Origin of the sequence: Streptomyces goshikiensis (genome assembly GCF_014650555.1) — a bacterium.
Taxonomy (GTDB): Bacteria; Actinomycetota; Actinomycetes; order Streptomycetales; family Streptomycetaceae; genus Streptomyces; species Streptomyces goshikiensis.
In genome coordinates this window covers 631,263-742,751 of record NZ_BMVE01000002.1, presented here as the reverse complement: position 1 = coordinate 742,751, position 111,489 = coordinate 631,263, and the positions used below count along the sequence as shown (strand labels likewise).

General features: G+C 73.0%; 110 protein-coding genes, 1 tRNA gene and 1 riboswitch (2 of these 112 running past the window's edge). Of the genes, 41 read left to right on the top strand and 70 right to left on the bottom strand.

What is annotated here, in order from left to right:
• Both prpB and IE248_RS08615 read right to left on the bottom strand, forming a co-directional pair.
• A protein-coding gene (gene prpB / locus IE248_RS08620) for a methylisocitrate lyase (protein ID WP_190030324.1) crosses the window boundary here: on the bottom strand, positions 1-659 show its 5' portion. Its footprint begins 247 nt before the window's first position; 659 of the gene's 906 nt are visible here — the first part of the coding sequence; its start codon is at positions 657-659; the stop codon falls past the left edge of the window.
• Positions 659-2,179 carry an MmgE/PrpD family protein gene (locus tag IE248_RS08615; protein ID WP_190030323.1) on the bottom strand — a complete coding sequence of 507 codons (1,521 nt, stop codon included), beginning with the start codon at positions 2,177-2,179 and terminating at the stop codon, positions 659-661. The genes prpB and IE248_RS08615 overlap by 1 nt, the downstream gene beginning before the upstream one ends.
• Before the next feature lie 184 nt (positions 2,180-2,363).
• On the opposite strand from IE248_RS08615, the gene IE248_RS08610 reads away from it, so the two are divergent.
• Together IE248_RS08610 and IE248_RS08605 are read left to right on the top strand one after the other, a co-directional pair.
• Positions 2,364-3,809 (top strand): short-chain fatty acyl-CoA regulator family protein, encoded by a 1,446-nt coding sequence (locus IE248_RS08610; RefSeq protein WP_190030322.1) that lies wholly within the window; start codon positions 2,364-2,366, stop codon positions 3,807-3,809.
• A 116-nt stretch (positions 3,810-3,925) separates the two neighbouring features.
• The gene (locus IE248_RS08605; protein WP_190030321.1) at positions 3,926-4,474 is read left to right on the top strand and encodes a hypothetical protein; all 549 of its coding nucleotides are present in this window, start codon (positions 3,926-3,928) and stop codon (positions 4,472-4,474) included.
• Here IE248_RS08605 and IE248_RS08600 read toward each other — a convergent pair.
• Positions 4,444-5,391 (bottom strand): carbon-nitrogen hydrolase, encoded by a 948-nt coding sequence (locus tag IE248_RS08600; RefSeq protein WP_190030320.1) that lies wholly within the window; start codon positions 5,389-5,391, stop codon positions 4,444-4,446. The genes IE248_RS08605 and IE248_RS08600 overlap by 31 nt on opposite strands.
• A 142-nt stretch (positions 5,392-5,533) precedes the next feature.
• Here IE248_RS08600 and IE248_RS08595 point away from each other — a divergent pair, with 142 nt between their 5' ends.
• Positions 5,534-6,532 (top strand): LacI family DNA-binding transcriptional regulator, encoded by a 999-nt coding sequence (locus tag IE248_RS08595; protein WP_190030319.1) that lies wholly within the window; start codon positions 5,534-5,536, stop codon positions 6,530-6,532.
• 46 nt (positions 6,533-6,578) lie between these two features.
• Here the strand turns inward: IE248_RS08595 and IE248_RS08590 are convergent, their stop codons facing one another.
• Positions 6,579-7,205, bottom strand: a complete 627-nt coding sequence (locus IE248_RS08590) for a YigZ family protein (protein ID WP_037798595.1) — start codon at positions 7,203-7,205, stop codon at positions 6,579-6,581.
• A gap of 134 nt (positions 7,206-7,339) precedes the next feature.
• Between IE248_RS08590 and IE248_RS08585 the strand changes: the two genes are divergently transcribed.
• Positions 7,340-7,744, top strand: a complete 405-nt coding sequence (locus tag IE248_RS08585) for a CoA-binding protein (protein WP_100580283.1) — start codon at positions 7,340-7,342, stop codon at positions 7,742-7,744.
• Positions 7,745-7,763: 19 nt separating this feature from the next.
• Here IE248_RS08585 and IE248_RS08580 read toward each other — a convergent pair whose 3' ends face one another.
• On the bottom strand, positions 7,764-8,360 hold the full coding sequence (locus tag IE248_RS08580) for a helix-turn-helix domain-containing protein (protein WP_190030318.1): 597 nt from the start codon (positions 8,358-8,360) through the stop codon (positions 7,764-7,766).
• A 95-nt stretch (positions 8,361-8,455) separates the two neighbouring features.
• On the opposite strand from IE248_RS08580, the gene IE248_RS08575 reads away from it, so the two are divergent.
• Positions 8,456-9,322: a DMT family transporter gene (locus IE248_RS08575; RefSeq protein ID WP_190030500.1), complete on the top strand. Its 867-nt coding sequence runs from the start codon at positions 8,456-8,458 to the stop codon at positions 9,320-9,322.
• A 41-nt stretch (positions 9,323-9,363) separates the two neighbouring features.
• On the opposite strand, the gene IE248_RS08570 is transcribed toward IE248_RS08575, so the two are convergent.
• Positions 9,364-10,134 (bottom strand): acyltransferase, encoded by a 771-nt coding sequence (locus IE248_RS08570; protein WP_073796794.1) that lies wholly within the window; start codon positions 10,132-10,134, stop codon positions 9,364-9,366.
• A 131-nt stretch (positions 10,135-10,265) separates the two neighbouring features.
• On the opposite strand from IE248_RS08570, the gene IE248_RS08565 reads away from it, so the two are divergent.
• A complete protein-coding gene (locus IE248_RS08565) occupies positions 10,266-10,817 on the top strand; it encodes a gamma carbonic anhydrase family protein (protein WP_190030317.1) in 552 nt (183 codons plus the stop codon).
• A gap of 75 nt (positions 10,818-10,892) precedes the next feature.
• Here IE248_RS08565 and IE248_RS08560 read toward each other — a convergent pair whose 3' ends face one another.
• The 4 genes from IE248_RS08560 to IE248_RS08545 all read right to left on the bottom strand — a co-directional run bounded on the left by IE248_RS08560 (position 10,893) and on the right by IE248_RS08545 (position 15,076).
• Positions 10,893-11,576 carry a DedA family protein gene (locus IE248_RS08560; protein WP_073796795.1) on the bottom strand — a complete coding sequence of 228 codons (684 nt, stop codon included), beginning with the start codon at positions 11,574-11,576 and terminating at the stop codon, positions 10,893-10,895.
• A gap of 57 nt (positions 11,577-11,633) precedes the next feature.
• Positions 11,634-14,141 carry a glycoside hydrolase family 3 protein gene (locus IE248_RS08555; RefSeq protein WP_190030316.1) on the bottom strand — a complete coding sequence of 836 codons (2,508 nt, stop codon included), beginning with the start codon at positions 14,139-14,141 and terminating at the stop codon, positions 11,634-11,636.
• Between the two features lie 139 nt (positions 14,142-14,280).
• Positions 14,281-14,433 (bottom strand): DUF2191 domain-containing protein, encoded by a 153-nt coding sequence (locus tag IE248_RS08550; protein ID WP_073797020.1) that lies wholly within the window; start codon positions 14,431-14,433, stop codon positions 14,281-14,283.
• A 190-nt stretch (positions 14,434-14,623) separates the two neighbouring features.
• The gene (locus IE248_RS08545; RefSeq protein ID WP_073772598.1) at positions 14,624-15,076 is read right to left on the bottom strand and encodes a DUF4442 domain-containing protein; all 453 of its coding nucleotides are present in this window, start codon (positions 15,074-15,076) and stop codon (positions 14,624-14,626) included.
• A gap of 96 nt (positions 15,077-15,172) precedes the next feature.
• Here IE248_RS08545 and IE248_RS08540 point away from each other — a divergent pair, with 96 nt between their 5' ends.
• Both IE248_RS08540 and IE248_RS08535 read left to right on the top strand, forming a co-directional pair.
• Entirely contained in the window at positions 15,173-16,210 is a 1,038-nt protein-coding gene (locus IE248_RS08540; RefSeq protein WP_037798578.1) for a DUF8017 domain-containing protein, read from the top strand.
• Positions 16,211-16,272: 62 nt separating this feature from the next.
• The gene (locus IE248_RS08535; protein WP_190030315.1) at positions 16,273-17,607 is read left to right on the top strand and encodes an MFS transporter; all 1,335 of its coding nucleotides are present in this window, start codon (positions 16,273-16,275) and stop codon (positions 17,605-17,607) included.
• 37 nt (positions 17,608-17,644) lie between these two features.
• On the opposite strand, the gene IE248_RS08530 is transcribed toward IE248_RS08535, so the two are convergent.
• The 4 genes from IE248_RS08530 to IE248_RS08515 all read right to left on the bottom strand — a co-directional run bounded on the left by IE248_RS08530 (position 17,645) and on the right by IE248_RS08515 (position 21,613).
• On the bottom strand, positions 17,645-18,436 hold the full coding sequence (locus IE248_RS08530) for a spermidine synthase (RefSeq protein ID WP_190030499.1): 792 nt from the start codon (positions 18,434-18,436) through the stop codon (positions 17,645-17,647).
• Between the two features lie 67 nt (positions 18,437-18,503).
• Positions 18,504-19,367 (bottom strand): patatin-like phospholipase family protein, encoded by an 864-nt coding sequence (locus IE248_RS08525; protein WP_190030314.1) that lies wholly within the window; start codon positions 19,365-19,367, stop codon positions 18,504-18,506.
• A 91-nt stretch (positions 19,368-19,458) separates the two neighbouring features.
• Positions 19,459-20,640 carry an elongation factor Tu gene (gene tuf / locus IE248_RS08520; protein ID WP_037798572.1) on the bottom strand — a complete coding sequence of 394 codons (1,182 nt, stop codon included), beginning with the start codon at positions 20,638-20,640 and terminating at the stop codon, positions 19,459-19,461.
• 256 nt (positions 20,641-20,896) lie between these two features.
• A complete protein-coding gene (locus IE248_RS08515) occupies positions 20,897-21,613 on the bottom strand; it encodes a DNA alkylation repair protein (RefSeq protein ID WP_190030313.1) in 717 nt (238 codons plus the stop codon).
• Between the two features lie 49 nt (positions 21,614-21,662).
• Here IE248_RS08515 and IE248_RS08510 point away from each other — a divergent pair, with 49 nt between their 5' ends.
• The 5 genes from IE248_RS08510 (at position 21,663) to lnt (ending at position 25,815) form a co-directional block, all read left to right on the top strand.
• Positions 21,663-22,379: a TVP38/TMEM64 family protein gene (locus tag IE248_RS08510; protein WP_190030312.1), complete on the top strand. Its 717-nt coding sequence runs from the start codon at positions 21,663-21,665 to the stop codon at positions 22,377-22,379.
• Between the two features lie 48 nt (positions 22,380-22,427).
• Positions 22,428-23,306, top strand: a complete 879-nt coding sequence (locus IE248_RS08505) for an undecaprenyl-diphosphate phosphatase (RefSeq protein ID WP_073772591.1) — start codon at positions 22,428-22,430, stop codon at positions 23,304-23,306.
• Between the two features lie 115 nt (positions 23,307-23,421).
• Positions 23,422-23,598: a DUF8839 family protein gene (locus tag IE248_RS38745; RefSeq protein WP_008742743.1), complete on the top strand. Its 177-nt coding sequence runs from the start codon at positions 23,422-23,424 to the stop codon at positions 23,596-23,598.
• Positions 23,599-23,667: 69 nt separating this feature from the next.
• The gene (locus IE248_RS08500; protein ID WP_100580291.1) at positions 23,668-24,147 is read left to right on the top strand and encodes a nuclear transport factor 2 family protein; all 480 of its coding nucleotides are present in this window, start codon (positions 23,668-23,670) and stop codon (positions 24,145-24,147) included.
• Positions 24,148-24,186: 39 nt separating this feature from the next.
• Positions 24,187-25,815: an apolipoprotein N-acyltransferase gene (lnt, locus tag IE248_RS08495; protein ID WP_190030311.1), complete on the top strand. Its 1,629-nt coding sequence runs from the start codon at positions 24,187-24,189 to the stop codon at positions 25,813-25,815.
• On the opposite strand, the gene IE248_RS08490 is transcribed toward lnt, so the two are convergent.
• The gene (locus tag IE248_RS08490; RefSeq protein ID WP_073796803.1) at positions 25,754-26,665 is read right to left on the bottom strand and encodes a Gfo/Idh/MocA family protein; all 912 of its coding nucleotides are present in this window, start codon (positions 26,663-26,665) and stop codon (positions 25,754-25,756) included. The two genes, lnt and IE248_RS08490, sit on opposite strands and share 62 nt — an antisense overlap.
• 84 nt (positions 26,666-26,749) lie before the next feature.
• Between IE248_RS08490 and IE248_RS08485 the strand changes: the two genes are divergently transcribed.
• Together IE248_RS08485 and IE248_RS08480 are read left to right on the top strand one after the other, a co-directional pair.
• Complete coding sequence (locus tag IE248_RS08485) at positions 26,750-27,274, top strand: DinB family protein (RefSeq protein WP_190030310.1); 525 nt, start codon at positions 26,750-26,752, stop codon at positions 27,272-27,274.
• A 110-nt stretch (positions 27,275-27,384) separates the two neighbouring features.
• Positions 27,385-27,987 carry a hypothetical protein gene (locus IE248_RS08480; RefSeq protein WP_229895184.1) on the top strand — a complete coding sequence of 201 codons (603 nt, stop codon included), beginning with the start codon at positions 27,385-27,387 and terminating at the stop codon, positions 27,985-27,987.
• 43 nt (positions 27,988-28,030) lie between these two features.
• Here the strand turns inward: IE248_RS08480 and IE248_RS08475 are convergent, their stop codons facing one another.
• The 8 genes from IE248_RS08475 to IE248_RS08440 form a co-directional block, all read right to left on the bottom strand.
• Positions 28,031-28,675, bottom strand: a complete 645-nt coding sequence (locus IE248_RS08475) for a hypothetical protein (RefSeq protein ID WP_190030309.1) — start codon at positions 28,673-28,675, stop codon at positions 28,031-28,033.
• 95 nt (positions 28,676-28,770) lie between these two features.
• Entirely contained in the window at positions 28,771-29,439 is a 669-nt protein-coding gene (locus IE248_RS08470) for a uracil-DNA glycosylase (protein WP_037794409.1), read from the bottom strand.
• A 171-nt stretch (positions 29,440-29,610) separates the two neighbouring features.
• Positions 29,611-31,194, bottom strand: coding sequence for an ABC transporter substrate-binding protein (locus IE248_RS08465; protein ID WP_073796806.1), 1,584 nt, complete (start codon positions 31,192-31,194; stop codon positions 29,611-29,613).
• A gap of 152 nt (positions 31,195-31,346) precedes the next feature.
• Positions 31,347-32,111, bottom strand: coding sequence for an SDR family oxidoreductase (locus IE248_RS08460; RefSeq protein WP_100580297.1), 765 nt, complete (start codon positions 32,109-32,111; stop codon positions 31,347-31,349).
• A 21-nt stretch (positions 32,112-32,132) separates the two neighbouring features.
• Positions 32,133-32,894, bottom strand: a complete 762-nt coding sequence (gene fabG, locus IE248_RS08455; RefSeq protein ID WP_008742754.1) for a 3-oxoacyl-ACP reductase FabG — start codon at positions 32,892-32,894, stop codon at positions 32,133-32,135.
• A 144-nt stretch (positions 32,895-33,038) separates the two neighbouring features.
• Positions 33,039-33,422: a DUF3037 domain-containing protein gene (locus tag IE248_RS08450; protein WP_008742755.1), complete on the bottom strand. Its 384-nt coding sequence runs from the start codon at positions 33,420-33,422 to the stop codon at positions 33,039-33,041.
• A complete protein-coding gene (locus tag IE248_RS08445; RefSeq protein ID WP_190030498.1) occupies positions 33,419-34,258 on the bottom strand; it encodes a HipA family kinase in 840 nt (279 codons plus the stop codon). Before IE248_RS08445 ends, IE248_RS08450 begins: the two co-directional genes overlap by 4 nt.
• Before the next feature lie 109 nt (positions 34,259-34,367).
• Positions 34,368-34,982, bottom strand: coding sequence for a cysteine hydrolase family protein (locus IE248_RS08440; RefSeq protein WP_190030307.1), 615 nt, complete (start codon positions 34,980-34,982; stop codon positions 34,368-34,370).
• A 144-nt stretch (positions 34,983-35,126) separates the two neighbouring features.
• Here IE248_RS08440 and IE248_RS08435 point away from each other — a divergent pair, with 144 nt between their 5' ends.
• The gene (locus IE248_RS08435) at positions 35,127-35,552 is read left to right on the top strand and encodes a pyridoxamine 5'-phosphate oxidase family protein (RefSeq protein WP_037794413.1); all 426 of its coding nucleotides are present in this window, start codon (positions 35,127-35,129) and stop codon (positions 35,550-35,552) included.
• Between the two features lie 24 nt (positions 35,553-35,576).
• Here the strand turns inward: IE248_RS08435 and IE248_RS08430 are convergent, their stop codons facing one another.
• Complete coding sequence (locus IE248_RS08430) at positions 35,577-36,485, bottom strand: LysR family transcriptional regulator ArgP (protein WP_100580551.1); 909 nt, start codon at positions 36,483-36,485, stop codon at positions 35,577-35,579.
• 69 nt (positions 36,486-36,554) lie between these two features.
• Here IE248_RS08430 and IE248_RS08425 point away from each other — a divergent pair, with 69 nt between their 5' ends.
• The gene (locus IE248_RS08425) at positions 36,555-37,178 is read left to right on the top strand and encodes a LysE/ArgO family amino acid transporter (RefSeq protein WP_190030306.1); all 624 of its coding nucleotides are present in this window, start codon (positions 36,555-36,557) and stop codon (positions 37,176-37,178) included.
• A 21-nt stretch (positions 37,179-37,199) separates the two neighbouring features.
• On the opposite strand, the gene IE248_RS08420 is transcribed toward IE248_RS08425, so the two are convergent.
• Positions 37,200-38,561 carry a phosphatase PAP2 family protein gene (locus tag IE248_RS08420; RefSeq protein ID WP_190030305.1) on the bottom strand — a complete coding sequence of 454 codons (1,362 nt, stop codon included), beginning with the start codon at positions 38,559-38,561 and terminating at the stop codon, positions 37,200-37,202.
• Positions 38,562-38,723: 162 nt separating this feature from the next.
• A tRNA-Pro gene (locus IE248_RS08415) sits at positions 38,724-38,797 on the bottom strand.
• 147 nt (positions 38,798-38,944) lie between these two features.
• On the opposite strand from IE248_RS08415, the gene IE248_RS08410 reads away from it, so the two are divergent.
• Complete coding sequence (locus tag IE248_RS08410; protein WP_190030304.1) at positions 38,945-39,646, top strand: thiamine pyrophosphate-binding protein; 702 nt, start codon at positions 38,945-38,947, stop codon at positions 39,644-39,646.
• Between the two features lie 14 nt (positions 39,647-39,660).
• Positions 39,661-40,605 (top strand): transketolase family protein, encoded by a 945-nt coding sequence (locus IE248_RS08405; protein ID WP_073796813.1) that lies wholly within the window; start codon positions 39,661-39,663, stop codon positions 40,603-40,605.
• Between the two features lie 40 nt (positions 40,606-40,645).
• Here the strand turns inward: IE248_RS08405 and IE248_RS08400 are convergent, their stop codons facing one another.
• From IE248_RS08400 to IE248_RS38140, 6 genes are all read right to left on the bottom strand, one after another.
• A complete protein-coding gene (locus IE248_RS08400) occupies positions 40,646-41,005 on the bottom strand; it encodes an MmcQ/YjbR family DNA-binding protein (protein ID WP_037794397.1) in 360 nt (119 codons plus the stop codon).
• Positions 41,006-41,086: 81 nt separating this feature from the next.
• Positions 41,087-41,632, bottom strand: coding sequence for a GAF domain-containing protein (locus IE248_RS08395; protein WP_190030303.1), 546 nt, complete (start codon positions 41,630-41,632; stop codon positions 41,087-41,089).
• Positions 41,629-42,249, bottom strand: a complete 621-nt coding sequence (locus IE248_RS08390) for a GTP-binding protein (protein ID WP_100580301.1) — start codon at positions 42,247-42,249, stop codon at positions 41,629-41,631. Before IE248_RS08390 ends, IE248_RS08395 begins: the two co-directional genes overlap by 4 nt.
• Entirely contained in the window at positions 42,227-42,571 is a 345-nt protein-coding gene (locus IE248_RS08385; protein ID WP_229895183.1) for a DUF742 domain-containing protein, read from the bottom strand. The genes IE248_RS08390 and IE248_RS08385 overlap by 23 nt, the downstream gene beginning before the upstream one ends.
• A gap of 83 nt (positions 42,572-42,654) precedes the next feature.
• Positions 42,655-43,110, bottom strand: coding sequence for a roadblock/LC7 domain-containing protein (locus IE248_RS08380; RefSeq protein WP_190030497.1), 456 nt, complete (start codon positions 43,108-43,110; stop codon positions 42,655-42,657).
• Between the two features lie 47 nt (positions 43,111-43,157).
• Positions 43,158-44,894, bottom strand: a complete 1,737-nt coding sequence (locus tag IE248_RS38140; RefSeq protein WP_190030302.1) for a sensor histidine kinase — start codon at positions 44,892-44,894, stop codon at positions 43,158-43,160.
• A gap of 356 nt (positions 44,895-45,250) precedes the next feature.
• Here IE248_RS38140 and IE248_RS08370 point away from each other — a divergent pair, with 356 nt between their 5' ends.
• Complete coding sequence (locus tag IE248_RS08370) at positions 45,251-45,706, top strand: GNAT family N-acetyltransferase (RefSeq protein WP_008742769.1); 456 nt, start codon at positions 45,251-45,253, stop codon at positions 45,704-45,706.
• A 128-nt stretch (positions 45,707-45,834) separates the two neighbouring features.
• Here the strand turns inward: IE248_RS08370 and IE248_RS08365 are convergent, their stop codons facing one another.
• The 3 genes from IE248_RS08365 to IE248_RS08355 all read right to left on the bottom strand — a co-directional run bounded on the left by IE248_RS08365 (position 45,835) and on the right by IE248_RS08355 (position 49,156).
• Positions 45,835-47,037, bottom strand: coding sequence for an MBL fold metallo-hydrolase (locus IE248_RS08365; protein ID WP_073796819.1), 1,203 nt, complete (start codon positions 47,035-47,037; stop codon positions 45,835-45,837).
• A 177-nt stretch (positions 47,038-47,214) separates the two neighbouring features.
• On the bottom strand, positions 47,215-48,000 hold the full coding sequence (locus IE248_RS08360; RefSeq protein WP_008742770.1) for an SGNH/GDSL hydrolase family protein: 786 nt from the start codon (positions 47,998-48,000) through the stop codon (positions 47,215-47,217).
• 166 nt (positions 48,001-48,166) lie between these two features.
• On the bottom strand, positions 48,167-49,156 hold the full coding sequence (locus tag IE248_RS08355; protein WP_073796820.1) for a LysM peptidoglycan-binding domain-containing M23 family metallopeptidase: 990 nt from the start codon (positions 49,154-49,156) through the stop codon (positions 48,167-48,169).
• Positions 49,157-49,158: 2 nt separating this feature from the next.
• A riboswitch (cyclic di-AMP (ydaO/yuaA leader) is annotated at positions 49,159-49,324 on the bottom strand.
• 320 nt (positions 49,325-49,644) lie between these two features.
• Here IE248_RS08355 and IE248_RS08350 point away from each other — a divergent pair.
• Complete coding sequence (locus IE248_RS08350; protein ID WP_073796821.1) at positions 49,645-50,451, top strand: tyrosine-protein phosphatase; 807 nt, start codon at positions 49,645-49,647, stop codon at positions 50,449-50,451.
• Between the two features lie 75 nt (positions 50,452-50,526).
• On the opposite strand, the gene IE248_RS08345 is transcribed toward IE248_RS08350, so the two are convergent.
• From IE248_RS08345 to IE248_RS08275, 15 genes are all read right to left on the bottom strand, one after another.
• Entirely contained in the window at positions 50,527-51,936 is a 1,410-nt protein-coding gene (locus IE248_RS08345; protein WP_190030301.1) for an aspartate aminotransferase family protein, read from the bottom strand.
• On the bottom strand, positions 51,933-52,964 hold the full coding sequence (gene hpnH / locus IE248_RS08340; protein ID WP_008742776.1) for an adenosyl-hopene transferase HpnH: 1,032 nt from the start codon (positions 52,962-52,964) through the stop codon (positions 51,933-51,935). The genes IE248_RS08345 and hpnH overlap by 4 nt, the downstream gene beginning before the upstream one ends.
• A gap of 5 nt (positions 52,965-52,969) precedes the next feature.
• On the bottom strand, positions 52,970-53,629 hold the full coding sequence (locus IE248_RS08335) for a phosphorylase family protein (protein ID WP_190030300.1): 660 nt from the start codon (positions 53,627-53,629) through the stop codon (positions 52,970-52,972).
• Positions 53,629-55,779, bottom strand: coding sequence for a squalene--hopene cyclase (gene shc, locus IE248_RS08330; protein WP_229895181.1), 2,151 nt, complete (start codon positions 55,777-55,779; stop codon positions 53,629-53,631). The genes IE248_RS08335 and shc overlap by 1 nt, the downstream gene beginning before the upstream one ends.
• Positions 55,780-55,894: 115 nt before the next feature.
• Entirely contained in the window at positions 55,895-56,989 is a 1,095-nt protein-coding gene (locus IE248_RS08325) for a polyprenyl synthetase family protein (RefSeq protein ID WP_008742779.1), read from the bottom strand.
• 68 nt (positions 56,990-57,057) lie between these two features.
• A complete protein-coding gene (gene hpnE / locus IE248_RS08320) occupies positions 57,058-58,437 on the bottom strand; it encodes a hydroxysqualene dehydroxylase HpnE (RefSeq protein WP_100580306.1) in 1,380 nt (459 codons plus the stop codon).
• Positions 58,438-58,594: 157 nt separating this feature from the next.
• Complete coding sequence (gene hpnD / locus IE248_RS08315; RefSeq protein WP_373301489.1) at positions 58,595-59,584, bottom strand: presqualene diphosphate synthase HpnD; 990 nt, start codon at positions 59,582-59,584, stop codon at positions 58,595-58,597.
• Complete coding sequence (gene hpnC / locus IE248_RS08310; RefSeq protein ID WP_008742782.1) at positions 59,581-60,510, bottom strand: squalene synthase HpnC; 930 nt, start codon at positions 60,508-60,510, stop codon at positions 59,581-59,583. The genes hpnD and hpnC overlap by 4 nt, the downstream gene beginning before the upstream one ends.
• 365 nt (positions 60,511-60,875) lie before the next feature.
• Positions 60,876-61,658 carry an ABC transporter ATP-binding protein gene (locus tag IE248_RS08305; protein ID WP_008742783.1) on the bottom strand — a complete coding sequence of 261 codons (783 nt, stop codon included), beginning with the start codon at positions 61,656-61,658 and terminating at the stop codon, positions 60,876-60,878.
• Complete coding sequence (locus tag IE248_RS08300; protein WP_008742784.1) at positions 61,651-62,580, bottom strand: ABC transporter permease; 930 nt, start codon at positions 62,578-62,580, stop codon at positions 61,651-61,653. Before IE248_RS08300 ends, IE248_RS08305 begins: the two co-directional genes overlap by 8 nt.
• A 96-nt stretch (positions 62,581-62,676) precedes the next feature.
• The gene (locus tag IE248_RS08295) at positions 62,677-63,549 is read right to left on the bottom strand and encodes a glycosyltransferase family 2 protein (RefSeq protein WP_037794420.1); all 873 of its coding nucleotides are present in this window, start codon (positions 63,547-63,549) and stop codon (positions 62,677-62,679) included.
• Positions 63,550-63,557: 8 nt separating this feature from the next.
• Positions 63,558-64,337, bottom strand: coding sequence for a CDP-alcohol phosphatidyltransferase family protein (locus IE248_RS08290; RefSeq protein ID WP_190030299.1), 780 nt, complete (start codon positions 64,335-64,337; stop codon positions 63,558-63,560).
• Positions 64,315-65,376, bottom strand: coding sequence for an iron-containing alcohol dehydrogenase family protein (locus IE248_RS08285; RefSeq protein WP_037794404.1), 1,062 nt, complete (start codon positions 65,374-65,376; stop codon positions 64,315-64,317). The genes IE248_RS08290 and IE248_RS08285 overlap by 23 nt, the downstream gene beginning before the upstream one ends.
• Positions 65,364-66,116: a phosphocholine cytidylyltransferase family protein gene (locus IE248_RS08280; RefSeq protein WP_008742788.1), complete on the bottom strand. Its 753-nt coding sequence runs from the start codon at positions 66,114-66,116 to the stop codon at positions 65,364-65,366. The genes IE248_RS08285 and IE248_RS08280 overlap by 13 nt, the downstream gene beginning before the upstream one ends.
• Complete coding sequence (locus IE248_RS08275; protein ID WP_229895179.1) at positions 66,113-67,711, bottom strand: DUF5941 domain-containing protein; 1,599 nt, start codon at positions 67,709-67,711, stop codon at positions 66,113-66,115. Before IE248_RS08275 ends, IE248_RS08280 begins: the two co-directional genes overlap by 4 nt.
• On the opposite strand from IE248_RS08275, the gene IE248_RS37235 reads away from it, so the two are divergent.
• From IE248_RS37235 to idi, 3 genes are all read left to right on the top strand, one after another.
• Positions 67,706-67,885, top strand: a complete 180-nt coding sequence (locus IE248_RS37235) for a hypothetical protein (RefSeq protein ID WP_229895178.1) — start codon at positions 67,706-67,708, stop codon at positions 67,883-67,885. The genes IE248_RS08275 and IE248_RS37235 overlap by 6 nt on opposite strands.
• A gap of 542 nt (positions 67,886-68,427) precedes the next feature.
• Positions 68,428-69,651, top strand: a complete 1,224-nt coding sequence (locus IE248_RS08270) for a bifunctional class I SAM-dependent methyltransferase/N-acetyltransferase (protein ID WP_229895228.1) — start codon at positions 68,428-68,430, stop codon at positions 69,649-69,651.
• 131 nt (positions 69,652-69,782) lie between these two features.
• Positions 69,783-70,382, top strand: coding sequence for an isopentenyl-diphosphate Delta-isomerase (gene idi, locus IE248_RS08265; protein WP_037798562.1), 600 nt, complete (start codon positions 69,783-69,785; stop codon positions 70,380-70,382).
• A 37-nt stretch (positions 70,383-70,419) separates the two neighbouring features.
• Here idi and IE248_RS08260 read toward each other — a convergent pair whose 3' ends face one another.
• Positions 70,420-70,926, bottom strand: a complete 507-nt coding sequence (locus IE248_RS08260; RefSeq protein WP_047961145.1) for an ATP-binding protein — start codon at positions 70,924-70,926, stop codon at positions 70,420-70,422.
• Between the two features lie 283 nt (positions 70,927-71,209).
• Here IE248_RS08260 and IE248_RS08255 point away from each other — a divergent pair, with 283 nt between their 5' ends.
• The gene (locus tag IE248_RS08255) at positions 71,210-71,980 is read left to right on the top strand and encodes an enoyl-CoA hydratase/isomerase family protein (RefSeq protein ID WP_190030297.1); all 771 of its coding nucleotides are present in this window, start codon (positions 71,210-71,212) and stop codon (positions 71,978-71,980) included.
• On the opposite strand, the gene IE248_RS08250 is transcribed toward IE248_RS08255, so the two are convergent.
• Complete coding sequence (locus IE248_RS08250; protein WP_037798553.1) at positions 71,967-72,593, bottom strand: DJ-1/PfpI family protein; 627 nt, start codon at positions 72,591-72,593, stop codon at positions 71,967-71,969. The two genes, IE248_RS08255 and IE248_RS08250, sit on opposite strands and share 14 nt — an antisense overlap.
• Positions 72,594-72,687: 94 nt before the next feature.
• Positions 72,688-73,641 (bottom strand): GlxA family transcriptional regulator, encoded by a 954-nt coding sequence (locus IE248_RS08245; RefSeq protein WP_047960755.1) that lies wholly within the window; start codon positions 73,639-73,641, stop codon positions 72,688-72,690.
• A 100-nt stretch (positions 73,642-73,741) separates the two neighbouring features.
• Between IE248_RS08245 and IE248_RS08240 the strand changes: the two genes are divergently transcribed.
• Positions 73,742-75,379 carry an ABC-F family ATP-binding cassette domain-containing protein gene (locus IE248_RS08240; RefSeq protein WP_037798549.1) on the top strand — a complete coding sequence of 546 codons (1,638 nt, stop codon included), beginning with the start codon at positions 73,742-73,744 and terminating at the stop codon, positions 75,377-75,379.
• On the opposite strand, the gene IE248_RS08235 is transcribed toward IE248_RS08240, so the two are convergent.
• From IE248_RS08235 to IE248_RS08220, 4 genes are all read right to left on the bottom strand, one after another.
• A complete protein-coding gene (locus IE248_RS08235) occupies positions 75,366-76,151 on the bottom strand; it encodes an SDR family NAD(P)-dependent oxidoreductase (protein ID WP_190030296.1) in 786 nt (261 codons plus the stop codon). The two genes, IE248_RS08240 and IE248_RS08235, sit on opposite strands and share 14 nt — an antisense overlap.
• Positions 76,152-76,208: 57 nt before the next feature.
• The gene (locus IE248_RS08230; RefSeq protein ID WP_073796828.1) at positions 76,209-77,390 is read right to left on the bottom strand and encodes an MAB_1171c family putative transporter; all 1,182 of its coding nucleotides are present in this window, start codon (positions 77,388-77,390) and stop codon (positions 76,209-76,211) included.
• A complete protein-coding gene (locus IE248_RS08225; protein WP_199848577.1) occupies positions 77,380-77,823 on the bottom strand; it encodes a M78 family metallopeptidase domain-containing protein in 444 nt (147 codons plus the stop codon). Before IE248_RS08225 ends, IE248_RS08230 begins: the two co-directional genes overlap by 11 nt.
• 377 nt (positions 77,824-78,200) lie before the next feature.
• A complete protein-coding gene (locus tag IE248_RS08220; protein ID WP_308438133.1) occupies positions 78,201-80,684 on the bottom strand; it encodes a Tex family protein in 2,484 nt (827 codons plus the stop codon).
• A 196-nt stretch (positions 80,685-80,880) separates the two neighbouring features.
• Here IE248_RS08220 and IE248_RS08215 point away from each other — a divergent pair, with 196 nt between their 5' ends.
• A complete protein-coding gene (locus tag IE248_RS08215) occupies positions 80,881-82,017 on the top strand; it encodes a DUF7847 domain-containing protein (RefSeq protein WP_190030294.1) in 1,137 nt (378 codons plus the stop codon).
• Positions 82,018-82,036: 19 nt separating this feature from the next.
• Here the strand turns inward: IE248_RS08215 and IE248_RS08210 are convergent, their stop codons facing one another.
• A complete protein-coding gene (locus IE248_RS08210; RefSeq protein ID WP_190030293.1) occupies positions 82,037-83,356 on the bottom strand; it encodes an aldehyde dehydrogenase family protein in 1,320 nt (439 codons plus the stop codon).
• 170 nt (positions 83,357-83,526) lie between these two features.
• Positions 83,527-83,922, bottom strand: coding sequence for a MarR family winged helix-turn-helix transcriptional regulator (locus IE248_RS08205; RefSeq protein WP_190030495.1), 396 nt, complete (start codon positions 83,920-83,922; stop codon positions 83,527-83,529).
• 229 nt (positions 83,923-84,151) lie between these two features.
• Here IE248_RS08205 and IE248_RS08200 point away from each other — a divergent pair, with 229 nt between their 5' ends.
• Complete coding sequence (locus IE248_RS08200; protein WP_190030292.1) at positions 84,152-85,231, top strand: hypothetical protein; 1,080 nt, start codon at positions 84,152-84,154, stop codon at positions 85,229-85,231.
• Positions 85,232-85,491: 260 nt separating this feature from the next.
• Entirely contained in the window at positions 85,492-87,000 is a 1,509-nt protein-coding gene (locus IE248_RS08195) for a M1 family metallopeptidase (RefSeq protein WP_100580555.1), read from the top strand.
• Positions 87,001-87,028: 28 nt separating this feature from the next.
• On the opposite strand, the gene IE248_RS08190 is transcribed toward IE248_RS08195, so the two are convergent.
• A complete protein-coding gene (locus tag IE248_RS08190; RefSeq protein WP_190030291.1) occupies positions 87,029-87,928 on the bottom strand; it encodes an oxygenase MpaB family protein in 900 nt (299 codons plus the stop codon).
• A gap of 202 nt (positions 87,929-88,130) precedes the next feature.
• Between IE248_RS08190 and sph the strand changes: the two genes are divergently transcribed.
• Positions 88,131-89,123, top strand: a complete 993-nt coding sequence (gene sph, locus IE248_RS08185) for a sphingomyelin phosphodiesterase (protein ID WP_190030290.1) — start codon at positions 88,131-88,133, stop codon at positions 89,121-89,123.
• A gap of 10 nt (positions 89,124-89,133) precedes the next feature.
• Here the strand turns inward: sph and IE248_RS08180 are convergent, their stop codons facing one another.
• The gene (locus tag IE248_RS08180; RefSeq protein WP_190030289.1) at positions 89,134-90,777 is read right to left on the bottom strand and encodes a bifunctional aspartate transaminase/aspartate 4-decarboxylase; all 1,644 of its coding nucleotides are present in this window, start codon (positions 90,775-90,777) and stop codon (positions 89,134-89,136) included.
• Between the two features lie 5 nt (positions 90,778-90,782).
• Complete coding sequence (locus IE248_RS08175; protein WP_190030288.1) at positions 90,783-92,615, bottom strand: AMP-dependent synthetase/ligase; 1,833 nt, start codon at positions 92,613-92,615, stop codon at positions 90,783-90,785.
• A gap of 139 nt (positions 92,616-92,754) precedes the next feature.
• Here IE248_RS08175 and IE248_RS08170 point away from each other — a divergent pair, with 139 nt between their 5' ends.
• Together IE248_RS08170 and IE248_RS08165 are read left to right on the top strand one after the other, a co-directional pair.
• Positions 92,755-93,480 (top strand): MerR family transcriptional regulator, encoded by a 726-nt coding sequence (locus IE248_RS08170; protein WP_190030287.1) that lies wholly within the window; start codon positions 92,755-92,757, stop codon positions 93,478-93,480.
• Between the two features lie 59 nt (positions 93,481-93,539).
• Positions 93,540-94,133, top strand: coding sequence for a maltokinase N-terminal cap-like domain-containing protein (locus tag IE248_RS08165; protein ID WP_190030286.1), 594 nt, complete (start codon positions 93,540-93,542; stop codon positions 94,131-94,133).
• Positions 94,134-94,241: 108 nt separating this feature from the next.
• On the opposite strand, the gene IE248_RS08160 is transcribed toward IE248_RS08165, so the two are convergent.
• The 6 genes from IE248_RS08160 to IE248_RS08135 form a co-directional block, all read right to left on the bottom strand.
• Positions 94,242-96,413, bottom strand: coding sequence for a 3-hydroxyacyl-CoA dehydrogenase NAD-binding domain-containing protein (locus IE248_RS08160; RefSeq protein WP_037795230.1), 2,172 nt, complete (start codon positions 96,411-96,413; stop codon positions 94,242-94,244).
• 52 nt (positions 96,414-96,465) lie between these two features.
• Positions 96,466-97,680, bottom strand: a complete 1,215-nt coding sequence (locus tag IE248_RS08155) for an acetyl-CoA C-acetyltransferase (RefSeq protein ID WP_190030285.1) — start codon at positions 97,678-97,680, stop codon at positions 96,466-96,468.
• Positions 97,681-97,714: 34 nt separating this feature from the next.
• Positions 97,715-98,857, bottom strand: a complete 1,143-nt coding sequence (locus IE248_RS08150) for an acyl-CoA dehydrogenase family protein (RefSeq protein ID WP_073796839.1) — start codon at positions 98,855-98,857, stop codon at positions 97,715-97,717.
• Between the two features lie 12 nt (positions 98,858-98,869).
• Positions 98,870-99,895 (bottom strand): LLM class F420-dependent oxidoreductase, encoded by a 1,026-nt coding sequence (locus IE248_RS08145; RefSeq protein ID WP_190030284.1) that lies wholly within the window; start codon positions 99,893-99,895, stop codon positions 98,870-98,872.
• Complete coding sequence (locus IE248_RS08140) at positions 99,895-101,025, bottom strand: CaiB/BaiF CoA transferase family protein (RefSeq protein WP_190030283.1); 1,131 nt, start codon at positions 101,023-101,025, stop codon at positions 99,895-99,897. The genes IE248_RS08145 and IE248_RS08140 overlap by 1 nt, the downstream gene beginning before the upstream one ends.
• A 102-nt stretch (positions 101,026-101,127) precedes the next feature.
• The gene (locus tag IE248_RS08135) at positions 101,128-101,514 is read right to left on the bottom strand and encodes an MmcQ/YjbR family DNA-binding protein (protein ID WP_073796842.1); all 387 of its coding nucleotides are present in this window, start codon (positions 101,512-101,514) and stop codon (positions 101,128-101,130) included.
• A 96-nt stretch (positions 101,515-101,610) separates the two neighbouring features.
• Here IE248_RS08135 and IE248_RS08130 point away from each other — a divergent pair, with 96 nt between their 5' ends.
• Positions 101,611-102,810, top strand: a complete 1,200-nt coding sequence (locus IE248_RS08130) for a saccharopine dehydrogenase family protein (protein WP_190030282.1) — start codon at positions 101,611-101,613, stop codon at positions 102,808-102,810.
• Here the strand turns inward: IE248_RS08130 and IE248_RS08125 are convergent, their stop codons facing one another.
• Positions 102,811-103,488, bottom strand: coding sequence for an endonuclease V (locus IE248_RS08125; RefSeq protein WP_190030281.1), 678 nt, complete (start codon positions 103,486-103,488; stop codon positions 102,811-102,813).
• Between the two features lie 26 nt (positions 103,489-103,514).
• Here IE248_RS08125 and IE248_RS08120 point away from each other — a divergent pair, with 26 nt between their 5' ends.
• Both IE248_RS08120 and IE248_RS08115 read left to right on the top strand, forming a co-directional pair.
• Complete coding sequence (locus IE248_RS08120; protein ID WP_037798523.1) at positions 103,515-103,814, top strand: YciI family protein; 300 nt, start codon at positions 103,515-103,517, stop codon at positions 103,812-103,814.
• A 314-nt stretch (positions 103,815-104,128) separates the two neighbouring features.
• Positions 104,129-104,659, top strand: a complete 531-nt coding sequence (locus IE248_RS08115) for a GNAT family N-acetyltransferase (protein WP_190030280.1) — start codon at positions 104,129-104,131, stop codon at positions 104,657-104,659.
• On the opposite strand, the gene IE248_RS08110 is transcribed toward IE248_RS08115, so the two are convergent.
• Positions 104,660-105,781, bottom strand: coding sequence for a WD40/YVTN/BNR-like repeat-containing protein (locus IE248_RS08110; protein WP_190030279.1), 1,122 nt, complete (start codon positions 105,779-105,781; stop codon positions 104,660-104,662).
• 461 nt (positions 105,782-106,242) lie between these two features.
• Between IE248_RS08110 and ssgD the strand changes: the two genes are divergently transcribed.
• The 6 genes from ssgD to IE248_RS08080 form a co-directional block, all read left to right on the top strand.
• Entirely contained in the window at positions 106,243-106,659 is a 417-nt protein-coding gene (ssgD, locus tag IE248_RS08105; protein ID WP_037798520.1) for a spore wall synthesis regulator SsgD, read from the top strand.
• Positions 106,660-106,916: 257 nt separating this feature from the next.
• On the top strand, positions 106,917-108,563 hold the full coding sequence (locus IE248_RS08100; RefSeq protein ID WP_047960750.1) for an ABC-F family ATP-binding cassette domain-containing protein: 1,647 nt from the start codon (positions 106,917-106,919) through the stop codon (positions 108,561-108,563).
• Between the two features lie 297 nt (positions 108,564-108,860).
• Complete coding sequence (locus IE248_RS08095; protein ID WP_073796846.1) at positions 108,861-109,832, top strand: acyl-ACP desaturase; 972 nt, start codon at positions 108,861-108,863, stop codon at positions 109,830-109,832.
• 91 nt (positions 109,833-109,923) lie between these two features.
• Positions 109,924-110,226 (top strand): DUF6317 family protein, encoded by a 303-nt coding sequence (locus tag IE248_RS08090; protein WP_037798515.1) that lies wholly within the window; start codon positions 109,924-109,926, stop codon positions 110,224-110,226.
• Complete coding sequence (locus tag IE248_RS08085) at positions 110,223-111,356, top strand: hypothetical protein (RefSeq protein ID WP_190030278.1); 1,134 nt, start codon at positions 110,223-110,225, stop codon at positions 111,354-111,356. The genes IE248_RS08090 and IE248_RS08085 overlap by 4 nt, the downstream gene beginning before the upstream one ends.
• A gap of 89 nt (positions 111,357-111,445) precedes the next feature.
• Positions 111,446-111,489: the beginning of a hypothetical protein gene (locus tag IE248_RS08080; protein ID WP_190030277.1), read on the top strand. Its footprint extends 478 nt past the window's final position; only the first 44 of its 522 coding nucleotides appear in the window; the start codon lies at positions 111,446-111,448; the stop codon falls past the right edge of the window.

Sequence of the window (111,489 nt, the reverse complement as noted above, 5' to 3'; positions counted from 1 at the left end):
CCCTTGCCGAATTCGGTCATGTTGGCGAGGAGGGGGACGTCGACGGCCCGGCGGAACGCCTCGAACTCGGCCTCGCCGGCCAGAGCTTCGGGGAAGATCGCCTCGGCGCCCGCGTCCACGTACGCCTTGGCCCGGTCGATGGCGGCGGCCAGGCCCTCGACCGCGCGGGCGTCGGTGCGGGCCATGAGCAGGAAGTCGGGGTCGCGGCGGGCACAGGCGGCGGCGCGCAGCCGGCGGACCATCTCCTCGCGCGGTACGACGCCCTTGCCGTCGAGGTGGCCGCACCGCTTGGGGTTGACCTGGTCCTCCAGGTGGAGGCCCGCCAGACCGGCGTCCTCCATGAGCTGGAGGGTGCGGGCGGCGTTCATCGGCTCGCCGAATCCGGTGTCGGCATCGACGAGTACGGGCAGGTCGGTGACCCGGGTGACCTGCTGGGCGCGCGCCGCCACCTCGGCGGAGGTGGTCAGGCCGATGTCGGGCAGAGCCAGATCGGCGGCGAGCACGGCCCCCGAGAGGTAGACGGCCTCGAACCCCGCCTCCTGGATGAGCCTGGCCGAGTACGGGCTGATCGCACCGGGCATCCTGAGCAGCCGCCCGGAGGCGAGTCGTTCGCGAAGGGCGCGGCGGCGGGCGGCGGGAGTGGTGCGGGTGTGGAGCATCAGAACAGGCCCTTCGGGAGCCGGGCGTCATGGGCGGCGACGGCGTTCGTGTCGACGGCGGGGAAGAGGGCCGTCAGCTCGGCGGCGCCGAGCTCCGCCAGCCGGTCCGCGGTCCGCAGGAAGCCCTCCTGTGCCGGGCCGGTGACGATCCCCTCGGTCAGCGTGCGGAACTTGCGGGTGTAGCCCGCGCGGTCGAACGGGCGGGCCCCGGCGGGGTGCGCGTCGGCGACGGCGAGCTGGTCCTCGACGACGGAGCCGTCCTCGAAGGTGATCACGGCGCGGCCGCCGAAGGCCCGGCGGGCGGGGTCCGCCTCGTGGTAGCGCCGGGTCCATTCGGGGTCCTCGACGGTGGAGATCTTCTTCCACAGCTCGACCGTGGCGGGCCTGCCCGCGCGCTCGGGGGCGTAGGAGCGCTCGTGGTGCCAGCCGCCGTCCTCAAGGGCCACGGCGAAGATGTACGGCACCGAATGGTCCAGGGTCTCGCGGCTCGCCGCCGGGTCGTACTTCTGCGGGTCGCCGGAACCGGAACCGATCACCTGGTGCGTGTGGTGGCTGGTGTGCAGGACGACCGAGCGGACCTTCCCCAGCGGGCCGGCCTTCTCGCGCAGCGTGCGGGCCAGGTCGATGACCGCCTGCGCCTGGTACTCGGCGGAGTACTCCTTGGTGTAGGTGTCGAGGATCGCCCGGCGTACCTCGCCGGGCCCCGGCAGCGACACCGTGTACGAGGCGTCCGGTCCGTCCAGCATCCGGGCGACGAAGCCGTCCTCGCCCTCGTAGACCGGCGAGGGGGATCCCTCGCCGCGCATGGCCCGGTCCACCGCCTCGACGGCAGCCTTGCCGGCGAAGGCCGGGGCGAACGCCTTCCAGCTGGAGATCTCGCCCTTGCGCGACTGCCGGGTCGCCGTGGTGGTGTGCACCGCCTGCTGCACCGCCTGGTAGACCGTCCCGGTGTCCAGCCGCATCATCGCTCCGATGCCGCACGCCGTCGCGGCACTGAGGTGGGCGACGTGGTCGATGCGGTGCGCGTGCAGGCAGATGCCCTTGACCAGGGCCACGTGGATCTCGTAGGCGGCGATGATCCCCCGCAGCAGGTCCGCGCCGGAGCGGCCGGTGCGCTGGGCGACGGCCAGCAGGGGCGGGATGTTGTCCCCGGGGTGGGAGTAGTCGGCGGCGAGGTAGGTGTCGTGGAAGTCCAGCTCGCGCACGGCCGTGCCGTTGGCCCAGGCCGCCCATTCCGGCGACACCCTGGTCCCGGCGGCCACTCCGAAGACCGACGCGCCGGAGCTCGTCCGGTGGCTCAGCGCCTGCGCCCGGGCGACGGCTACGGGGCGGCGGCGCAGGGCGGCGACGGCGACGGAGGCGTTGTCGATGATCCGGTTGGCGGCCATCTCCGCGGCCGCGGGGTCGAGGCCCTCCGCCTCCTGGGTTGCGGTGGCCGCCTCGGCCAGTTTCCAGGCGAGCTGCTCCTCGCGGGGCAGGTGCTCCGCACTGGGGTGGACGCGTACCTGATGGTCGATCACGGGGACTCCTCGCGGCGTGCGGCGGGTGCGGCGTACGCCTGCGAGTCTTCCCCCGCGACCGGCGTCCGGCGATCGCTCCACACTGCGAAATCCGTACCCGTCGGATCTGCGAATCTGCCAATTCTGCGAATTCTGCGGATGCTACCTTCACCGGCAGGGGACGCGAGAGGGGACCGGGATCCACGTGGGACGGCCTGCCGGGCGGAAGATCTACGCACACGCGAAACTGCGCAGGCTGCGCCGCGAGCGGGGCATGAACCAGGTCGAACTCGCCCGCGCCCTGGGGCTGTCCACCAGCTACCTCAACCAGATCGAACACAGCCGGCGCCCGCTGACCGCCCCGGTGCTGCTGCGGATCGCGGAGGTCTTCGGCGTCGACCCCGAGTTCTTCTCGGAGGCAGCGGAGGAGAGGCTGGCCACCGACCTGCGCACGGCCCTCGGCGACGAGGCGTGCGGCACCTCGGTGCCGCAGGACGAGATCGCCGACGTCGCCCGCGACCACCCCGAGGTGGCCCGGGCGCTGGTCGCCCTGCACCAGCGCTACCGGGAGGCTTCCGAGCGGGTCGTGGCCCTGGCCACGCCCGAGGACACCTCGGCCCTGCTGCCCGCCGAACCCCACGACGAGGTCAGGGACTTCTTCTACGCCCACCACAACCACTTCGCCGCCCTGGAGGCGGAGGCCGAGCGGACCGCCGGGGCCATGGGGCCCGGCCGGGTGGGCCGGGCCGCGGACTCGCTCGCCGCGCGGCTGACGGAACGTCACCATGTCAAGGTCATCCAGGCCGCGCCGGAACGGTCGGCGGACGCGCGGCGTTTCGACGCCGGGAGCGGGCTGCTGTTCCTCTCCCCCTGGCTCAGCGAGGGACAGCGCGCCTTCCAGATGGCCACGCAGCTCGCCCTCCTCGAACACCCGGCCCTGCTGGACGGCCTGGTGGAGGCCGCCGGCCTGGCCTCCCCCCAAGCGGAGGGACTGGCCCGGATCGGGCTGGCCAACTACTTCGCGGGAGCGCTCCTCATGCCGTACACCGCCTTCCAGGCGGCGGCCGAGGAACTCCGCTACGACATCGAGCTGTTGCAGGCCCGCTTCGGCGTCGGTTTCGAGACCGTCTGCCACCGCCTGTCCACCCTCCAGCGCACCGGTCACCGCGGGGTGCCCTTCTCCTTCCTGCGGGCCGACCGCGCGGGCAACATCTCCAAACGGCAGTCCGCCACCGACTTCCACTTCTCCCGGCTGGGCGGCACCTGCCCGCTCTGGACCGTCTACGGGGCCTTCTCCTCCCCCGGTCGGATCCTGACCCAGGTCGCCGAAATGCCGGACGGCAAGCGGTACTTCTGGATCGCCCGGACGGTCACCCGCGGCGGCTTCGGCCACCACGCGCCCCGGGCCGACTTCGCCGTCGCCCTGGGCTGCGAGCTGCGCCACGCACCGCGCCTGGTCTACGCGGAGGGCATCGCCCTGCACGACCCGCGCGCCACCACCCCGATCGGTCTGGGCTGCCGGATCTGCGAACGGCAGGACTGCGCCCAGCGGGCGCGTCCCCCGGCGGGCGGCAGCCTTGCCGTCGACCCCGATCTGCGCACCTACGTGCCGTACCCGGTGGTCAGGGAACACGTGGTCAGGGAAGACTGAGAGCCCGCCGGGCGGCAGGACATCATCCCGAAGGCCGACTCAGGGCTCCCCCGTGCGCAGGCCGGTACCCACTCGTGGATGACGACCGGCCGCAGAGGACCGAAGAGGCTGATGGCATGACAGCCATCGACGGACCTCGCCCCACCACGACCGCGCACGGCACCGAACGGCCGGTGCCCCCATGGGCCTCCCTCACCGCCCGCGCCATCCCTTTGCTGCTGCTGCCCCAGTGCTTGTGGCGATTGCCGTTCGCCTTCGGCTTCGAGATGGGGCTGGAAGCCGAAGGGGCGATGCCGTCGTCCCTGTGGGTGTCCGTCCCCTACGTCTTCGGGCTCAGCTTGGTCACGGAGGGGCTGGCGCTGCTGTCCTTCGGACTGGTGCGGGGATGGGGCGAGGTCGCCCCCGCATGGCTGCCGTTCGTCGGCGGGAAGCCGATCGCTCCCTTCGCGGCGGTCGTCCCCGCCGCCCTCGGCGGCCTGGGCGCGACCGCGTTCTGGGCGCCGGTGCCGCTGAGCTGGTTCGGTGCGGGTGACGCCGCCGCGTTCAGCAGTGGCGGCTGGGAGACACTGGCCGCCCTCTGCATCACCCCCGGGATGCTGTGGGGTCCGCTCGTACTGCTGCTGACCTACTCCTACTACGCGCGGCGTTCGGTGAGGCTGCCGTAGAGCTCGGGGCGGCGGGTGGCCAGGAACGGGAAGAGCTCCAGCCAGTCGCGGCGGGCGTCGAGGTCGAGGTCGGCCACGAGCACGGCCGGCTCGTCGCGCGGCGCCTGGACCAGAACGCGGCCGTAGGGGTCGACGATGAAGGAGCTGCCGTAGAAGGTGAGGCCGTTCTCGGCGCCGATGCGGTTCGGGACGACCATGAAGGTGGCGTTCGCGACGGCGTTGCCGGTGATCACCTTCTGCCAGATCGGCTGGGTGTCGAAGCCGGGGTGGCCCGGCTCCGAGCCGATGGCGGTCGGGTAGACGAGGATGTCGGCGCCCGCGAGGGAGTAGGCGCGCGCCAGCTCGGGGAACCACTGGTCCCAGCAGGTCGGCAGCCCGAGGCTGGCCTCGTCGACCTTCACCAGCGGGAAGGCGTCGCCGTCCGCAGGGCCCTGGCGGAACCACTGGTCTTCGTAGTAGCCCTCGGTGACCGGAATGTGGGTCTTGCGGGTCCGCTGGGCGAGCGTGCCGTCGGGGGCGACCAGGATCGCCGTGTTGTAGCCGAGGCCGTCGTCCGCACCGTCCGGCGCGGGGGCCCGCTCGTACAGGGAGGCGTGCACGTACACGCCGTGCTCCCGGGCGGCCCCGGCCGCGAAGGCGAAGGTCGGGCCGGTCAGCAGGGACTCGGGCTCGGCAGGTACCGGGTGGTCGGCCTTGCGCACCACGGCGAAGTACGGCGACAGCGTCAGCTCCTGGAGGCATACGACGCGGGCCCCCTCGGCGGCGGCGAGCCGGACGCCCTCGCGGAGGGCCGCGAGGTGCTCGGCCGGGTCGCGGTGCCAGCGCTGCTGGACGGCGGCGACCCGTAGCGGCCCGCGGTCGGCGGGGCGGGTCCGGGACGGGGACTCGGGCGGGTTGTACGCGGTGATCAGACGCATGACCTGTTCCAGGGGCGGAGGGAGGGCGCGGCGCGGCGGACGGGCCGGAATCGCCGGTGCCGGAACGTTCCGGCACGACAGGAATGTAGGGCCTGCCGGAACGTTCCGGCAAGGCCGGACCCGAACGTCTAGAATTCGGGACGTGACCCCACCTGCCGTGACCCTGCTCGATGTCGCCCGCGCCGCCGGCGTCTCCAAGAGCACCGTCTCCGACGCGCTCCAGGGCTCCGGGCGGGTCGCGGAAAGCACCCGGGACCGGGTCCGCGAGGTCGCGGAGCAGCTCGGATACCGCCCCAACAGCGCCGCCCGCCGACTGCGGCGCTCCAGCACCGGGGCGATCGGCCTGCACCTGCCGCAGACCGCGACCCGGCTGGACTACTACATGAACCTGGCCTTCGGAGCCGTCCAGCGCGCCCAGGAGGACGGCCTGGACGTGGTCCTGCTGGCCGCCCCCGCCGGCGCCGCCTCCGGGCCGCTCGCCTCCCGGGTCGACGGGCTGCTCGTGATCGACCCCGAGATCGGCGACAGCGCGGTGCCCGGACTGCTCGACGCGGGTGTCCCGGTGGTCACCGGCGAGCGCTACCTCGGCCCTTCCCCGACTCCCACCGGCGCGGTCGTCTGCGACAACGCCGCCTCGCTGACCGCGCTCCTGGACCACGTGCAGGGCCGCGGCGCCCGCCGCCCCGCCCTCCTCGCCCCCGAGGGCGCCTCGGCCTGGGCCGAGGCCCTGCGCGGGACGGCGGCCGCCTGGGGCGGCTCGCACGGCTCTCAAGTCGCCGTGCGCACGGTGCCCTTCGCGGCGACGCCGGCCGATGCGGAGGCCGCCACCCGCCGGCTGCTCGCATCGGATCCCGCGATCGACGCCGTGGTCTGCGCCCCCGACGGGGCCGCGCCCGGGGTCCTGCGGGCCGCGGCGGCCCTCGGCCGCACGGTCGGCGCCGATCTGCTGGTCGCGTCCTGCGTCGACGGCGTCGCGAACCGCGGCGCGAGCCCGCCCGTCACGGCGGTGGACCTGCGTCCGGCCGCGTACGGGCGGGCCTGCGCGGAGCTCCTCTGCGACATCCTCGCCGCCCGCACCCCGCCGGACACGGTGCGCCGGCACGCCTGGGCCCTCGAAACCCGGCCGTCCACCACCGGCTGAGGGGCCCGGCCACCGGGACTGCCGGGCGCACGGCGGCGGGCGGACCTCAGGGTGCGTACGTCTCGCCGCCGAGGGTGAGGGTGGCGCTGCCCGCCGTACTGTCGGCGAGCCAGGCCTCGAAGCCCGGCAGGTCCGCCTCGGGGAGGGCCACCTCGATCTCGACCTCGGCCCCGTAGCGCAGGTCGACCACGGTCCGGCCGGTGGAGCGCAGGTCGTTCTGGGTCTTGCCGGCCCGCTGGTGGTCGACGGTGACGGTGGCCAGCCGGTAGCGGCGGCGGGTGACGGTGCCGAGCGCGTCGAGCGCCTCGCCGACGACTCCCCCGTAGGCCCGGATCAGGCCGCCGGCGCCGAGTTTCACACCGCCGTAGTAGCGGGTGACGACGGCGACCGCGTACCGGATGTCGCGGCGCGTCAGCATCTGGAGCATGGGCACTCCGGCGGTGCCGCCGGGCTCGCCGTCGTCGCTGGCCTTCTGGACGGAGGCGTCGGCGCCGATGACGTAGGCGAAGCAGTTGTGCGTGGCGGTGGGGTGCTCCTTGCGGACGCGCGCGATGAACTCCTGCGCCTCCGCCTCGGTCGCGGCGGGCGCGAGCGAGCACAGGAAGCGCGAGCGGTTGATCTCCGACTCGTGCACGCCCTCACGGGCCACCGTCACGTACTGGTCTGCCTTCACCTCCCCACCCTAAGCGGTGCCCCGGCCCCGTTCGGCGGGGGAATCGAACGGGCGGGTCCGCGGTTGTCGCGGTGTGCGGGCCGGCGGCTTGACCGGCCCGCGGACGAGAGCGCGAGCAGCAGGAGGCGGCACACGTGTACGGCGACCCGGCGACCATCCGCAGGATCCTCACCGAACTCGGCGACACCTGGGCGGTGGTGGGCCTGTCGAACAACGAGGACCGCGCCGCGTACGGCGTGGCCCGGGTCCTCCAGAGGTTTGGCAAGCGCGTGGTCCCCGTCCACCCCAAGGCGGAGACGGTGCACGGCGAGAAGGGGTACGCCTCGCTGGAGGCGATCCCCTTCAAGGTGGACGTGGTGGACGTCTTCGTGAACAGCGCCCTCGCCGGCGCGGTCGCCGACGAGGCCGTGGCGGTCGGCGCCGGGGCCGTCTGGTTCCAGCTGGGCGTGGTCGACGAGGAGGCCTTCGCCCGTACCCGCGGGGCCGGGCTGGAGATGATCATGGACCGCTGCCCGGCGATCGAGATCCCCGCCCTGTGAGGGCGTGACGGGACGGGCCTCAGCGCTGTACCGGCACCTCGGGGCCGCTGACCGGCGGGATCGAGATCGCCATGGTCATCTCCATCGGCTCGGCGGTGTCGTTGCGGTACGCGTGCGGCTGGTTCGCCTCGAAGGAGACGGCCCCGCCCGCAGGCACCTCGTACGGCTCCCCGTCGACGACCAGGGTGAGCCGCCCCGCCGTGACGTGCAGCATCTCCAGCGTCCCGGCAAGGTGCGGGTCCGAGGCCGTGCCCTCGCCCGGTTCCAGGCGGTACGTCCACACCTCCAGCGGCCCGCGCCGGTCGTCGCCGAGCAGCATCGTGGCACCGCTGCCCGCCTCGGTGGACCACATCCGCACCCCCTCTCCCGGCAGCACCAGCTGCACCCGCGGGCCGCGGTCGCGGTCCAGCAGGGTCGTGATGCTGACCCCGAGGGCGTCGGCCAGCTTGACCGTGGTGCCGACGCTGGGGTTCGTACGGGCCTGCTCGATCTGGATGATCATCCCCCGGCTGACTCCCGACCGGGCCGCCAGTGAGTCCAGGGTGAACCCCCGCTCGCCGCGCCAGTGCTTGAGGTTCCGGGCGAGCGCATGGGTGAGGTCTTCGAGGTCCGACACAGTTCCGTCCAATATCCTGGTTGGCAGAGTCCAATACAGTGAACTACCGTGCAGTGCACCGCACCGTTCACCGCACTGTACTGCGAGGCCTCGTCATGACCGCCCTCTTCGCCCTGGCCACCGCCGTGCTCTGGGGTCTCGCCGACTTCGGCGGCGGGCTGCTGACCCGTCGGCTCCCGGCCCTCACCGTGGTCGTGGCCTCGCAGATCGTCGCCGTGATCGTCCTCGGCGCGGTGGTCCTCACCACCGGCGCCTGGCGGGAGGCCGGACCGCAGTTGTGGTTCGCGGTCGCCGCGGGCCTGGTCGGGCCGGTCGCGATGTTCAGCTTCTACAAGGCGCTGGCCCTCGGTCCCATGGGCGTGGTCTCGCCGCTGGGCTCGCTCGGGGTGGTCGTCCCCGTCGTGGCCGGACTCGCCCTGGGCGAGCGGCCCGGGGCCGGCCAGTTCGCCGGCATCGCGGTGGCCGTCGTGGGCATCGTCCTCGCCGGCGGTCCGGAGCTGCGCGGCGCGCCCGTACAGCGGCGGGCCGTCGTGCTCACCCTGGTCGCGGCCTTCGGGTTCGGCGCGGTGATGGCCCTGATCGCGCACGCCTCCAGCAGCGTCACCGGGCTGTTCCTCGCCCTGTTCGTGCAGCGCGTCACCAACGTGGCCGCGGGCGGCGGCGCCCTGTGGCTCCGGACCCGGCGCGGCACCCCGGCCCTGCCCGAGGGCTCGGGCCCTCGGATCCTGTGGGCGCTGTTGCCCGCGCTGGCCTTCGTCGGCCTCGCGGACGTCGCCGCCAACGGGACGTACTCGATCGCCGCCCAGAACGGCCCCGTCACCGTCGCCGCGGTGCTCTCCTCGCTCTACCCGGTGGTCACCGCGCTCGCCGCCTTCGCGGTCCTGAAGGAGCGGCTGCGCGCGGTCCAGGCGGCCGGCGCCGGCCTGGCCCTGGCCGGCACGGTACTGCTGGCCGCCGGCTAGAGCGGCCGGCAGTACCGTGCCGGCCCGACGGCCGGACCCGGCTAGACCGTCTCCTGGGCCTCCGCCGCCCTCTGCTCGGATTCCGTCAGCGCCGCCAGCGCCCGCAGCTGCTCCGGCGTGACCCCGTCCGGTATCGGCACCGGCGCCGGGGTGCGCAGCGGCGGCGTCCAGCCCGTCTCCGGCTCCCAGCGCCGTACGATCCGCGCGGGCGCGCCCGCCACGACGGCGTGGTCGGGCACCTCGCCCCGTACGACGGCGCCCGCGGCCACCACGACGTTGCGGCCCAGCCGCGCCCCGGGCAGGATCACCGCTCCCGTGCCGAGCCAGCAGCCCGGGCCGATCTCGACCGGGGCGCTGCGCGGCCACTGCTTGCCGACGGGCTCGTGGGGGTCGTCGTAGCTGTGGTTGGTGGAGGTGATGTAGACCCCCGGCCCACAGAAGGTGTCGTCCCCGATGGTGATCCGGGTGTCGGCTATGACGTGGCTGTCCCGGCCGATCACCACGCCGTTGCCGAGCACCAGCACGGGCTCCGGGCCGAGGTCGAGGTCCGGCATCATCCCGGCGGTGAGGGTGACCTGCTCGCCGATGATGCAGTGGTCGCCGAGGCGGATCCACGGCTCGCCGAAGACGGTGCCCTGGGGGAAGGCGAGGCGGGTGTGCGGCCCGATCGCGCCGAACCGCAGCCGGCCGGGGGTCTGCGCGGTGACCGCGCCGGCCTGCTGCATCCAGCGCCAGCCGGCATGGGCGGCCCGGCTCGCGAGACGGCGGCGCAGGACCTTCAGGGATGAGAACGTGTTCTGGTTCTTCGGCACCGGGCCACCGTAACGCCCCCGCACCCGGACCGCGCCGTGATCTTCACCCCATCGCGGACCGGGCGGGGGTGGTGGCCTACCGTGCCGGTAGCGCGGCAGGCACCCGGACACGAAGGACTGAGGAAGAGAAGATGACGCATCAGACGGATCAGGGCCGGGCACTCGTGGCGGGCGTGAACGGCAGGAGCCCCCGGATCGACCCCACGGCCTTCGCCGCGCCCACCTCCGTCGTGGTCGGCGACGTCACCATGGCCTCCGGCGCCAGCATCTGGTACTCGGCGGTGCTGCGCGCCGACTGCGGCCCGATCGTGCTCGGCGCCGACAGCAACGTGCAGGACAACTGCACGATCCACGTCGACCCCGGCTTCCCGGTCTCGATCGGCGAGCGCGTCTCCATCGGCCACAACGCGGTGGTGCACGGCTGCACGGTGGAGGACGACTGCCTGATCGGGATGGGCGCGACGGTGCTGAACGGCGCGGTGATCGGCGCCGGCTCGCTGGTGGCCGCGCAGGCGCTGGTCCCGCAGGGCATGGTGGTCCCGCCCGGCTCGCTGGTCGCGGGCGTACCGGCGAAGGTGCGGCGCGAGCTGACGGACGAGGAGCGCGAGGGCATCAAGGTCAACGCCCTGATGTACGGGGAACTGGCGAAGCAGCACGCCGCCTCGGTCACCCCGAACCCGTAGCGCCCGCCCGGCAGGGGCCGGCCGGGCCGCGGGACCGGCCCGGGCCGCCCGCGCGCCGGCCGGGAGGCCGGCGCCTCAGTCGGAGACAGCCGCCCGGGCGTCTTCGGCCGGGGCGTCCTCGGTGGAGGCGGCCGGGGTCGGGACCGGGAGGGACTTGGCCGCCTTCTTCATCCGGCTCCGCATCACCAGCGTCACCACCAGGCCGAACAGCACGGCCGCCGCCAGCGCCGCCCAGGAGAACCGCTTCAGCCACGGCTCCGCGACGACTCCGACCGAGTAGATGACGGCCGTCGTGCCGCCCGCCCACAGGATCCCGCCGAGGACGTTGGCGATCAGGAACCGCCAGTACGGCATGCGCAGCACACCGGCCAGCGGCCCCGCGAAGATCCGCAGCAGCGCCACGAACCGCCCGAAGAAGACGGCCCACATGCCCCACCGGTCGAAGGAGCGTTCCGCCAGCGCGACGTGCTCCGGGCCGAAGTGCTTCGGGAAGCGCCGGCCTAGCTTCTCCAGCAGCGGCTTGCCTCCCCGGCGTCCGATCGCGTAGCCGATGGAGTCGCCCACGATCGCCCCGACGCTCGCGCAGACGCCCAGCACCACGGGGTCGATCTCCCCGTGCTGAGAGGCCAGCAGCGCGGAGCTGACGAGGACGATCTCGCCCGGCAGCGGTATGCCGAGGCTCTCCAGGCCGATGACCAGACCCACCAGGAGATAGATGCTGACCGCCGGAATCGTCTCCAGCCATTCCTGGATGTGCACCGGTACGTCCTCCCGTATCGCGGCGACGCGTCCCCTGCGGCGCGCCGAACGGGCAGCCTATCCGCTCCTCACCACAGCCTTTGCCCGCAGTGGGAGTTCCCTGGAGGAACGGCCCACGAACACCTCCCGACGGCCGGAACCCAGCACCCAGCCGCGCGCCTCCGGGTCCCAGGACGACAGCGCCCGGGCATCGACGTCGATCACCACCCGCCGCGCCTCCCCCGGCGCCAGCGTCAGCCGCCGGTAGCCGGCCAGGGCGCGCACCGGCTGGTCCAGCTTCAGGTCCGGGGAGGGGCCGACGTAGACCTGTGCCACCTCCGTCCCCTTGCGGCGGCCGGTGTTGCGCAGGGTGAACTCGACGCGCAGCCCGCCGCGCTCCGCCCGGACGACCGGTTTCTCGTACTCCCAGGTCGTGTACGAGAGCCCGTGCCCGAACGGGAACAGCGGGGCCACCTTGCGCTCGTCGTACCAGCGGTGGCCGACGTACACGCCCTCGGTGTACTCCTGGCGGCCGCCCAGCCCGGGGTAGCGCAGCAGGTCGCCGCCGACGGGGGTGGCCAGTTCGTCGGCCGGGAAGGTCTGGGTGAGGCGGCCGCCCGGGTCCACGTCCCCGAAGAGGAGGTCGGCGGTGGCGGCCGCGCCCTCCTGGCCCGGGTAGTACATCTGGAGGACCGCTCCGGTACGGGAGAGCCACGGCATGGTCGTACTGGAGGAGGTGTTGAGCACGACCGTGGTGCGCGGGTTCGCGGCGGTGACCGCCTCGATCAGCCGGTCCTGTCCCCCCGGCAGTCCCAGGGAGGTACGGTCCCTGCCCTCGGTGGCGTCCTCGTAGGCGAACAGCACCACGCTGCGGGCCGCCTTGGCGGTCTTCACGGCCTCGGCGAGATCGGCGGCCCGGGTCGCCCCGGTGGTGTGCCGGAGCCGGAAGCGCTGGCCCCGCTCGCCGCCCTCGGCGCTGACGGCGAGCCGGTGGGGGCCCTCCTTGAGCGCGAGGGTGCGGCGGCGGACGGCGCGGCCGTCGGGCGCGGCGGAGAGGAGGCCGCCCGCGAAGTCCTCGGCGACGCCCTCCCGGACGGGGAACAGTTCCTCGCCGTCGAGGCGGACGCTCGGCCGCTTCCCGGTGTAGTGGACGGTGAGGGTCCATTCGTCGTCGGCGGCGAGGCTGAAGCCGCCCTCGTGGCTCCAGCGCCCCCCGGGAGCGACGGCCCGGTCGTCGAGGGCGGCGGCGGGCGTCAGCAGGCCGGCGGGGAGGGGGCGCCCGTAGACGTCCTCGCCGAGCGCGTGGCGGACGGTTGCGCCGTTCCCGGCGCGCTGCCGGATGGCGTCGAGCGGTGCGGCCGCCCGGTCGGGGACCACGTGCGCACTGCCGCCGCCGCCGACGAAGGGGACCTGGCCGGTCGGTCCGATCACCGCGATGGACCGAGCGCCGGCCCCGGTCAGCGGCAGCGTGGCGTGCTCGTTGCGCAGCAGCACCGCCCCGGCGGCGGCGACCCGGCGGGCGGTCCGGGCTCCGGCGGCTGCGTCGCGCGCGGGGCGGGCGGCGGGGCGGTCCGTCAGCAGTCCGAACCGGTCCATGGTGGTCAGCACCCGGCGCACCGCGAGGTCCACGGCCTCCTCGGGCACGGAGCCGGCCCGCACGGCCTCGCGCAGCGGGGCGCCGAAGTGGGTGCCGTCGGGCATCTCCATGTCGAGGCCGGCGTTGATGGAGGCGACGGTGCTGTGGGCGGCGCCCCGGTCGGACATCACCCAGCCGTCGAACCCCCAGCCGCCGCGCAGCAGTTCGTCGAGCAGCGGCTTGCTCTCGCAGGCGTAGGTGCCGTTGACCTTGTTGTACGCGCCCATCACCGCTCCGGCGCCGGCGGCCACGGCGGCCTCGAAGCCCCGCAGTTCGGTCTCGTGCAGCGTCTGTTCGGCGGCGACGACGTCGATGGTGTCGCGGCCCTGCTCCTGGTTGTTGAGGGCGAAGTGCTTGACGCCGGCGATGAGCCCCTCGTCCTGGATGCCGCGCACGAGTTCGCCGACCAGGTCGGCCGTCAGCCGGGGGTCCTCGGAGAGGGTCTCGAAGTTCCGCCCGGCGAAAGGGGTGCGGATCAGGTTGACCATGGGCGAGAGCAGGACGTCCTGGCCGAGCGCGCGGCCCTCCCGGCCGAGGACCCGGCCGTACTCGCGGGCGAGGCCGGGGTCGAAGGCGGAGGCGAGCAGGACCGGCGCGGGCAGTGCGGTGGCGGGCCGGGCGACCCGCACCCCCGCGGGCCCGTCGGCGAAGCGCAGCTCCGGGATGCCGAGGCGCGGTACGCCGGGTACGTAGCCGGCCTGGCCGAGCGGGGCCGGGTCCTGCGCGCCGTGCAGCAGGGCGGTCTTCTCCTCCAGGGTGAGCCGGCCGAGCAGGGCGTCGACGCGGGCCGCGCTCCCGGGGCGGGCGGCGCCCCCGGCCGCGGCGGGTGAGGGGGGCCGCCGCAGCGCCGCGTCCGTCGGGAGGGCGGCGGAGCAGCCCCCCGCCCCGAGCGCGGCGCCCGCCGCCCCGAGCAGCCGGATCGCGGATCGTCTGGACAAGGCCTCGCTCATGGGCGCTCCCCGCGGAGTCGGCATCGGAGTCGACCGGCGTCAGTCGGCGGGAGCGGCCCGCGCCGGACCGCTCCCGCCGACCACTGTGCGCCGCCCGCCCCGCGGGCCCGCCCCTGACGCGCCACCGCGCCGCCGAGGTTCAGCCCTGCGGCGGCCGCCGCGCGGCGTCGGGTTCCCGGCGGGGTTCGTCCTGGGTCTGGACCCGCGCCTCGGTGCGGTGGCCGCGGGCGATGTAGTCCCGTACGACGGCTTCCACCGCGTCCTGGGGCGAGCCGATCCCGGCGAGCACCATGACCTCCACCACCAGTTCCGCGTCGAGGCTGACACTGACCTTGGCCGTCTTGTTCACGCGAACCCCTCCCCTTCGTCGTGCGAGGGACTCTAGCGGCGCGGGATCCCGCCCGCCGCGGATCGGGCGGAAGAGACAAGTGCGGGGCCGCGCCCTTTCGGACGCGGCCCCGCACTCCTCCACCGTCGGCCCGCTACGCGTTCGGGCGGAGGGTCCAGACGACCGTCATCTCGCCCGTCACGGCCTCGTCCTCACGCTGGATCGCGATGGTGACGGGGAACTCGGGGCGACCGCCGGCGTCGAGCTCGGCGACGACCTCGGCGACGGGACGGCCCAGGGTGGCGGTGGCCGTCACGACGCCCTTGGCGAGCTTCTTGTAGCCGATCTCGGCGCTGACGGCCAGCGGCACGGCGCGCGAGAGCTGGTCACCGAAGGCGGCCAGCACGATGGCGCCGCTCGCGGACTCGGCCAGGGTGAACATGGCTCCCGCGTGCGGACCGCCGACGTGGTTGTGGAAGTCGGGCTGGTCCGGAAGGCGGACGACGGCGCGCTCCGGGGTGGTCTCCAGGAACTGGAGGTTCAGGGTCCGGGCCATCGGCACGGTCGCGGCGAGCAGTTCGCCCACGTTCATCTGGTCTGCGCTCATGGGACGCGATGTTACCCACGAGTAGACGTCCTTGACCAGACCTGTTACGGGGGCGGCCGTTACCCGCCGCCCCCGGTCCCACTATCGTTACCGGCCATGTGGCCAGGACAGCAGCAGCCGCCCGGGGGCGAACAGAACCCCCAGGACGCGCAACAGAACCCGTACCAGCAGCAGCCGGGACAGCCGAACCCGTACAACCAGCAGCAGCCGGGGTTCGGCGAGCAGCAGCCCGGTTACGGATACCCGCAGGCGGGCTACCAGACGCCGCCTCCCACCCAGCCCTGGGGCCAGGCCCCGCAGCAGCCGGCCGCCCCGCGGGGCGGCGGCACCAGCCCGTACGCCACCAAGACGGTCGCCATCGTCGCGGCCTCCGCGGTCGTCGTGGCGGCGGCCGCCACGGGCGCCTTCGTCCTGACCCGGGACGGCAAGAAGAACACCGAGGCGAACGACAAGCCCGCCGCGGCCTCTTCGGCGCCCCCGAGCTCGGCCGCGCCGGCCGCCCCGAGCGGCAACCCCCGCTCCGAGGACGAGATCAAGCCGGTCATCCCCGGCTGGAAGGTGGTCGTCAACCCGAAGCACGGGACCGTCTTCGACGTTCCCCCGGAGTGGAACGTCGCGAGCTCCGGCATGTCCACGGGCTTCGAGGACGAGAAGAAGAAGGACGGCTCCGCCTTCGTCATGATGTCGGCGCCCGCCTTCCTCAAGGAGGACTGGTGCAAGGTCGACTCCGACAAGAACGGCAGTGAGGAGACGACCTCGCTGGCCGGCACCGGCACCAAGGGCGCCCAGGGCGCCAAGGACACCGCCGAGGCCTCCGTGAACGCCGCCGAGAGCTGGGTGTTCGCCGCGTACGCGCAGACGGTGAAGAACCCGCGGGAGGTCGTGAAGTCCACGCAGCCCAAGGAGTACACCACCGCCTCCGGCCTCAAGGGCCACGTCGTCACCGCGACGGCGAGCCCGGTGCCGAAGGAGAACAAGTGCTCCTCCGACGGCAAGAGCATCGCCTTCAGCTTCAAGAACACCAAGGGCGACTTCGCCACCTGGGTGCTGTACGGCGCCGCCGGCGTCGAGGGTGAGGTCAAGCAGGAGACCTACGAGAAGATCCTGAGCTCGGTCCGCCTCATCACCAGCTGACTCCAAGGCCCCGGGCCGGTTATCCGTTTGGATTCTCGGCCCGGGGCGGGGATAGTCCACAGGTGAGCTCTCCCCCCGCCGACACCCCCCGCGACACCTTCCGTACGTCCGCACCCCGCCGCCGCAGACCCGAGTGGGCCGGCCGCAACTACACCCTGCTGACCGGTGCGGCCGTCGTGACGAACCTCGGCAGCCACGGAGCGCTCATCGCGGCCTCGTTCGCGGTCCTGGAAGCCGGCGGCTCCGGCGGTGACGTCGGCCTCGTGGCCGCCGCCCGTACGCTGCCGCTCGTCCTCTTCCTCCTCATAGGCGGCGCCCTCGCCGACCGGCTGCCCCGGCACCGCGTGATGGTCGCGGCCAACGCGCTGAACTGCGTCTCGCAGGCCGCCTTCGCCGCCCTGGTCCTGACCGGCGACCCACAGCTGTGGCAGATGATGCTGCTCACCGCGCTCTGCGGCACCGGTACGGCGTTCTTCAGCCCGGCCGCCGAGGGGATGCTGCTCTCCAGCGTCTCCGGCGAGCACTCCAACCGCGCCTTCGCCCTCTTCCGGATGGCGATGAACGGCGCCGGCATCGGCGGCGCCGCCCTCGGCGGAGCCATGATCGCCGCGATCGGCCCGGGCTGGGTACTGGCGGTGGACGCGGCCGCGTTCGCGGTCGCCGGAGCCCTGCGGGCCTTCCTGGACGTGAGCCACGTCCCCGGCCGGGCCCCCGGCGGCGGTCTGCTGGCCGACCTGCGCGAGGGCTGGGTCGAGGTCAAGACCCGCCCCTGGCTGTGGAGCATCGTGCTCCAGTTCTCCGTCGTCGTCGCCGTCGTGGGCGCCGCGGAGGCGGTCTACGGTCCGCTCGTCGCCCGGGACCGGCTGGGCGGCCCCGCCCCCTGGGGTCTGGCCCTGGCCTGCTTCGGCGTCGGCACGATCGCCGGGGCCGTCCTGATGATGTTCTGGAAGCCCCGCCGGCTGCTGCTGGTCGGCACCCTGTGCGTGTTCCCGCTGGCGCTGCCGTCGGCCGGGCTGGCGGTGCCCCTGCCGGTGTGGGGCCTGTGCGCCGTGATGCTGGTCAGCGGGCTGGCCATCGAGGTGTTCGGCGTGAACTGGATGACCACGATGCACCAGGAGATCCCCGAGGAGAAGTTCTCCCGCGTCTCGGCCTACGACTGGTTCGGCTCGGTGTCGATGCTGCCGCTGGCCACCGCGCTGGCCGGCCCGGCCGAGACCGCCTTCGGACGGACCTCGGCGCTGTGGGGCTGCGCCGCCCTGGTCATCCTCGGCACCGCGGCCGTCCTGCTCGTCCCGGACGTCCGCAGGATGACCCGCAAACCCCCGAAGCCCACCGCCGCCGTCCCCCCGGGACCGACCGCCACCGCCCCGGCCGAGGCCTACGACACCACGGTCTGAACCGCCGCGGACGCGGCGGGTGCGGTCGGCCCGGGCTTCAGCCCAGGCTGAACGCGCCCTCCGGCGGCACCGGGGAGGGCACCGCGGCCGCGTCCGGCACCGGCAGCGCGCCCCGCGCGAACCGGGCCAGCGCCGCCCCCGCCTCCACCCGGGCGGGAAACGCGTCCGCCACGCACCGCCGGGACAGGGCCGCCAGCGGCAGCTCCCGGTCCGAGGCGACCAGCACCGCGTTCCCGAACCGCCGCCCCCGCAGTACGGACGGCTCGGCGATCAGCGCGAGCTCCCCGAACACGGCCCCGAAGTTCGCCAGCTGGGCCTTCAGGAAGCCGAACGGCGCTCCGTCGGCCAGGTTCGCCGCGTACACCCCGCCCGGGCGCAGCACCCGCGCCGCCTCCCTCGCGTACTCGGCGGAGGTGAGCTGCGCCGGGACCCGCGAGCCGCCGAACACGTCGGCCACGATGAGGTCCGCGCTGTCGGCGGCCGCGCCCTCCAGCCAGCCGCGGGCATCGGCGGCGTGCACCGTGACCCGCGCCCCGGCCGGCAGCGGGAGGTGCTCCGCGACCAGCTCCACCAGTCCCGCGTCGAACTCGACCACCGTCTGGCGGGATCCGGGCCGGGTCGCCGCCGCGTAGCGGGGCAGGGTCAGCGCGCCGCCGCCCAGGTGCAGCAGGTCCAGCCCGGCGCCCGGTTCGGCCGCGCAGTCGAGCACGTGCGCGAGCCGGCGTACGTACTCGAACTCCAGGTGCTCCGGCTCGTCGAGGTCCACGTACGACTGCGGGGCCCCGTCGACGGTCAGCAGCCAGGCCCGCTCCCGGTCCACGTCCGGCATCAGCTTGGCGGTGCCCTGGCCCACTTCCCGGATCACCGGGATCTGTTCGTCGCTCACCCCTCCATTGTCAGGCCGCCGGGCCGGACCAGACCGCGGCGGCCTCGGCGGCGTGCTCCGCGGCCTGCGCGAGCCCGGCCCGGGCCGCCGGGGCCCGCCGGGCCGGGTCCAGCACGTTGCGCCCGAAGGTCTTGCGAGCCGCCGGGGACGGCGTGATCAGCAGCACCCGCGCCCCCGCCGCCCGCAGCCGCGCCGCCTGGGCGGCGGGCGAGGGGGCCAGCCCGGAGCCGAGCGTCATGGGGGCGATGATCACGACGCGGGCGTATCCGGCGGCCAGGTCGGCGTTGGTCGCGGAGCGGATCCCGCCGTCGATGAACCGCCGCTGTCCCACCGTCACGGGCGGCCACACCCCGGGCACGGCGCAGCTCGCCGAGACGGCGTCCACCAGGCCGGCCCCGCTCTCCCGGTCGAAGGCGGCCAGTTCCCCGCTCAGCGCGTCGACGGCGGTGACGACGAGGCGCCGCTCGGGCCACTCGTGCGAGACGAGCCGGGCCGCCAGCACCTCGCGCCGCTCGCTCTCGTCGGCGCCCCCGGCGGCGGCCAGGGCCATGGCGCCGACCCGGCGGCGGTAGGCGGTGGCGTCCCGGGAGCGGGCCATCGCGAGGGCGTACCTGGCGACGAGCCCGGCCCCGAACCTGGCCACCGCTTCCCCGGAGCCGTCGCCGAGCTGGCTCTCGTAGAGCTCCTCGGGGGTGAGGAGCCCGGAGGTGAGCTGGGCGCCGACGAGCGAGCCCGCCGAGGTGCCGACGACGAGGTCCGCGCGGCTCAGGTCCACGCCCGCGCGGGCGAGCCCGCAGAGGATCCCGGACTCCCAGCCGACGCCGGTGAGTCCCCCGCCGCCGAGCACCAGTGCCGTGTCCCGGCCGCCGCCCATGTCCGTCCGCCCCTCTTGACCCGTCAGTGGTGACGGCAGTCTGGCGCACGCCGTCCGCCGTCACCACCACGGGGTCGCCCTGGCGGGCGGCTCAGTCGAGCACGGTGGTCACCGAGCCCGCGCCGACCGTCCGGCCGCCCTCGCGGATGGCGAAGCCGAGGCCCGCCTCCAGCGGAACGTCCCGCCCCAGCTCGACGGTCATCGTGACCGTCTCCCCGGGCCGGGCCACCGCGGCCTCGCCCAGGTCCACGTCCCCGACCACGTCGGCGGTCCGGATGTAGAACTGCGGCCGGTACCCGCTGGTGACCGGGGTCGTACGGCCGCCCTCCCGCCCGGAGAGCACGTACACCCGCGCGGTGAAGCGCCGGCGCGGCCGCACGCTGCCGGGGGCGGCCACCACGTGCCCGCGGCGCACGCCGTCGCGCGGGACCCCGCGCAGCAGGAGCGCGACGTTGTCGCCGGCCTCGGCGGACTCCATCGGCTTCCCGAAGGTCTCCAGGCCGGTGACCACGGTCTCCACGGGCTCGCCGTCGCCGCCGAGCACGCTGACCCGGTCGCCGGTGCGTACGCCGCCGCGCTCGACGGCGCCGGTGACGACGGTCCCGCGGCCGGTGATGGTCAGTACGTTCTCGACCGGCATCAGGAACGGCGCGTCCGTGTACCGCACGGGCATCGGGACGTACGTGTCCACCGCGTCGAGCAGCGCCTCGATCGCCGCCGTCCACCGCGGGTCGCCCTCCAGCGCCCCGAGCCCGGATACCCGTACGACGGGGGCGGCGTCGCCGCCGTAGCCGTGCTCGGTGAGCAGGTCGCGGACCTCCAGCTCGACGAGGTCGGTGAGCTCGGGGTCCCCGGCGTCGGCCTTGTTGAGCGCCACCACGATGTGGTTGACGCCGACTTGGCGGGCGAGCAGGACGTGCTCTGCGGTCTGTGGCATGACGCCGTCGAGAGCGGAGACGACCAGGATCGCGCCGTCGAGCTGGGCGGCGCCGGTGACCATGTTCTTGATGTAGTCGGCGTGGCCCGGCATGTCCACGTGGGCGTAGTGGCGGGTGTCGGTCTCGTACTCGACGTGCGTGAGGTTGATGGTGATCCCGCGCCGGGACTCCTCCGGGGCCCGGTCGATCCGGTCGAACGGCACGTAGGCGGCGCCGCCGCGCGCGGCGAGGACCTTGGTGATGGCGGCGGTGAGCGTGGTCTTGCCGTGGTCGACGTGACCCATGGTGCCGATGTTGAGGTGCGGCTTGGTGCGCACGAAGGCCGTCTTGGCCATGATGTCTTCCCGAGTGCTTCCGAAACTGGAGACGGGACCCCGAGGGCGAACCGACCCTCCCCCTGCGGGGTCCGCCGGACGATCCGGGAAGGGTCAGCTTCGTGCGCCGTCGAGTGCGGCGGGTGCGTGCACCACCGCGTGCACGGCAGCCTTCGGCACGTCCGCGACTGCGGACGGCACTGCGAGGAAGGCGAACCGGCTCATACCGCCGATCCTCCCCCAGCCCCACGACGGCGTCGAATGAATTTCCCCCCGGTCAGAGGTTCTTGAGGGCCTCGCGGGTCGACAGGGGGGAGAGGGTGGTGCGTTCGGCCTCGACGAAGGCGCGGACGGCTCGCGGGTCGGTCTTGGCGTATTCGCGCAGGGCCCAGCCGATCGCCTTGCGGACGAAGAAGTCCGGGTGGCCCGCCTGGCGGCGGCAGTGGGCGAAGAGCCGGTCGGCGTCCGTCGCCGCCTTGTAGCGCAGCTGGTGCAGGAGGGCGGTGCGGGCGATCCAGAGGTCGTCGTCCCCGATCCACTCGTCCATCACGGCCGCGAGCCGGGGATCGGCGGCCACCAGCGGGCCGACCGTGTGGGCGGCCAGCGTGTCCACGGTGTCCCACCAGGGGACGGTGACGATCAGGTGCCGGACCACGGGCAGGAACCCGGAGGAGCAGCGGGACACGTGCCGCCGCAGGTAGTCCGCCGCGAAGTAGTGGTACTCACGCTCCGCGAGGCCCCAGCAGCGCAGCGCGAGTGCCGCGCAGTCCGCCTCGGTCGGCGCCGGGGTGTCCTTGGTCACGGCCCGGGACAGTTCGCGGCGCAGCGGGGTGCGGATCCCGAGGAAGGGCGCGACGCCCTTCATGTACGCGGCCATGCGTCCGGCCTGCTCCGGATCGGCGGCCGCCCCGTACGTCTCGGTGAGCCGCCGCGTCAGCAGCTCGGCGAGGGCGCTGCGCGGAGCACCCGGGGGTCGCTGGTCGTTCGGCCGCATGCGGCCCAGATTACGGCGCGGCGCCGCATACGTCGGTTAGTCTCCCGGGATGTCCCTCCTCCTCGCGCCGCGGACCAGGCTGTCGCTGCTCGTCCTGCTGCTCGCGGCGGCCGGGGCGTGCGTGCTGCTGTACGAGCCGCAGCGCATCCTCTCGGAGGGCTGGCCGCCCGGGCTGCCCGTCGGCGCGGCGGCGCTGCTGTTCGCTGCCGTGTACGGGCTCTGCACGGCGGCGTTCGTCCCGCGCCCGCTGCTCAACCTGGCGGCGGGGGCCGTCTTCGGGACCCCGTACGGCCTGGTCGCGGCGGTCGGCGGGACGGTGCTGGGCGCCGGGATCGCCTTCGGTCTCGGCCGGACCCTGGGCCAGGAGGCGTTGCGTCCGTACCTTCGCGGGCGCTGGCTGAAGGCGGCCGACGGCCAGCTCAGCCGGCACGGCTTCCGCTCGATGCTCGCGGTCCGGATCTTCCCCGGGATCCCCTTCGCGGCCGCCAACTACTGCGCGGCGGTCTCGCGTTGCGGCTGGGCCCCGTTCCTGCTGGCCACCGCGCTCGGCACGGTCCCGAACACCGCCGCGTACGTGATCGCGGGGGCCAGCGCCTCCTCGCCGGGTTCCCCGGCGTTCCTGGCGTCGTTCGGCTTCATCGCGGTCTCCGGGGCGGTCGCCGCGGCGGTCGCCTGGCGCAAGCGGCACCGCTTCGCACCGCCCGTCCCGCGCGAGCAGGCGCCCCAACACCCCCCTGTGGTCACGGCCGCTTCCCACGGGCCCTAGCATCGGACCCGAACTGCCCGACGATCACAAGGACGAGCGCACCCCGACATGAGCTGGTTCGAATCCCTAATCCTCGGTCTCGTCCAGGGGCTTACGGAGTTCCTCCCGATCTCCTCCAGCGCCCACCTGCGGCTGACCGCGGCGTTCGCCGGCTGGCACGATCCCGGAGCTGCCTTCACCGCCATCACCCAGATCGGCACCGAGGCCGCCGTGCTGATCTACTTCCGCAAGGACATCGCGCGGATCATCTCCACCTGGTTCCGCTCGCTGTACACGAAGGCGCTGCGCTCGGAGCAGGACGCGAAGATGGGCTGGCTGGTGATCGTCGGATCGATCCCGATCGGTGTCCTCGGCCTCGTCTTCAAGGACGCGATCGTGGGCCCGGCCCGCGACCTGCGGCTGACCGCCACCACCCTCATCGTGATGGGCATCGTGCTCGGCATCGCCGACCGGCTGGCCGCGCGTGACGAAGAGGGCGGCCGCCACCGCGCGATCCGCAGCCGCAAGACGCTGAAGGAGCTGGGCGTCAAGGACGGTCTGATCTTCGGCGTCTGCCAGGCGATGGCGCTGATCCCGGGCGTCTCCCGGTCCGGTGCGACGATCTCCGGCGGTCTGCTGCTCGGCTTCACCCGCGAGGCGGCGGCCCGTTACTCCTTCCTCCTCGCCATCCCGGCCGTACTGGCCTCGGGCGCGTTCGAGATCAAGGACGTGATCGAGACGCCGGGGCACATCTCCTGGGGCCCGACGGTCTTCGCGACGGTGATCGCCTTCTTCGTCGGCTATGCCGTCATCGCATGGTTCATGAAGTTCATTTCCACCAAGAGCTTCATGCCGTTCGTGATCTACCGGATCCTGCTGGGCATCGCCCTGTTCGCGCTGATCGCCGCGGGCGTGCTGAGCCCGCACGCCGGCGAGTCCGGCTCCTAGTCACCCCCTCGCGTCACCAGGACGCGTGAACCGGAGGCCGTTCGGGAACGTTCCCGGGCGGCCTCCGCGTCGTTGTGCCTGAAGAGACCTGAAGGCAAGCGACAGGGGGTGTCCCATGGGTCGAGTGGTGTTGGAGCGATTTCCGGCCGGTAGTCCGAGGGGAAGCTGGCCGGCCGAGGAGTACGCCGCGGAGCGGATGCGACAGGGCGTGCCGGCCGAGGTGGTGATGGACCTGGCCACCGACGCGTTCCTCGTCGTGGTGCGGCAGCGGGAGGCGCATTCCGGTCACTGACGGGGCCGGCGGAGATCCCGTGGGCGCACGCCCCTTGGCCTGGGCCGCCCGCGCCTCCACACTGTCCCGATGACGCAGCGTGTGGACCTCGCGACGGTAATGGACCGCCTCGCCATCGACGAGGTGGTCTCGGGGTACGCGGTGGCCGTGGACGACGGGGACTGGGCGGCCTACCGCGCCCTGTTCACCCCGGACGGCCGGGCCGACTACAGCTCGGCGGGCGGGGTCGAGGGCCCCGCCCGGCAGGTCGCGGACTGGCTCGCGGAGACCATGCGGATGTTCCCCGTGCGGCAGCACCTGATCGTCAACCGGCTGATCCGGCTGGAGGACCTGGGCGGCTCGCCCGGGGACTCGGCCGAGGTGCGGGCCGATTTCGTGAACCCGATGCGGCTGACGGGCACGGGCACCGACGCGGGCACCGACGACGCGGGCGGTGCGCCCAACTTCTTCGCCGCCGGGCGCTACACCTTCGCGCTGGCCCGCACCCGCGAGGGCTGGCGGTTCAGCCGCGTCACCGTGCACGAGAAGTGGCGCCACCTGTCGAGCTGATCCGGCCCGGTCGTCCCACACTGGAAGCGGAGGCGCGTGATGCTCTCGAAGCCGGCCCGGTGGTGGCGCGCGGCGGCCGCGGTGGCCGCCGGGGGTCTGCCCTGCCTCGCGTTCCCGGCGCCCGCGCTCTGGTGGTTCGCGTACGTCGCCCTCGTGCCCTGGATGCTGCTGCTGAGGTCGGCGCCGACCGGGCGGCGGGCGGCGCTGGAGGGCTGGCTCGGCGGCGCCGGGTTCATCCTGGCCGTCCACCACTGGCTGCTGCCCAGCCTGCACGTGTTCCTGCTGCCCCTGGCCGCGCTGCTGGGGCTGCTGTGGATCCCGTGGGCCCTGCTGGTCCGGGAGTTGCTCGGCGGGGACGGCGCCGGGGGGCGGGCGGGGGCCGCGCTGGTCCTCGTACCGGCGGCGTGGCTGCTGTCGGAGCTGGCCCGGTCGTGGCAGGGGCTGGGCGGGCCGTGGGGGCTGCTCGGGGCGAGCCAGTGGCAGGTGCCGCCGGTGCTGAGGCTGGCCTCGGTGGGCGGGGTGTGGCTGGTGAGCCTGTTGGTGGCGGCGGTGAACTGCGCGGTGGTGCTGCTGATCGTGGCGCCGGGGGCGCGGGTCCCGGCGGTGGCGGGACTGACGGGGTGCGCGGTGCTGACGGGGGTGGTGTGGCTGTGGGTGCCGCGCCCGGAGGTGTCGGGCGGCCTGCGGGTGGCCGTCGTACAGCCGGGTCTCGTCGCGGACGGCCCGGACAGCGCGGACCGGCGGTTCGCCGCCGGGGAGCGGCTGACCCGGGGGCTCGCGGGGCAGCACCCGGATCTGGTGGTGTGGGGCGAGAGCAGCGTGGGCGCGGATCTGACGGCCCGCCCGGACCTGGCCCGGCGGCTGGCCGTGCTGTCGGCGGAGGTGGGTGCTCCGCTGCTGGTCAACGTGGACGCCCGACGGCCCCCGGCCGCCGATCCGGGTACGGCGGGCACGGCGGCCGGGACGGGCGGGACGGGTGCGGCAGTCGGGTCGGGCGGGTCGGGTGCTCCGGGCATCTACAAATCGGCCGTGCTGGTCGGCCCCGAGGGCCCCACCGGCGCCCGGTACGACAAGATGCGCCTGGTCCCCTTCGGCGAGTACATACCGGCCCGCGCACTGCTCGGCTGGGCCACCTCGGTCGGCAAGGCGGCCGGCGAGGACCGGGTGCCCGGCGATTCCCCGGTGGTCATGGACCTGCCGGGGCGCCCTGACGTCCGGCTCGGCCCGCTCGTCTGCTTCGAGTCCGCCTTCCCCGACATGAGCCGGCACCTCGCCCGTGAGGGCGCCGGCCTGCTCATCGCCCAGTCGGCGACCTCTTCCTTCCAGCACAGCTGGGCGCCGGCCCAGCACGCCTCGCTCGCCGCACTGCGCGCGGCCGAGAGCGGCCGCCCCATGGTGCACGCCACCCTCACCGGCATCAGCGCGGTCTACGGCCCGTCCGGCGAGCGGCTCGGCTCCGCGCTGCCCACCTCGGCGAGCACGGCGGCGCTGTACGAGGTGCCGCTCGCCCGGGGCACGACCCTCTACGTCCGCTTCGGGGACTGGCCGGTGGGCGCGGCCCTCGCCGTACTGGCGGTGTACTGCGCGGCGGCCGGGGTGCGGTCGTTCAGGGCCGGGACGCCTGCTCCAGAGCCGACAGCACCACGCGCTCGCACAGCTCGTGGGTGAGCAGCGCGTCCCGGGCGCTGAGCGTCTCGCCGGCCTCCACGGCCTCCAGGAAGGCGTCGACGACCTGCTCGATCCCGCGCTGGCGGGCGACCGGCACCCAGTCCCCTCGGCGGCGGACGGTCGGCTGGCCCTTGTGGTCGATGATCTCGGCGAGGTTGACGACCTGCCGCTTGCTGTCCTGGCCGGACACCTCCAGGACCTCCTCGGTGGAGCCGGACAGCCGGTTCATGATGCCGAGCGCGGTGAACCCCTCGCCGGACATCTGGAGCACCACCTGGTGCATCAGCCCCTCGCGCACCACGGCCCGGACATCGATGTGGTCGGCTTCGCCGGGCAGCAGGAAGCGCAGGGTGTCGACGACGTGGATGAAGTCGTCCAGGACGAGGGTGCGCGGGTCCTCGGGCAGGCCCACCCGGTTCTTCTGCATCACGATCAGCTCGCGCGGGTGGTCGGCGCACTGCGCGTAGCCCGGCGCGTGGCGGCGGTTGAAGCCGACGGACAGGGACACCCCGCGCTCCTCGGCCAGTTCGACCAGCCGCCGCGAGTCGGCGAGTTCGTAGGCGAGGGGCTTGTCCACGTACGTCGGTACGCCGGCCTCCAGCAGCCGGGCCACGATCTCGGGGTGGGCGTCGGTCGGCGCGTGCACGAACGCGGCGTCGAGGCCCGCGGCGAGCAGCCCGTCGAGGTCGGTGTGCCGCTGCCCGGCGGGGACGTGGTGGATCCCGGCGACGCGCTCCAGCGTGGCGGGGGTGCGGGTCTGCAGGTGCGGCTCGATGCCCGGCCGGGTGGTGAGGACGGGCAGATACGCCTTCTGGGCGATGTCGCCGAGTCCGATGACGCCAACCTTCACCGGGAACCTCCAGGTCCGTTCCGTGTGGGACCTCCGCAGCTTAATCCCTGGTGGTGGCGGTCCCGGTCGCCGAGGATGGGCCGCATGACCACCTCCACGGAACACCTCCGCCCCGAGCCCTCGACCACCGCCGGAGAGCGGGACATGCTGGAGGGCTGGCTCGACTACCACCGCGCCACCCTGCTCTGGAAGTGCGAGGGGCTCGGGGACGAACAGCTGCGGCGGGCGGCCCTCCCGCCGTCCGAGCTCAGCCTGTTGGGGCTCGTACGGCACATGGCCGAGGTGGAGCGGTACTGGTTCCGGGACATCATGCTGGGCGAGCGGCTGCCCGAGCTGTACTGCACGCCGGAAGACCGGGACGGGGACTTCCACTTCGGCGACGAGGACACCTGGGCGGATGCCGAGCGGATCTGGCGCACCGAGGTCGAGGCGGCCCGGCAGGCCGCCGCGGGCCGTTCGCTGGAGCTGGTGTCGCGGGCGGAGAGCCACCGCCGCGGCGAGGTGTTCAGCCTGCGCTGGGTCTACACGCACATGATCGAGGAGTACGCGCGCCACAACGGCCACGCGGACCTGCTGCGCGAGCAGTTGGACGGTGCCACCGGCGAATGACGCCGCGGGGGCGGCGCCGCGGGTCCACCTGCGGGAGGCCGTCACCCGTGCGGAGTCAATATCGGCCGCGGGTGTTCGCAACCGGCTCCTCGCACAGCAGAGTTGCGCGGGTGCATCCAATCCGAACCACGACAACGCTGCTGCTCGGAGTCGCCTGCGCCGTCTCGGCCGTCTCCGGCTGTGTGCACGTGCCCCCCGCCCCGACGCGGCCGGCCGGGGCCCCCGCTCCGGGCGCGGCGCCGCGTCACGGGGCGCGCGGCGGGCCCGGGGCCCTGCCGGTGGTCGTCCAGGCGCCCGCCCTGGAGGCGCTGAAGGCCACGGACTCCGCGTCCGGGCGGCCCGGGGGGCCGGCGGCGTCCGAGGTCGCGTCCGCCCCCGCCTCCGCTCCGGCCGCGGAAGCCGCCACGGGGGCGGAGGAGGCCGTACCGCCGGTCCCCGACATCCCGGAGCCCCGGCGGCATGGCGGGGGCGCGCAGGGGCGTCCAGAGGGGTCCGACGGGCGCGAGGAGTCCGACGGACGCGGAGGTTCCGGCGGCGAGGGCCACCGGGGCCGCCCGCACCACGGGAAGGAGCCGGGGCAGCGGGTGCCGCGCGAGCTGGCGAAGGAGCTCCCGGTCCGCCCGGCGGACGTCTGCGCCCTGGGGCGCCGGCACGGCCGCTGGCACCCGGACAGCCCGGAGGCCCGTATCTGCGCGGGGGTCCACGACGACTGACCGCCGCCCCGCGTCCGTACGGGAATCCGCGCGCGCGGGGCGGCTACGAATACTGCTCGGGGAACGGGCGGGGCCCCTCGCCGGGTTCCGCCGCGAGCCGCCGCTCCAGGCGGGCGATGGCGGCCCGGACCCCGTTCCCGTAGCCGTCGTCGGCGAGGGCGCCGGTGGCGGCCCGGGCCCGGGCCAGGTGGACCCGGGCGGCCTCGGGCCGGCGGAGTTTCACGTAGTCGGCGGCGAGGCTGAGGTGCAGCGAGGGGTAGAACACCCGGACGGCCTGCTGGGGCCCGGGGCGCACCCCCTGGCCCACGCCCTGACCCGCCCCCTCGCCGATGGTCTGGCCCGCCCCCTCGCCGGGCGCCCGGCCCGGCCCCTCGCCGGGCGTCGGGCTCACCCCGTGGCCCGGCCGCCGGCCCGGCGGCAGCCCCGGCTCCTCCCCCGGGCGGAGCCCGTCGGCGGCGGTGAGGGCCCGCAGGTCCCAGGCCAGCTCGTCGGCGGGATCGTCCTGGGCGTCGGCCATGTAGTGCGCGAGCGTGCACCGGTGGAGGGAGTCGCCCTCGGCGCCGATCTCGGCCCAGATCTCGCCGAGCCGGTTGCGGGCCTCCTCGCGGTCCCCGGCGTGCAGCAGGATGACCGCCTGGCCGATCCTGGTCATGACGGCGTCCTCCGACGCCTCCTGCTGCTCAGTCACCGCGGCCTCCGGCTCGATCCGCCAGACCTGCTCCGGTCTGCTCGTCGAAACGCTAGCCGGAGGCACCGGCAATGGCGCCGAGGCGCGGTGGGGCGTCAGCCCAGGTCCGGGATCCGCCAGTCGATCGGCTCATGGCCCTGGGCCGCGACGGCCTCGTTGATCTGCGTGAAGGGCCGGGAGCCGAAGAACTTCTTCGCCGACAGCGGCGAGGGGTGGGCGCCCTTGACGATGACGTGCCGCTCCTCGTCGATCAGCGGGATCTTCTTCTGGGCGTAGGCGCCCCAGAGCACGAAGACGACCGGGTCGGGGCGCTCGGACACGGCGCGGATCACCGCGTCGGTGAACTTCTCCCAGCCCTTGCCCTTGTGCGAGTTGGGCTCGGCCTCGCGGACGGTGAGGACCGCGTTGAGCAGCAGGACGCCCTGCTCGGCCCACGGCATCAGGTACCCGTTGTCCGGGACCGGGAGGCCGAGCTCCTCCTTCATCTCCTTGTAGATGTTGCGCAGCGAGGGCGGGGTCTTGATCCCCGGCCGCACGGAGAAGCACAGGCCGTGGCCCTGGCCGGCGCCGTGGTACGGGTCCTGGCCGAGGACGAGGACCTTGACCTTGTCGAACGGCGTGGCGTCCAGGGCGGCGAAGACCTGCTCTCGGGGCGGGTAGACCGGCCCGTTCGCCCGCTCCTTCTCTACGAACTCGGTGAGCTCTTTGAAGTAGGGCTGCTCCAGCTCTCCGCCGAGGACGGGGAGCCAGGACTCGGGCAGCATCTGGGTCACGTCTACAACCTCCGGTACAGGTTCTTTCACACTGCTTCGCCCGACCGCGCCGGGCAACTGATCCGAACTTACCGGGGGCCACTGACAACGCCCCACCCGCCCGTCGAGGGCAGGTGGGGCGGGCCGGGTGCCGGGGCAGGAGCCGGAGCGGGCGGGGCTCCGCTACCAGCTGGTCTTGCGGTACATCTCCCACATCTGCATGGCGGTCTGCGGGTCCAGGGACCGCTCGGCGCCGGCGATGTCCTCGCGGGCGGCGACGTACAGCTTGCCCTGCCACAGCGGCAGCAGGCGGACGTCCTGGGCGAAGATCGCCTGGGCCTGCTCGAACTGCTTGGCGCCGGCCGAGCGGTCGCTCTCGCGGCGCGAGTTGGGCAGCAGGTCGGTGAGGATCTCGTTGGGCTCGTACGGGGTGCCGACCGCGTTCTCCTTGCCGACGAACGGCGCGATGAAGTTGTCCGGGTCCGGGAAGTCGGGGAACCAGCCGCGGCCGAAGACCGGGTACTGGCCGCTCTTGTAGCCCTCCTGGAAGGTCTTCCAGGGCTGCCCGCGCAGGGTGATCTTGAAGAGGCCGCTCTCGTCGAGCTGCCGCTTGATCTCGGTGAACTCGTCCGCCGTGGAGGCGCCGTAGCGGTCGGTGGTGTACCAGAAGGTCAGCTCCACCGGCTGGGTGATGCCGGCGTCCTTGAGGATCTTCTTCGCCTTGGCGACGTCGGCGTGGCCGTACACGTCGTAGAAGGGCGTCTTGTGGCCCACGACGCCCTTGGGGACCATGGAGTACAGCGGCTCGGCCGTGCCCTGGTAGACCTTGGCGACGAGCGTGCCGCGGTCGATGATCTGGGCGATCGCCTTGCGCACCGGCAGCTTGTTGACCTGCGGGTCCTGCGGGTTGAAGACCAGGTAGCGGATCTCGGCGCCGGTGTTCTCGACGACCTGGACGCCCGCGTTGTGGGACTCGGGGCTCTGGAGGTCCGTGATCTCCGAGGCGGACAGGCCTCGGTAGGTCGCGTCGATCTCCTTGTTCTTGAGCGCGTCGACCATCTTCTTGGATTCCGCGAAGTACCGGATGGTGACGGCGTCGTTCTTGCGGTTCGCGAAGCCGGTGTAGCTCTCGTTCTTGGTGAGGACCGCCTCGCTGCCCTCCTTGTACGACTGGAGGACGTACGGGCCGGAGCCGACGATCTTGTCGCTCTCCCGCGCCTTGTCGGCCGGGTACTCCTTGGGCGCCACCAGGGAGGCGGCGGGCGAGCCGAGGACGAACGGGAACGTGGCGTCCGGGGCCTTGAGGTGGAAGACGACCGTGAGCGCGTCGACGGTCTCGATCTTGTCCAGGCTGCCGAAGAGGTCCTTGGGACCGTTCTTGTGGGCGATGGTCCGGATCCGGTCCAGGGAGTACTTGACCGCCTTGGCGTCGAGCGGTTCCCCGTTGGAGAACTTCAGGCCCTTTTTCAGGGTGCAGCGGTAGGACTCGCTCTTGGAGTCCGTGAACTCGCAGTTCTGGGCGGCGTCCGGCTGGGGCTTGGCGGCACCCGTGGGGAACGCCAGCAGGGTCTGGTAGACGTTCCGGTACAGCTCCCAGGAACCGTCCCAGGCGGCCGCGGGATCGAGGGTGCTCGGGGCGCTCGTCGTGCCGACGACGATCTTCTGGGCGGTTTCGCCCTTGTCGTCCGACAGCAGGCCGCATCCGGCGAGCAGGGATATGGACGCAAGGGCCGCAGTGATCTGCAGGCATCTGGTCCGGATGAACACGTGCACGCTCCTCGATCAGCCAGGGGTGCGGCAGACCCTACCGCAGTGCTCACCAAATCCAATGGGCAGGTTTCGTGAGGCACTTGACCGAATTCGTGCGTATTAGGTACGCATTTGCCTCCCTTCGGGAGGCAAATGCGTCCGATTATCGGTCAGTGGACTCCGGCATTGAGGAACATTCCGCCGTCGACGACGAGAGTTTGGCCCGTGATCCATTCCGCTTGTGCAGATGTAAGAAATGCGGCGGCCCCGCCGATGTCCTCCGGGACCCCCAGCCGGCCGAGCGGATAGGCCGCGGCGGCCTCCTCCTCGCGGCCCTCGTAGAGCGCCTGCGCGAACTTGGTCTTGACCACCGCGGGGGCGATCGCGTTGACCCGCACCCCCGGAGCCATCTCGTGGGCGAGCTGGAGGGTGAGGTTGACCATGGCGGCCTTGCTCATCCCGTACGCGCCGATGAAGGGCGAGGCGGAGACGCCGGCGATGGAGGCGATGTTCACGATCGCCCCGCCGTTGTCCTTCTGCCAGGCGTGCCAGGTCCGCTGGGCGAAGCCGAGCGCCGAGATCACGTTGGTCTCGAAGACCTTGCGGGCGACGCCGAGGTCCAGGTCGGCGATCGGTCCGAAGACGGGATTGGTTCCCGCGTTGTTGATCAGGAAGTCGACGCGGCCGAAGGCCTCCATCGCCCGCTCCACGGCGTGGGCCTGGTGGGCCTCGTCGTGCGCCTTCCCGGCCACCCCGATCACCCGGTCCGCCCCGAGCCGCTCCACGGCCGCCTTGAGGGCGTCCTCGTTGCGTCCGGTGATGCAGAGCCGGTCGCCGCGCGCGACGAGCGACTCGGCGATGCCGTAGCCGATCCCCCGGCTGGCCCCGGTGATCAGCGCGACCTTGCCGCTGTTGTTGCTGTTGCCGTCCGTCATGACGGTGGACCCTGCCTCTCGTCAGTTGAGCGGGCCGCCGGCCACGTACATGACCTGGCCGGAGACGAAGCCGGCGGCCTCGCCCGTGAAGAACGCGATGGCGTTGGCGATGTCGTCCGGACGGCCGACGCGCTGCACCGGGATCTGGGTGGCGGCGGCGGCCTGGAAGTCCTCGAAGCCCATGCCGACGCGGGCGGCCGTCTGGGCGGTCATCTCGGTGACGATGAAGCCGGGAGCAACGGCGTTGGCGGTGACGCCGAACTTGCCGAGCTCGATGGCCAGGGTCTTGGTGAAGCCCTGCAGGCCCGCCTTGGCGGCGGAGTAGTTGAGCTGACCGCGGTTGCCCAGCGCGGAGCTGCTGGACAGGTTGACGATACGGCCGAACTTCGCCTCCACCATGTGCTTCTGACAGGCCCTCGACATCAGGAACGCACCGCGCAGGTGCACGTTCATGACGGTGTCCCAGTCGGTCTCGCTCATCTTGAACAGCAGGTTGTCGCGCAGCACGCCCGCGTTGTTCACCAGGATGGTCGGGGCGCCCAGGGTGCTCGCGACGCGCTCGACGGCGGCCTCCACCTGGGCTGCGTCGGAGACGTCGCAGCCGACCGCGAGGGCCGTGCCGCCCGCCGCCGTGATCGCCTCCACGGTGTCCTTGCAGGCCGCTTCGTCGAGGTCGAGTACGGCGACGGCACGGCCTTCGGCGGCCAGGCGTACGGCGGTGGCCGCGCCGATGCCCCGGGCCGCCCCGGTCACGATCGCGATGCGCTGCTCGGTGGTGGACATGCTGGATCTCCTCGCCCTTGGAATCCTCGACAGCGGCGCCCGATGGGTGAGCAACCGCTTAGTAGCCTCAGCTGAGGAGACGCTAGGAGCCCTGGCACCCGGTGTCAACGGCATCGGGTCCCAGGGCTCCGGGCGGTACGGCGATCAGCGCACCAACAGGTCGAGCAGCCGTTCCACTTCCGCCTCCGGGTCCGCCGTCAGACCGGTGTGCACCGGGCCCGGCTGGACCACCGTGCTGCGCGGGGCGATCAGCCAGCGGAACCGGCGTCCCGGCTCGTCGCCCGCGGCCTGGCCGGCGCTCTCACCGCCCGCGCACAGCCCCTCGACCGCGCGCAGCGCGGCCCGTACCCCGGCCACGTCGGCCTTGGGGTCCAGGGCGAGGAGCTTGGCCTCGTCCAGGTGGGTGCGCGCGGCGACGTAGGACTTCGCCCGGCAGTAGACGATCACGCCGGCGTTGAAACACTCGCCGCGCTCCATCCGGGGCACCACACGCACCAGCGCGTACTCGAACACGTCCCGCTTGGTCACTCGCTGTCGCTCTTCTTCCGGTGGGGCTGGGGGGCGAGGCGCTCGGCGAGCCAGCCCGGCGGACCGGACCGGGCCTTCACCTCGGCCTCCATCGTGATCCGCTCGTGGATCGTAGCGGCGCGCGGCAGCAGTACCTCCACATAGGCCCGGCGCAGCGCGTCCGTCGAGTCGAAGCCGGGCTCGTCGACCAGCCACTCGTCCGGGACCTCGGCCGCGACCTCGGTGAGCAGTTCCCTCGTCACGCGCGGCGCCAGCTCGGCGGCGGCCCGCGCGATGTCGGGGCCGACCGGGGCGAGGACGTGGTCGGAGGCGTTGTAGGGCTTGGCGGCGGCGGCCTCGGCGGTGGGCCAGTTGTGGTGCCAGATCATGGTGGCGCCGTGGTCGATGAGCCAGAGCTCGCCGTGCCACACCAGCATGTTGGGGTTGCGCCAGGAGCGGTCGACGTTGTTGATCAGCGCGTCGAACCAGACGACGCGCCCCGCCTCGACGGGGTCCACCTGGTACGCGAGCGGGTCGAAGCCGATCGAGCCCGGCAGGTAGTCCATCCCGAGGTTCAGCCCGCCGCTGGCCTTGAGCAGCTCCTGGACCTCCTGGTCGGGCTCGCCGAGCCCGATGACGGGGTCGAGCTGCATCTGGACCAGCCGCGGCACCCGCAGGCCCAGGCGCTGGGCCAGGCGGCCGCAGATGACCTCCGCGACGAGGGTCTTGCGTCCCTGTCCGGCTCCGGTGAATTTCATGACGTACGTCCCCAGGTCGTCGGCCTCGACGATCCCCGGGAGCGAGCCGCCCTCACGCAAGGGCGTGACGTAGCGGGTCGCTGCGACCTCTTCCAGCACTTCCCAGGCCACCTATCTCTTCAACCTTGCAATCCACGGACGCCCCCACCATCGGCCTCCGGCATGGAGTGAACATACTGCCCGACGGTGATCGCAGCCACGGAGTTGCTCAGCGCGGCAGCGCCCACTCCGTCGTCAGGGCTTCGGTGGTGGTGATGGCCGCGACCAGCGCGAGGGAGTTGCGGATGACCTCGGCGGTGTAGGAGGCGGGCACCCCGGTGATGGCGTCCGAGGGGACCACCACCTGATAGCCGAGGTTGACGGCGTCGAAGACCGTGTTCGGGATGGCGATGTTCGAGGAGACCCCGGTCACGACCAGGGTGCGGATGCCGAGGTTGCGCAGCAGCGGGTCCAGGTCGGTTCCGGCCATCGGGGACAGCCCGTGCAGCCGCCGCAGCACCAGGTCGTCGGCGGCGACCTCGATGGGGGCGGCGACCTCGACCGCCCGGCTCCCGGTGAGCTGGCGCACCGGGAGCTTCCCGGCGGCCCGGAACAGCCGCGCGTTGGTGTTGGCGCCGCGCCCGTCCGGCCGCCGCTCGGCGACCGCGTGCAGCACCTGTACGCCGGCCGCGTGCGCGGCGTCGACCAGGGCGGCGACCCGGCCCAGCATCCCGGAGTCCCTGGCCTCCTTGGCCAGTTCGGGGAGGGCGCTCTCGTCGCCGACGACGCCGTTCTGGCACTCGACGGTGAGCAGCGCGGTGGTGGCGGAATCGAGTCGCGGCATGTCTCCCCCTGGCGTGGTGGCCGAAGAACCCTCATGATTCCTGACACATAGTCAGATGTGAAGGGGAGCGGAACCGTGGACGGTGCGGAGCGGACGGCCGGCGCCCAGCCGGCCGAGGGGGCTCAGCGGCGCGGGCGCCGCATCATGATGACCGACGCCGAGGTGGACGCCTTCCTGCGCGAGCAGCGCACCTGCCGGGTCGCGACGGTCTCCCCGGACGGCCGCCCGCACGTGGGCGCGCTGTGGTTCGCCTGGGACGGCCGCTCGCTGTGGCTGTACTCGATCACGCGCAGCCGCCGCTGGGCCGATCTGCGCAAGGACCCCCGGATCTCGGTCGTCGTGGACGCGGGCGAGGCGTACGACGAACTGCGCGGGGTCGAGCTGTCGGGCACCGCCGTGTTCGTGGGCGAGGCCCCGCGGACGGGCGAGCCGTGCCCGGAGCTGGCGGAGGCCGAGCGGATCTTCCCGGCCAAGAACTTCGGCATCGAGGAGATGCCCCACGACGGGCGGCACGCCTGGATCCGCCTCACCCCGGAGTCGGTCGTGTCCTGGGACTTCCGCAAGCTGTAGCCGCAAGCCGTCAGTCGCCGGCCGTCAGCCGACGGGCAGCAGGGCCTCGGCCGCCGCCCCCGCGACCACGGCGGCCACCAGCGACAGCGCCGGGGAGTCCAGCTTCCACTGCTGCCAGTACAGCGGTACGTCCATCGGCCGCCGCGGCGCCAGCAGCAGCAGTTCCCCCGACCGCACCAGCGGCTCCGCCTGCGAGTCCGGGACCAGCCCCCACCCCAGCCCGGCGGCGACCGCGTCGCAGTACCCCTCGGAGGTGGGCACGTGGTGGCGGGCCGGCGAGGCCGCGGCGTCCGGCCCCACCAGGGAGCGCAGGAACGCGTCCTGGAGGTCGTCCCGCCGGTCGAACACGATCACCGGCGCCTTGCGCAGGTCCCGCGCCAGGGCGCCGGTGAGGTGCCGTTCGGCGAAGGCCGGGCTCGCGACCGGCAGGTACCGCGCGAGGCCCAGCGCGCGTGCGGTGCACCCCGCCACCGGGTCCGGGGAGGAGGTGACCGCCGCCATCACCTGCCCCTCCCGCAGCAGCGCCGTCGTATGGGACTCGTCCTCGCGGTGCAGCTCGAAGCAGACCGGCGGGTCCTGCGGGACCCGGGCCAGCGCCGGCAGGAACCAGGTGGCGAGCGAGTCCGCGTTCACCGCGATCGGCAGCCGTACGGGCCCCAGCCCCTGCGCCGCGCCCATGCCCAGCTCGGCCCGCGCGTCGCGCTCCAGCCGGGCCAGCTGGCGCGCGAACCGGATCACCACCTGCCCGGACTCGGTCGCCCGTACCGGCTTGCTCCGCATCAGCAGCACCCGCCCGGTGCGCTGCTCCAGCGCCTTGACCCGCTGGCTGATGGCGGAGGGCGTGACGTGCAGGGCGGCGGCCGCCGCGTCGAAGGTGCCCTCGTCCACGACCGCGAGCAGGGTCCGTACCTGGTCCAGGGGCAGCTCATCCATCATGAGCGCTAATGCTACGTAAAAATATTTAGCTGTACTGTCGCCACGCCGCTGCCTACGGTCGTTCCCATGACACACGGCATCATCGCGGCGGCACTCGCCGGTTTCGGCACCGGCCTCTCCCTCATCGTCGCCATCGGCGCGCAGAACGCGTTCGTCCTGCGGCAGGGCGCGCGCCGGCACGCGGTCCTCGCCGTGGTCGCCATCTGCGCCCTGTCGGACGCGCTGCTGATCGTGCTCGGCGTGGCGGGGGTCGGCGCCGTCGTCACCGCGTGGCCGGCCGCCCTGACCGTCGTCGGCATCGCGGGCGGCACCTTCCTGATCGGTTACGGGGTGCTCGCGGCCCGGCGGGTCCTGCGTCCCGTCCCCGGCGCCGCGCTCACCCCCGGGGGCGCCTCCCCCGGCTCCGGCCGGCGCGCGGTGCTGACCTGCCTGGCGATGACCTGGCTCAACCCGCACGTGTACCTGGACACCGTGCTGCTGCTCGGCTCCCTCGCCGCCGACCGCGGCGACCTGCGCTGGGCCTTCGGCGCCGGCGCGGCGCTGGCCAGCCTGGCCTGGTTCGGGTCGCTCGGCTACGGCGCCCGCCTGCTGAGCGGCCTGCTCGCCCGCCCCGCGTCCTGGCGCGTCCTGGACGGCCTCGTCGCCGCGACCATGGTCACGATGGGCGGCATGCTCCTGGTCCGCGCCTGAGCCCGTACCTGAGGCGGCGGATCAGACGAGTTCGGGCTGCGGTTCGCGGCGGGGTGCGGGGAGGTGCACCGGGGCGGGCTCGCGGTCCCACTGGCGGGTGGTGCGTACGTAGCCGTAGATCATCGAGCACAGCGCCAGGACGACCAGCGGGCCGAACACCCACGGGTACGCGGCCATCTCCGTCGACAGGAAGCGGTACGAGAAGAGGAGCGCGCCGAAGACCACGGCGCCGTAGGCGGCCAGCAGGATGCCGCGGCGGTCCCAGCCGCGGGCCTGCGAGCGCAGGGCCGTCTCGATCGAGAGCGTGAAGACCACGCCGGCGACTATGTCCGCGCCGTAGTGGTAGCCGAAGCCCAGCGTCGCGCCGAGGGTGGCGATCAGCCAGAACGTGCCCGCGAAGCGCAGGGCCCGCGGGCCCTTGCGGGAGTGGATGAAGATCGTGGTGGCCCACGCCGTGTGCAGGCTGGGCATGCAGTTGCGCGGGGTGAACCCGTCGAAGGGCATCGGCTGCGGGACGTCGACCGGCGGCGGGACGTTCGGCCACAGGTCGGCCAGCGCCCAGCTCCCGCCGTCGGCGCCGTAGGCGAAGATCGGCCCGACGACCGGGAAGATCATGTAGATGCCCGGCCCGAGGAGGCCGACGGCCAGGAAGGTGCGCACCACGTGGTGGCGCGGGAAGCGGCGCTCGGACGCGACGTTGCGCAGCTGGTAGAGCGCGACGGCGACCGCGGCCACCGCGAGCTGGATGTAGACGAATTCGAGGACGTGGGCTCCGACCGTGCCGGTGGCCTCGACGATCCGGCCCGCCACCCACGACGGGTTGCCGAGCGCGTGATCGGCGGCCGCGACGTACTGGTCGAGCACCATCGGGCGGGTTTCCGAGGTGATCAGCAGCCAGGTGTAGCCGGTCTTGCGTCCGGTCACCAGCAGCAGGGCCAGCGCGACGCCCTTGAGCAGCAGGGCGCGTTCGCTGCCGGTACGGCGCGTGAGGGCGATGACGGCGCAGGACAGGGTCACCAGCAGGGCGCCGTTGCCGAACATCATCTCGGCGCCGACGACCCACCGCACCAGCCAGAAGACGAGGTCGATGCCGATCGCGGCGCCGACCGCGATGAACCGCTGCCGCCAGCTGAGCACGACCAGCATCAGGGCCATGCTGGCGTACAGCACGGTTCCCGACTTGGGGGCGAAGATCACCTCGCGTGCCTGGTCGGTGATCGGACCGCGCTCGCCGTAGTGGCGCGCGGCGATCTCCAGCGCGACGAGGAACCCGAGTGCCACCACGGTCACCGCAGCCCACAGCGCGGCGCGTGGTTGACGCCACGCAGCGAACGCGGCTCCGCCGCCCGTTCGCGAAGGAACTCGCGATGACTCAGATATCAATTTTCAGCCGATGTACATATTTCAACACGATCGCCGTTAGCTCGAACATGTTAGCGGAGCGGGTCGGCTCCCCGGTCCCGGATACCCCGATCGGGTCCGGACGCACGAAAAGGCCGCTCTCTCACGGATGAGAGAACGGCCTCCGACGTGCTCAAAGCACAGTCGGGACGACAGGATTTGAACCTGCGACCCCTTGACCCCCAGTCAAGTGCGCTACCAAGCTGCGCCACGTCCCGATGCCCGCTGACCTGGGGTTTCCCCTTGGTTGAACGCGCAGGAGAACAATACCGCACTTCACCGGGTGGTCGCGCGCACCTTTCGCGACGGCGGTCTCCACCGGCCCGACTTGACCTCAAGCTTGCTTGAGGTCACAGGCTGGGCCCATGACGCAGACAGCCGCGGACCCCGAGGTCCGCCACCAGGATCTGGGCGCCCTCGTGGGGCTCATGAACGGGGCCGAGAAGCACGCGCCCGCCGCCGCCTCCACGCTCGACGTGCTGTGGGTGCTGTACGACCGGGTGTTGCGGGTGGGTCCGGGGACCGCCGGGGCTCCCGGGCGGGACCGCTTCCTGCTCTCCAAGGGGCACGGGCCGATGGCGTACTACGCCGTGCTCGCCGCGAAGGGCTTCTTCCCCGTCGACTGGCTGAGCGACTTCGCCGCGTACGGCTCGCCGCTCGGGCACCACCCCGACCGCACCCTGATCCCCGGCGTGGAGATCGGCAGCGGCTCCCTCGGGCACGGTCTGCCCCTCGCCGTCGGCAGCGCGCTCGGGCTGCGCGCCCAGGGGCTGGACGATCCCGCCGTGTGGGTGCTGATCGGGGACGCCGAGCTGGACGAGGGCAGCAACCACGAGGCGATCGCCTACGCCGGTTCCGCCGGGCTGGAGCGGCTGCACACCGTGGTGATCGACAACGACTCCGCCACCCACGGCTGGCGGGGCGGGATCGCCTCCCGGTTCGAGGCGGCCGGCTGGTCGGCCGTCACCGTGGACGGCCGGGACCACGAGGCGCTGTACGCCGCGTTCACCACACCGCATCCGGGCCGGCCGCACGCCGTGGTCGCCCATGTCGAGAAGAAGCGCTGAAGGGACGACCGATCATGAACACCACCAAGGCCGTCGAGGCGGCCCAGACCACCGCCGACACCATGCGGGAGCGGTTCGTCTCGGTGACCTCGCGGCTGCTCGACGAGGACCCCCGGCTGGCGCTGGTCCTCGCCGAGGTCACCATGGACGCGTTCCGGCCCGCCCAGGAGGTCCACCCGGACCGGGTGATCAACGTCGGGATCAGGGAACAGCTGCTGATCGGAGTCGGCGGCGGGCTCGCCCTGACGGGGCTGCGGCCGGTGGTCCACACCTTCGCCAGCTTCCTCGTGGAGCGGCCGTTCGAGCAGGTCAAGCTGGACTTCGGGCACCAGGGCACGGGTGGGGTCCTGGTGAGCGCGAGCGCCAGCTACGACTGGCCCAGCGGCGGCTACACCCACATGGCCCCCGGCGACGTGGCCCTGCTGGACACCCTGGACGGCTGGACCGTCCACGTACCGGGCCACCCCGACGAGGCCGAGGCACTGCTGCGGCACGCCTACGCGGCCGGGGACGACAAGGTGTACGTCCGGCTCTCGGCCCAGGAGAACGCAGCCCCGCGCCCCGTGGACGGCCTGCGGTTCCAGACCGTACGGGAGGGCGGGGCGGGCGTCGTGGTCGCCGTCGGGCCGCTGCTGGACAACGTCCTCGCCGCGACCGAGGGCATGGACCTCACCGTGCTGTACGCCACGACCGTGCGCCCCTTCGACGACGCGGCGCTGCGCGCGGCCGCCGGGCGGAGCACGGGGGGCGGCGCCGACGTCGTCCTCGTGGAGCCGTACCTCGCCGGGACCTCCACGGCCGCCGCGAACGACGCCCTCCGGCAGGTGCCCCACCGGGTCCTGGGCCTGGGAGTCGGCCGCGCCGAGCTGCGCCGCTACGGCACGGTCGACGAGCACACCGCGGCGCACGGCCTGGACGCCGGCTCGCTGCGCCGGCGGATCGCCGCGTTCCTGGGGTGACCGCACCCGCTCCCGGCCGCCTCCGGCCCCGCGCCCGCGCTCAGTCGCCGGCCACCAGCTCGGGGTGGGCGGCGGCCAGCCGCTTCGGGGCCGCCTGGAGCCAGGAGTCCGTCAGGATCGAGCGAAGCTCCCCCGCGTCCGCCACGGCCGCCAGGCGGACCCTGATCCAGGCGTAGTTGTCGTCGTGCCCCTCCCGCACGAAGAACTTCTCCGGCTCCGCCGCGATCAGCTCCGCGCGGTCCTCCTTGGGGCACTTCACGCCGATGGTGGTGTCGTCGTCCCCGAGCGCGGCGAAGATCTTCCCGCCCACCCGGAACGTCGGCCTGCCCCAGGCGAGCTTCTCGCTGCCGTCCGGGAGCGAGAGCGCGATCGTCCGCACGTCCTGCGCTGTCGTGGCCATCCCCGCGACTCCTCTCCAGCCACCGGTAACCCTCGTCCGCGACGGTAGCCCCCCGCACTGACAACGGCCCCGGAAGGCGCCTCAGCCCTGCCGGTCCTCCCGCTCGTGGAGCAACGCCACCAGCTCCGCGGCCAGCTCCTTCGCCGTCGCCAGCCCCTGCGTCCCCCATTTCCTCGGCACTCCGTCCACCACGCACACGGTTCCCAGCACGATCCCCCGCCGGTCCGTCAGGGGCGCCCCGAGGTAGGACCGCACCCCGCTCTCGTCGACCACCGCGTTGCCCGCGAAGCGCGCGAAGTCCCGTACGTCCTCCAGCACCAGCGCCCGCCGCCGTACCACCACGTGCGGGCAGTACCCGTGGTCCCGGGGCAGCGTCCGGGCGGGGTAGCCGCTCGCCGGGGCGTCCGGGCCGTGGTGGAGCCCGGCGAAGAACTGCCGCTCCTCGCCGATGAAGTTGACCCCCGCGTACGGGGCGGCCAGCGTCTGCGCGGCCCGCCGGGCGAACAGGTCGAGTTCCGGGTCCGGCCGCTGTCCCAGGCCCAGTTCGCGCAGCCGCACGACGCGCGCGGGCGCTTCCCGGTCCACGGGGGTGAGCAGCAGGTGTCCGGTCGATTCGTAGTACGTCATGGCGGTTCCCCCGGGTCCGATGTCTTCGCTGGGTGCGCCGACCTCGTGGTCAGCAGGTGGTGGACGAGGGCGGCCAGCGCCCCCGTACCGGAACTCGTCAGCCGCGCGTCGCACCGTACGACCGGCACCCGCGGGCCCAGCCCCACCGCCGCGCGCACCTCCTCGGCCGTGTAGCGGTGCGCGCCGTCGAACTCGTTGACGGCGACGACGAAGCCGATCCCGCGCCGCTCGAAGAAGTCGACGGCCGGGAAGCAGTCGGCGAGGCGGCGCGTGTCGGCGAGCACGACCGCCCCTAGCGCGCCGGCGCACAGCTCCTCCCACAGGAACCAGAAGCGCTCCTGCCCGGGCGTGCCGAAGAGGTAGAGGACGTGCCGCTCGTCGAGGGTGATCCGGCCGAAGTCCAGCGCCACCGTCGTCGTCTTCTTCGTCTCCACCCCGTCGACCGGGTCGGCGCCCTCGCTCAGGCCGCTGAGGAGCTCTTCCGTGCACAGCGGATCGATCTCGCTGACCGCGCCCACGAAGGTCGTCTTGCCCGCCCCGAACCCGCCCGCGACCAGGATCTTCAAGGTCGCGGGCAGGGTTGCGGGCCGGCTGTCACAGCCGCTTGCGCAGACCATCGAGCACCGCCCGCAGCAGGGTCTGGTCATCGGCGGCGAAGGAGCCCGTCTCGCCGCCCGGGAACCGCGGCGCCTGGGCCATGACGGCCCCGTGTTCCATCAGGTCGGAGAGCAGTACCTTCACCACCCCCGCCGGGAGCCTCAGCTGCCCGGCCACCTCGGCGACGGTGACCGCCGGTGCGCCGGCGCACAGCCGGAGCGCGAGGATGTGTTCCGCGCCGAGCGGTGTGCTCGGGCGCACGCCCGTCGCCGACACCAGGGAGAGCAGGTCGAGGGCGATCGCCGGCCGCGTCCGCCCGCCGCTCGCCGTGTACGGGCGCATGACGCGGCCCGCCGTGCCGTCCAGCCACGGCGTGTCCCGCCCCGTCGCCCCGGATCCGCGCGCCCCCGCCGCCGCCCGGGCCCTCATCGCCCGGTGCCGGCGTCGGCGACGGCAGCACCGGCCACGGCGGGCCGGCGCGGCGGGGCCGTCAGGTACGGCCGTACGCTCTTGACCAGCATCGCCATCTCGTAACCGAGGACGCCCGCGTCCGCCTCCCGGTCGGCGAGGACCGCCAGACAGGTGCCGGATCCGGCGGCCGACACGAACACGAGCGTCGTGTCGAGTTCGACGACGACCTGCCGGACCTCCGAGCCGTCGCCGAACCGGGTTCCGGCGCTCCGGCCCAGCGAGTAGAGCCCGGAGGCGAGGGCCGCGAGGTGGTCCGCGCTGTCGGGATCCAGACCGTGCACGCAGGTGGCGAGGCCGTCGGCGGTGAGCAGCACGGCGCTGCGCGCGTGCGGCACCCGTTGGACCAGGCCGCTGAGCAGCCAGTCGAGATCCGAGAGCCGGGTGGTGGTGGTCGCCGCTTCGCCGCCCATGGGGATGCGCTCCTTGCCGAGGTGAGGGGTCGGTGTCCTGCCCGGGGTCATGGCTGCTTCTCCGGCTGGGCGAGGCCGAAGCCCCGCCGGAAGGCGGCCATGAGGCCGGGGTCGTGCACGGGCGGCTCGGCTTCCGCCGGCCGGGGCGGGGCGGGGGCCTCGCGCAGCTGTGGCGCGAGGTGCTCCTGGGCCCGCCGCCTGGGCAGCGGCGGGCGGTCGCTCTCCGTGCGGGAGGCCGGTACGCGCGGGTGCTCGGACGCGTAGTCGTACTCCGCCGCGTACTCGGGCACGTACTCGGGCGCGTACTCCGCCGCGTACTCGGGCACGGCCGCGCGCGTCACGGTGGTGGCGCCGGGGTCCGGACCGGGGGTGGTGTCCCCGAGGCCGTCGGCAAGGGCCCCCGGGCGCGGCACGGACCGCGCCCAGGCCGGTACCCCCGGGCCGCCGCCCGGCGGGTACGCCGGCCCGGCGGGCTCCGGCCGTGGCGGTGTCACCCGTACCGGCTCCAGCGGCGGCCCCGCCTCCGCCTCGCCGTCGGCCAGGGAGGTCGTGCGCGAACCCCCCAGCGCGTCGGAGGCGCCCGGCGCCTCCGCGCCCAGCAGGTCCTGCGGGAGCACCAGTACGGCGAGCACCCCGCCGTAGATGTTGGACTTGAGCTCGACGGCGATCCCGTGCCGCCGGGCCAGCGCCGAGACGACGAAGAGGCCGATCCGCCCGTCGGCCAGCAGCCGGCGCACGTCGCACTGGTCGGGGTCGCCGAGCAGAGCGTTCATCCGGTGCTGTTCCTCGGGGGGCATGCCGAGCCCCCGGTCCTCCACCTCGACCGCGATCCCGGCGGTGACCCGCTCGGCGCGCACCACGACATCGGTGTCGGGGGCGGAGAACACCGTGGCGTTTTCGACGAGTTCGGCCACCAGGTGCACCACGTCGGCGACGGCGTGACCGCGGACGGTGCCGCCCGCCGGGGGCACCACCTTGACCCGCGTGTACTGCTCGACCTCCGCGACCGAGGAGCGGAGCACCTCGCTGAGGTCGATGGGCCTGGTCCACTGGCGCCGGGAGGCGGCTCCGCCGAGCACGGCGAGGTTCTCGGCGTGACGGCGGATCCGGGTGGCGAGGTGATCGACGTGGAAGAGCTCCTTGAGCAGATCCGGGTCCTCGACGACGTCCTCCAGGTCGTCGAGCAGCGAGATCTCGCGGTGCACGAGGGACTGAAGGCGTCGGGCGAGGTTGACGAACACCTCGACCTTGCGGTCGCTGTCGGAGGGCGCGGGCGGCGCCGCGAGCCGGACGAGGGTGGTGTGCGCCTGTTCGCGGGCGCCGCGCAGCTCCTGGGCGAGCAGCCAGAACTCGTCGACCGCCGAGGGGTCGCCGACCGGCCCGGGCGGGTTCGGGGCGGTCCGGAGCGGGCGGGCCACGCTCTCCCCGCGCCCCAGCCGCTCGGCGGCCGTCCGCAGCTCCTGGCGCCCGCGCGCGCTGGAGCGGCGCAGCGCCTCGCAGCGGTCGCGGACGGCCTTGGCGGCGCGCTGGGCGCCGAGCAGGGCCGCGACGAGCGCGCCGAGGACGAGCAGGGCGCAGCCGGTGAGGACGGGCCACAGCCGGGCGTCCCGGTCCCCCGCGCCGCCGCCGAGCTGGAGGGTGAAGATCACGGCGGCGGTGCCGCTGAGCCCGGCGGCGAGCGTGGGCAGTACGGCGGCGCGGACCAGTTGGGGGCGTATCTGCCGGCCGGGGCCTGTGGCGGCGTGCCTCGACGGGAAGTGGCGGGGGGTGCGGAGTCCGGACATCTTGGTCCTCGGTACGTGGGTGCCGGATCCCGGGGTCCTCCCAGCGGTGGCTGGGGGCGCGTCCCCGGGGTCAGGTGTTGATCACCGGATACCCACGCTAGACCGCATACTCCCGCCCCGGACTGCCAGTTGGGGAACTTGGCGGGGGTGCTTCCCGCTCCCGGTGGAGCGCTCGTACGGCCGCCCGAATGCGCCGGGAGCGCGTGCGCCCCCCGCTCGGCGGCGCCGTGCAAGTGTCCGCCGAGGCGCTCAGGAAGCCCTCGTTTCGACACCGCGGCACTCGGCCCGCGCTCCCGTACCGAGCATGATCGGGTTCCTGCACACACGCTTCGTTCTCCGAGCACGGGAGTCGCCCCATGTCCCAGATCCAGGTCCGCGCGGTACGGCCGGAAGACTTCGACCAGTGGCGCGTGCTGTTCCGCGGCTACGCCGATTTCTACGAGGTGGAGCAGAGCGAGGAGGCCGCGCGGACGGTGTGGTCCTGGCTGACCGACCCCGGCCACGAGGAGGGCGCGCTGGTCGCCGAGGACGCCGACGGCACGCTGATCGGCCTCGCGCACTACCGTCCGTACGCCCGTCCCCTGTTCGCGGCGGTCGGCTGCTACCTCGACGACCTGTTCGTGGCCCCCGGGAGCCGTGGCTCCGGCGCCGCCGACCTGCTGCTCGCCCGGCTGCGCGAGATCGCCGCCGAGCGCGGCTGGAGCGTCGTGCGGTGGATCACGGCCGACGACAACCACCGCGCGCGCTCGAAGTACGACCAGGTCGCCACGCGCACGATGTGGGTCACCTACGACATGGCGCCCGGCCGCTGATCCACCCGCCGCCCGCGCCGGTACGCCGTCCGGGGCGCGGGCGGCACCGGGCGCGGGTGCACCGGGGCCCGGGCCCCGGACGCCGCCGGAACCCGGGCCCGGACCGGCGGGGCCTCAGGGCGGAGCTGCTACGAGCCCACGGCCTCGGGTTCCTCGTGGGCCGCGGCCGGCGGGCGCTCGGCGGTGACCGGCCGGGGACGCGCGGCAGCCGGTTCGGCCACGGCGCCCGCGACGAAGGGCCGCCACCACGGCTCGGCGGGCGCGTCGGACGAGCCCGGCTCGAAGGGCTGGCCCGGCAGCGGCAGCGCGATGGCCGCCCCCGCGCTCTCGGCCGCGGCGAAGGTGCCCTCGCCGGGCTCGTCCCACGGGTGCGGGGCCAGGTTGAAGGTGCCCCAGTGGATCGGCAGCATCGTGCCGTGCGGCATGTCGCCCTGGAGGTCGAGGTGGGCGCGCATGCCCTCCTCCGGCGTCATGTGGATGTCGGGCCAGTACTCCGAGTACGCGCCGATCTGGATCATCGTGGCGTCGAAGGGGCCGTGCGCCGCGCCGATCTCCTTGAAGCCGGGGAAGTAGCCGGTGTCTCCGCTGTGGTAGATCCGGTGCGAGTCGCCCGCGACCACCCAGGAGGCCCACAGGGTGAACTGCTGGTTGCGCAGGCCCCGCCCGCAGAAGTGCCGGGCCGGGGTCGCCGTCAGGGACAGCCCGGCGACCTCGGTGCTCTCGTTCCAGTCGAGCTCGCGCAGCCGGTCCGGTGAGACCCCCCAGCGCTCCAGGTGCGCGCCGACGCCGAGCGGGACCGCGAAGACGGTGTCCGTACCGGCCAGGGCCTTGATCGTCGGGAGGTCGAGGTGGTCGTAGTGGTCGTGCGAGATCACCACGACGTCCACGTCGCCCAGGGAGGCCAGCGGCACCGGCACGGGGTGCAGCCGCTTGGGACCGGCGAAGGGGAAGGGGGAGCAGCGCTCGCCCCACACCGGGTCGAACAGCACCCGGCGGCCGTCGATCTCCGCGAGCACGCTGGAGTGCCCCATCCAGGTCAGGCGCAGTCCGCTGACCGGCGGCTTCGCCAGTTCGGCGAGGGTCGTCGGATAGACCGGGACCGGCGCGCCCGGGTTGCGCCGGACCCGCTGCTCCTTGTGGAAGTAGATCTTGGCGAACTCCGCCATGGAGCCGGACGGCCGGGTGCGGGCGCCGATGGGGTTCTGGAAGACGCCGTCGGCGAAGTTCGGCGAGCGGCGGATCCGCTCCATCCGCGCGCCGGACGGGTCCGCGCCGAAGGCTTCGGGCCGCAGGGCACGCAGTCGCGGACGCAGGGGACGGGAGCCGGTCAAGGCGCCTCCAGGGTGGTTCGGGGCAGGACGGTCACACAGGCTACGACGTTCCAACGCACACCGGCCCCGAAGGATTCCGCCCCGGCCCCGGCGTGGCCCCGCCCCAGCCCCGCCCCAGCCCCGCTTCGCCGCGCCCCGCGCCTTGCCCGGCCGCCCCCTGCCCCGCGACCCACTCCCCTACAGCGGCAGCAGGTCCGGCCGCTTCGCCTCGACGTGGTCCCCGGAGGACTCCCCGCGCAGCCGCCGGCCGATCCACGGCACCAGGTACTCGCGCGCCCACTGGATGTTGTCCCGGGTCACGTCCACCGACCCGCGCGGCCGCAGCGGCGGCCAGGGCTGGTCGGGATCGGCGGGCACCTCCAGGCCGAGGACCTGAGCGGCGCGCAGCGCCACCCGGGTGTGCCCCTCGGGCGACAGGTGCAGCCGGTCTGCGTCCCAGGCCCGCCGGTCCTGTACGGACTTCAGCGACCAGAGGTCGAGCACCGGGCAGTCGTACCGGTCGGCGATGGCGCGGACGTGCGCGCTGTAGGTGGCCACCTTGCCCCGGATGTGCTTGAGGACCGGCACGCCCCGGGTGTCGAAGCCGGTGGTGATCATGACCTGGCCGACGGCGCCGGCGAGGTCGGCGACCGCCGCCTCGAAGCGTTCCGCGACGTCGTCGGGGTCGCTGCCGGGCCGGATGATGTCGTTGCCGCCCGCGCAGAAGGTCACCAGGTCGGGCGCGAGCTCCTTGGCCCGCGGCACCTGTTCCTCCACGATCTGGTCGAGGAGCCGCCCGCGTACGGCCAGGTTCGCGTAGCCGAAGGTGTGCTCCTCCCGCTGGTCGGCCAGGAGTACGGCCAGCCGGTCCGCCCAGCCGAGAAAACTGTCCCCGGGTCCCGGGTCCCCCACGCCCTCGGTGAAGCTGTCCCCGATCGCCGCGTACGAGCCGATGGTCTTGAGTGTCGTCGTCGTCGCTGCCACGAGAGCACATCTTTCACCCCGGTGCGTGACCTACGCCACCGTAGGCAGGGGTTGACGGTCCGTGATTTATACCACCCGGTCAGGTCGGAATAACGGCGTGAGGCCGGGACCCCCCTCGGGCCCCGGCCTCACGTGCCTGTCGTACCTCTTGCGACGGCAGCCGCCGTCAGATGCTCACGCCCTTGGAGCGGAGGTAGGCGATCGGGTCGATGTCCGAGCCGTAGGACGGGCCGGTGCGGATCTCGAAGTGCAGGTGCGGGCCGGTCGAGTTGCCGGTGGAGCCGGAGAGGCCGATGGTCTTGCCGGCGGCGACGCTCTGGCCGACCGAGACGGACAGCTGCGAGAGGTGGCCGTACTGGGAGTACTTGCCGTCCGCGTGCCGGATGACGACCTCGTTGCCGTACGAGCCGGCCCAGCCGGCGGAGACCACGGTGCCGGCGCCGACGGCGCGGACGGTGGTGCCGGAGCTCGCGATGAAGTCGGCACCGGTGTGGTAGCCGGAGGACCACATGGCGCCGGGGGTCTTGTACTGGGTGGAGATGCCGCCGCCGACGGGGGCCACGAAGGAGGCCGTCTGGCCGGCGGTGGTGGAGGCTCCCGCGCTCTGCTGCTTCTTGGCGGGCGCGGCGGGCGCGGTCTTCGGCTTGGCCTTCGGGGCCGGCGCCGACCGCTGGGCCGGCTGCTCCGCGGACTGCCCGGCGGCGGACTGCCCGGCCGGCTTCTGCGCGCGCTGCGGGGCCGGGGCGGACTGCGCCGCGGCGCCCTTCGCGCCCAGGGTCAGCTTCAGACCCGGGTGGATCAGGGAGGGGTCGGAGCCGACGGCCTCGCGGTTGTCCTCGTAGAGCCGCTCCCAGCCGCCCTCCAGCTGACGCTCGGCGGCGATCTTCGAGAGGAAGTCGCCCGACACGACCGTGTAGACGGCCGGCGCGGTCTCGGCGGCCTGCGGGGCGGCAGCCCGGACCTGCGGCGCGGCGGCGGTGGTGACGGGCGCCTGCACCGGCGCCGCGGCGGGCGCGGCGGCCGGGGCACCGGCCGCCGAGGCGCCGGTGGCGCCCAGCAGCGGCAGGGCGAGGGCGGCGCCGCCGGTACCCGCGGCGGCGAAACCGCGCGATATCGAACTGGACTTGGGGCGGCGGTGCTTACCCTTTCCGGGCATGGCGATTTCCTCTCCGTCGCCTGCGAGGTGAGCTGTCGGATTCGGACTGGAGATGTCCGGCCGTACATGAACAGCACATGTACGGCTTCACCCCGAGCCGTCCCGGACATGGATCCGGAACAGCGGCTTACCTGGTTCCCCCGCTCCTGCCGCGCGCGATGGTAGTCGGGTGCGGTTCCCGGGCGGCGGCAGGATTCGGCGGTCCACCCGGATCGATCGGAAGGTAATCCAGCCGCGCCACGGGGAACAAGCCACGAATTCCCTGACGCAATCACAGGCATGAGGGATCGACGGAATTCCGGTCACCCTCTGTCCATTCCGGACCCTCAACAACCGCCCTGGCAAGGGAATTCGGCCCCGGCGATCAGGCACTCACGGTCACCGTATGATCTGGCTCACGGGGACGGATCCGATCTGGCCTCCGGATATGGCAAGTTGGCGCCAAGTAGTGTAATTCGGACACCGCACGACGACGCGGAGGAGTTCCCGTGACCCAGCAGATACCCGACGCCCCGGCCATGGAGCCGGAACTGTCCGGAGTGCGCAATTTCCGTGATGTCGGCGGCCTGCCGACCACGGACGGCCGGAAGGTCAAGGCGGGACGACTGTTCCGAAGCGGACATCTCGCACATGCCACCGAAACCGACGCGGAATTCCTCGCGTCGCTCGGCCTGCACACCATCTTCGACTTCCGCAACGCCGCCGACCAGGCCCTCGACGGCCACGACGTGGAGCTCCCCGGAGTCCGCAACGTCAACCTCCCGCTGTCGGACCCGGCGGACGGCGGGGAGTTCTGGACGATGGTCCGGGAGGGCGATCTCGACCAGCTCCGCGGCATCCTGGGCGAGGGCAGGGCCGCGGCCCGGATGGCGAACGCGTACCGCGCCATCATCACCGAGCGCACCGCCGAGCACGCCCGGGTCCTGCACGCCCTCGCCGAGGACAGCGTCCCGGCGCTGATGCACTGCGCGGCCGGCAAGGACCGGGCCGGCCTGTCGATCGCGGTCACCCTGCTCGCGCTCGGAGTCGAGCGCGCGGCGATCGTGGCGGACTACCTGGAGTCCAACGCCCCGCACCGCCGCTACCGGATGCGCCGCGGCGGGGAGCCGGAGGGAACCCGCTCCCCCGAGGTCGCGGAGCTGCTCGCGCCCCTCTTCGACGCCCGCGCGGAGTACCTGACGGCGGCCTTCGAGGCCATCGAGGCGACCTGGGGCGGGGTGGACCGCTACCTGGCGGAGGGCCTCGGGCTGACGCCCGAGACCCTCGCCCGGCTGCGGGACCGGCTCCTCGACTAGACCGCCCGGAGCGGGCCGCCGTCGCGGCGGGCACCGCCGCCGCGGCCGGCACCGGCCGTGCGGCCGCCGGTGGTGTCAGCCGTTGCCGACGGCCTGCTTCACCAGCGTCCTGCCGAAGTCCCACATCAGTGCGCCGCCCCCGTGGGCCTCGTCCATGACCGCCCGGAAGGCGGTCACGAACCGGTCCACGTCGCCCTCGTCCACGATGAGCGGCGGGATGAGCTTGATGACTTCCAGGTGGTCGCCGGAGACCTGGGTGAGGATGCGGTGCTTCTGCAGCAGCGGCACCACCACCATCTGCGCGAACAGCCCCTTACGGGCCGCCTGGAGCATCGTCCAGCGGCTGCGCAGCCCGAGCGAGGACGGCCGGCCGAACTCGATGCCGATCATCAGCCCGCGTCCGCGCACCTCGTGCAGCAGCTCGTACTCGGGCACCATCGCCGCGAGCCGCCCGCGCAGCAGGTCGCCCATGGCCCGGGCGTTCGCCACCACCCCCTCGTCGTCCATGACCGAGAGGACCGCGAGGCCGGCCGCCATCGCCTGGGCGTTGGAGCCGAAGCTCGCGGAGTGCACCAGCACGCGGTCCATGGAGGAGTAGACCTTCTTGAAGATCCAGTCCTTGCCCAGGGTGGCCCCGACCGGCACGTACCCGCCCGAGAGGGCCTTGGCCACGCACACCAGGTCCGGCTCCACGCCCGGCTCGTCCTGGTACGCGTAGAAGTCACCGGTACGTCCGAGCCCGGTCTGCACCTCGTCGGCGATGAGCAGCGCCTTGTGGCGGCGCAGCAGTTCCTGCGCGGCGGGCAGGAAACCGGGCGGGGTCGCGAGCACGCCCTTGCCCTGGACCGGCTCGACGATCAGGGCGGCGACATCGCCCCGGCCGAGCTCGCGCTCCAGGGCCGCCAGGTCACCGAGGGCGATGCGGGTGTCGGGCAGCAGCGGGGCGAAGCCGTCGCGGAACCCGCCCTCCCCGTTGACCGAGAGGGAGCCGGTGGTGAGCCCGTGGAAGGCGTGGTCGCAGTAGAGGATCCTGGGGCGCCCGGTGGCGTACCGGGCGAACTTCAGGGCGGTCTCCACCGCCTCGGTGCCGCTGTTGCCGAAGAAGACCCGGTCCAGGTGGGGGCTGTACGAGAGCAGCTTCTCGGCCAGCAGTCCGGGCAGCGGCTGGCAGTCGAAGCGGGTGAGGTCGGCGAGCTGGGCGTCGAGGACGTCGTGCAGGGCCCGGCGGACCACGGGGTGGTGCCGGCCGAGGCCCATCACGCCGAACCCGGCCAGCATGTCGAGGTAGTCGTTGCCCTCGGCGTCCCAGAAGTGGGCTCCCTCGGCCCGCTCGTAGACCTTGTCGAAGCCGATCGTGCGCAGCATGCGGGGCAGCTGGTGGTTGAGGTGCCGGGCGTGCAGCTCGTACCGCTCCCCGCCGCGCTCGGCCAGCAGGGCGCCGAGGTCGAAACCGCCGGGCCCGGATGCTCCTGGTGCCGGGCTCATGCCGAGTCGCCGCGGTTGCCGGCGATCGTCTCCCTGGCCGCGCGCAGGGATTCCTTGAGCGAGCCCATGGTGGCGAGGACGGCGGTCGGCTCGTAGCCGCAGTGCGCCATGCAGTTCGCGCAGCGCGGGTCCTTGCCGCGGCCGTACTTGCTCCAGTCGGTGTCCTCGATCAGTTCCTTGTACGTCGGCACGTAGCCGTCGCTCATCAGGTAGCAGGGGCGCTGCCAGCCGAAGAGGGAGTAATTCGGAATGGCCCAGGCGGTGCAGGGGAAATCCGCCTTTCCTTCCAGGAAGTCGAGGAAGAGCGGCGAGTGGTTGAGCCGCCAGCGGCGCCGGTTGCCGCCCGCGAAGGCCTTCCTGAACAGTTCGCGGGTCTGTTCGACGCCCAGGAAGTGTTCCTGGTCAGGGGCCTTTTCGTAGGCGTAGGCGGGCGAGATCATCATCTCGTCGACCTTGAGGTCGTCGTTGAGGTAGTTGAGCACCTCGATGATGGTCTGGGGGGTGTCGGTGTTGAAGAAGGTGGAGTTCGTGGTGACGCGGAACCCGCGCTCCTTCGCCTCCTTGATGGCGGCGACCGCCTCGTCGAAGACGCCTTCCTTGGCCACGGACTCGTCGTGCCGCTCGCGCAGCCCGTCGATGTGCACGGCGAAGGCGAAGTACGGGGAGGGGGTGAACTTCTCGATCTTCTTGCGCAGCAGCATTGCGTTGGTGCACAGGAAGACGTACTTCCGCTTGGCGACCAACTGGCGCACGATCTCGTCGATCTGGGGGTGCATCAAGGGCTCCCCGCCCGCGATGGACACCATCGGGGCGCCGGACTCCAGGACGGCGCCGACCGCCTGGGCGACCGGCATGCGCTGCTTGAGGACCCCGGCGGGGTGCTGGATCTTGCCGCACCCCTCGCAGGCCAGATTGCACGCGTAGAGCGGTTCGAGCTCGACGATCAGCGGGAACTTCTCACGCTTGCGGAGCTTCTGTTCGAGAAGATAGGTCCCGACCCTGATGGACTGTCGCAGTGGCATGGCCATCTGGCTCACCTCCTGGGGAGCAGCGAAGAACGGTGCCAGTCGAAAAACGCGGGCAGCACGGCACGGAGAACACGGAAGGCAGATATTCCACCGCGAACCGTGCCGATACGGACGAGCTCGTGCTCCGGAGCGTCCACGATCACCCGGACGGCCGCAACCGGACCGCGCCGGTCCAGGGCGCCCCGGGCGTCCCGGGTGGCGGTCCAGAGGGTGGCCGCCGACTCCATGTCGACCGCGATGGCGCCGGTGGCGCGCAGCTGCGCGCGCTCCTGGCCCCGCACGACGTGGTCGGAGCCGGTCAGGGCGCCGAGGTGCACGGCGGCGCCCGGGACCGCCCGGGCCAGCGCCTCGGCGAGCAGGGCGGTCCCGTCACAGGTGACGGTCCCGCGCGGGTCCCGGGTCTCCTCGGCGACGATCAGGTCGCCGGGGTTCATGCCGGGGACCAGCCCGGCGCAGAACCCGGTGGCGAGGACCGCGGTCCGGTCCCCGCCCGGCCCGGCCAGTGCCCGGGCGACGGCCAGGTCGGCGGCGCGCGGCCCCATGCCGGTGCGCAGCACGGCGTACCCGTCGGGGGCGCCGCGCTCCCCGCCGCTGCGCAGGGCCGCCCGCTCGATGCGCAGGGCGCAGGCGACCAGCAGGGCGGCGGGCTCGGCTCGGCGCTGCATCAGACCCCCTCGGCCGGGACCCCGGTGCGGTCGCCCAGGTGGGCGCCGATGTGCCGGCCGTCGTGGCCGAACGGCTCCCCGTACAGATAGCGGCCGAGCGCGGTGAGCGGGAAGACGTGCCGGTAGAGGTGGTAGTTGATGGAGAAGTCCCAGGGGAAGCCGGTGCCGGTGAAGTGCGGTTCGTCCCAGCCGCCGTCCGCCAGCTGGGTCTCCACCAGGTACGCGATGCCGCGCTCGACTGTCTTGGCGTCCCGCTCCCCCGCCGACAGCAGGGCCATCAGCGCCCACGCGGTCTGCGAGGGCGTGGACTCCCCCTTCCCGGCCCATGCCCGGTCCTGGTAGGAGCGCTGGTCCTCGCCCCATCCCCCGTCCGGGTTCTGTACGGATTCCAGCCAGAGCACCGCCCGCCGGATCGCGGGATGCCCCGGGGACAGGCCGGCGGCCGTCAGGGCCGGGACCACCGATCCGGTCCCGTACACGTAGTTGGTGCCCCAGCGGCCGAACCAGGGCCCTTCCGGCTCCTGTTCGGCGAGCAGCCAGGCGATGCCCCGCCGGGTGCGGGGGTCCGCCGCCCGGCCCTCGGCCGCGAGCATCTCCACGACGTGCGCCGTGACGTCCGCCGACGGCGGATCGATGACCTCCCCGAAGTCGCAGAACGGCAGCCGGTTGGGGAAGGGGCTGGTGTTGTCGGCGTCGAAGGCGCCCCAGGCTCCGCCCCGCGACTGCATCCCGAGGTTCCAGGACACCCCTCGGGCGATGGCCGCCTCGACCCTCGCCGGGTCGGGGTGGCGGATCCGGCGCAGCGCGAGGACCACTTCGGCGGTGTCGTCGATGTCGGGGTAGGTGTCGTTGTGGAACTCGAACGCCCAGCCGCCCGGGGCGAGTCCGGGCCGGCGCACGGCCCAGTCGCCGGTCCGGACGATCTCCTCGCCGAGCATCCAGTCGGCGGCCTTCACCAGGGCCGGGTGGTCGGGGCGGACCCCCGCGTCGGCCAGCGCGATGGCGGCCAGGCAGGTGTCCCAGACCGGGGACTGGCAGGCCTCGATCATCCGGGAGCCGTCCTCGCGCCAGACGGCGAACCGGTCGAGGGACTCCAGACCGGCCCGCATCACCGGGTGCCCGAGGTCGTAGCCGAGCAGGTGGAGGGCGATGACCGAGTACACGGCGGGCGGCTGGATCCCGCCCCAGCAGCCGTCGTTCTCCTGCCGCTCGATGATCCAGCGGCCGGCGCTGGCCATCGCCGCCTCGCGCAGCCGGCGCGGGGCGAACCGCCGGTAGACGTGCAGGGCCCTGTCCATCCACTGGAAGGCGCCGTTCCAGGTGGTCGGCGGGGCCATCCGGCGGGGCGGGACCGGGACCCGCGCGTCGGTGTGCAGCTCGTCGAGCGCGAAGGGGGCCGGGCGGACGGGCCGCATCGCGGAGACGACCGTCAGCGGGACGATGGTCTGGCGGGCCCAGCAGCCGAAGTCGTAGATGTTCAGCGGCACCCAGGGCGGCAGCAGGACCAGCTCGGGCGGGAGTTCGGGCAGGTTCTCCCAGTCCCACCAGCCGAACAGGGCCAGCCAGATCCGGGTGAACACCCGGGCGGCGGCGAGCCCGCCGTGGGCCCGGATCCAGGCCGAGGCGGTGGCCATGTGCGGGGCGTCGGGGGCGTCTCCGGCGAGGCGCAGGGCGACGTACGCCTCGATGGTGGCGGAGAGTTCGGGCGGGCCGCCGTGGAAGGTGGCCCAGGTGCCGTCCTCGCGCTGCTCGCGCCGGATGAACAGGGCGGCGGCCTGGGTGACGGCCTCGTCCCGGATCCCGAGGAACTGCCGCAGCAGCAGGTCCTCGGCGTCCATGGTGACGTTGGTCTCCAGGTCGCCCTTCCACCAGCCCGCGGGGTCCTGGCGCCCCAGCAGGTTGCGGATCGCGCGCGCGGTGGCGTCCTGGACGCGCCGCGCCGCATCACCCCGCGCCGCATCACCCCGCAACCGGTCGGGCGCGCTCGCGCGCGCGGGACCGTAGTCGGCCTCCGGCCCGGCGCCCGGGCCCCTTGGCGAACGGCGTCGCCGCACGGCCTCGCGGGTACCCGGCGGGGCGGCGGTCCCGGCGGCCGCGCCTTCGTCCGGTTCGGCGCCGGGGGCTCCGGTGCCGTCGGTCGTCGCTGTCATGGCTTCCCCTATGTGTGCAGTGGCTTCTGCTGTCCTGGGGTCCGCCGTCGGCCGGGGCCACGGTCAGGTGGCGCCGGCCGGCGACTCGCGAGTCATATCCGGGCTCGGGTGGCGATCACCTCTTGCGCACGACGACGAAGTCGGCGAGGGCGACGAGCTGCTCGCGCACCCGCTGGGGCATGTCGACGTCGTCCAGCGCGCGGATGGCGATCGCGTGCTGGCGGCGCGCCTCCTCGGCGGTCCACTCCCGGCCGCCGGCCGCCTCGATGAGGGCGGCGCGGGCCGCGAACTCCTCCTCGGAGAAGTTCTCGAAGTCGTTGCTCTTGGCGTCGGCGGCGAGGAGCCGGCCGAGCTCCTCGCAGGCGGGCCCGCCGGCGGCGAGCGCGGCGACGACGGGGAGGGACTTCTTGCGCTGGCGCAGGTCGCTCCAGGTCTGCTTGCCGGTGGCCTCCGGGTCGCCCCAGATGCCGAGCAGGTCGTCGACGGCCTGGAAGGCGAGGCCGAGGTGGTAGCCGTACTCCTCCAGCTTGTCGGCCGTACGGTCGTCGGCGCCGCCGAGGACGGCGCCGATGGAGACCGCGCAGGCGAGCAGCGCGCCGGTCTTGTTGCCCTCCATCTCCAGGCACTCCTCGACGCTGACGCGCTCGCGGTGCTCGTAGGAGATGTCCTGCGCCTGGCCGTCGATCAGCTTGCGGGTGGCGGTGGTCAGGCGGCGGGCCGCGCGGCCGGCCTCGACGGTGCCGAGCTCCAGCAGCACCTCGTTGGCGAGGGCGAACAGGGCGTCGCCGACGAGAATCGCCTGGGCGGGGCCGTGCACCTTCCACACCGTGTCGCGGTGGCGGCGCTGCTCGTCGCCGTCCATCAGGTCGTCGTGCAGCAGCGAGAAGTTGTGCACGAGCTCGACCGCGACGGCGCCCGGAACGCCCACCTCGGCCGCGGCGCCCGCCGCCTCGGCGGAGAGCAGTGCGAGGGCGGGGCGCACGGCCTTGCCGCCGTCGCCGTCCGCCGGGTTGCCCTGGGCGTCGATCCAGCCGAAGTGGTAGGCGGCGACGGTGTCCATGGGCGCCGCGAGCCGGTCTACGGCGGCGCGGAGCACGGGCGTCGACAGCGTGCGGCCGCGCTCCAGGAGGGCGAGCGTGTCCGCCTTCTCCCCGCCGGCCGTGCCCACACTGGCAGCCGTGTTCTCGACAGCCGGATTCCCCGGGTTCACTGGCTCTCCTCTGGTTCCTGTACGTGCTGAGCGTGCTGTGCCGGTGGCGGTGGTGGTGCTGACGGTCGTCATGCCGCCTCCTGCAGGGGGTGGTCGCGGTGGCGGCCGAGAGCGGCGAGCGCGGCGTGGGCCGCGCTCACTCCGCTCCGGACGGCGCCCTCCATGGTCGCGGGCCAACCGGTGGCGGTCCACGCACCGGCCAGATAGAGCCCCGGCGTGTCGGTCCGGGCGCCGGGGCGCAGCCGGCCGACGCCGGGGGTGGGGGCGAAGGTGGCGGTCCGCTCCCGGGTGACGAAGAAGTCCCGTACCTTCGCGCCGCGCGCGGCCGGCAGCAGCCGCTCCAGTTCGGGCAGGTACTTGGTCCGCAGGACGGAGACGGGCTCGTCGATGTCGTCCTGGGCGGCGGACTGGGACAGGGCCAGGTACTGGCCGCCGTCGGTGAGTCCGGAGGCGTCGGTGCGGTCGAAGACCCACTGGACCGGGGAGCCGAGCGCGGCGAAGAAGGGCCGCTTGAGCACCTTGCGGTCGTAGACGACGTGGACGTTGAGGATGGGCGCGGTGTCGATGTCGAGGAGCTTGTCGGGGTCGGCGAGGGCGCCGGCCGGGAGCAGTCCGTGGGCCTCGCGCTGCGGGACGGCCAGGACGACGGTGCCCGCGTCGAGGGACTCGTCCTCGGTGTCGACGCGCCAGCCGCCGTCTTCCGTACGGGAGATGCCGGTGACCTTGGTGCGCAGTTCGGTGCGGACGCCGGCGGCGTCGAGCCGCTCGCGCGCCAGGGTGTCGTGCAGGTCGCCAAGGGGGACGGTGGCCCAGCCGATGTCGGCGGCGCCGTTCTCGGAGAGCAGGCCGGTCTTGAAGACCATGGCGGCCAGGCCCAGCGAGGACTGGCCGGCGGTGGCGTTGAGGGTGGCGATGCCGACGAGGTCCCACAGGGCCTCGATGGTGCGCGGGCTCTGGCCGTGGCGGCCGAGCCAGGTGGCGAAGTCCAGGCCGTCGAGGGCCGGGTCGGCGGGGTCGAGGCGGCGCAGCGCGAGGGCGGCGCGCCCGACGCTCGCCCGCTCGGCGAGCGAGAGGTGCGGGTAGCGGGCCAGGGAGGCGGCCAGGTGCAGCGGTACGGGCAGGGCGCTGCGGCGCAGCCGGCCCAGCCGGGGCCCGGCGGGGTGGGCGACGTCGAGCACGGGGACGTCGAGGCGGTCCTGGAGGGGGGCGAGGGCGGCGCCCCCGATGCGGTCGAGGAACCACCGGTAGGCGGTGCAGCAGCGCAGGTAGACGTGCTGGCCGTTGTCCACGGTGAGGTCGCCGCGCTTGAAGGAGAAGGCGAGGCCGCCGAGGCGCGGGCGGCTTTCGAGGAGGGTGACCCGCAGCCCGGCGTCGGCGAGTTCGAGCGCGGCGGTGACCCCGGCGAGCCCGCCGCCGACGACCACGGCGCGCTGGTCGCTGCCGCTCATGCGCCCTCCCCGGTGGTGTGGCGGCCGGCCGCGCCGGGTCCGGCGCCCTCCGGGTGGGACGCGCGGGCACCGGTGGTGGTTGCGTCCCCGCGGTGCGCGGCGCGTCCGGGGGTCCGCGGCGCCGTCGCGGGCGCGGCGGACGGGGCAGGCTGGGGCATCAGGCACGCCTCCGGGTGCTCTGGCGCGAGATGGTGCGCGCGTCGAGGCCGGAGAGGCCGCGGACGGCGACGTACGCCTTCTCGTGCGTCGGCAGCGAGACGCGGCCGCGCAGCACGGCCTCGGGCTCGCGCTCGATGCGGTCCAGGAGGCGCCGGTAGATCCCGGCCATGGCGGCGACGCAGGCACCGCTGCGGCGGTCGAGCATGGGCAGCAGCCGGTAGCCCTCGACGAACAGGGCCCGGGCGCGGCGGACTTCGTGGTGGACGAGCCCTGCGAAGTCGGCGCCGGCCGGGGCGCGGTCGCTGTGGAAGCCTTCGGAGCAGCCGAATTTGGCGAGGTCCTCGGCGGGCAGGTAGGTGCGCCCGTTGGCCGCGTCCTCGCGGACGTCGCGCAGGATGTTGGTGAGTTGCAGGGCGAGGCCGAGGGTGTCGGCGTACTCGTCGGCGCGCGCGGCGTCGGCGGGGGCCAGGCTCCCGGAGTTCACCGTCCCGAACACGCCGAGGGAGAGCCGGCCGATGGCCCCGGCGACGCAGCGGCAGTATTCCTTGAGGTCGTCCCAGGTCTCGTAGGTCTCGCCGCGGACGTCCATGAGGACCCCGTCGATGAGCTCGTCGAGTCCTTCGAGGGGGATCGGGAAGCGGCGCGCGGCGTGTGCGAGGGCGACGGCGACCGGGTCGGTGTCGTCCTCGTCGATGTCCTCGGCGCGGATCCGGCCGAGCAGCGCGCGGGTCTCCTCCAGCCGGGTCAGTTTGGCCTCGGGCGCCAGCGTGCCGTCGCCGATGTCGTCGACCCGCCGGGAGAAGGCGTACAGCGCGGACATGGCGTGCCGCTTGTCCGTGGGCAGCAGCCGGATGCCGTACGCGAAGTTGCGCGCCTGCGCGCCGGTGACGGCCTCGCAGTAGCTGTAGGCCGCGGAAATCGGTGCGGACAGCACCGCCGTCGCGGACGGTGCGGACGCGTGTGTGGGGCCCTCCACGGTCGGGCTCACCCCTTTCTCGGCGCTGTGCGCAGGACGGTGGCCACCTCGCGGAGCAGGCCGGTCTTGGTGGGCTTGGGCGGGCCGGGAAGCACGTCGAACCCGGCGGCGCCGACGGCGCGCAGCGCGGCGCGCCCTCCTCCCACGAAGCCCGCGAGCAGCAGCCGGAGCCGGCCGTGCACGCTGCCCACGAGCGGGGTGCCTTCGCCGAGGAGCTCGCGCGCGCGCTCGGCCTCGAAGGCGACCAGGGCGCGTACGGACGCGCCGGCGGTCGGGGCCTTCAGATCGGTTTCGGTCACGTGGAAGCGTCGCATGTCCTGGCCGGGGAGGTAGATCCGGTCCCGTCCGAGGTCTTCGGCGACGTCCTGGAGGTGCTCGGCGATCTGCAGGGCGGTGCAGACGGCGTCGGAGCGGCGGATCCGCTCGGGGGTGCTGGTCCCGGTGAGGGAGAGCACGAGGCGGCCCACGGGGTTCGCGGACAGCTCGCAGTACGCGAGGAGGTCCTCGTACGTCTCGTAGCGGGTCACCCGCTGGTCCTGGCGGTTGGCCTCGATCAGCCCGAGGAAGGGCTCGGGGGTGAGGCCGTGGTCGCGGACGACGGGCCGCAGGGCCAGCAGCAGGGGGTGGCGGGGCGGGCCGTCGGCGCCGCCGAAGACGCGCAGCAGGTCGGCCTCGAAGGCGTCGAGCATGGCGAGCCGGTCGTCCACGGCGGCGGGGTCGAGGCCGAGGAGGACGGCGTCGCGGCCGCCCGGGGCGAGGTCGCCGTCGCCGATGTCATCGACCAGCCGGGCGTATCCGTAGACCGCCGTGAGGCCCTCGCGCCAGGCGCGGGGAAGGAAGAAGGGAGCGACCGGGAAATTCTCCGCGGCGGCCTTGTCGAGGGTGGCGCGGGTGTGGGTCGCCTGCGACGCGGGCCGGATGCCGTGCTCCGGGGTCACCGCCCGCCGCCCGGGGCGGGGACGGCCATAAAGCCTGGGGGCCGGAGAATTCCCGTAGCCATTGCCGTCACATCTCCCGTTCTACACTGCCGACCCAAGTCATCCTATTTCGGACACGCCGCCCGACTTTCCCCGGGGTACTTCAGGCCATTTCACCTGCGGTGAATCGTCCACTCTTGCCGCGATACAGGATCGCTCCAGCTTACGCTGTACAACGTCGCCGGGCCCCAAGGGGTATTCGCTCCGCTACTGAATGTCGTGCGCGACCCCGCCGAATGCGCGTTCGTCCGAGCCCCCGGCATGCGAAGGCCCCCGCCGCACGGGTGCGGCGGGGGCCTCTGCGGGCCGTGGCCGGAAGCCGCCGGTCAGGCGCTGGTGTGCTTCTCGTAGGCGCGCACGACCTCGTCGGTCGGACCGTCCATCACGAGCTCGCCGCGTTCCAGCCACAGCACCCGGTCGCAGGTGTCGCGGATGGACTTGTTGTTGTGGCTCACCAGGAAGACGCTGCCGGCCTTCTCGCGCAGCTCGCGAATACGGGCCTCGGAGCGGACCTGGAACTTCCGGTCACCGGTGGCCAAGGCCTCGTCGATCATGAGGACGTCGTGGTCCTTGGCGGCCGCGATGGAGAAACGGAGCCGCGCGGCCATGCCCGAGGAGTACGTGCGCATCGGAAGGGAGATGAAGTCCCCCTTCTCGTTGATGCCCGAGAAATCGACGATGTCCTGATAGCGCTCCTTGATCTGCTCGCGGGTCATGCCCATCGCGAGACCACCGAGGACGACGTTGCGCTCACCGGTCAGATCGTTCATCAACGCCGCGTTGACGCCCAGCAGCGAGGGCTGGCCGTCGGTGTACACCTTGCCGGACTCGCAGGGCAGCAGGCCCGCGATGGCACGGAGCAGGGTGGACTTGCCGGAGCCGTTGGAGCCGATGAGGCCGATGGCCTCGCCCCGGTACGCCGTGAAGCTGACACCGCGCACGGCGTGCACCTTGCGCACGCCCGGGGCGTCGCCCTTGCCGCGGCGCATTATCTTGCTCAGCGCCGCGGTGGCGCTGCCCTTGCCGGAGCTGCCCGTGTTGACGCGGTAGACGATGTGGACGTCGTCGGCGATGACGGTGGGGACCTTGCTCTGTGCGATCTCAGCCACGGCCGTAACGCTCCTCAGCCTTCCAGAAGTACACGAATCCGCCGATTCCGATCACCACGGCCCAGCCGACGGCGAAGCCCCAGACGTGCGGCGGGAGGTTCTTCGCGCCGTAGTCGTCGATCAGCGCGAAGCGGACCAGGTCCATGTAGATCGCCGCCGGGTTCCACTGGAGCACGTCCGCGATCCATGCCGGCTTGCCCTTCAGCATCTCGCTGATCGAGAACATGACGCCCGAGGCGTACATCCACGTGCGCGTGAGGAAGGGCATCAGCTGCGCGAGGTCGGGCGTCTTGGCGCCCGCCCGCGCGAAGGCCAGCGCGAGGCCGGTGTTGAAGACGAACTGGAGCACCAGCGTCGGGATCACCAGAAGCCAGGACGGGCTCGGGTAGTTCCCGAAGGCGATCGCGACGGCGAAGACCACGATCATCGAGTACAGCAGCTGCTGGAGCTGCTGCATCGAGAACGAGATCGGCAGCGAGGCCCGGGGGAAGTGCAGGGCCCGCACCAGGCCGAGGTTGCCCGGGATCGCCCGCACGCCCGCCATCAGCGAGTTCTGGGTGAAGGTGAAGACGAAGATGCCCATCACCAGGAAGGGGATGTACACCCCCTTCTCCATGCCGCGGCCCGCGTTCAGGATGAGCCCGAAGATCAGGTAGTAGACCAGCGCGTTCAGCAGCGGGGTCGCCACCTGCCAGATCTGGCCGAGCTTCGCCTGGCTGTACTGAGCGACCAGCTTGGCCCGGGAGAAGGCCATGATGAAGTGGCGCCGGCCCCAGAGCTGCCGCACGTACTCGCCCAGGCGCGGCCGGGCGCCGCTGACGGACAGGCCGTACTTCCCGGCGAGTTCCGCCGGGCTCAGTCCCGCGTCTTCGGACAGCGGCCTGCTCGTGGCGAGGGCGCCGTCGTGGGTTGTGTCACTCACAAGTTGAAACTTTCCGTCTTCAAGATGCGGCAGAAGTGGAACGGGCCTGAGAGCACGGGACCCGCGATCGGGGCCATGCTCCCAGACGAGAGCTTGTCAGATGACAGGCGGGCGGCCGAGCCGGGTCAGCCGCCAGACCGTACGCCACTTCATGGGGCGCCGGGGACCGCAGGGGGTCGTCCATCCCTCCTTGAACCCGCCGAACCAGGCCTTGAGCGCGGGCAGCGAGGGTCTGCGTACGAGCGTCAGCAGCAGCCAGACGCCCAGGTAGACCGGGACCAGCGCGGCCGGCAGGTTCCGGCGGGCCAGCCACACCCGGTTCCTTGCCACCATACGGTGATAGACGGCGTGCCGGGACGGGGCCGTGGTCGGGTGCAGCAGCACCATGTCCGCGCGGTAGTCGATCAGCCACCCGGCGTCGAGCGCCCGCCAGGCCAGGTCGGTCTCCTCGTGGGCGTAGAAGAACTCCCCGGGCAGGTCCCCGACCTGCTCGAACACCTTCGTGCGGACGGCGTTCGCGCCGCCCAGGAAGGTGGTCACGCGGGAGGAGCGCATCGGGTCGTCGGCACGCAGCCGGGGCACGTGCCGGCGCTGGGTCTCGCCCGTGTCCGGATCGGCGATCCGGAAGCTGACGATCCCGAGCCGGGAGTCCTCCGCGAAGGCCTGCCGGCACAGCTCGGCGGTGTCGGTGCGCTCCAGCAGCCCGTCGTCGTCCAGGAACAGCAGGGCGTCCACATCGGCGCCACCGGGGCCGAAGGCCTCGATGCCGACGTTGCGGCCGCCGGGGATGCCCAGGTTCTCGGGCAGCTCGACGCTGCGCACGCCCTCGGGCAGGCCGGTGACCTTCACGCCCTGGCCCACGACGACCACCTCGACGGGGTCGCCCTGCTGGCGGGCCACCGAGTCGAGGAGCGCCTTGAGCTCGTCGGGACGGTTGCCCATGGTGATGATCACGGCGCCCAGCCGCATCGCCGTCGTCACTTGAGCCTGCTCGACGCCAGGATCGACACCAGGTGCAGCACCGTCTGCAGCATCGCGATGCCCGCCAGGACGGCGACGCCGACCCGGGAGTAGAACAGGTCGCCCCGCATCTGGTCCAGGACGGCCAGCAGCAGGATCAGCAGCGAGGCCTCGATGCCGAGGACGAGCCGGTGGAACTTGAGCGCGGCGGCGGCCCGGCGGGCGAGCGCCATGCCGGAGGAGCGGGGCTCGGCGGCGGATTCCGCGACGGGCTCCTTCCCGGTCTGGTGCCGGGCGACGCCGACCAGGTCGGTCTCGGCCTTGATCAGGATCGCGCCGAGCGCCGCGAGGGTGCCGAGGAAGGCCCACAGCCAGTCGATCCGGCCGCTGCCCCACAGGTCGGAGGCGCGCAGGCCGAAGCCGACCAGGACGGCGGCGTCGCACAGGTAGGCGCCGACCCGGTCCAGGTAGACGCCGGAGAGCGAGTACTGCTTCTTCCAGCGGGCGACCTCGCCGTCGACGCAGTCCAGCAGCAGGTACAGCTGGACCATCACCACGCCGAGGACGGCGCCCCAGATGCCCGGGATCAGCAGGGCGGGGGCGGCCAGGACGCCGGCGAGGGTCATCACGTAGGTCAGCTGGTTGGGCGTGACCTTGGTGTTCACCAGGACGCGGGTGATGCGCAGGGAGATCTCGCGCATGTAGAGGCGTCCGCCCCAGTGCTCGCCACTGCGCCGGTCCTTGACGCCCGGCGGGTGAACGACGGGCCGGAGTTCAGCTACGGATGGTCTTGGCATAGTCGGAGTAAGCGTCCCTGATCTCGGCGGCTGACAGGTTGAGGTGCTCCAGGATGGTGAAGCGTCCCGGGCGGGTCTGGGGGGCGTACTCGACGGCCGCGACGAACTCGTCCACGCTGAACCCGATCTCCTCGGGCAGCACGGGCAGTCCGTGGCCGCGCAGCACCCGGGCGAAGAGCTCGGACTGGTCCGTGGCCCCGCGCAGGTGCATGGCGAAGGCGGCGCCGATGCCGACCTGCTCGCCGTGGAGCGCGGAGCGTCCCGGGTAGAGCAGGTCGAAGGCGTGGCTGATCTCGTGGCAGGCGCCGGACGACGGGCGGGAGTCCCCGCTGATCGACATGGCGATGCCCGAGAGGACGAGCGCCTCGGAGAGCACGGTGAGGAACTCGTCGTCCCCGCACCCTCCGGGGTGGCGCAGTACGGACTCGCCCGCGGTACGGGCCATGGCGGCGGCCAGGCCGTCCACGGCCTCCCCGGTGAGCCGGTGCGAGAGCTCCCAGTCGGCGATGGCGGAAATGTTGGAGATCACGTCGCCGACGCCGGCCCGGATGAACCGCACCGGGGCTTCCTTGATCACGTCGAGGTCGATCACCATGGCGATCGGGGTGGGGACACCGTAGGAGCCCCGGCCGTTGTCGTTGTCCAGGATGGACACCGGCGAGCAGATGCCGTCGTGGGAGAGGTTGGTGGCGACGGCCACCATGGGCAGTCCGACCCGCGCCGCGGCGTACTTCGCGACGTCGATGATCTTGCCGCCGCCCAGGCCCACGACGGCGTCGTAGCGGCGGCCCTTTATGTCGTCGGCCAGCTTGACGGCGGAGTCGATCGTGCCGTCGACGACGGCGTACCAGTCGGCGTGCGGCAGGACGGGCTCCAGCTTGGCGCGCAGCGCCACGCCGGAGCCACCGCTGATCGCGATCGCGAGCTTGCCGGACGCGGAGATCCGCTGGTCGGCCAGGAGGCCGGCCAGGTCGTCCATCGCCCCGCGGCTGATGTCGACGACGACCGGCGAGGGGATCAGCCGCGTCAGTACTGGCATGCGATCGTCCGGCCCTTGGCGAGGTCGTCGTGGTTGTCGATCTCGACCCACTTGACGTCGCCGATGGGGGCCACGTCGATCGTAAAGCCGTCGTTGACGAGCTGCTGGTAGCCGTCCTCGTAGTAGAGGTCGGGGTCGCGCTCGAAGGTGGTCTTCAGCGCCTCGGCCAGCTGCTCGGCGGCCTCGGGCTCGATGAGGGTGACGCCGATGTACTCGCCGGTCGCGGTGGCCGGGTCCATCAGCTTGGTGATCTTGCGGACACCCTGGCCGTCGGCGGTGATGACCTTCATCTCCTCGTCGGCCAGGTGCTTGACCGTGTCGAGGGCGAGGATGATCTTCCGGCCGTTGCCGCGGGCGTCGAGCAGGGTCCGCTCGACGGAGACCGGGTGGACGGTGTCGCCGTTGGCGAGGATCACGCCCCGGGCCAGGACGTCACGCGCGCACCACAGGGAGTAGGCGTTGTTCCACTCCTCGGCCTTGTCGTTGTCGATCAGCGTGATCTTGACGCCGTACTTGGCCTCCAGGGCCTCCCGGCGCGCGTAGACGGCTTCCTTGCGGTAGCCGACGACGATCGCGACCTCGGTGAGGCCGACCTCGGCGAAGTTGCCCAGGGTCAGGTCGAGGACGGTGAGGCTGTCCTCCCGGCCCTCGGGGCCGACGGGCACGAGGGCCTTGGGCAGGGTGTCGGTGTAGGGACGCAGGCGGCGTCCGGCACCGGCAGCGAGGACAAGGCCGATCATGCTGGTTCTCCTTCGTCATGTACGGCGGGTGCTCCGGAGGAGACCCAGAAGCGGATGCTCTCCACGAGCACCACGAGTGCCACGAACACGGCCAGGGCCGTGAGAGCGACGGGGAACGCGTCACGGGCGAGAACGGCGGCCAGGACCACGGTCAGCAGGACCCGGCCCTCGTGGCCGCCGGTCGTCCGCACCAGCCAGTGCGGGGGTGCGCTCGAACCACCCCGAATGCGGTAGACCGTGTCGTAGTGATGGTAGGCGACCGCCGCGACCAGTCCGAATGCGGCGGGGAGGGCCCCCGGCACGTCCGCCTTGGCGGCGAGCACGAGGACGGTCACGTATTCGGCGACCCGGAAGACGGGCGGGACCAGCCAGTCCAGGGCCCCCTTCAGGGGCGCGGAGACCGCCGCGGCCGAGAACCCGGCGTACCCGATCGCCGCGGCGATCACCCAGGGGGAACCGAAGTCCGACCTGAGGGCCTCGCCGATGACGATCACGGTGCCGGCGGCGGCCAGCCACAGCGCGGCGCGGGAGGGCCGCTTGCCGGGGCGCGGGCCGCCGGTCCAGGCGAGCACCGCGGAGTCGGCGAGGTCGGCGAGGGCCTGGGCGGCCCGGTCGGTCCGGGTGGCCTTGCGGGTCAGGGAGCGCAGCACCCGGCCGGCGGTGGTGTAGAGCGCGCCGAAGGCGCAGCCGACGAGCAGGGCGTAGAAGACGATCCGCGGGGTGGTGAAGGCGGTCAGGACCGCGATCATCGCCCAGCGCTCACCGATCGGGAGGATGATCATCCGCCGGAGCCAGACCGTCCAGCCGACGCTGTCGAGCCGGCCGGACAGGGCGGCCGTGGGGCTGGTGTTCGCGGTGGCGTCGTGGTTGGCCTCGTTGAAGGCGAAGTCGACGATGTGCCGGCAGGTCATGAGGATCATCGAGCCGAGCGCGAGGGCCCAGACGTCGTCCCCGTTCCTGGCGGCGCCGAGCGCGAGGCCCGCGTAGAAGGAGTACTCCTTCGCGCGGTCGAAGGTCGCGTCGAGCCAGGCGCCCAGCGTCGAGTACTGGAGCGAGTAGCGGGCGAGCTGCCCGTCGGTGCAGTCCAGTACGAAGGAGACGAGGAGGAGCACACCGGCCGCGACGTAGCCCCAGCGGTCGCCCGTGGCGGCGCAGCCGGCCGCGATCAGCGCGGTGATCAGCGAGGCGGTGGTGACCTGGTTCGGGGTCAGGCCGCGGCGCGCGCACCAGCGGGCGATGTAGCGCGAGTACGGGCTGATGAAGAAGGTGGTGAAGAAGCCGTCGCGGGACTTCACGGCGGTCCGCAGCCGGACGGCCTCGTCGTCCACGGCGGCGACGGCGGCGACGGCCTCGTCGCGCTCCGCGGTGGTGGCGGGGACGGTGGCGACGAGCGTGCCGAGCTCGGGGCGCTGGACGGTGGTCCCGGCGGCCTCGACGGCGGCGGCGAGCCGGTCGGCGTAGGGGCCCGCGCCGCCGGGCGCGAGCGCCGCGGCCTTGTCCAGGGCCGCGCGGGCGGCCGGCTGGACGGCGAGGGCGCCGGGGACGGCGCAGGCGTCGAAGCGGGGATCGGTCAGCGCGAGGCGCAGCGCGTGCACGTGCCCGACGAACTCGCTGTCGACGACGGCGACCCGCTGGTCGGCGGGTACGCCGGCCAGTGCGGCGGCGATCTCATCGGTGTTCGCGGTGTTCTCGGTGTTCTCGGTGGGCCCCTGCCCTGCGACGGAGCGGACGTCGAAGCCGAGCGAGCGCAGCCCGTCCGCCAGGGGTGATCCGGGGACCGGCAGGCCGGTGAGGATGACGGTCGGCAGACGAACTCACTCCTTGGCAACGAACGCGGAACGCGTGCCCGGTGGGGCGGCAGCACGTCGGCAGAGGCTATCGGATGAATGGAAGCGGGGGTTCACCACCTGTTTACGCCCCGATAAGCCGAAGATTCCCGGGCTCGGGGCGGGCGGCCCGCATGCCGTGATCATCATTGACGATCACGGCGAGGGACCACAAACCGCCTGGGTGTTACGGTGGACGGCGTTACGCACGGGTCACGCGGCCGTGCGTCCTGATCGAGAGAAGAGGTGGGTTGATGACCGTCGCAGTGGTCGCTGTCACGCACGGCGAACTCCGGTACGTCCCCACCGTCTTCCGGGCGCCCGGCCGGGCCTGATCACACCGATCGGCCCCGTCGGCCGGTGCCCCCTTTTCCCAAGGGTTCACGTTGACCGACACCACCCGTTCCACCGACGCCTCCACCGCCGCGTACACCGAGGCCTTCACCGAAGCCTTCACTGAGGCGTTCTTCACACTCCACCGCGGGCTGCCCCGGCAGGCCCCCGGCTCCGACGCGACCACCCGGCACCTGCTGTCCCTGTGCGGACCCCTGCCCGAGCGGCCGCGCGTCCTCGACCTGGGCTGCGGCCCGGGCCGCAGCGCGCTGCTGCTCGCCGAGGAGGCGGGCGACGGCGCCGAGGTGACCGCCGTCGATCTGTACGGCCCGTTCCTCGACGAGCTCCGTACCGCCGCCGCGGCCCGCGGGCTCGCCGGCCGCGTCCACCCCGTCGAGGCGGACATGGGCGCGCTCCCCTGCCGGGCCGGTTCCTTCGACCTCGTGTGGGCGGAGGGCTCCGCCTACACGATCGGCTTCGACACCGCGCTCGCGCGCTGGAAGCCGCTGCTCGCCCCCGGCGCCACCCTGGTGCTGACCGAGTGCGAGTGGACCGCGGCGGAGCCGTCCGCCGGGGCGCGCGCCTTCTGGGACCCCCAGTACGCGCTGCGCTCCACCGCCCGCAACCTGGCGGCCGCCCAGGCCGCCGGGTACCGGGTGCTGGGCGTCTTCCACCTGCCCGGTTCCGACTGGGACGAGTACTACGGCCCGCTCGCCGAGCGGGTCCGGACGCTCTCCGGGGCCGGGGCCGGGGCTCCCGCGATGGCGGCCGCGCTGGCCGCGACCCGCGAGGAGCTCGACGTACGGTCGCGGCACGGGCACGAGTACGGGTACACCGGGTACGTGCTGCGGCCGGTGACCGCCGGGGGCGGCGCCGCCTGGCCGGCCCGGCCGGAGACCGCGGCCGACGTGGCCGCCGTACGGGACGTCAACCTCGCGGCGTTCGGGACCCCGCTGGAGGCGGACCTCGTGGACGCGCTGCGGGCGGACGGCTCCTGGCTGCCCGGGCTGTCCTACGTGGCCGAGGGGCCGGACGGGTCGGTCGCGGCGCACGCCCTGCTGACCCGGTGCGAGGTGGACGGCGCACCGGCGCTCGCGCTCGCCCCGGTGGCCGCCGATCCGGCGCTCCAGCGCTCGGGGGCGGGGAGCTCGGTCGTACGGGCCCTGCTCGCGGCCGCGAGGGAGCGCGGGGAATCGCTGGTCCTGGTCCTGGGCCACCCGTCGTACTACTCGCGCTTCGGTTTCGTGCCGGCGTCGCGGTTCGGGATCCGGGCGCCCTTCGAGGTGCCCGACGAGGCGATGATGGCGCTCGTGCTGGACGATTCCGCACCGGTCCCGGTGGGCACGATCCGGTATCCGGCCCCGTTCGGTGTCTGACACCGCGACAGTCGGTCCGTCCCCCGTCACCTATCACGCGACGGGGGGCAGACATGCGCGGATCTCCGAAGTGGGGACAAGCCTCTTTTGTACGGCAGACTGAAGGCCGAAGTCCGAAGCGAAGGATGGGTATGCCGACCACACCAGCCACCGCCGCGAACCGCGCGTCCACCGGCACCGGCACTCAAGAACCGATCATGCTCGAACTGGTCGACGAGTCCGGCAACACCATCGGCACGGCGGAGAAGCTCTCCGCCCATCAGGCGCCCGGCCTGCTGCACCGGGCGTTCTCCGTGTTCCTCTTCGACGAGCAGGGGCGGCTGCTGCTCCAGCAGCGTGCCCTGGGGAAGTACCACTCCCCCGGCGTCTGGTCGAACACCTGCTGCGGTCACCCCTACCCGGGGGAGTCGCCGTTCGCGGCCGCGGCCCGGCGCACCCACGAGGAGCTGGGGCTGTCGCCCTCGCTGCTCGCGGAGGCGGGGACGGTGCGCTACAACCACCCGGACCCGGCGTCGGGGCTGGTGGAGCAGGAGTTCAACCACCTGTTCGTGGGACTGGCGCAGGCGGACCTGCGGCCGGATCCGGAGGAGGTCGGCGACACCGCGTTCGTCACCGCCGAGGAGCTGGCGAAGCGGCACGCCGAGGTGCCGTTCTCGGCCTGGTTCATGACGGTGCTGGACGCGGCCCGGCCCGCGATCCGCGAGCTGACCGGGGACGCCGCGGGCTGGTAGCGGGTCCTCGGGCGGCGCCGGGCAGTGCCGGGCGGCGTCAGACGGCGGGTGTCGGGGCGGCGGCGGGGGCGGTGAGCGGCAGGGCCGCCCAGATGACCTTGCCGCCGGTCGAGGTGTGCTCGACGTCGCAGACCCCGCCGGCCTCCAGCGTGATCTCGCGGACCAGCAGCAGGCCCCGGCCGCCGGTCTGGGCGAAGTCCGCCTCCAGGGCCTTGGGGCGGTACGGGTGGTTGTCCTCGACGGCCACCCGTACCCACTCCCGGCCGATCGCGACCTCGACCGCGACCTCCGGCGAGAGCAGGGCGGCGTGCCGCACCGAGTTCGTCACCAGTTCGGAGACGATCAGCAGCAGGGAGTACACGAGGTCCCGGTTGGCGGGCACCCCCTGCCGGCCGAGCAGGTCCCGGACCGCGCGGCGGGCCTGCGGAACGGATTCTTCTACCGCGGGCGCGGTGAAGCGCCACACTCCCTCGTACGCGAGGGGGTCCGCCGGAGCCTCCGGCTCACCCCCCTCGGCTGGCGGGACGTTCCCGCTGTCATCCATCTTCCGGCCCCCGTCTTCACGCTCGATCGTCTCCACGCGTCAAGACTGGGGAACAGCCTGGTCCGGACCGGACCGCTGACCAGAATTCAGCGTCAATCGGACGCTTTCTGACCGTTGGCGTATGACAGCGTCAGTTGTTCGACCGTTCCTGCTCTTCCGGGGTGCTCCCGACGGCTGCCGAGACGTCCGTCCGCCCAGCCCCTTCCAGCGCTCCGGGACCCGGTGACCGCTCGGCCGGACTCCCCTGATCATGGGTTTCACCGGCCGGGATACCATCCGGCGCATGGACGCAGCCCTCCTCCACACGGTGGCCGACGGGGTCGCCACCGTCGTCATCTCCCACCCCGCCAAGCGGAACGCCATGACGGCGGCGATGTGGCGCGCACTCCCGGAACTGCTGCCGGGGCTCGCCGCCGATCCGGCCGTACGGGTGCTCGTGCTGACGGGGGCCGGTCCCACGTTCTGCGCGGGGGCGGACATCTCCTCGCTGGCCGGGGACGAGGACCCGCAGGCGCTGGCGGTGGCCGCGGAGGAAGCCCTCGCCGCGTTCCCGAAGCCCACGATCGCCGCGATCCGCGGGTTCTGCGTGGGCGGCGGCAGCCAGCTGGCGGCGGCGTGCGACCTGCGCTTCGCGGAGGAGGGCGCCTCCTTCGGGGTGACCCCGGCGCGGCTCGGGATCGTCTACCCGGCCTCCTCGACGCGGCGGCTGGCGGGGCTGGTCGGCCCGGCGATGGCCAAGTACCTGCTGTTCTCGGCGGAGTTGATCGACGCGGAGCACGCGCTGCGGGCCGGGTTCCTGAACGAGCTGCTGCCGGCCGGGCAGCTGGTCAAGCGGGTGGCGGACTTCTCCCGCGTGCTCGCCGGGCGTTCCCAGCTGACGCAGGCGGCGGCGAAGGAGTTCGCGGACGGCCGCACCGACCGGGACGCGTACTGGACGGCGCAGGCGGCCGGGAGCGGCGACACCGCGGAGGGTGTCGCCGCCTTCCTGGAACGGCGGACCCCGTCGTTCACGTGGACGGCGGCGGGGTCCGCCGCCGGGACTACAGCGGGCTGACCGCGCGCAGCCGGGCGACGAGATCGGCCGGGGCCTTGTCCGGCGAGCCGGCGTCGTAGGGCGGCTGGGGGTCGTACTCGGTCATCAGCTGCACGGTCTGCGCGACCTCGTCGCCGGCGATCCGGCCGAGGAGGGCGAGGCCCATGTCGATGCCGGAGGACACCCCGGCGGCGGTGACGTACTTGCCGTCGAACACCACCCGCTCGGCGGTGGGCCGGGCTCCGAAGGCGGGGAGCCGGTCGAGGGACATCCAGTGCGAGGAGGCGCGGCGGCCGTCGAGGAGCCCGGCGGCGGCGAGCAGCAGCGAACCGGTGCAGACGGAGGTGGTCCAGGTGCTGGTGGCGTCGACCGCCCGCAGCCAGTCGAGGACGGCCGGGTTCTCCATCTCCGCCTGCGGCGCGGGGCCGCCGGGCACGATGACGATGTCGGGCCGCGTCACCTCGTGCAGCCCCTTGTCGGCGACGAGCGCGAGCGACCCTGCGTCGTTGCGCACCGGCCCGGGCCGCTCGGCCACGAACACGACCTCGGCCCCGGGCAGCCTGCCGAGGGTCTCGTAGGGCCCGATCGCGTCGAGCGCGGTGAAACGGTCGTAGAGCAGTACGGCGATCTGCATGGTTCCTCCGGAGGAGTGATCGGGGAACCCTGACCGGGATCCCGCGGTGGTCGTACGATCGCGGCGGCCGGGCCGGCGCCGGGGGCCGGCGGGGTCAGCCGAAGCGGCGGCGGTATTCGGCCGGGGGCTGGCCCAGGGTCTTCACGAAGGCGCGTCGCATGGCCTCCGGGGTGCCGTAGCCGCAGGTGCGGGCTATCTCCGTGATGCCGTCCGCGCTGTCCTCCAGGAGCCGCCTCGCGTGTTCCACCCGTACCCGCTCCACGTACCGCCCCGGCGTCACCCCCGTCTCCGCCTGGAACGCCCGCGCGAAGTGCCGCGGCGACAGCCTCGCCCGGGCGGCCAGCGCCGCGACGCTCAGGTCCCCGCCCGGATGCTCCGTGATCCACTGCTGGACGTCCCGCAGCGGCTCCCGCCGGGCCGTCTGCGCGGCCAGCTGGGCGCTGAACTGGGCCTGGTTGCCCGGTCTGCGCAGGAAGACCACCAGGTGCCGGGCGATCAGCAGCGCCACGTCCCGTCCGTGGTCCTCCTCCACCAGTGCGAGCGCGAGGTCGATCCCGGCCGTGACCCCGGCCGAGGTCGCGACCCGGCCGTCCCGTACGTAGATCGGGTCCGGCTCGACGGACACGGCCGGGTAGTCCCGGGCCATCAGCGCGCACGAGTTCCAGTGGGTGGTGGCCCGGCGGCCGTCCAGCAGCCCGGCCTCGGCGAGCAGGAGCGCGCCGGTGCACACCGCCACCAGCCGCTCCGCGCCACCCCCGTGGGCCCGCAGCCAGTCGGTGAGCCGGGGCTCGAAGTCGGCCGTCTGCCGGCCGCCGGGCACCAGCAGCGTGGTGCCGGGGGCCGGGCGGGCGCCCTCCAGGTCCCCGTCCGGGACCAGGGTCAGCCCGCTGTGCGTACGGACCGGCTTCCCGCCCGGGGAGACGGTCCGGATCCGGTAGCCGCTCCGGCCGCCGATGTGGTCGAGGGCGGCGAACACCTCCACCGGGCCGGTGACGTCCAGGCTCTGCACCCCGTCATAGAGGACGACGAGTACGTTTCGCAACGACATGGCCTCATGGTGTGACGGGAACGCGGTGGCCGCAATGACGGGTGTCCCACCTATCCGGCCATGCCGGGCGCGACGGGCCGGCGGATAGGATCGGGACATCATGACTGCAACCCTCGTCGCCAAGAAGCTCACCGCCGCGCACGGTGAGCGCACGCTGTTCGCCGATCTCGACCTCGTCGTCGCCCCCGGCGACGTCATCGGCCTCGTCGGCGTCAACGGCGCCGGGAAGTCCACCCTGCTGCGCCTGCTCGCCGGGCTGGACGCCCCCGAGACCGGTGAGCTGCGGCTCTCCCCGCCCGGGGCGGCCGTGGGGCACCTGCCGCAGGAGCCCGACCGCCGGCCCGGGGAGTCCGTCCGGGAGTTCCTCGCCCGCCGGACCGGCGTCGCCGCCGCGCAGGCGGAGCTGGACGCGGCCACGCAGGGCCTCGTCGACGGCACCCCCGGCGCGGACGACGCGTACGCGGAGGCCCTCGACCGCTGGCTGAACCTCGGCGGCGCCGACCTCGACGAGCGCGCCCAGGAGGTCGCCGACGACCTCGGGCTGGCCGTCGGCCTGGACCTCCCGATGACCGCGCTGTCCGGCGGCCAGGCGGCCCGCGCCGGGCTCGCCTCGCTGCTGCTGTCCCGCTACGACGTGTTCCTGCTCGACGAGCCCACCAACGACCTGGACCTCGACGGTCTGGAGCGGCTGGAGCAGTTCGTCAAGGGGCTGCGCGCCGGCACCGTCGTGATCAGCCACGACCGCGAGTTCCTCACGCGCACCGTCACCAAGGTCCTCGAACTCGACCTGGCCCAGCAGCAGATCAACCTCTACGGCGGCGGCTACGACGCCTACCTGGAGGAGCGCGAGCGCGCCCGTACGCACGCCCGCGAGGAGTTCGACGAGTACGCCGACAAGCGCGCCTCCCTGGAGGGCCGGGCCGCGATGCAGCGCGGCTGGATGGACAAGGGCGTCAAGAACGCCCGCCGCAAGGCCCCCGACAACGACAAGATCGGCAAGAAGTTCCGGAGCGAGGCGAGCGAGAAGCAGGCCTCCAAGGCCCGCCAGACGCAGCGCGCGATCGAGCGCCTCGAAGTCGTCGACGAGCCCCGCAAGGAGTGGGAGCTGCGCATGGAGATCGCGGCCGCCCCGCGCTCCGGCTCGGTGGTGGCCACCCTGCGCGAGGCCGCCGTCAAGCGCGGGGACTTCCTGTTCGGCCCGGCCAGCCTCCAGATCGACTGGGCGGACCGGGTCGCGATCACCGGCGCCAACGGCGCCGGCAAGTCCACCCTGCTCGCCGTCCTTCTCGGCCGGCTGGCACCGGACTCCGGCGCGGCCACCCTGGGCTCCGGCGTGCTCGTCGGCGAGGTCGACCAGGCCCGCGGCCTGTTCCTGGGCGACGAGCCGCTGCTGGAGGCCTTCTGCGCGGCCGTCCCGGACACCGAGCCGGCCGAGGTCCGCACCCTGCTGGCGAAGTTCGGCCTCAAGGCGGCGCACGTCCTGCGCCCCGCGGGGACCCTCTCCCCCGGCGAGCGCACCCGGGCCGCGCTGGCGCTGCTCCAGGGCCGCGGGGTGAACCTGCTGGTGCTGGACGAGCCGACCAACCACCTCGACCTCCCGGCGATCGAGCAGCTGGAGTCCGCCCTGGAGGCGTACGAGGGCACCTTGCTGCTGGTCACCCACGACCGCCGGATGCTGGACGCCGTCCAGGTGACCCGTCGTCTGGTGGTCGCGGACGGCAAGGTCAGCGAGCTGTAGTCGCGTCCGCGGGCGGCCGCCGGTCGCGGGCCATCTTGCGTGCCACGAAGGCGCGCGGGAGGTGGCGCACGGCGGTCGCGTACGCCTTGTAGCGCCAGCCGGTGATGCTGACCGGCCGGCGCCGGCCCAGGTCCTTGAGGGCCTGGGCCACCACCGCCTCGGGCTCCAGCCACACCGCGTCGCGCAGGGCGCTGACGTCCATCCCGGCGCGCTCCTGGAACTCGGTGCGGGTGAAGCCGGGAACCACCGCCAGGACCCGGACGCCGTACGGCTCCATGTCCACCCGCAGCGATTCGCTGAAGGCGGTGATCCAGGCCTTGGCGGCCCCGTACGTCCCGGTCGGGAGCAGTCCGGCCACGGAGGAGACGTTCAGCACGGCGCCCCGGCGGCGCTCGCGCAGGCCCGGCAGGATCGCGTGGGTGAGCTTCAGCGGGACCTTGACGAGCAGGTCGAGCATCCGCTCCTCGTCCTCGACCGGGCTGTACGGGAAGGGCGCGGGCAGCCCGAAGCCGGCGTTGTTGAGCAGGATGTCGACCGGCCGGCCGGTGTCGGCGAGCCGTTCGGTGACGCCGGCGCACTGGGCCGCTTCCAGCAGGTCGGCGGGCAGTACCTCGGCGGCGACCCCGAACTCCCGGCCGAGGGAGGCGGCGAGGGCTTCGAGGCGGTCCTTGTCGCGGGCGACGAGGACCAGGTCACAGCCCTTGGCCGCGAAGCCGCGGGCGAAGGCGGCGCCGAGGCCGGCGCTGGCCCCGGTGATCAGTACGGTGGTCAAGGCGGGCTCGCTTCCGGGCGGTTCAGGTGGTTCGGGTGGTTCGGGTGGTTCGGGTGGTCACGGGGTGAAGGCCGTGGTCTCGGGCGATCCGTAGGCCTCGGCCACGTCCACCAGGAACCGGGCCTCGTCCGCCAGGTCGCCGCCCTCCGCCGGGGGCTGGATCGCGGCGGGCAGTTCCAGCCCGACCGTCTCCCCCGCCTGCTGCGGCAGCCCGGCGAGCTTCGCCTGCCGCGCCTCCTTCAGTACGCAGGCCAGCGCGGCCGCCGTCCGCCGCTGCTCGGGGATCCCCGTCCCGGCGACGTGGCTGCGCGCGCGCTCCGGGACGCCGGGGGCGACGTACTCACCCAGGATCAGGATCGCGTCGCGGGTCTCGATGACCTTGCGGTACACGAGCATGTCGCGCGGGACCGGCGGCCACAGCAGCTCCAGCAGCCGCCCGGCCCGGGGCTTGCCCAGTGCGACATGCGGGACGACCTGCACCAGGTCGCGCCACAGCGGCCACAGCCGCCACGCGGTGGCGACGTCGGCGGCGCTGCGGCGCAGGGTGAACAGGGTCGGCACCAGGATCGCGGCCGCGCGCAGCAGCCCGTGCAGGTTCATCATCAGCGGCAGCGCCGGCATCGCCCAGGTGCTGTCGAAGAGGGCCTTGAGCAGGTACGCGAACCAGAAGAGGCCGGCCAGCGCGGTGCCGAGGCCGAACAGCCGCAGCCCGAGGGCCAGGCCGCGGCTCTCGGTGCGGCTGCCGTAGCGCCAGCAGACGAAGACGCAGATGGTGTTGGCGGCCAGGTGCGCGGAGATCAGCACGAGCCAGTACGCGAGGGAGGGCACCGGTTCGCCGACGGGCGGCATGGTGTGCGTGCCGTGGGCCGGCGCGGCCGCGTCGAGGGCGACCAGGGCGGTGAGCCAGCCCAGCGTGCCGACCCAGGCGGCGAGTTGGAGCCGGCGGCCGCGGGTGGCGGCGGCGACGAAGTAGAGGACGGCGCCGGCGGACAGCACCCCGATGAGGTTGCGGACCAGGCCGATGGTGTGCGCGTAGCCCGGGTCGCGGCGCATGGCGTACGCGACGACGTCGGGCAGGTTCAGGGTCATCGCGGCGGCGGCGGTGGCGACGGCGAGCCAGAGTCCGCGCTGCTGCGGGGAGCGCAGGGCCCCGGGAGCGCGCAGCAGGACCGCGATCCAGAGGCAGACGACGCTGGGGACGGCCAGCCAGTTGCCGAAGTCGGTGAGGTCAGCTGCCATCGTGCGGCCCTCGCTCGTAGCCCATGGCGGACTCCAGCCGGGCCAGGGTGCCGCGGGCGGTGGAGGGGAGGAGGCCGGTGCCGGAGGCGCGGATGCGGATCATGCTGGCGAGCATCTCGGCCTCCTGCTCCTGGCGGGTGGTGTAGTTGGTGCGGCCGAGGACGGTGGGGACGCCGTCGCCTTCGGTGTCCTGGCCCTCCAGGGAGTGGTGGCCGAAGAGGATGTGGCCCAGCTCGTGGAGCACGATGTGCTCCCGGTGCAGCGGGGTGGTCTGGGCCTCGTAGAAGACGTAGTCGACGGTGTCGGTGCCGACCCACAGTCCGCAGACGCCCGACTCGGCCGCTTCCTTGGGGAGCGGGTGGATCCGGATGGGGCGGCCGCGCTGTTCGGCTATGCGCTCGCAGAGGCCTTCGAGGCAAAACGGATGAGACAAATCCAGATGGCCGAGAATCATCTCGCAGCGTTTACGCAAGTTGAGTTGCCGGTGGGGCATGTGATCCCTCTTCGGACCCTTTCTCGGGCAGCGTCGGTAGGCGTGCGTGGGCATGGGCATGGTGACCTGTGCCTTCAAGGCGGCCTCGGGGAGTGCGGTCCTGGAGGGAGGAAACGGAAAGCCCGTCCGCCGGTCGACGAACGGGTGTTCCACCATGCCTACAGATCTTGTACGGGGGTTGGCAAGGAATGTCCCCTCGCGGCACGCCTATTCGGCCATGCTGACCCGACCGCCCGGGCACGGCGGTGGCCGAAGGCCGGTCCCCTGAGGGGCTCCTGCCTCCGGCCACCGCCCGGCGCCGCCGGTACCCGCCGGCGTCAGCGCCCCCGGCGCTCACCGGAGCCGCCGGAGCCTCCGGTGAGGCCGGCGCGGCGCAGGGCGTCGGCCATCGCGCTGTTCGCCGGCGCCGCGGCTCCGCCGCCCTGGCGCTGACCGCCCTGGCCACCCTGACCGCCCTGGCGCTGGCCCCGGTTCTGGCCCCGGTCCTGTCCCTGCCCACGGCCCTGGCTCTGGCCCTGGCCCTGGCCGCCCTCGCGGCCGCCGCCCGTACCGCGCTGCTGCGGGGGCCGGCCGCCGCCGCGCCGCTCCTCGCGCTGCCTGGGGGCCCCGGCGGAGCGCTCCGCCCCGGCCTCGTCCTCCAGCCGCAGGGTCAGCGAGATCCGCTTGCGCGGGATGTCCACCTCCATGACCTTCACACGGACGATGTCACCCGGCTTGACCACGTCCCGGGGGTCCTTGACGAACGTCTTCGACAGCGCCGACACGTGCGCCAGGCCGTCCTGGTGGACGCCGATGTCGATGAACGCGCCGAACGCGGCCACGTTGGTGACGACGCCCTCCAGGATCATCCCGGGGGCCAGGTCGCCGATCTTCTCCACGCCCTCCTTGAAGGTGGCCGTCTTGAAGGCGGGACGCGGGTCGCGGCCCGGCTTCTCCAGCTCGCGCAGGATGTCGGTGACCGTCGGCAGACCGAAGGCCTCGGTGACGAACTGCTCCGGCCGCAGCGAACGCAGCACGCCGCCGTTGCCGATCAGCGCCGCCACCTCGCTGCCCGCCGTCTTGGCCATGCCCCGCACCACCGGATAGGCCTCGGGGTGCACGCTGGAGAAGTCCAGCGGGTCGTCCCCGCCGCGGATCCGGAGGAAGCCCGCGCACTGCTCGTACGCCTTCGGGCCGAGCCGGGCCACGTCCTTGAGCGCCTTGCGGCTGCGGAAGGGGCCGTTGGCGTCGCGGTGGGCGACGATGTTCTCCGCGAGGCCGCCGCTGATCCCCGACACCCGCGAGAGCAGCGGTGCGGAGGCGGTGTTGACGTCCACGCCGACACCGTTCACACAGTCCTCGACCACGGCGTCGAGCGAACGCGACAGCTTCACCTCGGACAGGTCGTGCTGGTACTGGCCGACGCCGATCGACTTCGGGTCGATCTTGACGAGCTCGGCGAGCGGGTCCTGGAGGCGGCGGGCGATGGAGACGGCGCCGCGCAGCGACACGTCCATGTCCGGGAGTTCCTGCGAGGCGAAGGCGGAGGCCGAGTACACGGAGGCGCCGGCCTCGGACACCATCACCTTGGTGAGCTTCAGCTCGGGGTGACGGGTGATGAGGTCGCCCGCGAGCTTGTCGGTCTCGCGGGAGGCGGTGCCGTTGCCGATGGAGATCAGCTCGACCGCGTGCTCCTTCGCGAGTCGGGCCAGCTTGGCGAGGGACTCGTCCCACTTGTTCGCCGGGACGTGCGGGTAGATCACGTCGGTGGCCACGACCTTGCCGGTGGCGTCCACGACGGCGACCTTCACGCCGGTACGGAAGCCCGGGTCCAGGCCGAGCGTGGCGCGGGTCCCGGCGGGGGCGGCGAGCAGCAGGTCGCGCAGGTTGGCGGCGAAGACGCGGACCGCCTCCTCCTCGGCGGCCTGGCGCAGCCGCGTCCGCAGGTCGAGGCCGAGGTGCACCTGGATCTTCGTGCGCCACGCCCAGCGGACGGTGTCGCCGAGCCACTTGTCGCCGGGGCGGCCGCGATCGCCGACGCCGAAGCGACGGGCGATCATGCCCTCGTACGTGGACGGGCCGGGGGTCTCGCTCGGTTCCTCGGGCTCCAGGTTGAGGTCGAGCACGTCCTCCTTCTCGCCGCGCAGCATGGCGAGGACGCGGTGCGAGGGCAGCGCGGTGAGGGGCTCGGCGAAGTCGAAGTAGTCGGCGAACTTGGCGCCCGCCTCCTCCTTGCCCTCGCGGACCTTCGCGGCGAGCCGGCCGCGGCCCCACATGCGTTCGCGGAGCTCGCCGATCAGGTCGGCGTCCTCCGCGAACCGCTCGGTGAGGATGGCGCGGGCGCCGTCCAGGGCGGCCGCCGGGTCGGCGACGCCCTTGCCCGCGTCGACGAACGCGGCCGCGGCGGCGGCCGGGTCCACGGACGGGTCGGTGAGCAGGCCGTCGGCGAGGGGCTCCAGACCGGCCTCGCGGGCGATCTGCGCCTTGGTGCGGCGCTTGGGCTTGAAGGGGAGGTAGATGTCCTCCAGCCGGGCCTTGGTGTCGGCCGCGTTGATCCGCGCCTCCAGCTCGGCGTCGAGCTTGCCCTGCTCGCGGACGGAGTCGAGGATCGCCGCGCGCCGGTCCTCCAGTTCGCGCAGGTACCGCAGCCGCTCCTCCAGGGTGCGCAGCTGGGCGTCGTCGAGCATCTCGGTCGCTTCCTTGCGGTAGCGCGCGATGAACGGCACCGTGGAACCGCCGTCGAGCAGCTCGACGGCCGCCTTGACCTGCCGCTCCCGTACGCCGAGCTCCTCGGCGATCCTGCCTTCGATGGACATCGTCACTGTGCGGTCCCGCCTGCCTTCGTTTGCATGGAAGGGTGCCAATTGTGGCAGGTGCCGCCGACGGACGCCGGGATCCGGGGCCCCGGCGCCGCCGGACTTGCCGCCCCGGGCCCGCCAACCCGGCACGGCTGCCATGTACCTGACGTGGTGGGATAGGTTGTGCGTCCATTCGGGGGACGACGTACGGAGCACGTGCATGACGCAGAACACAGGGTGGGGACCGGCGGGGGGCCAGGGTCCGGGAGGCCCCGGCGCCGGCTGGGGCGGCGCCCCGCAGTGGGGTGCGTGGCAGCCCCAGTCCCCGCAGCCGGGGGTGATCCCCCTGCGGCCGCTGAACCTGGCCGAGATACTGAGCGGGACCTTCGCGACGATGCGCCGCCACTGGAAGCAGCTGGTCGGCGTGATGCTGGCCGTGCTGGCCATCGCCCTGCCGGTGATGGCCCTCGCGGTGGTCATCGCCGTGGCCTCGGTGTTCAGCCACTTCGAGCCCGTCTTCGACCCGCCCTTCGGTGAGGACCCGACGCCCGAGCACGTCGTGCCGCTGCTCGTGGCGGGCGGCGTGCTGTTCGTGGTCCTCGCCGTCATCGGCGTGCTGGCGACCGCGGTCATGACCTCGCTCTGCCCGGCGGTCCTCCGGGAGGCGGTGATGGGCAGGCCCACCACCTTCCGCGCGATGTGGCGCGCCGCCTTCCGGCGGGCGCCCGCCGTGGCCGGTGCGACCCTGCTGAGCGGCCTGATCGCCGGTGCGCCCATGCTCGCTGCCCTGGCGGTATGGATACCGCTGCTGATCGCCACCGCCTCCGAGCACACCGCGCCGATGGCCGTCAGCCTCCTGCCGGTGTTCCTGCTGACCGCGGCGCCCCTGGTCGTATGGCTCACCGTCCGGTTCAGCCTGGCCCCGGCCGCCGTGGTCATGGAGGGGGCGCGCCCGGTCACCGCACTGCGCCGCTCGGTCGCCCTGGTCCGGGGCGACTGGTGGCGGATCCTCGGCGTCACCCTGGCCGCCGGGATGGTCGCGGGGGCGGTCTCCTGGGTGATCCAGCTGCCGTTCCAGATCGTCGGCCTGATGGGGATGATTCCCGTCATGGTGGGCGTCGAGAACGGCTCGGACGCCACCCCGGCCGGCCTGATCACCTCCCTGGGGTTCGCCGTGGCCGCCATGGCCGTCGGCGGCGTCGCCGGCCAGACGTTCCAGATCGCGTTCACCCAACTGTCCACCGGCATGCTGTACGTGGACCAGCGGATCCGCCGCGAGGGCCTCGCCGACGCGATCCTCGCCGAGGTCGGCGCCCCCGCGCCCGCCGCCGCCCCCACGGCCCCGGGGGCGGCCTGACCGGTGGCGCGGTCCGCCGTCAGCCCAGGGGCTTGTCCAGGACGGCCTTGCGGTGGCTGAAGGTGTCCAGGGAGTAGCGGCCGTGGTAGCTGCCCATGCCGCTCTCCCCCACACCGCCGAAGGGCAGGTCGGACACCGTCAGGTGGGCCACCGGCAGCCCGAACGCCAGGCCGCCCGAGGAGGTCTCCCGGGTCAGGCGGTCACGGGTGGTCTGCGATTCGGTGAACGCGTACAGCGCCAGGGGCTTGTCGCGGTCGCGGATGAAGGCGATGGCCTCGTCCAGATCGGCCACCTCGACCAGCGGCAGGATCGGGCCGAAGATCTCCTCGCCCATGACGGGAGAGTCGGGCGCCACCTCGGCCAGCACGGTCGGCGCGATGTAGCGCCGCGCGCGGTCGCGGGTCCCGCCGGTGACGGTACGACCGGAGTCGAGCAGGCCCGAGAGCCGGTCGAAATGGCGCTCGTTGACGATCCGGCCGTAGTCCGGGGACTCCGCCGGGTCCTGCCCGTACAGGTCGCGCAGCACCTCGGCGAGGGCCTTCTCCAGCTCCCTGGCGGTCTGCGGGTCGGTCAGTACGTAGTCGGGGGCCACGCACGTCTGGCCGGCGTTCATGAACTTGGCGGCCGCCAGCCGGGCGGCGACCGTGCCCAGGTCGGTGCCGCGGTCGACGAACACCGGTGACTTGCCGCCCAGTTCGAGGGTGACGGGGGTGAGGTTCTCGGCGGCGGCCCGCATGACGATCCGCCCGACCTGGCCGTTGCCGGTGTAGAAGATGTGGTCGAACCGCTGCGCGAGCAGGTCGTTGGTCTCGGGCACCGCCCCCTCCACCACGGCGACCGCGTCGCGGTCGAGGTAGCGCGGCAGGAGGCCGGCGACGGCGCGCGAGGTGGCCGGTGCCAGCTCGCTGGGCTTGGCCACCACGCAGTTGCCGGCCGCCAGCGCCCCCACGACCGGGGCCAGCAGCAGCTGGACCGGGTAGTTCCAGGGGGCGATGACGAGGACCACGCCGAGCGGGTCCTGCACCGTGTGGGCGCTCGCCGGGCTCAGCCGCTCCGGTACGGGCACGGGCTGCGGCCGCAGCCACTGCGCCAGGTGCTGCAGGGTGTGGTCGATCTCGCGCACGGTGAAGTCGATCTCGGTGCGGTAGGCCTCCTTCGCCCCCTTGCCGAGGTCGGCGTGGAGCGCGGCGGCCAGCTCGTCACCGCGTTCGGTCAGCAGCCTGCGCAGGGCTTCGAGCTGCTCGCGACGCCAGGCCAGCGGCTTCGTACGGCCGGTGGCGAAGGTGGCGCGCAGCCGTGCGACGACGTCCGCGGGCGATTCCGAGGGGTGGTGCGGCATGCGATGTCTCCTGAGGGTCGCGCGGCGCGGGCAGCAGCACCCACACCATTCGATGTATATAGCAACTAAAAGGCCGAGGGCATTCCCGGGCGCCCCGCGACGACCGGCGCCCCGCTCCGTGCACCTGCCCGCCGCACGGCGACCCATGTGCGGCGCACCCACCCCGCGAGTCAGTGCTCGCCGTACCCGCCGCGCCCGTTGTAGCGCAGCAGGTAGGCGGCGAAGCGGTCCAGGTCCTCGCCGGCCCAGTCCGCGAGCCGCCCGCGGAACATGGCGGTGCGGATCTCGGCCGCCTGGTCCAGCGCGGCCGCGCCCGCCGAGGTGAGCTCCAGGACCTGGACCCGGTGGTCGGCCGGGTCGGCCCGCCGCCCGACCAGGCCCGCCCGCTCCAGGGCGGCGACCTGGCGGCTGACCGTGGACTTGTCGAGCGCGTAGTGGGCGGCGAGGTCGCGGGCCCGGCAGCCCGGATGCTCCTCCAGATGGCCGAGCAGGGTGAAGGACACCAGGGAGAGTTCCGGGTGCATCCGCGCCGCCGCGGAGCGGGCCCGCCGGGCGAACGCGGTCATCTCCCGCTGGATCGTCTCGACGGCGGCCTCCCTGCGCCCGTCGCCCCGGTGAGGGGTGGCGCTTTCCGGTGTGTCCGTGTTCACGGTGTCGACCTCCTCCAGCAGGTAGTTGTATGGTACAACTTAAATGTAGTTGTATACGCCAACCATGTTCGTCACGGCATCCGCCGTACCGGACATGTAACGGCGCGGGCCGCTGCCGAGCCCGCGCCGACACCGGAGGTCCCCCATGTCCGGCTCCACTCCCACCCCCGCAGCCGCGCCCGCGCTGCGCCACGTACTGACCCACCTGCTGACACCGCTGCTGATGTGCCTGGGCATGGGGCTCGCCTACATGGGCGCCTTCGTCCAGCCGGAGCCCCACCACCTGCCGGTCGCCGTCGTCGGCGAGGGCCCCAAGGCCATGGTCTTCGCCCAGACGGTCAAGAACGAAGCCGGTGACGCCCTCGACGTGCGCACCCTCACCGACCGCACCGCCGCGATCGACGAGGTCAAGGACCGCCGCGTCACCGCCGCCTACGTCCTGAGCGACACCCGGCCCGAACTCATCGTCGCCACCGCCGCCTCCGACACCGGCGCCACCGTGGCACAGAAGATCTTCACCCCGGCCGCCGCCCGGCAGGGCGCGCCGCTCAAGGTCACCGACGTCGTCCCCACCACCGCCGACGACCCGACCGGCCAGGGGCTCTTCTTCCTGCTCGTCGCGATCAGCATCGGCTCCTACGCCTCGGTGGCGGTCCTCGGCGGCGCGGGCGCCGCACTGCGCATGCGCGGCCGCGCCCTGCTCGTGGTCGCCGTCTCCGGTGCGGTCAGCGTGATCGGCGCCCTGCTCGCCGGACCGGTCTTCCACCTCGCCCACCACGGCCTGGCCGGCGTCTGGGGCCTGAGCTGGCTCTACTCCGCCGGCATCCTCTTCATCGGCGTCGGCCTCCACACCTTCCTGAAGCGCTGGACGACGCTCGCCATGATGGTGCTCTTCGTGATGCTCAACTTCACCAGTTCCGGCGGGCTGTTCCGGCCCGAGCTGCAGAACGGCTTCTTCGGCTCCCTGAACGCCTTCTGGAACGGCGCCGGCTACGTCGAAGGCCTGCGCAGCCTCGTCTACTTCGGCCACGACGGCCTTTCCCGCCAGCTGACCACCCTCGCCCTGTGGCTGCTCCTGGGCCTGCTGCTCACCGGCGCCGCCGCCCTCACCGAACACCGCCGCCGCACGGCCGCCGCGCCGACCCCCGCAGACCCGGGCGCCCCGCAGCGGCCGACCCGGGAGGAGGAGAAGGAGGAGGAGATGGAGGAGGCGGTCGCCGTCTGAGCCGCCCCGGTGCGCGCGGCCGCGCGGCCGCGGGGCGCGGCGTCGCGGGGCCGCCCTTTCCGGCCTTTCTTCCGCGGCCCGTCCGCCCCGGGCGGGCCGTCCGGGGGCCCGGTACCGCCTTCCGGGGGGCGCGCTGTGACGGCCGAATGGCGATCGTGTGACAGGGGTGGCCATGGACATGACGTGGGGCTCCGGGCGTGAATACGGTCGGACGACAAGCGCCTGAACAGAACTGTCTCCCCTACCCATTGGAGCTCTTCGTGCACCGCAAAGTCATCGCCCCGAGCGTGCTCGCCGCCTCCCTCCTGCTGGTGATCCCGGCGTCGGCGGCCAGTTCCGTGCCGGGTGCCCCGGGTATCGGCGACCCCTACTACCCGGCCAGCGGAAACGGCGGGTACGACGTGTCCCACTACGACCTGCGCCTCCAGTACCAGCCGAAGACGGATCTGCTGGAGGGCACCGCCACCCTCCTCGCCACCGCCAAGCAGGACCTCTCCCGCTTCAACCTCGACTTCGGCCTCAAGGTCAGCGAGATCCGGGTCAACGGCGTGAAGGCCCGGTTCGCCACCTCCGGTGAGCACGAGCTGGAGGTGACCCCGGCGCAGCCGCTCCAGCGGAACAAGCAGGCGAGCGTCGTCGTCAAGTACGCGGGCAAGCCCTCCGAGTTCAAGGTCGACGGCTGGAGCGCCTGGCAGCGCACCCCGGACGGCGGCGTGGCCGCGCAGGAGCCCGACTCGGCGAGCTGGTGGTTCCCGAGCAACGACCACCCCCTCGACAAGGCCACGTTCGACGTCTCGGTCAACGTCCCCGACGGTACGCAGGCCATCAGCAACGGCGTGCTCCAGTCGCAGAGTTCCCGGCTGGGTTGGACCCGCTACAACTGGCGCTCGAACAAGCCGCAGGCCACGTACCTCACCACCCTGGCCATCGGGAAGTTCGACATCACCACCGACAAGACGTCGAGCGGGCTGCCGATCCTCAACGCGTACAGCACGGACCTCGGCGAGAACGCGGGCGCGGCGCGCGCGAGCGTCGAGCGGACGGGCGAGGTCGCCGAATGGCTGGAGGGCATCTTCGGGCCGTACCCCTTCAACGCGGTGGGCGGGTACGTCCCGAACGTGCCGACCGGCTTCGCACTGGAGACCCAGACGCGGCCCTTCTACAGCCCGCGCCAGTTCCAGAGCGGCTCCAACATCTCGGTGGTCGTGCACGAGCTGGCCCACCAGTGGTACGGGGACAGCGTCTCCGTCGAAGGCTGGAAGGACATCTGGATCAACGAGGGCTTCGCCCGCTACAGCCAGTGGCTGTGGTCGGAGAAGGAGGGCGAGGGCACGGCGCAGGAGCTCGCCGCCTGGGCGTACGGCCAGCGTGCCGCCGATGACCCGTTCTGGCAGGTCAAGCCGGGTGACCCGGGCCCGGACAACCAGTTCCACGGGGCCGTCTACGACCGCGGCGCCATCGCCATCCAGGCGCTGCGCAACGAGGTCGGCGACGAGAAGTTCTTCCAGATCCTGAAGGGCTGGCCGACGGAGCGGGCGTACGGCAACGCCAAGGTCGGCGACTTCGTCCGGTACGCGGAGAAGATCTCCAACAAGCCGCTGGCCCAGCTGTTCGAGACCTGGCTCTACACCCCTGGCAAGCCGTCGTTCGCCCCGCCGGCCGCCGCCCCGTCCAAGACGGGCCGCGCGCTGAAGGCCCCGGCGGCGCAGCCGGTGGAGCCGAAGTCCTGGAAGAAGATCGCGGCGACGGACTCGATCCACGAGCACTGATGTCCCCGGTCGCGCCGGCGCCCGCTCCTCAGCGGGCGGCGGCGCGCCACCGCGCTCGCGCCTCGCGGGCGATGGGCAGGTACCGCAGCCGCTCGGGCAGCAGCGGTACGAGGATCCGTACGACCGCGCTGAACCGCCGGAGCCTGCGCTCCTGGGCCGGGCTCCACTCCAGCCCGATGGCGGCGCGGGCGTCGGGCGGCATGTACCCGACGGTGACGAAGGCCCGCAGGCGCAGGAACGCCACCCGCAGCGCCGGCCACGCCACCCGGAGCAGCAGCCGTACGGCGAGCGGGCCGCCCTCGGGCCGGGGCAGCGGCACGTCGGTGGCGAGGAGTTCGCGGGCGACCTTCGTCGGCTCGATCTCCTCGGCCAGCATCCGGTGGTAGTAGGGCCAGTACTCCTCGATGGTCTGCGGCATGTCCCGGTCGCGGATGCCGAGGATCCGGCCGACCTGGAGCCACTCGCGGTACAGCTGCCGTTCCTGGGCGGGGGTGAAGGGGCGCAGCAGGTAGCGCCCCGCGTGGAGGTAGACGGGGAAGCCGGTGGCGTGGACCCAGGAGTAGCAGGCGGGGTCGAGGGAGTGGTAGCGCCGCCCGCGGGTGTCGATGCCCTGGATCTCCTTGTGGAGCCGGCGCACCCGGCGGCCCTCCTCGGCGGCCTCCTCGCCGCCGTACACCCAGAGCTGGACGGAGCGCAGCGAGCGCTCGCCGCGGCCCCAGGGGTCGGTGCGGAACACGGAGTGCTCGTCGACTCCGGCGGCGATGGCGGGGTGCGCGACCTGCATGGTGAAGGCGGCGGGCAGCATCAGCAGGGCCCGGACGTCCCCGGAGATGGTCCAGAGCACTCCGCCGGGGGCGGGCGGCTCGGGGTCGGGGTCGGGGCGCCGCGCGGCGGCCGGTCCGGGGGCGGATGGCTGCGTCTTCCTCATGGAGCAAGTATGCGCGGACCTGCACGGACCCGGCCGGGGGCCTCCCGGGGCCCGTCCCCGGCCCTTCCCGGACACCGTCCGGCCCCGCGCGCCAGACGTCCGCACTCCCGACAGAAAGTCTTGTCACGGGTGTTACCCAGAGGTAACCGCGGCTGCTTGGATGACGGAGTCGATCTCCCCCCGCAGCAACGATGGAGACCTCATGCCGCTCACCCCGCACCGCCGCCACCGGGCCGCCGCCACGGCCGTCGCGGCCATCGCCGCCGGCGCACTGGCCGTCACCACGGCGCCCGCCGCCACGGCCGCCGAGAGCGCCGCCGCGACCCCGCGGCTCAGCGTCCTGTCGTACAACGTGTTCCTGATGTCCAAGAACCTGTACCCGAACTGGGGCCAGGACCACCGCGCGACGGAGATCCCCAAGGCCTCCTTCTACCAGGGCCACGACGTGGTCGTGCTCCAGGAGGCCTTCGACAACGGCGCCTCGGACGCGCTGAAGGCCAACTCGGCCGCGCAGTACCCCTACCAGACCCCGGTGGTCGGCCGGAGCAAGAGCGGCTGGGACGCCACGGGCGGCTCGTACTCCGCCACCACGCCGGAGGACGGCGGCGTCACGGTCCTCAGCAAGTGGCCCATCGTCCGCAAGGAGCAGGTGGTCTACAAGGACGCCTGCGGCGCGGACTGGTGGTCCAACAAGGGCTTCGCGTACGTCGTGCTGAACGTGAACGGCGCCAGGGTGCACGTGGTGGGAACCCACGCGCAGTCCACCGACCCGGGCTGCGGCGCGGGCGAGGCCGCGCAGATGCGGGCGCGCCAGTTCAAGGCGATAGACGCCTTCCTGGACGGCAAGAACATCCCGGCGAGCGAGCAGGTCATCGTCGCGGGCGACATGAACGTCGACTCCCGCACGCCGGAGTACGCCTCCATGCTCGCGAACGCGGACCTGGCCGGCTCCGACACCCGTACGGGCCACCCGTACTCCTTCGACACCGCGCTGAACTCGATCGCGAACTACCGCTACCCGACGGACCCGCGCGAGGACCTGGACTACGTCCTGTACCGCAAGGGCAACGCCCGCCCGGCGAACTGGGAGAACAACGTGGCGAAGGAGCAGTCGGCGCCCTGGACGGTCTCCAGCTGGGGCACCTCCTACACGTACACGAACCTCTCCGACCACTACCCGCTGATCGGCCGCTGACCGCCGCGGCTCAGCCCGCCGCCCCCGGGCGCCCCGTCTCACCGGCGGGGCCCCGCGGGGACGGCGACCGGGTCCATTCGGCCACGTACTCCCGGAAGACCTCCCGCAGGTGGTGGCCGATCTTCAGGCAGTCCATGTCGTCGAGGTCGGCCAAGGAGATCCGGACGGACCATGCGGGGCCGTCGGAGCCGCCGCCGGGCGGCGCCGCCGCCGAGGTCCGGGCGGCGAGCCGGAGGACCGGGTCGGCCGGCTCGTAGGTCTTCTCCAGGAAATCCGCGAACTCCTTGCCGTGGACCCGTTCGGCCTCGGCGAGCAGGTCGAGCTCGACGTGGTGGCCGGGCCTGCGGTCGTCGTCGGCGGTCTGCATCCGGGCGCCCTCCAGCAGGAGGTCGAGGCGCTGCCGGAGGATCTGCCGGACCCGCTCCTTGTACGCCTGGCCCTCCTCCAGCAGGTCGAAGAGGGAGAACAGCACCATCATCGCCTGCTGCGGCAGCGAGAGGCCCGCCGTGTGCCGCGGGGCCACCGGGCGCGAATCGGCGACCAGCCGGTCGATGAAGCGGAGCTTCTCCGGCTCCGGGGTGAGCGAGCGGTAGCGGCGCGCGAGGCGGTCCTTCCGCTCCTGCGGGAGGTCCGCGATCATCTCGTCGATGACGTTGTCGTCGTGCAGGCCGATGACTCCGAGCCGCCAGCCCGTGCACCCGAAGTGCTTGGAGTACGAGTACACGAGCAGCGTGTTGCGCGGGACGTCGGCGGCCAGCGAGTGGAAGCCCGGCACGAAGGTGCCGTACACGTCGTCGGTGACGATCAGCAGCCGCGGATTGGCGGTCGCGACGATCTCCTTGATCTGCTCCGCCACCCGGTCGCCCGGCGCCGGTGAGGGCGGGTTGCCGGGGTTGACCACGCAGAGGAGCCGGACGGCCGGATCGGCCAGCTTGGCGACCTCCTCCCGCGGGTAGTGCCACTGCCGCACCCCGGTCTCGGCGGAGCGGCTCGCGCGGACCTCGACGACCTCGAACCCGTACGCGTCGAGCTCGGGGACCTCCACGTACGGGGTGAACGCCGGGGCCATCAAGGCGACCTTGTCGCCCTCGGCCAGGATCCCGTTCTTCACCAGGGAGTCGAAGACGTAGCACATGGCCGCGGCGGCGCCCTCGGTGGCGAACAGCGACATGTCGCCCTTCGGCGGCCGGGTGCCGAACATCTCGAAGCCGAGGTAGCCGCGCACGATGTGCTCGGCGTGCGCCAGCATCCGGCCCGGCAGCGGGTAGTTGTCGCCGGTGACGGCGTCGGCCAGTTCGTGGACGAACTCGTCCTTGTCGAAGGCCCACCGGGCCATGGCGTACTGGACGCAGGCGGCCAGGAGTTCGACGCCCGGCAGCTGCGGATGGCGGCGCACCCACGAGTCGAAGCGCTCCCCGATGCCCCGCCCCTCGGGCCTCCCGCCGAGGTTGTCGGCCGTCCACACCCGCCGGGACTCGTCGAGCGCGAAGTAGCCGAGGGCGTGGAAGGCCTCGCGGGGCCCGGTCGCGCTCCAGTTCGGGTTGCCCCGGCCCGCGTGGAGGCTGAAGCCGCTCTCAGACACGGCTGAAGTCCTTCCGCCACATGCCCCCACCCTGGTCCGGTGAGCGGCCGGGCGCTCACCGGACAGGGCCATCCGGGTCAGCCGGCGGGCGGCGCCTCCTCGTACAGGGCCTCGATCAGCGGCCCGTACTTCTCCCGGACCACCCGGCGGCGCAGCTTCAGCGACGGGGTGAGCTCCCCCGAATCGGGGCCCCACTCCTCGGTGAGCAGCCGGTACCGCTTGATCTGCTCGGTGCGGTTGAGGCGGGCGTTGGCGGCCTCGACGGCGCGGGCGATCTCCTGGCGTACCTCCGGGTGCGCGGCGAGCGCGGCGGGCGAGTCGGCCTCGATGCCCCGGGCGGCGGCCCAGGCGGGGGCCAGTTCCGCGTCCAGGACCAGGAGGGCGACCAGGTAGGAGCGGCCGTCGCCGTGCACCAGGGCCTGGCCGATCAGGGGGTGTTCCTTGACCGTGTTCTCCACCAGCGCCGGCGAGACGTTCTTGCCGTTCGAGGTGATGATCAGCTCCTTCTTGCGGTCGGTCAGCCACAGGAAGCCGTCCTCGTCGAGCCGGCCGATGTCCCCGGTCGGGAACCAGCCCTCGGCGTCGGCGGCGCTCTCCACCGAGCCGTCGGGCCGCAGGTAGCCGCCGAAGACGGTCGCGCCTCGGGTGAGGATCTCCCCGTCCCCGGCGAGCCGCAGCTCCACCCCCTCGATCGGGCGGCCCACCGAGCCCAGCCGGAAGCCGTCCGGGCTGTTGACCGTGCACACCCCCGAGGTCTCGGTGAGGCCCCAGGCGTCCATGATGGTGATGCCCCAGCCCGCCCAGAAGCGCACCACGTCGATCGGCATCGGCGCGGTGGCGCTGGCCGTCCAGGCCAGCCGGTCCAGCCCGGCCAGGCCCAGCAGCGGATCCAGCACCTGTTCCTTGGCCCGGGCGTACGAGGCGCCCAGCGCGGCGGGGACGGCCTGGCCGCGCTCCTGGTGGGCGGCGAAGGCCCGGGCCAGGTCGTTGGCGGCCTCGATGGCGTGCCGCTGCGCCTCGGGGAGCCGCGCCAGGACGGCCCGTACGCCCGCGGCGAGCTTCTCCCAGACCCGGGGCACGCCGAAGAACTGCACCGGGTGCAGCTCGCGGACGGCGCCCGCGACGGCGGTGGGGTCGGCGACGAGGCGGACGTGCGCGGCCCGCAGCAGCGGGAGGTAGATGCCGAGGATCCGCTCGGCGATGTGCGCGAACGGCAGGTAGCAGATGTGCTCCGCGTGCTCCGGCAGGTCCACGCGCCGGTCGAGGCGGACGGACTGGAGCATGATGTTGCGGTGGGTCAGCCGGACGCCCTTGGGGTCGCCGGTGGTGCCCGAGGTGTAGACGACCGTCAGCGGATCCTCGGGGCGGGTCTCCCGCCAGGCCTTCTCGAAGGAGTCGGGGCGGTGCGCGCGGGCGCCGCTCGCCTGCAGGGAGCCGTACGTGCGGTGCGGGCCGGCGTCGGCCGCCTCGGCGACGACGAGGCGTTCCAGGGCGACCGTGCCGTCGGCCAGCAGGGGCTCCCAGCGGGCGAGTTCGCGGGCCCCCTCGACGACCGCGACCCGGGCCCGGCTGTGGCGGGCTATGTGGGCGATCTGCTCGGGCGCGGAGGTCCCGTACACGGTGACGGGGACGGCGCCGAGATGGACGAGGGCGAGGTCGCTGAGCCAGTGTTCGGGCCGGTTGCCCATCATCATCAGGACGTGCTCGCCGCGCTCGATGCCGAGGGCGGCGTAGCCGGAGGCGAGGACGGCGATCTCGCGGCGGGCCTCGGCCCAGCTGAGGGTGGTCCAGCCGTCGCCCTCGCGCCACGAGAGGGCGGGGAGGTCCCCGTACTGGGCGGCGTTGCGGGCCAGCAGGGCGGGGAGGGTGAGCTTGTCGGGTTCTCCGGGCAGTCGCAGATTCGTGGGCATGGGCAGCTCCTGGACGTTTCACATCGTTGGTGCGACAGCAATACTGTTGAACCGCGGTGCGGGAACGGAACGCACTGGGACGTGCTGAGAAGTGCTGAGACGTGCTGAGACGCGCTGATCAGAGAGCGAGGCGGAGACCATGACCACCCAGGCACCCGAGCCGACGCTCACCGTCGACGAGCTGGCCTCCCGGGCGGGCGTGACCGTCCGCACCGTACGGTTCTACAGCACGCGCGGGCTTTTGCCCCCTCCCGTGATCGGCCCTCGTCGGGTGGGCCACTACGGCCCGGAACACCTGTCCCGGCTGGCCCTCATCGAGGAGTTGCAGCACCAGGGCATGACCCTGTCCGCCATCGAGCGGTACCTGGACGCGCTGCCCGACGACCTGAGCGCGCACGACCTGGCGATCCACCGGGCGCTGGTGGCGACCTGGGCCCCGGACGCGGCGCTGGAGTCCTCGCGGGAGGAGCTGGAGAAGCGCGCCGGGCGGGCCCTGACCGAGAGCGACCTGCGGCGGCTGACGGCGATGAACGTGCTGGCGCCGACGGCGGAGGGCTTCCGGGTGGACGTGGGCCTGCTGCGGCTCGGCGTCGCGCTGCTCGACGTACCGATCGCGCACGAGACGATCCTCGCGGCGCGCGAGGTGCTGCTGGAGCACGCGCGGACGGCGGCGCACCAGCTGACGGCCCTGTTCCGGGACGAGGTGTGGGGACCGTTCACGCGCGACGAGAGCGATCCGGAGCGGGTGGAGTCGATGAAGGCGCTGTCCGCGCACATGCAGCCGATGGTCGTTCAGGCTCTGGTCACCGCCTTCCAGCGGTCGCTGAAGGAAGAGCTGAAGGCCGCGTTCACCCCGCGGGGATGACACCGGCGGCGCCAGCGCCGGCGTCCGGGCGGACAGCCCCACCAGGTAGGTTCCCCGTCATGGCGATCATTCACAAGACCACGATGAGCCCCAACAAGCTGGAGCTCCTTGCCGCCTGGCTGCCGGACCGGCCCTGGTACCTGCCCACCGGGCGGCCGCCGGAGCTGGTCCGCTCGGGCGGTTTCCGCCTCGACGACCCCGAGGGCGAGGTGGGCATCGAGTTCATGGTGGTCACTGACACCTCGGGCGGGGAGCCGACCGCGTACCACGTGCCCCTCACCTACCGCGGCGCTCCGCTGGCCGGCGCCGAGGCGGCCCTGGTCGGCACCACCGAGCACGGTGTACTCGGACGCCGCTGGGTGTACGACGGTCCGCACGACCCGGTGCTGACCGCGCAGTTGCTCGCGCTGTTCCAGGGCCGCGCCGAGCCGCAGGCGCAGAGCCTGAGCGACACTCCGGACCCGTCCGTCACCGTGCGGTACGAGGGGCCGCAGCCGGCGGGCGCCGAGGGCGCTCCCGCGCTCACCGTGACGCGCGTGCTCGGGGAGGCGGCGGCTCCCGCCACCAGCGCCCTGGGCGAGGTCACCGCGGGCTGGACCGGCCCCGACGGGAGCACGCACCGGGGCGTGTTCGCGTCCCTCGCCGCGCGCTGACCCCGCCGCGCCGGGCGGTCCCGGGGGCGGGGCCCGCCCCCGGGACCGCGGCCGGGCGCCGCGTGCCCGGCCGGTGACACCCGGCCGCCGGCGCCCGGCCGCCGGCGGTCAGTCGGCGTACGTCTCGCCGCGCTCGGCCTTCGCGACCAGCGAGGCCGGCGGGGTGAAGCGCTCGCCGTACTTCTCGGCCAGCTCCCGCGCCCGGGCGACGAAGCCCGCGAGGCCGCCCTCGTAGCCGTTGACGTACTGGATCACGCCGCCGGTCCAGGCCGGGAAGCCGATGCCCATGATGGAGCCGATGTTGGCGTCGGCGATCGAGGTCAGCACGCCCTCGTCGAGGCAGCGGACGCTGTCCAGGGCCTCGGAGAAGAGCATCCGCTCCTTCATGTCCTCGAACGGGATCTCGTACCCCGGCTTGGCGAAGTGCTCGCGCAGGCCCGGCCAGATGCCGGCGCGCTTGCCGCTGTCGTCGTACGCGTAGAAGCCGGCCCCGCCGCTGCGCCCGGGGCGCCCGAACTCGTCCACCATGCGGTCGATGACCGCGTCGGCGGGGTGCTCGCTCCACGCCTTGCCCTCGGCCTCGAAGGCCTTGCGGGTCTCGTTGCGGATCTTGCGGGGCAGCGTCAGGGTCAGTTCGTCCATCAGCGAGAGCACCTTGGCCGGGTAGCCGGCCTGCGCCGCGGCCTGCTCGATGGAGGCGGGCTCGATGCCCTCGCCGACCATCGCCACGCCCTCGTTGATGAACTGGCCGATGACGCGCGAGGTGAAGAAGCCGCGCGAGTCGTTGACCACGATCGGGGTCTTGTTGATCTGGCGGACCAGGTCGAAGGCGCGGGCGATCGCCTCGTCACCGGTGCGCTCGCCCTTGATGATCTCCACCAGCGGCATCTTGTCGACGGGCGAGAAGAAGTGCAGACCGATGAAGTCGACGGGGCGCGAAACCCCCTCCGCCAGCCCGGTGATGGGCAGCGTGGAGGTGTTGGAGCAGAGCAGCGCGTCCGGCTCGATGACGTCCTGGATCTCCTGGAACACCTTGTGCTTGAGGGCGGTGTCCTCGAAGACGGCCTCGATCACGGCGTCGCAGCCCGCCAGGTCGGCGGCCTCGGCGGTCGGGGTGATCCGGGCGAGCAGCTCGGCGCGCTTGGCCTCGGTGGTACGGCCCCGGGAGAGCGCCTTGTCGAGCAGCTTCTCGGAGTACGCCTTGCCCTTCGCGGCGGCCTCGGGGGTGACGTCCTTGAGAACCACCTCGATGCCCGCGCGGGCGCAGGAGTACGCGATGCCGGCGCCCATCATCCCGGCGCCGAGGACGGCGACCTTGCGGACGGTGCGGGGCTCGGTGCCCTGCGGGCGGCTGCGGCCGGCGTTGACGGCCTGGAGGTCGAAGAAGAACGCCTGGATCATGTTCTTGGCGGTCTGTCCGGTGACCAGCTCGGTGAAGTAGCGGGCCTCGATGGTCAGCGCGGTCTCGAAGTCCACCTGGGAGCCCTCGACGGCGCAGGCCAGGATGTTGCGCGGCGCCGGGTAGGGGGCCCCGTTCAGCTGCTTCTTCAGGCTGGCGGGGAACGCCGGGAGGTTGGCGGCGAACTTGGGGTTCGACGGCGTGCCGCCCGGGATGCGGTAGCCGGGGACGTCCCAGGGCTGCTTCGACTCCGGGTTGGCGTCGATGAAGGCGCGGGCCTTGGCCAGCATCTCCTCGGGCGTGGCCGCCAGTTCGTGCACGAGGCCGTTGTCCAGGGCGCGCTGCGGGGTGTACTGGGTGCCCTGGAGCAGCACCTTGAGCAGCGCGTCGGCGATGCCCATCAGGCGGACGGTACGGGTGACGCCGCCGCCGGCCGGGAGCAGGCCGAGGGTGACCTCGGGCAGGCCGATCTTGGAGCCGGGGGCATCGAGGGCGATGCGGTGGTGGGAGGCGAGGGCGATCTCGTAACCCCCGCCGAGGGCTGCGCCGTTCAGGGCGGCGACGACGGGCTTGCCGAGGGTCTCGATCCGGCGCAGGGAGCGCTTGATCTCGGTGCCGGTGTCGAAGGCGATCCGGGCGTCCGCCGGGCGGAGCCGGATCATGTCCTTGAGGTCGCCGCCCGCGAAGAAGGTCTTCTTGGCGGAGGTGTAGATGATGCCCCGGATGGAGTCCTTCTCGGCCTCGGCGCGGTCGGCTACACCTGCGATGGAGTCCTTGAAGGCCTGGTTCATCGTGTTGGCGGACTGGTTGGGGTCGTCGAGGATCAGGGTGACGACGCCGGTCTCGTCCTGTTCCCAGCGGATCGTGGTGGACTCGCTCATGGTCACTGCTTTCGTTTCGGAAGGTCCGGGGGGCAGGGGATGCAGGACGAGGTCAGAGGCGCTCGACGATGGTGGCGACGCCCATGCCGCCGCCGACGCAGAGGGTGACGAGGCCGTAGCGCTTGTCCTGGCGCTCCAGCTCGTCGACGATCGTGCCGAGGATCATCGCGCCGGTGGCGCCGAGCGGGTGGCCGAGCGCGATGGCGCCGCCGTTGACGTTGACCTTGTCGAGGGACAGGCCCATGTCCTTGACGAAGCGCAGCACGACGCCCGCGAAGGCCTCGTTGATCTCGACGAGGTCGATGTCGTCGATGGTCAGACCGGCCTTGGCGAGGGCCTTGCGGGTGGCCGGGGCGGGACCGGTGAGCATGATGGTGGGCTCGGAGCCGGAGACGGCCGCCGAGACGATCCGGGCGCGCGGGGTCAGGCCATTGCGCTCCCCCGCCTCGCGGGAGCCGATGGCGACGAGGGAGGCGCCGTCGACGATGCCGGAGGAGTTGCCCGCGTGGTGGACGTGGTCGATCTTCTCGACCCAGTGGTACTTCTGCAGCGCGACCGCGTCGAAGCCGCCGAGCTCGCCGATGTCGGCGAAGGAGGGCTTCAGCTTGGCGAGGGTGTCGGCGGTGGTGCCGGGGCGGACGAACTCGTCGTGGTCCAGGACGATCAGGCCGTTGCGGTCGGTGACCGGGACGACGGACTTGACGAAGCGGCCGTCCTTGATGGCGGCGGCCGCGCGCTCCTGCGACAAGGCCGCGTACTCGTCGACGTCGCGCCGGGAGAACCCCTCGATGGTGGCGATCAGGTCGGCGCCGATGCCCTGCGGGACGAAGCCGGTGTCCCAGTTGGTCATCGGGTCGGCGAACCAGGCGCCGCCGTCGGAGGCCATCGGGACGCGGGACATGGACTCCACGCCGCCCGCGAGGACCAGGTCCTCCCAGCCGGAACGGACCTTCGCGGCGGCCAGGTTGACGGCCTCCAGGCCCGAGGCGCAGAAGCGGTTCTCCTGGACGCCGGCCACGGTGTCGGGGAGTCCGGCGGCGATGGCCGCGATCCGGGCGATGTCGGAGCCCTGGTCGCCGACGGGGCCGACGACACCGAGCACGATGTCGTCGATGGTGGCCGGGTCCAGCCCGGGGTTGCGCTCGCGCAGGGCGTCGATGAGGCCGACGACCAGGTCGATCGGCTTGGTGCCGTGCAGGGAGCCATTGGCCTTGCCGCGGCCGCGCGGGGTGCGGATCGCGTCGTATACGTAAGCTTCGGTGCTCACTGGTCAAGCCTTTCGGAGGTGTGCGAGGGGGAGGTCAGCCGAGCAGGGAACGTCCGATGATCTCTTTCATGATCTCGGTCGTGCCGCCGTAGATGGTCTGGATGCGGCCGTCGACGAAGGCCCGCGCGACCTGGTATTCGGTCATGTAGCCGTAGCCGCCGTGCAGTTGCAGACAGCGGTCGGCGACCCGCTTCTGGAGCTCGGTCGCCCACCACTTGGCCATCGAGGCGTGGACGTGGTCCAGCTCCCCGTTGGAGTGGTCGGTGATGCAGCGGTCGAGGAAGGTGCGGGTGACGGCGCACTCGGTGGCCATCTCCGCGATCTCGAAGCGGATGTGCTGGAGCTTGGAGAGCGGGCGCCCGAAGGCCTCGCGCTCCTTCACGTACCGGGTGGTGATCTCCAGCAGGTATTCGGCGGCGGCGATGCCGGCCATCGCGATGCCCATCCGCTCCTGCGCGAGGTTGGTCATCAGGTGGACGAAGGCGCCGTTGAGCTCGCCGAGCAGGTTCTCCTTCGGGACGCGGACGTCGTGGAAGAAGAGTTCGGCGGTGTCCTGGGACTTCTGGCCGATCTTGTCCAGGTTGCGGCCGCGCTCGAAGCCCTCCGCGCCGCGCTCGACGACCAGCAGGGACAGCCCGTGCGCCCCGCCCTCGGGGGTGGTCTTCGCGACGACGATGACCAGGTCGGCGAGGATGCCGTTGGAGATGAAGGTCTTGGAGCCGTTCAGGACCCAGTGGTCGCCCCGGTCCTCGGCGGTGGTGCGGATCCCCTGGAGGTCCGAGCCCGCGCCCGGCTCGGTCATCGCGATGGCGGTGATCGTCTCGCCGGAGCAGAAGCCGGGCAGCCAGCGGCGCTTTTGCTCCTCGGTGGCCAGCGAGGTCAGGTACGGGCCGATGATGTCGTTGTGCAGGCCGATCGCGAGCCCGGCGGCACCCGCCCGGGTGAACTCCTCGGCTATCACGGCGGCGTAGCGGAAGTCGGCGTTCCCGCCGCCGCCGTACTCCTCCGGGACGGCCAGGCCCAGCAGTCCCTGGCGGCCGGCGGCCAGCCAGGCCTCACGGCTGACGATGCCGTCCTTCTCCCACTGCTCGTAGTGCGGCAGCACCTCCTTGGCGAGGAAGGCGCGGACGGTCTCGCGGAACGCCTCGTGGTCGGCGTCGAAGATCTGGCGTTTCATGGATGCGGCTCCTCACAGCCAGTTCTTGACGGTTTCGATCAGCCGGGCCGGCTCGGGGCCGACCGGGCTGACGTTGAGCATCGTGACGCCGGCCTCCCGGAAGGCCTCGACCCGCTCGCGTACGTACCCCTCGGGCCCGCACAGGGTCATGAGCTCGCAGAACTCGTCCGGCACGGCGGCCGCGGCGTCGCGCTTGCGCCCGGAGAGGTAGAGCTCCTGGATCTTCCGGGCCTCCTTCTCGTACCCGTAGGCGACGGCGAGGTCGTTGTAGAAGTTCTTGCCGGGAGCGCCCATGCCACCGACGTACAGGGCGATCTGCGGGCGCGCCAGGTCCCGCGCGGCGGCCGCGTCCTCACCGATGGCGAGCAGTCCGCCCGCGACGGTCTCCAGGGGCCCGAGCTCCGGGGCGCGCAGGCCCGCGCCCTCGGCGAGGGAGTTCCCCCAGACGGCGCCGGCCTTCTCGGGCAGGAACAGGGTGGGCAGCCAGCCGTCGGCGATCTCGGCGGTCATCCGCACGTTCGCGGGCCCCAGCGAAGCGATGTAGACGGGGATGGAGTCGCGCACCGGCCGGGTGAGCATCTTCAGCGGCTTGCCGTGCCGGCCGCCCTTCTCGGGCGGCAGCGGCATGTCGGTGATGCCGTGGTGGTCGATGGTCTCGCGGCGCCAGATCCGGCGGCAGAGCCCGACCGTCTCGCGGGTCCGGCCGAGCGGCCTGTCGTACGGCTTGCCGTGCCAGCCCTCGACCACCTGCGGGCCGGAGGCGCCGAGGCCGAGCAGGGCCCGCCCGCCGGAGAGCGCGTCCAGCCCGGCGGCGGTCTGGGCGATCAGGGCGGGGGTGCGGGAGTAGACGTTGACGATGGCCGAGCCGATCTTCATCCGCTCGGTGCGGGCGGCGAGGTAGCCCATGATCGTCGCCGCGTCGAAGCCCCAGGCCTCGGCGACCCAGACGGCGTCCAGACCGGCCGACTCCAGCGCCGCGGCCTCGTCGGCGGCCCGGCGCGGGTCCCCGGCGTAGTCGAGCATCATGGACAGTTCCATCAGGCGCCCTTCCCGGTCAGGCCCGGCACGCCCCAGTCGGCGGCCACGGCGTCGGTGTCGGCCCCCGGCCGGGCCGGCCCGCCGGTGACGGCGGTCGGGGTCGCGGAGAACCGGGGCGCGGGGGCGGGCTGGGTGATCCCGCCGAAGTCGGTGAAGGTGCCGCGGGCGGCGAGGTGCGGGTGCTCGGGTGCCTCGCGCAGCGAGAGCACGGGCGCCACGCAGGCGTCGGTCCCCTCGAAGACCTCCGTCCACTGCGCGCGGGTGCGGGTCTTGAACCGCGCGGCGACGGCCTCGCGCAGCTCCCCCCACCGCGCCGTGTCCTTCCGCGCGGGTGCCTCCTCCGCGATCCCCAGCAGCCGGACGAACTCGTCGTAGAACTGCTGCTCCAGCGCCCCGACCGCCATGTACTGCCCGTCGGAGGTCTCGTACGTGCCGTAGAAGGGGCAGCCGCCGTCGAGGAGGTTGGCCCCGCGCCGGTCCTGCCAGCCGCCGGCCGCGACCATGCCGTGGATCATGGCGGTGAGGTGGGCGGTGCCGTCGACGATGGCCGCGTCCACGACCTGGCCGGCGCCGCCGGGGGTGCGGGCGTGCTGGAGCGCGGCGAGGACGCCGATGACGAGGTAGAGCGAGCCGCCCGCGTAGTCCCCGACCAGGTTGGCGGGAACGGCCGGGGGCTCGCCCGGGTTGCCGATCATGCCGAGGGCGCCGGTGACGGCGATGTACGCGATGTCGTGCCCGGCGGAGTGCGCGAGCGGGCCCTCCTGGCCCCAGCCGGTCATCCGGCCGTACACCAGCTTGGGGTTGCGGGCGTGGCAGTCGGCCGGTCCGACGCCGAGCCGCTCGGCGACCCCCGGGCGGAACCCCTCGATGAGCACGTCGGCGCGCTCCACCAGCTCCAGCACCCGCCCGGGGCCCCCGGCGGACTTCAGGTCGATCAGCACGGACCGCTTGTTCCGGTTGGTGACGTCGTACGCCGGGTCGATCGCGAGCCCGCCCCCGCCGGGCCGGTCCACCCGTACGACATCGGCTCCCAGGTCGGCGAGGAGCATGGCGGCGAACGGACCCGGGCCGATGCCCGCCAGCTCGACGACGCGCACTCCGGCGAGCGGGCCGTTCCCTGTCACTGCCATCGAGCCCCCAGCATTGTTGGTGCACGGTGTGACACAACCGATGTAACACCAGTGATGCTAGGAACGTGTTCCACTCAGCACAAGCCCCAAACAAGCAAGCGCTTAGCCGGTTGTCCCGATCCGGGTATCCAATTCCCTCAGATGCCGCTTCAGGCACACGGTCCGGTAGCTCTCCTCCACCCACTCGCACAGCACCTCGGCCGACGGCGCGCCCTTCGGCGCCAACGGCACCGAGACCCAGCCCGCCTTCCCCAGCCCGTACCCGCTGGGCGCCGCGCCCGGCGCCGTCATCGCGTGCCCGTGCAGCGCCTCGTCCTTGAGCTTGACCGACAGCCCCGGCGGCCCGTCCGTGTTGCCGAGGAACACGAAGATCTTCTTGTTGACCTTCACCACACAGTCCTCGGGGCCCCAGGGAAACTCCTCGACCGCTTCCGGAAGGCTCAGGGCGAACTCCCGCACCGCCTCCCACTTGCGCACCGCAGCCTTCATCGACGCCTCCACTTACCGCAGGTCACACCTGCTCGCACGGACAGCCGGTACTCACGCTAGCCTCAGCCACCGACAACAGCTGGGAGGAGCGGTCACATGAACGCAGAGGTTCGGCAAGGCGATCCGGAACGGGCCTACGACGTGGTGCTCTTCGGCGCGACGGGATTCGTCGGGGCACTCACCGCCGAGTACCTCGCCGAGCACGCCCCCACCGGCTGCCGATGGGCCCTGGCGGGCCGGGACCTCGGAAAGCTGGAACGGCTGCGCGAACGCCTCACCGCCCTCGACCCGGCCTGCGCGGACCTGCCCCTCCTGCGGGCCGACGCCCGCGACACCGGGGCACTGCGCGAACTGGCCGCCTCCACCCGGGTACTGGCCACCACCGTCGGCCCGTACATCTGGCACGGCGCGGAACTCGTCGCCGCCTGCGCCGAGGCCGGCACCGACTACCTGGACCTCACCGGCGAGCCCGAGTTCGTCGACCGGACGTACGTCGAGCACGACGCCCGGGCCCGCGAGACCGGAGCCCGCATCGTCCACGCCTGCGGCTTCGACTCCATCCCGGCCGACCTCGGCACGTACTACACGGTGAACCAGCTCCCCGAAGGCGTCCCGCTCCGCGTGGACGGCTTCCTGCGCTCCAACGCCCTCTTCTCCGGCGGCACCCTGGCCTCCGCCCTCACCGCGATCGGCCGCGGCCCCCAGACCCTGGCCGCCGCCCACACCCGCCGGCTGCACGAGCCGCGCCTGCTGGGACGCCGCGCGCGAGGCCCCCTGGGCGCCCCGCGCTTCAGCCGCGAGACCGGCACCTGGGCCCTGCCGCTACCCGTACTCGACCCCCGGATCGTCGCCCGCTCCGCGGCCGCCCTGGACCGCTACGGCCCGGACTTCCGCTACCGGCACTACGCCTCCGTCCAGCACCTCGCCATGGCCCTGGGCGGTACGGCGGCCCTCGGCGCGACCGCCGCCGCGGCCCAGCTCCCGCCCGCGCGGCGCTGGCTGATGAGCCGCTGGGAACCGGGCCGGGGCCCCGACGCGGCGCGCCGGGCGCGCAGCTGGTTCACCGTCCGCTTCGTGGGCGAGGGCGGCGGCCGCCGGGTCTTCACCGAGGTCTCGGGCGGCGACCCGGGCTACGGCGAGACCGCCAAGATGCTGGCGGAGTCCGCCCTCTGCCTCGCGTACGACGCCCTCCCCGACCGGGCGGGCCAGCTCACCACCGCGGTGGCCATGGGCGACGCCCTCCTGGACCGCCTCCAGAAGGCGGGCATCCGCTTCCGCGTCGCCGACGCCCGCTGATCAGGACGCCTCGCGCAGGGCACGCCGGCACAACGAGTCGGCGTGCCGCGTGGTCTCCGGAATCCTGAACCGCGGACTCAACGCCAGCGTCTGCGCACAGGCGTTGTCCAACGACACCCGGTGGCCCACCGACACGTAGACCGGCTTGATCCCGTCCTGCGTCCGCAGCGCCCGCCCCACCACCGCGCCGTCCGCCGCCACGAGCGGGGCGGCGTCACCACGCCGGGCGCCCGGCTCCTCGTACGTGAAGGTGAACGGATTCTTCGCGACGCCGATGCTGGGCAGCCCGGTCACCACCCCGAGGTGGCAGGCGAGCCCGAAGCCGCGCGGATGCGCGAGCCCGTACCCGTCGCACACCACCAGCCCCGGAACGGCGCTCAGCGCGTCGAGCGCGGCCAGCACCGTCGGCAGCTCCCGGAACGCCAGCAGCCCGGGCACGTACGGAAAGCTCACGTGCCCGACCGCGGTCGCCTCCTCCACCACCTCCAAGGTGGCGGCATCGAGCACCACGGCCGCCGCGGCCACCAGATCGCGCTCGTCGTCGTACGCGACGTCCACACCCGCGATCAGCCCGCGCCCGACGGCCGGCCCGGCCTCGTCCAGCACCACGCGCGTCCGCAGTTCGTCCTGTACCGCCCGGGCCTCGGCCTCGTCGGCGGGGGTCTTCACACTCGTCATGATGGTGCGAGGGTAGCCTGACGATCATGTTCGTCATGGAGCTCACCTACACCGCGCCCATCGAAGCCGTCGAAGAGCAGATGGACGCCCACATCGCCTGGCTGGACGGCCACTACGCGGCGGGCGTCTTCCTCGCGTCGGGCCGCAAGGTCCCCCGCGACGGCGGTGTCGTCCTGGCCGGCGGGGTCTCCCGCGCGGAGATCGAGAAGATCGCGGCGGGCGACCCCTTCACGATGGCCGGCGTCTGCGAGTACCGCATCACCGAGTTCATCGCGACGAAGACCTCCTCGGACCTGGCGCCGGTCCGCGAATCCCCGCTCACCTAGCACGGCGAACGGACGGCCCGCGGCCGCCGACCGGGCGAAGCGCGTGGCGACCTGGGGCGATCGACCCCCCGGGCCGGCGCGGCCCGGGGGGGTAGTGGCGCGCACCGGGACCGATCCCCCGTGACCGTTCCTCCGGGGTTTCCCGACAGTCTTTGGCGTTCCGGGGCGGGCCGGTCGGTCAAGGGTGGCCGAAGGCCATCGCGCAGCGACGCGACGAAGGAGCGCCCTTGAGGGACCGGCCCGCCCCGGAAGGACAGTGAGACTGCCGGGAAACCCCTCCCTCCCCTTGGACACCCCTTTCCCTGGAGCCCGCGTTGACCCCTCCCGCTCCCACCCACGCCCCCCGCCCCGCGACCCCCGCCGACATCCCCGAGCTGATACGCCTGCGCGCCGTCGCCCTGGCCAGCCTCGGCGTCGACCCCGGACCCGCCAACTCCCCCTGGCGCGAGACCGCGGACGGCTGGTTCCGCGAGCGCATCACCGCCCGAACCGATCTGCGCTGCCTGGTCGTCGGCGGCGCTCCCGGCGAACCGCTGCTGGCCACCGGCATGGCCTGGGTGACGTACCACCTGCCCAGCCCCCGCTGGACCGACGGCCGCCGCGGCTACCTCGACGGCATCGTCACCGACGAGACCGCCCGCGGCCGAGGCCTCGGCCGACGGATCGTCGACGGGCTCGTCTCCTGGCTGAACGACAGCGGCATCCACTACATCCAGCTGCACGCGAGCTCCGACGGCGAGCCCGTCTACACAGCAGCAGGCTTCACCCAGGCCCGCTACCCAGCCATGGACCTCATCACGGGAACGGATCCGGACGCAGGCACGGCCGGGGACACCACCAGCTGATCAGGACCTCTCCGGCCTCTCCAACCTCCCCACCCGCCCCTTCTCCCCCGCAGCCCAGCAACCCCCGTCGCCCGCGCAGTCGACGGTGTCGAACGACCCCGCGTCCAGCGCCCGCCAGGTGCGGCCCCCGTCCACCGTCACGTCGGTGCCCGTCGGCCCCACCGCCAGCGCCACACCCCGGCCGTACGGGTGCCAGGCCGCGCCCGACCGGTACCCCGGCGGCGGGGTCGCCGCCGGGCGCCAGGTGCGGCCCGCGTCGGACGACACCGCCGCTGCCCGCGGGGATTCCTGCCCGGCGCGGTAGTCACCGCCGACGGCGAGGCCCGTCGTACGGTCGCGGAAGGCCAGGGCGAAGACCCCCCTGGCCGGGTCGCCGGCCGGGATCACGGATTCGGCCACCTTCCAGGTCCGCCCCCGGTCCCCGGAGTGCAGGACCCGCGAGACGGCTCCGCCGCCCGTGGCGAGCCAGACGTCCCGCGAGCCGGCGCTGACCAGACACTGGCCGCTGGCCGCGAAGCCGGCCTCGCCCGGCAGCGCGTCCGGCATCCCGGAGGCCGGCAGCACCTCCCAGCTACGCCCGCCATCGCCCGTGGAGAGGATGCGGAACTTGCCGTCCACCGGGTCGCTCATCGCGAGCCCGTGCCGGGAGTCGAAGAACGTCAGACAGTCGTAGAAGGCCCGCGGGTCGGGGTTCCGGAAGGCCTCGCTCCATGTCGCCCCGCCGTCGTCGGTCCGCAGCACGCGGGAGGCCTCGCCCTCCCCGATGGACAGCGCCACCGCCCGCCGCGCGTCGAAGGCCTCGATGTCGCGCAGCTCCAGCCCCTCCGCGACCGCCCCCGGCGGCGAAACGTCACGCCAGCTCCGGCCGCCGTCCACGGTGCGCAGCACCGTCCCCTTGGACCCGGCCACCCAGGCCGTACTGCGACTGACGGCGGCCAGCCCCCGGAACCGGGAGTCCTTCCCGGTCCCCTTCACCGCCCACCCCACCCCACGCACCACACCACCAACATCACCCGCACCAGACCCCACAACTCCAGCGGCAGAATCACCAGGCCCCTCACCCGCCCCGCCCACCCCGGCGGCAACGGCCGGCACCCCCAGCGCCCCCACCACCAAAGCCACCGCGCACGCCCCGGCCCGAGCCCCGGCCCACGCCCCGGCCCACGCCCCTCGCCCCACTCCCAGAAGTCTCATGGCGCCGGAAGCTAACGCACCCCGGAACCACCGTCCAGGGTGCGTCCCGCCACCGGCGCGGCCTGCCACAAGGTCGCCCGTCGGCCAGTTGATCCCGCGCGGCGAACTGAGCGTGACGACCTCTCCCAGCTCCCGGAACGACGCCTTGGGCCTGTGGAGTGAGACGGAACCAGCCTTATTCCGACCACCCCAAAGCCGCCACCCGCCCACAGGCCCCTTCCCCCATCCCGCGCCCACCACTACTCTGTGCGATCACACGGATGCGTTTCGGCCAATCGGTGACACAGCTCACGCAACTCGGCATGCACGGAATTGCCGGTTCCGGCGTCTATCCCGTTGTCGGGCTCCACCCCAGGCCCGTCAGCAGATCCGCCGCAAGGGAGCGAGCCTTGATCACTGTCATCGAGCAGGCCGTGCAGGCCCGTCTGGTCGCCACCGCCCCGAAGGTCGAGACCGTGCCTGTCACGCTCAGCTACGACCGCGCGGATCCGTTCGCCATCCGCATGGCCTTCCCCGCCCCGGCCACGCTGGAGGGCATCGAGATCTCGTGGACCTTCGCGCGCGAACTGCTGGAGTCCGGCCTGGACCGCCCGACGGGCAGCGGCGACGTGCGCGTGCGCCCGTACGACGCCGACCGGACCACCATCGAGTTCCACGCTCCCGAGGGCGTCGCGATCGTCCTGATGCTCACCGCCGACCTGCACCGCTTCCTGGAACGCGCCGCCGCCGTCGTACCGCCTGGCCTTGAGCACCTGTACCTCGACGTGGACCACGGCCTGGCCGAACTGATGCGCGACTCCTGCTAGCCCCTCTCCACCCGCCCACCCCAACCACCCCACCCCAACCACCCACCCCACCCCCCCATAAATCCAATTGCGGGCGGCCCCGGCCGCCCGTAACTTCGTTCTCGCCCCATTGCCGCCGAACGGAGTAGGACATTGCTCGTCTGAGGTTCGAGACACCGATCACCACCGCCACCACCGTCGCCATGAGCCGACGGCCGCGGTCCGGTACGGCTGTCTCCCCGCGTTGCACGCACCATTCACGCAACCTGGAGGCCTCTATGAGTAACGCCCCTACCTTTGTCACCTGCTCCGCCCTGTCCTTCGACTGGCCCGACGGAACCGTCGTGTTCGACGGGTTCCACTTGGCCGTGGGCCCCGGCCGCACCGGCCTGATCGGCCTCAACGGCTGCGGCAAATCAACCCTGTTGAAGCTCATCGCCGGTGAACTGACCCCCACCGACGGCCATCGTGCCGTCGCCGGCACGGTCGGCTACCTCCCGCAGAACGTCACGCTCGACACCGCACTCCGCGTAGACCAGGCGCTCGGCATCGACACCGCCCGCGCCGCCCTGCACGCCATCGAGGCGGGCGAGGCCACCGAGGCGAACTTCACCGCCGTCGGGGACGACTGGGACGTGGAGGAGCGGGCCCTGGCCACGCTCGACCAGCTCGGTCTCTCCCGGATCGGCCTGGACCGCACCGTCGGGGAGCTGTCCGGCGGGGAGTCCGTCCTGCTCCGGCTGGCGGCCCTGCTGCTGGCACGGCCGGACGTCCTGCTGCTCGACGAGCCGACCAACAACCTGGACCTGCGCGCCCGCCGCCGCCTCTACGCGGCGGTGGAGTCCTGGTCCGGGGTGATGATCCTCGTCAGCCACGACCGGGAACTGCTCGACCGGGTCGACCAGATCGCGGACCTGCGCGACGGCGAAGTGCGCTGGTACGGAGGGAACTTCACCGACTACGAGGCGATGCTCGCCGCCGAGCAGGACGCGGCCGAGCGGATGGTCCGGGTCGCGGAGGCCGACGTACAGCGGCAGAAGCGGGAACTGGCCGACGCACAGGTCAAATTGGCCCGTCGCAAGCGGTACGGCCAGAAGATGAACGACACCAAGCGCGAGCCGAAGATCGTCATGGGCGCCCGCAAGCGGGCGGCTCAGGAGTCGGCCGGCAAGCACCGCATCATGCACACCGAGAAGCTCGCGGACGCCCGCGAGCGGCTCGACCAGGCGGTGGAGGCGGTCCGCGACGATGCGGAGATCCGTATCGAGCTGCCCGCCACGCAGGTCCATCCGGGCCGGCGGGTGCTGACGCTGAGCGATCTGCACCTGGCGCACGGGGCCTCGGTCCCGGGCGAGTGGGAGCTGCGCGGTCCGGAGCGGATCGCGCTGGTCGGCCGCAACGGCTCGGGCAAGACCACCCTGCTGCGCACGGTCGCCGGGCTCGTGCCGGCAGAGTCCGGCGAGGCCGTGACGCACGTACCGGCGCGCTTCCTGCCGCAGCGGCTGGACGCGGACGTACTGGACGACAGCCGTTCGGTGGTGGAGAACGTGGCGCGGTTCGCCCCGCAGGCCACGAACAACCTGATCCGGGCGCGGCTCGCGCACTTCCTGTTCCGGGGCGCCCGGGCGGACCGGCCGGCCGGCACCCTGTCGGGCGGCGAACGCTTCCGGGCGGCGCTGGCGGCCCTGCTGCTGGCGGAGCCGGCTCCGCAGCTGCTGATGCTGGACGAGCCGACGAACAACCTGGACCTGGCGAGCGTCCGGCAGCTGACCGGCGCGCTGGAGTCGTACCAGGGCGCGCTCATCGTGGCGAGCCATGACGTGCCGTTCCTGGAGTCGATCGGCATCACGCGCTGGCTGCTGCTCGACGGCGAGCTGCGACCGACGACGGCGGAGGAGGTCCGGGACTCACTCTGGCACGAGTGACGCGGGGCGACGCGGGACGACGCGGGGTGACGCGGGGCGGGGACGGGGGGACAGGGGGACTCCCCCGTCCCCCCTCCCCAGGCATCGATTAGGCGTCAATCCGGCAAAGCCGAGCCACCTTCACGTATGACTTTCGGCTTCGCCATGCCCGCAAACGGCCTCTCAAACTGCATAGATAACCAGACGTAACCGGACATAGGTACCCGTGGGGCTTGGCTGGCCTTCACGGCGCGCTTAACCTACGGGTTCGTAGGCTACGGAACCGTAGGTAATTCGCTTTGTCCCCCAGGAGCACCCGTGACGATCACCTCTCCCTCCCTCGGCAGCTCGGAGGCGTGGACCGACGCCAAGCTGCTGTTCGCGCTGGAAGAGGTGGTCGAAAAGGAGCTCAACCGGCACTTGAAGATCACCAAGGACTGGATGCCCCACGAGTACGTCCCGTGGAGCGACGGCCGGAACTTCCCGGGCTTCTTCGAGGACGGTGAGGCCTGGGACCCGCAGCAGTCCAAGGTCACCGATATCGGCAAGATCGCGCTGGTCGTGAACCTCCTGACCGAGGACAACCTCCCCAGCTACCACCACGAGATCGCGACCCTCTTCGGGCGCAACGGCGCGTGGGGCACCTGGGTGCACCGCTGGACCGCCGAGGAGGGCCGTCACGGCATCGTGATGCGCGACTACCTCCTCGCCTCGCGCGCCGTGGACCCGGACAAGCTGGAAGCGTTCCGGATGCAGCACATGTCGGAGGGCTTCGAGTCCGACAACCGGCACTCGATGCTGCACTCGGTCGCGTACGTGGCCTTCCAGGAGCTCGCGACCCGCATCTCGCACCGCAACACCGGCCACCAGTCCGGTGACCCGGTCTGCGACCGGATGCTCGCCCGCATCGCGCAGGACGAGAACCTGCACATGGTCTTCTACCGCAACCTGCTGGGCGCGGCCTTCGAGCTCGCCCCGGACCTCACCATGCAGGCCGTGCGCGACGTCGTGGTCAACTTCCGGATGCCCGGACACGGCATGCCCGGCTTCGAGCGCATGGCGGCGCAGATGGCGATCGGCGGGGTCTACAACCTGCGGATCCACCACGACGACGTGCTGAGCCCCGTGATCCGCTTCCTGAAGATCATGGACATCGACGGCCTGGGCCCCGAGGGTCTGAAGGCCCAGGAGGAGCTCGGCCTGTTCATGAACGGCCTGGACTCCGAGGCCCGCAAGTTCGACGAGCGCCTCGCCGCCCGCGCGGCGCGCATCGCGGCCCGCAAGGGCTGAGCGGCGCCTGACGCCCTGACCGGATTCCGCTCCCCCGGGCGGGTGACGACGATTGCCCTGGCAGAGCTCCGCTCTGCCAAGGTTTCGCGTCATGACGTTCCTCCAGGTGGACATCGACCAGCTGGCCCGTTTCTCGCGCGCCCTCGACTCCTCGCTGACCTCCCTGCGGGAGGCGCGGAGCGCGCTGAGCCACGTACGGGCCGACCAGCTGGGCACGGCCGACCTCGACGCGGCCTGCGACGGCTTCCAGGAGAGATGGTCGTACGGCACGAGTGAGCTGGCCAAACGCATCAAGACGGTGCGCGAGGGCGTGAAGACCAGTGCCGGCGAGCACGCGGAGCTGGAGGCGGCCATCCGCGCGGCCTTCCTCAAGGCGGGCGGCGGGCGTACGTGAGCCACTCCCCCGCGCTGGGCTTCGACCCGGCCCCCGGCAACCCGGCCGCCGTCCTCACCCTGGCGAAGAAGCTCCTGGCCTCGGCGAATTCCCTCGGGGAGGCCTCCCGCGTGGTCGACGCCCTCGCCTCGAACAGCAGCGGCTGGCAGGGCGAGGCCGCCACCGCCTTCCGGGCCTCGCTGTCGCGGGACCTGCCGCGCTACCTCCGCTCGGCGCACACCTCCCTCGCGGAGGCGGCCCGCCGGCTCACCGCGTGGCACGACACCCTGGTCGCGCACCGCGCGCTGGCCGCCCGCTACGAGTCCCAGGCCGCCGCGGCCACGACGGAGCCCGCCCTGGCCGACGCGCGGCGGCTGGCGCGGGAGCTGGCCGCGGAACACGCGGCGGCCGCGGGCCGCGTCGCGAAGACCCTGAACGCGGCGGCGGACCGCCTGGCCCCGAAGGAGCCGGGCGTCTTCGCCTCGCTCTGGCAGAAGATCACGGAAGACCCGGCGGACGCCCTCTCGAACGCCTCGGCCATCCTGGGCGCCGCCGGGGCGGGCCTGTCCCTGTTCTGCCCGCCGGCGGGCCTGGCGGTGATGCTGGTGGCCGGCGGGCTGTCCCTGGCGGCCCTCGGGATGCACGCCGCCGACCCGAGGTTCCGGAAGTCCCTGACGGACGGGGTCACCAAGGGCGAGTTCGACGCGGACTTCTGGAAGGCGGGGGTCACGCTCCTCGGCGACACCGCGGGCGCCGTCCCGGGCGTGGCGGCGGTCGCCGCGGGCGCGAAGGCCGGCACCCTGGCCGCCCGCGCGGCCCTGACCGCCGCCCCCGAAGCCAGCGCCCTCTCGGGCCTCACCGAAGGCGCCACCACCTTCGGCCGCACCACCTGGTCGACGGGCCTCCAAATCCAGGAGGTCGAAAACCCGCTCACTGCCTGGGCCCTTCGGAGTACGAACCCAACGGTGACGAAAACCGTGGGCGTTGCCGTGCCCGTCCTGGGCGCAGCAACCGCGATTTCCGACTACGCTTCGGACAGTGATGCGGTCGAGCAGACCGCTGTCGCGGTGGATGGCGCTCGTGGCGTCGTGGACGACGTGCCTTCCAGCACCGCCAAGGTAGCCAAAGCCTGGTCGGTGATGAGTCCTTGAAGCCCGACGACCCAACACCGCCGCTCTGGTTCCGCCTCCCGCCTGGTTTTCACGACGTCGGGCCTGGTGACAGGGATGCACTGGATTGCATGGCCAAGACCCTGGGCAGCTCTGATGCCCAGCGGGACCTCAG

Bases quoted from the DNA above. Each gene is read 5' to 3' on its own strand.
- IE248_RS08200 (WP_190030292.1), top strand. From the start codon at position 84,152: ATGTCCGGCTCCACTCCCACCCCCGCAGCCGCGCCCGCGCTGCGCCAC.
- IE248_RS38140 (WP_190030302.1), bottom strand. From the start codon at position 44,894: ATGTCCGGACTCCGCACCCCCCGCCACTTCCCGTCGAGGCACGCCGCC.
- fabG (WP_008742754.1), bottom strand. From the start codon at position 32,894: ATGTCCACCACCGAGCAGCGCATCGCGATCGTGACCGGGGCGGCCCGG.
- IE248_RS08175 (WP_190030288.1), bottom strand. From the start codon at position 92,615: ATGCCCACGAATCTGCGACTGCCCGGAGAACCCGACAAGCTCACCCTC.
- IE248_RS08500 (WP_100580291.1), top strand. From the start codon at position 23,668: ATGACGCAGCGTGTGGACCTCGCGACGGTAATGGACCGCCTCGCCATC.
- IE248_RS08485 (WP_190030310.1), top strand. From the start codon at position 26,750: ATGACCACCTCCACGGAACACCTCCGCCCCGAGCCCTCGACCACCGCC.
- IE248_RS08190 (WP_190030291.1), bottom strand. From the start codon at position 87,928: ATGAGGAAGACGCAGCCATCCGCCCCCGGACCGGCCGCCGCGCGGCGC.
- IE248_RS08380 (WP_190030497.1), bottom strand. From the start codon at position 43,110: ATGGGCGGCGAAGCGGCGACCACCACCACCCGGCTCTCGGATCTCGAC.
- IE248_RS08430 (WP_100580551.1), bottom strand. From the start codon at position 36,485: ATGGATGAGCTGCCCCTGGACCAGGTACGGACCCTGCTCGCGGTCGTG.
- IE248_RS08605 (WP_190030321.1), top strand. From the start codon at position 3,926: ATGACAGCCATCGACGGACCTCGCCCCACCACGACCGCGCACGGCACC.
- IE248_RS08090 (WP_037798515.1), top strand. From the start codon at position 109,924: ATGACGTTCCTCCAGGTGGACATCGACCAGCTGGCCCGTTTCTCGCGC.
- IE248_RS08250 (WP_037798553.1), bottom strand. From the start codon at position 72,593: ATGCAGATCGCCGTACTGCTCTACGACCGTTTCACCGCGCTCGACGCG.
- IE248_RS08100 (WP_047960750.1), top strand. From the start codon at position 106,917: ATGAGTAACGCCCCTACCTTTGTCACCTGCTCCGCCCTGTCCTTCGAC.
- IE248_RS08555 (WP_190030316.1), bottom strand. From the start codon at position 14,141: ATGAGCGAGGCCTTGTCCAGACGATCCGCGATCCGGCTGCTCGGGGCG.
- IE248_RS08385 (WP_229895183.1), bottom strand. From the start codon at position 42,571: ATGCGCCCGTACACGGCGAGCGGCGGGCGGACGCGGCCGGCGATCGCC.
- IE248_RS08460 (WP_100580297.1), bottom strand. From the start codon at position 32,111: ATGACGGACGGCAACAGCAACAACAGCGGCAAGGTCGCGCTGATCACC.
- IE248_RS08510 (WP_190030312.1), top strand. From the start codon at position 21,663: ATGTCCCTCCTCCTCGCGCCGCGGACCAGGCTGTCGCTGCTCGTCCTG.
- IE248_RS08255 (WP_190030297.1), top strand. From the start codon at position 71,210: ATGGACGCAGCCCTCCTCCACACGGTGGCCGACGGGGTCGCCACCGTC.
- lnt (WP_190030311.1), top strand. From the start codon at position 24,187: ATGCTCTCGAAGCCGGCCCGGTGGTGGCGCGCGGCGGCCGCGGTGGCC.
- IE248_RS08565 (WP_190030317.1), top strand. From the start codon at position 10,266: ATGACGCATCAGACGGATCAGGGCCGGGCACTCGTGGCGGGCGTGAAC.
- IE248_RS08210 (WP_190030293.1), bottom strand. From the start codon at position 83,356: ATGCCGCACCACCCCTCGGAATCGCCCGCGGACGTCGTCGCACGGCTG.
- IE248_RS08215 (WP_190030294.1), top strand. From the start codon at position 80,881: ATGACGCAGAACACAGGGTGGGGACCGGCGGGGGGCCAGGGTCCGGGA.
- IE248_RS08150 (WP_073796839.1), bottom strand. From the start codon at position 98,857: ATGAAACGCCAGATCTTCGACGCCGACCACGAGGCGTTCCGCGAGACC.
- IE248_RS08295 (WP_037794420.1), bottom strand. From the start codon at position 63,549: ATGCGGCTGGGCGCCGTGATCATCACCATGGGCAACCGTCCCGACGAG.
- IE248_RS08285 (WP_037794404.1), bottom strand. From the start codon at position 65,376: ATGCCAGTACTGACGCGGCTGATCCCCTCGCCGGTCGTCGTCGACATC.
- IE248_RS08515 (WP_190030313.1), bottom strand. From the start codon at position 21,613: ATGCGGCCGAACGACCAGCGACCCCCGGGTGCTCCGCGCAGCGCCCTC.
- IE248_RS08400 (WP_037794397.1), bottom strand. From the start codon at position 41,005: ATGGCCACGACAGCGCAGGACGTGCGGACGATCGCGCTCTCGCTCCCG.
- idi (WP_037798562.1), top strand. From the start codon at position 69,783: ATGCCGACCACACCAGCCACCGCCGCGAACCGCGCGTCCACCGGCACC.
- IE248_RS38745 (WP_008742743.1), top strand. From the start codon at position 23,422: ATGGGTCGAGTGGTGTTGGAGCGATTTCCGGCCGGTAGTCCGAGGGGA.
- IE248_RS08280 (WP_008742788.1), bottom strand. From the start codon at position 66,116: ATGATCGGCCTTGTCCTCGCTGCCGGTGCCGGACGCCGCCTGCGTCCC.
- shc (WP_229895181.1), bottom strand. From the start codon at position 55,779: ATGACAGCGACGACCGACGGCACCGGAGCCCCCGGCGCCGAACCGGAC.
- IE248_RS08170 (WP_190030287.1), top strand. From the start codon at position 92,755: ATGACCACCCAGGCACCCGAGCCGACGCTCACCGTCGACGAGCTGGCC.
- IE248_RS08165 (WP_190030286.1), top strand. From the start codon at position 93,540: ATGGCGATCATTCACAAGACCACGATGAGCCCCAACAAGCTGGAGCTC.
- IE248_RS08410 (WP_190030304.1), top strand. From the start codon at position 38,945: ATGACGCAGACAGCCGCGGACCCCGAGGTCCGCCACCAGGATCTGGGC.
- IE248_RS08135 (WP_073796842.1), bottom strand. From the start codon at position 101,514: ATGAAGGCTGCGGTGCGCAAGTGGGAGGCGGTGCGGGAGTTCGCCCTG.
- IE248_RS08240 (WP_037798549.1), top strand. From the start codon at position 73,742: ATGACTGCAACCCTCGTCGCCAAGAAGCTCACCGCCGCGCACGGTGAG.
- hpnH (WP_008742776.1), bottom strand. From the start codon at position 52,964: ATGGCCATGCCACTGCGACAGTCCATCAGGGTCGGGACCTATCTTCTC.
- IE248_RS08395 (WP_190030303.1), bottom strand. From the start codon at position 41,632: ATGACGTACTACGAATCGACCGGACACCTGCTGCTCACCCCCGTGGAC.
- IE248_RS08260 (WP_047961145.1), bottom strand. From the start codon at position 70,926: ATGGATGACAGCGGGAACGTCCCGCCAGCCGAGGGGGGTGAGCCGGAG.
- IE248_RS08600 (WP_190030320.1), bottom strand. From the start codon at position 5,391: ATGCGTCTGATCACCGCGTACAACCCGCCCGAGTCCCCGTCCCGGACC.
- IE248_RS08355 (WP_073796820.1), bottom strand. From the start codon at position 49,156: ATGCCCGGAAAGGGTAAGCACCGCCGCCCCAAGTCCAGTTCGATATCG.
- IE248_RS08575 (WP_190030500.1), top strand. From the start codon at position 8,456: ATGACCGCCCTCTTCGCCCTGGCCACCGCCGTGCTCTGGGGTCTCGCC.
- IE248_RS08245 (WP_047960755.1), bottom strand. From the start codon at position 73,641: ATGTCGTTGCGAAACGTACTCGTCGTCCTCTATGACGGGGTGCAGAGC.
- IE248_RS08125 (WP_190030281.1), bottom strand. From the start codon at position 103,488: ATGACGAGTGTGAAGACCCCCGCCGACGAGGCCGAGGCCCGGGCGGTA.
- IE248_RS08390 (WP_100580301.1), bottom strand. From the start codon at position 42,249: ATGGTCTGCGCAAGCGGCTGTGACAGCCGGCCCGCAACCCTGCCCGCG.
- IE248_RS08145 (WP_190030284.1), bottom strand. From the start codon at position 99,895: ATGGAACTGTCCATGATGCTCGACTACGCCGGGGACCCGCGCCGGGCC.
- IE248_RS08230 (WP_073796828.1), bottom strand. From the start codon at position 77,390: ATGGCAGCTGACCTCACCGACTTCGGCAACTGGCTGGCCGTCCCCAGC.
- IE248_RS08530 (WP_190030499.1), bottom strand. From the start codon at position 18,436: ATGCCGGACGTGGACCGGGAGCGGGCCTGGCTGCTGACCGTCGACGGG.
- IE248_RS08130 (WP_190030282.1), top strand. From the start codon at position 101,611: ATGAACGCAGAGGTTCGGCAAGGCGATCCGGAACGGGCCTACGACGTG.
- IE248_RS08550 (WP_073797020.1), bottom strand. From the start codon at position 14,433: ATGGTGCTCGCCGGGATCGGCTCGCCCCAGGACGCGGTGGAAGCCGTC.
- IE248_RS08505 (WP_073772591.1), top strand. From the start codon at position 22,428: ATGAGCTGGTTCGAATCCCTAATCCTCGGTCTCGTCCAGGGGCTTACG.
- IE248_RS08345 (WP_190030301.1), bottom strand. From the start codon at position 51,936: ATGAGCCCGGCACCAGGAGCATCCGGGCCCGGCGGTTTCGACCTCGGC.
- hpnE (WP_100580306.1), bottom strand. From the start codon at position 58,437: ATGAGCGGCAGCGACCAGCGCGCCGTGGTCGTCGGCGGCGGGCTCGCC.
- IE248_RS08470 (WP_037794409.1), bottom strand. From the start codon at position 29,439: ATGCTGCCCGAGTCCTGGCTCCCCGTCCTCGGCGGAGAGCTGGAGCAG.
- IE248_RS08335 (WP_190030300.1), bottom strand. From the start codon at position 53,629: ATGCAGCGCCGAGCCGAGCCCGCCGCCCTGCTGGTCGCCTGCGCCCTG.
- IE248_RS08290 (WP_190030299.1), bottom strand. From the start codon at position 64,337: ATGCCAAGACCATCCGTAGCTGAACTCCGGCCCGTCGTTCACCCGCCG.
- IE248_RS08425 (WP_190030306.1), top strand. From the start codon at position 36,555: ATGACACACGGCATCATCGCGGCGGCACTCGCCGGTTTCGGCACCGGC.
- IE248_RS08435 (WP_037794413.1), top strand. From the start codon at position 35,127: ATGATGACCGACGCCGAGGTGGACGCCTTCCTGCGCGAGCAGCGCACC.
- IE248_RS08440 (WP_190030307.1), bottom strand. From the start codon at position 34,982: ATGCCGCGACTCGATTCCGCCACCACCGCGCTGCTCACCGTCGAGTGC.
- IE248_RS08160 (WP_037795230.1), bottom strand. From the start codon at position 96,413: ATGAGCGAGTCCACCACGATCCGCTGGGAACAGGACGAGACCGGCGTC.
- IE248_RS08405 (WP_073796813.1), top strand. From the start codon at position 39,661: ATGAACACCACCAAGGCCGTCGAGGCGGCCCAGACCACCGCCGACACC.
- IE248_RS08180 (WP_190030289.1), bottom strand. From the start codon at position 90,777: ATGGCCCTGTCCGGTGAGCGCCCGGCCGCTCACCGGACCAGGGTGGGG.
- IE248_RS08545 (WP_073772598.1), bottom strand. From the start codon at position 15,076: ATGAGCGCAGACCAGATGAACGTGGGCGAACTGCTCGCCGCGACCGTG.
- IE248_RS08140 (WP_190030283.1), bottom strand. From the start codon at position 101,025: ATGGCAGTGACAGGGAACGGCCCGCTCGCCGGAGTGCGCGTCGTCGAG.
- IE248_RS08370 (WP_008742769.1), top strand. From the start codon at position 45,251: ATGTCCCAGATCCAGGTCCGCGCGGTACGGCCGGAAGACTTCGACCAG.
- sph (WP_190030290.1), top strand. From the start codon at position 88,131: ATGCCGCTCACCCCGCACCGCCGCCACCGGGCCGCCGCCACGGCCGTC.
- IE248_RS08205 (WP_190030495.1), bottom strand. From the start codon at position 83,922: ATGACCGCGTTCGCCCGGCGGGCCCGCTCCGCGGCGGCGCGGATGCAC.
- IE248_RS08525 (WP_190030314.1), bottom strand. From the start codon at position 19,367: ATGGGCGGCGGCCGGGACACGGCACTGGTGCTCGGCGGCGGGGGACTC.
- tuf (WP_037798572.1), bottom strand. From the start codon at position 20,640: ATGGCCAAGACGGCCTTCGTGCGCACCAAGCCGCACCTCAACATCGGC.
- IE248_RS08120 (WP_037798523.1), top strand. From the start codon at position 103,515: ATGTTCGTCATGGAGCTCACCTACACCGCGCCCATCGAAGCCGTCGAA.
- IE248_RS08540 (WP_037798578.1), top strand. From the start codon at position 15,173: ATGTGGCCAGGACAGCAGCAGCCGCCCGGGGGCGAACAGAACCCCCAG.